Annotated in this window: 110 protein-coding genes, 4 tRNA genes and 1 pseudogene (1 of these 115 only partly in view); 75 read left to right on the plus strand and 40 right to left on the minus strand. The window is 66.2% G+C overall.

Going from position 1 to position 114232, the window contains the following annotated elements; translation table 11 throughout:
• The first annotated feature begins 501 nt into the window (after positions 1-501).
• The gene (locus SLQ33_RS11110) at positions 502-1338 is read left to right on the plus strand and encodes a DUF5995 family protein (protein ID WP_319453900.1); all 837 of its coding nucleotides are present in this window, start codon (positions 502-504) and stop codon (positions 1336-1338) included.
• 215 nt (positions 1339-1553) lie between these two features.
• Entirely contained in the window at positions 1554-2297 is a 744-nt protein-coding gene (locus SLQ33_RS11115) for a phage Gp37/Gp68 family protein (protein ID WP_319453901.1), read from the plus strand.
• Here SLQ33_RS11115 and tcmP read toward each other — a convergent pair.
• From tcmP to SLQ33_RS11145, 6 genes are all read right to left on the minus strand, one after another.
• A complete protein-coding gene (tcmP, locus tag SLQ33_RS11120) occupies positions 2294-3418 on the minus strand; it encodes a three-Cys-motif partner protein TcmP (protein ID WP_319453902.1) in 1125 nt (374 codons plus the stop codon). The genes SLQ33_RS11115 and tcmP overlap by 4 nt on opposite strands.
• A gap of 340 nt (positions 3419-3758) precedes the next feature.
• Positions 3759-4172 (minus strand): hypothetical protein, encoded by a 414-nt coding sequence (locus tag SLQ33_RS11125; RefSeq protein ID WP_319453903.1) that lies wholly within the window; start codon positions 4170-4172, stop codon positions 3759-3761.
• 211 nt (positions 4173-4383) lie between these two features.
• Positions 4384-4458 (minus strand) — tRNA-Val (locus tag SLQ33_RS11130).
• 12 nt (positions 4459-4470) lie between these two features.
• Positions 4471-4544: transfer RNA gene (locus SLQ33_RS11135), tRNA-Cys, on the minus strand.
• Positions 4545-4571: 27 nt separating this feature from the next.
• Positions 4572-4644, minus strand: a tRNA-Gly gene (locus SLQ33_RS11140).
• A 96-nt stretch (positions 4645-4740) separates the two neighbouring features.
• Entirely contained in the window at positions 4741-5292 is a 552-nt protein-coding gene (locus tag SLQ33_RS11145; RefSeq protein ID WP_319453904.1) for a DUF6636 domain-containing protein, read from the minus strand.
• 114 nt (positions 5293-5406) lie between these two features.
• On the opposite strand from SLQ33_RS11145, the gene SLQ33_RS11150 reads away from it, so the two are divergent.
• Positions 5407-5481, plus strand: a tRNA-Val gene (locus SLQ33_RS11150).
• A 180-nt stretch (positions 5482-5661) separates the two neighbouring features.
• Here the strand turns inward: SLQ33_RS11150 and SLQ33_RS11155 are convergent.
• Together SLQ33_RS11155 and SLQ33_RS11160 are read right to left on the minus strand one after the other, a co-directional pair.
• The gene (locus tag SLQ33_RS11155) at positions 5662-6744 is read right to left on the minus strand and encodes an alpha/beta hydrolase (RefSeq protein WP_319453905.1); all 1083 of its coding nucleotides are present in this window, start codon (positions 6742-6744) and stop codon (positions 5662-5664) included.
• Positions 6741-7526, minus strand: a complete 786-nt coding sequence (locus SLQ33_RS11160; protein WP_319453906.1) for an SDR family NAD(P)-dependent oxidoreductase — start codon at positions 7524-7526, stop codon at positions 6741-6743. Before SLQ33_RS11160 ends, SLQ33_RS11155 begins: the two co-directional genes overlap by 4 nt.
• A 116-nt stretch (positions 7527-7642) precedes the next feature.
• Between SLQ33_RS11160 and SLQ33_RS11165 the strand changes: the two genes are divergently transcribed.
• The 3 genes from SLQ33_RS11165 (at position 7643) to SLQ33_RS11175 (ending at position 10737) form a co-directional block, all read left to right on the plus strand.
• Positions 7643-8659, plus strand: coding sequence for an AraC family transcriptional regulator (locus SLQ33_RS11165; protein WP_319453907.1), 1017 nt, complete (start codon positions 7643-7645; stop codon positions 8657-8659).
• 75 nt (positions 8660-8734) lie between these two features.
• The gene (locus SLQ33_RS11170; RefSeq protein ID WP_319453908.1) at positions 8735-9892 is read left to right on the plus strand and encodes a saccharopine dehydrogenase family protein; all 1158 of its coding nucleotides are present in this window, start codon (positions 8735-8737) and stop codon (positions 9890-9892) included.
• A complete protein-coding gene (locus SLQ33_RS11175; RefSeq protein WP_319453909.1) occupies positions 9889-10737 on the plus strand; it encodes a CPBP family intramembrane glutamic endopeptidase in 849 nt (282 codons plus the stop codon). The genes SLQ33_RS11170 and SLQ33_RS11175 overlap by 4 nt, the downstream gene beginning before the upstream one ends.
• Position 10738: 1 nt before the next feature.
• On the opposite strand, the gene SLQ33_RS11180 is transcribed toward SLQ33_RS11175, so the two are convergent.
• A complete protein-coding gene (locus SLQ33_RS11180) occupies positions 10739-11857 on the minus strand; it encodes an AraC family transcriptional regulator (protein WP_319454344.1) in 1119 nt (372 codons plus the stop codon).
• A gap of 24 nt (positions 11858-11881) precedes the next feature.
• Between SLQ33_RS11180 and SLQ33_RS11185 the strand changes: the two genes are divergently transcribed.
• From SLQ33_RS11185 to SLQ33_RS11195, 3 genes are all read left to right on the plus strand, one after another.
• Entirely contained in the window at positions 11882-13252 is a 1371-nt protein-coding gene (locus SLQ33_RS11185; RefSeq protein ID WP_319453910.1) for a flavin-containing monooxygenase, read from the plus strand.
• Positions 13249-14049 (plus strand): SDR family oxidoreductase, encoded by an 801-nt coding sequence (locus SLQ33_RS11190; protein WP_319453911.1) that lies wholly within the window; start codon positions 13249-13251, stop codon positions 14047-14049. Before SLQ33_RS11185 ends, SLQ33_RS11190 begins: the two co-directional genes overlap by 4 nt.
• A 284-nt stretch (positions 14050-14333) precedes the next feature.
• Positions 14334-15470 carry a 1,4-beta-xylanase gene (locus SLQ33_RS11195; protein WP_319453912.1) on the plus strand — a complete coding sequence of 379 codons (1137 nt, stop codon included), beginning with the start codon at positions 14334-14336 and terminating at the stop codon, positions 15468-15470.
• Positions 15471-15496: 26 nt separating this feature from the next.
• Here SLQ33_RS11195 and SLQ33_RS11200 read toward each other — a convergent pair whose 3' ends face one another.
• The 3 genes from SLQ33_RS11200 to SLQ33_RS11210 form a co-directional block, all read right to left on the minus strand.
• Positions 15497-15829, minus strand: a complete 333-nt coding sequence (locus SLQ33_RS11200) for a hemophore-related protein (protein ID WP_319453913.1) — start codon at positions 15827-15829, stop codon at positions 15497-15499.
• A 255-nt stretch (positions 15830-16084) separates the two neighbouring features.
• The gene (locus SLQ33_RS11205) at positions 16085-17524 is read right to left on the minus strand and encodes an amidase (RefSeq protein ID WP_319453914.1); all 1440 of its coding nucleotides are present in this window, start codon (positions 17522-17524) and stop codon (positions 16085-16087) included.
• 26 nt (positions 17525-17550) lie between these two features.
• Complete coding sequence (locus tag SLQ33_RS11210) at positions 17551-18519, minus strand: aldo/keto reductase (protein ID WP_319453915.1); 969 nt, start codon at positions 18517-18519, stop codon at positions 17551-17553.
• Positions 18520-18700: 181 nt separating this feature from the next.
• Here SLQ33_RS11210 and SLQ33_RS11215 point away from each other — a divergent pair, with 181 nt between their 5' ends.
• Complete coding sequence (locus SLQ33_RS11215) at positions 18701-21586, plus strand: MMPL family transporter (RefSeq protein WP_319453916.1); 2886 nt, start codon at positions 18701-18703, stop codon at positions 21584-21586.
• Between the two features lie 29 nt (positions 21587-21615).
• Here SLQ33_RS11215 and SLQ33_RS11220 read toward each other — a convergent pair whose 3' ends face one another.
• Positions 21616-22818: a cytochrome P450 gene (locus SLQ33_RS11220; RefSeq protein ID WP_319453917.1), complete on the minus strand. Its 1203-nt coding sequence runs from the start codon at positions 22816-22818 to the stop codon at positions 21616-21618.
• 111 nt (positions 22819-22929) lie between these two features.
• Between SLQ33_RS11220 and SLQ33_RS11225 the strand changes: the two genes are divergently transcribed.
• The 13 genes from SLQ33_RS11225 (at position 22930) to SLQ33_RS11285 (ending at position 36450) form a co-directional block, all read left to right on the plus strand.
• Positions 22930-23556, plus strand: a complete 627-nt coding sequence (locus SLQ33_RS11225) for a helix-turn-helix domain-containing protein (RefSeq protein ID WP_319453918.1) — start codon at positions 22930-22932, stop codon at positions 23554-23556.
• 68 nt (positions 23557-23624) lie between these two features.
• Positions 23625-24212, plus strand: a complete 588-nt coding sequence (locus tag SLQ33_RS11230; RefSeq protein ID WP_413467631.1) for a TetR/AcrR family transcriptional regulator — start codon at positions 23625-23627, stop codon at positions 24210-24212.
• Positions 24213-24338: 126 nt separating this feature from the next.
• On the plus strand, positions 24339-24755 hold the full coding sequence (locus SLQ33_RS11235; protein WP_319453919.1) for a nuclear transport factor 2 family protein: 417 nt from the start codon (positions 24339-24341) through the stop codon (positions 24753-24755).
• Between the two features lie 31 nt (positions 24756-24786).
• Entirely contained in the window at positions 24787-25917 is a 1131-nt protein-coding gene (locus SLQ33_RS11240; protein ID WP_319453920.1) for an amidohydrolase family protein, read from the plus strand.
• A 4-nt stretch (positions 25918-25921) separates the two neighbouring features.
• Positions 25922-26719: a glucose 1-dehydrogenase gene (locus tag SLQ33_RS11245; RefSeq protein ID WP_319453921.1), complete on the plus strand. Its 798-nt coding sequence runs from the start codon at positions 25922-25924 to the stop codon at positions 26717-26719.
• A 16-nt stretch (positions 26720-26735) separates the two neighbouring features.
• The gene (locus SLQ33_RS11250) at positions 26736-27746 is read left to right on the plus strand and encodes an SDR family NAD(P)-dependent oxidoreductase (RefSeq protein ID WP_319453922.1); all 1011 of its coding nucleotides are present in this window, start codon (positions 26736-26738) and stop codon (positions 27744-27746) included.
• A gap of 541 nt (positions 27747-28287) precedes the next feature.
• Positions 28288-29541: an MCE family protein gene (locus SLQ33_RS11255; protein WP_319454346.1), complete on the plus strand. Its 1254-nt coding sequence runs from the start codon at positions 28288-28290 to the stop codon at positions 29539-29541.
• The gene (locus tag SLQ33_RS11260) at positions 29538-30557 is read left to right on the plus strand and encodes an MCE family protein (RefSeq protein ID WP_319453923.1); all 1020 of its coding nucleotides are present in this window, start codon (positions 29538-29540) and stop codon (positions 30555-30557) included. The genes SLQ33_RS11255 and SLQ33_RS11260 overlap by 4 nt, the downstream gene beginning before the upstream one ends.
• Positions 30554-31639, plus strand: coding sequence for an MCE family protein (locus tag SLQ33_RS11265; RefSeq protein ID WP_319453924.1), 1086 nt, complete (start codon positions 30554-30556; stop codon positions 31637-31639). The genes SLQ33_RS11260 and SLQ33_RS11265 overlap by 4 nt, the downstream gene beginning before the upstream one ends.
• Complete coding sequence (locus SLQ33_RS11270; protein ID WP_319453925.1) at positions 31636-33054, plus strand: MCE family protein; 1419 nt, start codon at positions 31636-31638, stop codon at positions 33052-33054. The genes SLQ33_RS11265 and SLQ33_RS11270 overlap by 4 nt, the downstream gene beginning before the upstream one ends.
• The gene (locus SLQ33_RS11275) at positions 33051-34268 is read left to right on the plus strand and encodes an MCE family protein (protein WP_319453926.1); all 1218 of its coding nucleotides are present in this window, start codon (positions 33051-33053) and stop codon (positions 34266-34268) included. The genes SLQ33_RS11270 and SLQ33_RS11275 overlap by 4 nt, the downstream gene beginning before the upstream one ends.
• Positions 34268-35935 carry an MlaD family protein gene (locus SLQ33_RS11280; protein WP_319453927.1) on the plus strand — a complete coding sequence of 556 codons (1668 nt, stop codon included), beginning with the start codon at positions 34268-34270 and terminating at the stop codon, positions 35933-35935. The genes SLQ33_RS11275 and SLQ33_RS11280 overlap by 1 nt, the downstream gene beginning before the upstream one ends.
• A 65-nt stretch (positions 35936-36000) precedes the next feature.
• Entirely contained in the window at positions 36001-36450 is a 450-nt protein-coding gene (locus tag SLQ33_RS11285) for a hypothetical protein (protein WP_319453928.1), read from the plus strand.
• Between the two features lies 1 nt (position 36451).
• On the opposite strand, the gene SLQ33_RS11290 is transcribed toward SLQ33_RS11285, so the two are convergent.
• From SLQ33_RS11290 to SLQ33_RS11305, 4 genes are all read right to left on the minus strand, one after another.
• Complete coding sequence (locus SLQ33_RS11290) at positions 36452-37804, minus strand: TetR/AcrR family transcriptional regulator (RefSeq protein ID WP_319453929.1); 1353 nt, start codon at positions 37802-37804, stop codon at positions 36452-36454.
• 174 nt (positions 37805-37978) lie between these two features.
• Positions 37979-38950, minus strand: a complete 972-nt coding sequence (locus SLQ33_RS11295; protein ID WP_319453930.1) for an SDR family NAD(P)-dependent oxidoreductase — start codon at positions 38948-38950, stop codon at positions 37979-37981.
• A 20-nt stretch (positions 38951-38970) separates the two neighbouring features.
• Entirely contained in the window at positions 38971-40068 is a 1098-nt protein-coding gene (locus SLQ33_RS11300) for an acyl-CoA dehydrogenase family protein (protein ID WP_319453931.1), read from the minus strand.
• The gene (locus SLQ33_RS11305; protein WP_319453932.1) at positions 40065-41216 is read right to left on the minus strand and encodes an acyl-CoA dehydrogenase family protein; all 1152 of its coding nucleotides are present in this window, start codon (positions 41214-41216) and stop codon (positions 40065-40067) included. Before SLQ33_RS11305 ends, SLQ33_RS11300 begins: the two co-directional genes overlap by 4 nt.
• Before the next feature lie 99 nt (positions 41217-41315).
• On the opposite strand from SLQ33_RS11305, the gene SLQ33_RS11310 reads away from it, so the two are divergent.
• From SLQ33_RS11310 to SLQ33_RS11345, 8 genes are all read left to right on the plus strand, one after another.
• Positions 41316-43004 carry a nitric oxide reductase activation protein NorD gene (locus SLQ33_RS11310; RefSeq protein WP_319453933.1) on the plus strand — a complete coding sequence of 563 codons (1689 nt, stop codon included), beginning with the start codon at positions 41316-41318 and terminating at the stop codon, positions 43002-43004.
• A 15-nt stretch (positions 43005-43019) separates the two neighbouring features.
• A complete protein-coding gene (locus tag SLQ33_RS11315) occupies positions 43020-43841 on the plus strand; it encodes a CbbQ/NirQ/NorQ/GpvN family protein (protein WP_319453934.1) in 822 nt (273 codons plus the stop codon).
• A gap of 101 nt (positions 43842-43942) precedes the next feature.
• Positions 43943-45061: an ABC transporter substrate-binding protein gene (locus SLQ33_RS11320; RefSeq protein ID WP_319453935.1), complete on the plus strand. Its 1119-nt coding sequence runs from the start codon at positions 43943-43945 to the stop codon at positions 45059-45061.
• 3 nt (positions 45062-45064) lie between these two features.
• Positions 45065-46201: a spirocyclase AveC family protein gene (locus SLQ33_RS11325; RefSeq protein ID WP_319453936.1), complete on the plus strand. Its 1137-nt coding sequence runs from the start codon at positions 45065-45067 to the stop codon at positions 46199-46201.
• Positions 46194-47210: an SDR family oxidoreductase gene (locus SLQ33_RS11330; protein ID WP_319453937.1), complete on the plus strand. Its 1017-nt coding sequence runs from the start codon at positions 46194-46196 to the stop codon at positions 47208-47210. The genes SLQ33_RS11325 and SLQ33_RS11330 overlap by 8 nt, the downstream gene beginning before the upstream one ends.
• Positions 47203-48684, plus strand: a complete 1482-nt coding sequence (locus tag SLQ33_RS11335; protein ID WP_319453938.1) for an aldehyde dehydrogenase family protein — start codon at positions 47203-47205, stop codon at positions 48682-48684. Before SLQ33_RS11330 ends, SLQ33_RS11335 begins: the two co-directional genes overlap by 8 nt.
• A 27-nt stretch (positions 48685-48711) precedes the next feature.
• Positions 48712-49935, plus strand: a complete 1224-nt coding sequence (locus tag SLQ33_RS11340) for a cytochrome P450 (protein ID WP_319453939.1) — start codon at positions 48712-48714, stop codon at positions 49933-49935.
• Positions 49932-51230: a cytochrome P450 gene (locus SLQ33_RS11345; protein WP_319453940.1), complete on the plus strand. Its 1299-nt coding sequence runs from the start codon at positions 49932-49934 to the stop codon at positions 51228-51230. The genes SLQ33_RS11340 and SLQ33_RS11345 overlap by 4 nt, the downstream gene beginning before the upstream one ends.
• A 22-nt stretch (positions 51231-51252) precedes the next feature.
• Here SLQ33_RS11345 and SLQ33_RS11350 read toward each other — a convergent pair whose 3' ends face one another.
• Positions 51253-52134, minus strand: coding sequence for a hypothetical protein (locus tag SLQ33_RS11350; RefSeq protein WP_319453941.1), 882 nt, complete (start codon positions 52132-52134; stop codon positions 51253-51255).
• A gap of 180 nt (positions 52135-52314) precedes the next feature.
• Between SLQ33_RS11350 and SLQ33_RS11355 the strand changes: the two genes are divergently transcribed.
• Genes SLQ33_RS11355 through SLQ33_RS11365 form a run of 3 tightly spaced genes read left to right on the plus strand, consistent with a single transcriptional unit; the run spans position 52315 to position 55319 of the window.
• Positions 52315-53151 carry a mycofactocin-coupled SDR family oxidoreductase gene (locus SLQ33_RS11355; RefSeq protein WP_319453942.1) on the plus strand — a complete coding sequence of 279 codons (837 nt, stop codon included), beginning with the start codon at positions 52315-52317 and terminating at the stop codon, positions 53149-53151.
• Between the two features lie 8 nt (positions 53152-53159).
• On the plus strand, positions 53160-54362 hold the full coding sequence (locus SLQ33_RS11360; RefSeq protein ID WP_319453943.1) for a cytochrome P450: 1203 nt from the start codon (positions 53160-53162) through the stop codon (positions 54360-54362).
• Positions 54363-55319, plus strand: a complete 957-nt coding sequence (locus tag SLQ33_RS11365) for an SDR family NAD(P)-dependent oxidoreductase (RefSeq protein WP_319453944.1) — start codon at positions 54363-54365, stop codon at positions 55317-55319.
• Here the strand turns inward: SLQ33_RS11365 and SLQ33_RS11370 are convergent.
• Positions 55306-58005, minus strand: coding sequence for a family 1 glycosylhydrolase (locus SLQ33_RS11370; RefSeq protein ID WP_319453945.1), 2700 nt, complete (start codon positions 58003-58005; stop codon positions 55306-55308). The genes SLQ33_RS11365 and SLQ33_RS11370 overlap by 14 nt on opposite strands.
• Before the next feature lie 180 nt (positions 58006-58185).
• On the opposite strand from SLQ33_RS11370, the gene SLQ33_RS11375 reads away from it, so the two are divergent.
• Entirely contained in the window at positions 58186-58551 is a 366-nt protein-coding gene (locus SLQ33_RS11375) for a DUF732 domain-containing protein (RefSeq protein WP_319453946.1), read from the plus strand.
• A 22-nt stretch (positions 58552-58573) separates the two neighbouring features.
• Here SLQ33_RS11375 and SLQ33_RS11380 read toward each other — a convergent pair whose 3' ends face one another.
• The gene (locus SLQ33_RS11380) at positions 58574-59038 is read right to left on the minus strand and encodes a VOC family protein (protein ID WP_319453947.1); all 465 of its coding nucleotides are present in this window, start codon (positions 59036-59038) and stop codon (positions 58574-58576) included.
• The gene (locus tag SLQ33_RS11385) at positions 59035-60264 is read right to left on the minus strand and encodes an alkyl sulfatase dimerization domain-containing protein (RefSeq protein ID WP_319453948.1); all 1230 of its coding nucleotides are present in this window, start codon (positions 60262-60264) and stop codon (positions 59035-59037) included. Before SLQ33_RS11385 ends, SLQ33_RS11380 begins: the two co-directional genes overlap by 4 nt.
• Positions 60265-60335: 71 nt before the next feature.
• On the opposite strand from SLQ33_RS11385, the gene SLQ33_RS11390 reads away from it, so the two are divergent.
• Together SLQ33_RS11390 and SLQ33_RS11395 are read left to right on the plus strand one after the other, a co-directional pair.
• The gene (locus tag SLQ33_RS11390) at positions 60336-61517 is read left to right on the plus strand and encodes a sulfotransferase (RefSeq protein ID WP_319453949.1); all 1182 of its coding nucleotides are present in this window, start codon (positions 60336-60338) and stop codon (positions 61515-61517) included.
• Complete coding sequence (locus SLQ33_RS11395) at positions 61514-62506, plus strand: zinc-dependent alcohol dehydrogenase (protein WP_319453950.1); 993 nt, start codon at positions 61514-61516, stop codon at positions 62504-62506. Before SLQ33_RS11390 ends, SLQ33_RS11395 begins: the two co-directional genes overlap by 4 nt.
• A 10-nt stretch (positions 62507-62516) precedes the next feature.
• Here the strand turns inward: SLQ33_RS11395 and SLQ33_RS11400 are convergent, their stop codons facing one another.
• Both SLQ33_RS11400 and SLQ33_RS11405 read right to left on the minus strand, forming a co-directional pair.
• Positions 62517-63167, minus strand: coding sequence for a TetR/AcrR family transcriptional regulator (locus SLQ33_RS11400; protein ID WP_319453951.1), 651 nt, complete (start codon positions 63165-63167; stop codon positions 62517-62519).
• A 26-nt stretch (positions 63168-63193) separates the two neighbouring features.
• Positions 63194-64633 (minus strand): wax ester/triacylglycerol synthase family O-acyltransferase, encoded by a 1440-nt coding sequence (locus tag SLQ33_RS11405; RefSeq protein ID WP_319453952.1) that lies wholly within the window; start codon positions 64631-64633, stop codon positions 63194-63196.
• 203 nt (positions 64634-64836) lie between these two features.
• On the opposite strand from SLQ33_RS11405, the gene SLQ33_RS11410 reads away from it, so the two are divergent.
• The 3 genes from SLQ33_RS11410 to SLQ33_RS11420 all read left to right on the plus strand — a co-directional run bounded on the left by SLQ33_RS11410 (position 64837) and on the right by SLQ33_RS11420 (position 68326).
• The gene (locus SLQ33_RS11410) at positions 64837-66057 is read left to right on the plus strand and encodes an alpha/beta hydrolase (protein WP_319453953.1); all 1221 of its coding nucleotides are present in this window, start codon (positions 64837-64839) and stop codon (positions 66055-66057) included.
• Positions 66058-66104: 47 nt separating this feature from the next.
• Complete coding sequence (locus SLQ33_RS11415) at positions 66105-67031, plus strand: NAD(P)H-dependent flavin oxidoreductase (protein WP_413467632.1); 927 nt, start codon at positions 66105-66107, stop codon at positions 67029-67031.
• 80 nt (positions 67032-67111) lie between these two features.
• A complete protein-coding gene (locus SLQ33_RS11420; protein ID WP_319454348.1) occupies positions 67112-68326 on the plus strand; it encodes a CaiB/BaiF CoA-transferase family protein in 1215 nt (404 codons plus the stop codon).
• Positions 68327-68329: 3 nt separating this feature from the next.
• On the opposite strand, the gene SLQ33_RS11425 is transcribed toward SLQ33_RS11420, so the two are convergent.
• The 4 genes from SLQ33_RS11425 to SLQ33_RS11440 all read right to left on the minus strand — a co-directional run bounded on the left by SLQ33_RS11425 (position 68330) and on the right by SLQ33_RS11440 (position 70757).
• Positions 68330-69115 (minus strand): MBL fold metallo-hydrolase, encoded by a 786-nt coding sequence (locus tag SLQ33_RS11425; RefSeq protein WP_319453954.1) that lies wholly within the window; start codon positions 69113-69115, stop codon positions 68330-68332.
• On the minus strand, positions 69112-69723 hold the full coding sequence (locus SLQ33_RS11430; RefSeq protein WP_319453955.1) for a TetR/AcrR family transcriptional regulator: 612 nt from the start codon (positions 69721-69723) through the stop codon (positions 69112-69114). The genes SLQ33_RS11425 and SLQ33_RS11430 overlap by 4 nt, the downstream gene beginning before the upstream one ends.
• The gene (locus SLQ33_RS11435; RefSeq protein ID WP_319453956.1) at positions 69720-70178 is read right to left on the minus strand and encodes an ester cyclase; all 459 of its coding nucleotides are present in this window, start codon (positions 70176-70178) and stop codon (positions 69720-69722) included. The genes SLQ33_RS11430 and SLQ33_RS11435 overlap by 4 nt, the downstream gene beginning before the upstream one ends.
• Before the next feature lie 81 nt (positions 70179-70259).
• Positions 70260-70757, minus strand: coding sequence for a DUF1990 domain-containing protein (locus SLQ33_RS11440; protein WP_319453957.1), 498 nt, complete (start codon positions 70755-70757; stop codon positions 70260-70262).
• Between the two features lie 37 nt (positions 70758-70794).
• Here SLQ33_RS11440 and SLQ33_RS11445 point away from each other — a divergent pair, with 37 nt between their 5' ends.
• The 14 genes from SLQ33_RS11445 (at position 70795) to SLQ33_RS11510 (ending at position 83011) form a co-directional block, all read left to right on the plus strand.
• Positions 70795-71667 carry an aldo/keto reductase gene (locus tag SLQ33_RS11445; protein ID WP_319453958.1) on the plus strand — a complete coding sequence of 291 codons (873 nt, stop codon included), beginning with the start codon at positions 70795-70797 and terminating at the stop codon, positions 71665-71667.
• A gap of 37 nt (positions 71668-71704) precedes the next feature.
• Complete coding sequence (locus SLQ33_RS11450; RefSeq protein ID WP_319453959.1) at positions 71705-72328, plus strand: PaaI family thioesterase; 624 nt, start codon at positions 71705-71707, stop codon at positions 72326-72328.
• Positions 72325-72738, plus strand: coding sequence for a TIGR02611 family protein (locus SLQ33_RS11455; protein WP_319453960.1), 414 nt, complete (start codon positions 72325-72327; stop codon positions 72736-72738). The genes SLQ33_RS11450 and SLQ33_RS11455 overlap by 4 nt, the downstream gene beginning before the upstream one ends.
• Before the next feature lie 64 nt (positions 72739-72802).
• Positions 72803-74857 carry a threonine--tRNA ligase gene (thrS, locus tag SLQ33_RS11460; RefSeq protein WP_319453961.1) on the plus strand — a complete coding sequence of 685 codons (2055 nt, stop codon included), beginning with the start codon at positions 72803-72805 and terminating at the stop codon, positions 74855-74857.
• On the plus strand, positions 74854-75420 hold the full coding sequence (locus tag SLQ33_RS11465) for an HIT domain-containing protein (protein ID WP_319453962.1): 567 nt from the start codon (positions 74854-74856) through the stop codon (positions 75418-75420). Before thrS ends, SLQ33_RS11465 begins: the two co-directional genes overlap by 4 nt.
• Positions 75417-76094 carry a phosphatidylinositol phosphate synthase gene (gene pgsA / locus SLQ33_RS11470; protein WP_319453963.1) on the plus strand — a complete coding sequence of 226 codons (678 nt, stop codon included), beginning with the start codon at positions 75417-75419 and terminating at the stop codon, positions 76092-76094. The genes SLQ33_RS11465 and pgsA overlap by 4 nt, the downstream gene beginning before the upstream one ends.
• On the plus strand, positions 76091-77074 hold the full coding sequence (locus SLQ33_RS11475; RefSeq protein ID WP_319453964.1) for a phosphatidylinositol mannoside acyltransferase: 984 nt from the start codon (positions 76091-76093) through the stop codon (positions 77072-77074). Before pgsA ends, SLQ33_RS11475 begins: the two co-directional genes overlap by 4 nt.
• On the plus strand, positions 77074-78234 hold the full coding sequence (locus SLQ33_RS11480; RefSeq protein ID WP_319453965.1) for a glycosyltransferase family 4 protein: 1161 nt from the start codon (positions 77074-77076) through the stop codon (positions 78232-78234). The genes SLQ33_RS11475 and SLQ33_RS11480 overlap by 1 nt, the downstream gene beginning before the upstream one ends.
• Positions 78234-79265 (plus strand): NUDIX hydrolase, encoded by a 1032-nt coding sequence (locus SLQ33_RS11485; RefSeq protein ID WP_319453966.1) that lies wholly within the window; start codon positions 78234-78236, stop codon positions 79263-79265. The genes SLQ33_RS11480 and SLQ33_RS11485 overlap by 1 nt, the downstream gene beginning before the upstream one ends.
• Before the next feature lie 67 nt (positions 79266-79332).
• The gene (gene pdxS, locus SLQ33_RS11490) at positions 79333-80235 is read left to right on the plus strand and encodes a pyridoxal 5'-phosphate synthase lyase subunit PdxS (RefSeq protein ID WP_319453967.1); all 903 of its coding nucleotides are present in this window, start codon (positions 79333-79335) and stop codon (positions 80233-80235) included.
• 8 nt (positions 80236-80243) lie between these two features.
• On the plus strand, positions 80244-81092 hold the full coding sequence (gene tesB / locus SLQ33_RS11495; protein ID WP_319453968.1) for an acyl-CoA thioesterase II: 849 nt from the start codon (positions 80244-80246) through the stop codon (positions 81090-81092).
• Positions 81089-81670 carry a pyridoxal 5'-phosphate synthase glutaminase subunit PdxT gene (gene pdxT, locus SLQ33_RS11500; RefSeq protein WP_319453969.1) on the plus strand — a complete coding sequence of 194 codons (582 nt, stop codon included), beginning with the start codon at positions 81089-81091 and terminating at the stop codon, positions 81668-81670. The genes tesB and pdxT overlap by 4 nt, the downstream gene beginning before the upstream one ends.
• A 33-nt stretch (positions 81671-81703) precedes the next feature.
• Complete coding sequence (locus tag SLQ33_RS11505; RefSeq protein WP_319453970.1) at positions 81704-82138, plus strand: hypothetical protein; 435 nt, start codon at positions 81704-81706, stop codon at positions 82136-82138.
• A 117-nt stretch (positions 82139-82255) separates the two neighbouring features.
• Positions 82256-83011, plus strand: a complete 756-nt coding sequence (locus tag SLQ33_RS11510) for a YebC/PmpR family DNA-binding transcriptional regulator (protein WP_319453971.1) — start codon at positions 82256-82258, stop codon at positions 83009-83011.
• A gap of 9 nt (positions 83012-83020) precedes the next feature.
• Here the strand turns inward: SLQ33_RS11510 and SLQ33_RS11515 are convergent, their stop codons facing one another.
• The 3 genes from SLQ33_RS11515 to SLQ33_RS11525 all read right to left on the minus strand — a co-directional run bounded on the left by SLQ33_RS11515 (position 83021) and on the right by SLQ33_RS11525 (position 84888).
• Positions 83021-83287: a hypothetical protein gene (locus SLQ33_RS11515; RefSeq protein ID WP_319453972.1), complete on the minus strand. Its 267-nt coding sequence runs from the start codon at positions 83285-83287 to the stop codon at positions 83021-83023.
• 96 nt (positions 83288-83383) lie between these two features.
• Entirely contained in the window at positions 83384-83986 is a 603-nt protein-coding gene (locus SLQ33_RS11520) for a TetR/AcrR family transcriptional regulator (protein WP_319453973.1), read from the minus strand.
• 71 nt (positions 83987-84057) lie between these two features.
• On the minus strand, positions 84058-84888 hold the full coding sequence (locus SLQ33_RS11525) for an alpha/beta hydrolase (protein WP_319453974.1): 831 nt from the start codon (positions 84886-84888) through the stop codon (positions 84058-84060).
• A 63-nt stretch (positions 84889-84951) separates the two neighbouring features.
• Here SLQ33_RS11525 and SLQ33_RS11530 point away from each other — a divergent pair, with 63 nt between their 5' ends.
• The 7 genes from SLQ33_RS11530 to SLQ33_RS11560 are packed head-to-tail and all read left to right on the plus strand — an operon-like array spanning position 84952 to position 88871.
• Positions 84952-85554, plus strand: coding sequence for a TetR/AcrR family transcriptional regulator (locus tag SLQ33_RS11530; RefSeq protein ID WP_319453975.1), 603 nt, complete (start codon positions 84952-84954; stop codon positions 85552-85554).
• On the plus strand, positions 85551-85877 hold the full coding sequence (locus SLQ33_RS11535; RefSeq protein ID WP_319453976.1) for a hypothetical protein: 327 nt from the start codon (positions 85551-85553) through the stop codon (positions 85875-85877). The genes SLQ33_RS11530 and SLQ33_RS11535 overlap by 4 nt, the downstream gene beginning before the upstream one ends.
• Positions 85877-86221, plus strand: coding sequence for a hypothetical protein (locus SLQ33_RS11540; protein WP_319453977.1), 345 nt, complete (start codon positions 85877-85879; stop codon positions 86219-86221). Before SLQ33_RS11535 ends, SLQ33_RS11540 begins: the two co-directional genes overlap by 1 nt.
• A 41-nt stretch (positions 86222-86262) precedes the next feature.
• Positions 86263-86817, plus strand: coding sequence for a crossover junction endodeoxyribonuclease RuvC (gene ruvC / locus SLQ33_RS11545; RefSeq protein WP_319453978.1), 555 nt, complete (start codon positions 86263-86265; stop codon positions 86815-86817).
• Complete coding sequence (gene ruvA / locus SLQ33_RS11550) at positions 86814-87401, plus strand: Holliday junction branch migration protein RuvA (RefSeq protein ID WP_319453979.1); 588 nt, start codon at positions 86814-86816, stop codon at positions 87399-87401. The genes ruvC and ruvA overlap by 4 nt, the downstream gene beginning before the upstream one ends.
• Complete coding sequence (gene ruvB / locus SLQ33_RS11555; RefSeq protein WP_319454349.1) at positions 87401-88468, plus strand: Holliday junction branch migration DNA helicase RuvB; 1068 nt, start codon at positions 87401-87403, stop codon at positions 88466-88468. The genes ruvA and ruvB overlap by 1 nt, the downstream gene beginning before the upstream one ends.
• 13 nt (positions 88469-88481) lie before the next feature.
• Positions 88482-88871, plus strand: a complete 390-nt coding sequence (locus SLQ33_RS11560; RefSeq protein ID WP_319453980.1) for a DUF1304 domain-containing protein — start codon at positions 88482-88484, stop codon at positions 88869-88871.
• A 32-nt stretch (positions 88872-88903) separates the two neighbouring features.
• Here the strand turns inward: SLQ33_RS11560 and SLQ33_RS11565 are convergent.
• A pseudogene (locus SLQ33_RS11565) lies at positions 88904-89857 on the minus strand (GGDEF domain-containing protein); the annotation flags it as partial.
• Positions 89858-90601: 744 nt separating this feature from the next.
• Between SLQ33_RS11565 and SLQ33_RS11570 the strand changes: the two are divergent.
• Positions 90602-91174 (plus strand): hypothetical protein, encoded by a 573-nt coding sequence (locus tag SLQ33_RS11570; RefSeq protein ID WP_413467642.1) that lies wholly within the window; start codon positions 90602-90604, stop codon positions 91172-91174.
• A gap of 87 nt (positions 91175-91261) precedes the next feature.
• Here SLQ33_RS11570 and SLQ33_RS11575 read toward each other — a convergent pair whose 3' ends face one another.
• The 3 genes from SLQ33_RS11575 to SLQ33_RS11585 all read right to left on the minus strand — a co-directional run bounded on the left by SLQ33_RS11575 (position 91262) and on the right by SLQ33_RS11585 (position 94581).
• Positions 91262-92695 (minus strand): aminobutyraldehyde dehydrogenase, encoded by a 1434-nt coding sequence (locus tag SLQ33_RS11575; protein WP_319453982.1) that lies wholly within the window; start codon positions 92693-92695, stop codon positions 91262-91264.
• A gap of 35 nt (positions 92696-92730) precedes the next feature.
• Positions 92731-94062 carry a 4-aminobutyrate--2-oxoglutarate transaminase gene (gene gabT, locus SLQ33_RS11580; protein WP_319454350.1) on the minus strand — a complete coding sequence of 444 codons (1332 nt, stop codon included), beginning with the start codon at positions 94060-94062 and terminating at the stop codon, positions 92731-92733.
• Between the two features lie 108 nt (positions 94063-94170).
• Positions 94171-94581 carry a VOC family protein gene (locus SLQ33_RS11585; RefSeq protein ID WP_319454351.1) on the minus strand — a complete coding sequence of 137 codons (411 nt, stop codon included), beginning with the start codon at positions 94579-94581 and terminating at the stop codon, positions 94171-94173.
• A gap of 164 nt (positions 94582-94745) precedes the next feature.
• On the opposite strand from SLQ33_RS11585, the gene yajC reads away from it, so the two are divergent.
• From yajC to SLQ33_RS11615, 6 genes are all read left to right on the plus strand, one after another.
• Positions 94746-95111 carry a preprotein translocase subunit YajC gene (yajC, locus tag SLQ33_RS11590; protein WP_319453983.1) on the plus strand — a complete coding sequence of 122 codons (366 nt, stop codon included), beginning with the start codon at positions 94746-94748 and terminating at the stop codon, positions 95109-95111.
• A 65-nt stretch (positions 95112-95176) separates the two neighbouring features.
• Positions 95177-96988: a protein translocase subunit SecD gene (secD, locus tag SLQ33_RS11595; protein WP_319453984.1), complete on the plus strand. Its 1812-nt coding sequence runs from the start codon at positions 95177-95179 to the stop codon at positions 96986-96988.
• A gap of 4 nt (positions 96989-96992) precedes the next feature.
• Positions 96993-98252 carry a protein translocase subunit SecF gene (gene secF / locus SLQ33_RS11600; protein WP_319453985.1) on the plus strand — a complete coding sequence of 420 codons (1260 nt, stop codon included), beginning with the start codon at positions 96993-96995 and terminating at the stop codon, positions 98250-98252.
• Between the two features lie 45 nt (positions 98253-98297).
• The gene (locus SLQ33_RS11605) at positions 98298-99914 is read left to right on the plus strand and encodes an ABC transporter substrate-binding protein (protein ID WP_319454352.1); all 1617 of its coding nucleotides are present in this window, start codon (positions 98298-98300) and stop codon (positions 99912-99914) included.
• Positions 99869-100456 (plus strand): adenine phosphoribosyltransferase, encoded by a 588-nt coding sequence (locus SLQ33_RS11610; protein ID WP_319453986.1) that lies wholly within the window; start codon positions 99869-99871, stop codon positions 100454-100456. Before SLQ33_RS11605 ends, SLQ33_RS11610 begins: the two co-directional genes overlap by 46 nt.
• Before the next feature lie 64 nt (positions 100457-100520).
• On the plus strand, positions 100521-102866 hold the full coding sequence (locus SLQ33_RS11615) for a RelA/SpoT family protein (RefSeq protein WP_413467633.1): 2346 nt from the start codon (positions 100521-100523) through the stop codon (positions 102864-102866).
• On the opposite strand, the gene SLQ33_RS11620 is transcribed toward SLQ33_RS11615, so the two are convergent.
• The gene (locus SLQ33_RS11620) at positions 102842-104053 is read right to left on the minus strand and encodes an MFS transporter (RefSeq protein ID WP_319453987.1); all 1212 of its coding nucleotides are present in this window, start codon (positions 104051-104053) and stop codon (positions 102842-102844) included. The two genes, SLQ33_RS11615 and SLQ33_RS11620, sit on opposite strands and share 25 nt — an antisense overlap.
• A gap of 106 nt (positions 104054-104159) precedes the next feature.
• Here SLQ33_RS11620 and SLQ33_RS11625 point away from each other — a divergent pair, with 106 nt between their 5' ends.
• On the plus strand, positions 104160-104486 hold the full coding sequence (locus SLQ33_RS11625; protein WP_319453988.1) for a helix-turn-helix transcriptional regulator: 327 nt from the start codon (positions 104160-104162) through the stop codon (positions 104484-104486).
• Here the strand turns inward: SLQ33_RS11625 and SLQ33_RS11630 are convergent.
• Together SLQ33_RS11630 and SLQ33_RS11635 are read right to left on the minus strand one after the other, a co-directional pair.
• Entirely contained in the window at positions 104483-105553 is a 1071-nt protein-coding gene (locus SLQ33_RS11630) for a peptidylprolyl isomerase (protein ID WP_319453989.1), read from the minus strand. The two genes, SLQ33_RS11625 and SLQ33_RS11630, sit on opposite strands and share 4 nt — an antisense overlap.
• 18 nt (positions 105554-105571) lie before the next feature.
• Positions 105572-106468, minus strand: a complete 897-nt coding sequence (locus tag SLQ33_RS11635; RefSeq protein WP_319453990.1) for a peptidylprolyl isomerase — start codon at positions 106466-106468, stop codon at positions 105572-105574.
• A 130-nt stretch (positions 106469-106598) separates the two neighbouring features.
• Between SLQ33_RS11635 and SLQ33_RS11640 the strand changes: the two genes are divergently transcribed.
• Both SLQ33_RS11640 and hisS read left to right on the plus strand, forming a co-directional pair.
• A complete protein-coding gene (locus SLQ33_RS11640) occupies positions 106599-107261 on the plus strand; it encodes an MBL fold metallo-hydrolase (protein WP_319453991.1) in 663 nt (220 codons plus the stop codon).
• A 13-nt stretch (positions 107262-107274) separates the two neighbouring features.
• Positions 107275-108534 (plus strand): histidine--tRNA ligase, encoded by a 1260-nt coding sequence (gene hisS / locus SLQ33_RS11645; RefSeq protein ID WP_319453992.1) that lies wholly within the window; start codon positions 107275-107277, stop codon positions 108532-108534.
• Here hisS and SLQ33_RS11650 read toward each other — a convergent pair.
• Positions 108520-109059, minus strand: coding sequence for a hypothetical protein (locus SLQ33_RS11650; RefSeq protein WP_319453993.1), 540 nt, complete (start codon positions 109057-109059; stop codon positions 108520-108522). The two genes, hisS and SLQ33_RS11650, sit on opposite strands and share 15 nt — an antisense overlap.
• A gap of 79 nt (positions 109060-109138) precedes the next feature.
• Between SLQ33_RS11650 and dtd the strand changes: the two genes are divergently transcribed.
• Positions 109139-109570 (plus strand): D-aminoacyl-tRNA deacylase, encoded by a 432-nt coding sequence (gene dtd, locus SLQ33_RS11655; RefSeq protein ID WP_319453994.1) that lies wholly within the window; start codon positions 109139-109141, stop codon positions 109568-109570.
• 44 nt (positions 109571-109614) lie between these two features.
• Positions 109615-110613 carry an amidohydrolase family protein gene (locus SLQ33_RS11660; protein WP_319453995.1) on the plus strand — a complete coding sequence of 333 codons (999 nt, stop codon included), beginning with the start codon at positions 109615-109617 and terminating at the stop codon, positions 110611-110613.
• On the opposite strand, the gene SLQ33_RS11665 is transcribed toward SLQ33_RS11660, so the two are convergent.
• Entirely contained in the window at positions 110610-111728 is a 1119-nt protein-coding gene (locus SLQ33_RS11665; protein ID WP_319453996.1) for an MBL fold metallo-hydrolase, read from the minus strand. The genes SLQ33_RS11660 and SLQ33_RS11665 overlap by 4 nt on opposite strands.
• A gap of 99 nt (positions 111729-111827) precedes the next feature.
• Here SLQ33_RS11665 and SLQ33_RS11670 point away from each other — a divergent pair, with 99 nt between their 5' ends.
• Positions 111828-112250, plus strand: coding sequence for a hypothetical protein (locus tag SLQ33_RS11670; RefSeq protein ID WP_319453997.1), 423 nt, complete (start codon positions 111828-111830; stop codon positions 112248-112250).
• A gap of 56 nt (positions 112251-112306) precedes the next feature.
• The gene (locus tag SLQ33_RS11675) at positions 112307-113326 is read left to right on the plus strand and encodes an Rv2578c family radical SAM protein (protein ID WP_319453998.1); all 1020 of its coding nucleotides are present in this window, start codon (positions 112307-112309) and stop codon (positions 113324-113326) included.
• A 9-nt stretch (positions 113327-113335) separates the two neighbouring features.
• Here the strand turns inward: SLQ33_RS11675 and SLQ33_RS11680 are convergent, their stop codons facing one another.
• Positions 113336-114232 carry the 3' portion of an NAD(P)/FAD-dependent oxidoreductase gene (locus SLQ33_RS11680; RefSeq protein WP_319453999.1) on the minus strand. It continues 615 nt past the right edge of the window, so the window shows 897 of its 1512 coding nt (coding positions 616-1512); its start codon lies off the right edge, out of view; the stop codon is at positions 113336-113338.

Consider the following 114232-nt stretch of genomic DNA (forward strand, 5'->3'; position numbering starts at 1 on the left):
AGATCGCGACATTCCGTTCATGGCGGGCTCCTCTTGTTGCTGTCGCCATTGCGGAAGTACAGGGTGTCGGAGTGGCTACCGATCCCAACAACCGTGCCGGCCTGTGCAGTCGAGGGTGAGCCGCAGATCTTGGAAGATTCTTGGAGCCATCGGAATTATCCGATGCAGGCGTGGCTGCTCAGATGTCCGAACGGGTGATCGCAGATGGGGCAGGCGGAATCGTTGTCGCCTTGCGCCGCTGCGTGTTTGCCGCGACCCCGGTGTTCGAGACGCACTGATGTAACGGCGAGGGCGAGTAGCGCGATCTTCATGTATCGAGTCTGTGTAGGACGCCTTGGAGAATTCTTGCGGCGCTCGATCGCACGGTGTTCGGCCCGCCACTCCGAGGGGTTGCGACGGGCCGAACACTGAGTGACACGCGAACGAGGGCCAATCGGTTCAATCCCGAATGCTGGCTCCATCGCGCCACCGGGGCGACCCGGTGTGGTTCATACTTTCGCCATGCCGTCACAGCGAACCTCGCCTGCGCCGATCACCGGCGTGACGACGCTCGATGGCGTCGTGGACGCGATCGACTCGGTCATCCGGTGGTCGATCGAATCATCGAGCCGCATGGGATATTTCGCCACGCTCTACAAGCGCATCACCATCGCGGTCCGCGCCGCTGTCGCCGATGGCGCGTTCGAAGACGGACCGCGCATGGAACAGTTCGACGTCGCGTTCGCCAACCGCTACTTCGACGCCGTGAACGGACACTTTCACCCGAGTCGATTCCCCAAACCGACCCGGTCGTGGCAGGTGACGTTCGACGCGCTCGCCCGGCCGGAGCCAATCATCCTGCAGCACATGCTCGCTGGCGTGAACACCCACATCGATCTCGACCTTGGAATCTCCGCGCAGCAGTTCGCCCCCGGAGTCAAGCTGCGTCAGCTGCACGAGGACTTCAACAGGATCAACGCCGTCCTCGCCAGCCAGATCAATGGTGTCGTCGAGGACATCAACGAAATCTCACCGGCGCTGGCCGACGTGTTCAAAGTGCTGGCGCAGCATGAGGTCTTCCTGATCAATCAGGTGGTGAGGACGTCTCGAGACAGCGCCTGGAGGTTCGCCACGCGTCTTTCGCTGCAACCGGGATTCACCCGCCCGGTGAGCATCTGGTTGCGCGACCGCAAGGTCGCCACTCAAACCGACCTGATCTACGACCCACCGGGGCTGGTCGGGCTGATCGAGACATTGGTCCGCGCCGTGGCCGCGCGCGAAAGCCGTGACGTCGTCAAGAACATCCGCGTGCTGGACATGATTGCGTCGAGGGCAGCGCCCATCCGCACGACTTTGTGACGTCAGGCGCTCTCGCTCGCAAGTGGTACGGGTGGTCCGGCTTGGGCGGACTTTCAACATTCGCGCGTTCCGACTAGGTCATCGCCAGGATCATTTTGGGGCCAAGAAACAGCCTTTGAACAGGAGCTATGGCACGGAGTGTCGAGTAATGTCCACGGAGGACGCTAGTGTAATCGAACACATGTTCGAGTGATGGGAGGGGCTGGTGATTCGAAATGGCTGATCGATCAGCTATCGAGTGGACCGAAGCTACGTGGAATCCGGTTACCGGATGCGACCGAGTTTCTACCGGTTGCGACCACTGCTACGCGATGACACTCGCGAAGCGACTCAAAGCGATGGGTTCCGTGAAATACCAGAACGATGGCGATCCTAGAACCTCTGGTCCGGGCTTCGGCGTGACGATGCATCCGCAAGCGCTAGACGAACCACTCAAATGGCGCATGCCACGAGTGGTGTTCGTCAACTCGATGGCCGACCTTTTCCACGCTCAAGTGTCGCTCGACTTCATACGCCGAGTATTTGATGTCATGCGCGACACGCCACACCATACCTATCAGGTGTTGACGAAGCGTAGTCTCCGCCTGGCGCGGATCGCCGATAAGCTCGACTGGCCTGACAACGTTTGGATGGGTGTATCGGTCGAGAATAGCGACGTCTTGAATCGCGTTGATCATCTTCGCAGAGTTCCGGCTGCCGTCCGCTTTCTCTCCTGTGAGCCACTACTTGGACCCTTGGACGCTATTAGTCTAGACGGCATTAGCTGGGTGATCGCCGGCGGAGAATCCGGGCCAAATTATCGGCCGATGGAGGTCAACTGGGCACGCGGGATCAGAGACGCTTGTACTGACGCCGGTGTTCCCTTCTTCTTCAAGCAGTGGGGCGGCCGCACACCCAAGGCGCTCGGCCGGGAGCTCGACGGCCGCCTTTGGGATGAAATGCCAAGTACGGCCGCCTAGTCATCGTCCAGGTCGACTTCTTGCCGTTCTATCTCGTCCGAAGCGTAGAGGCGGATCGTGGCGCCTGAGGGCCACGGCGAGTTTGTGGGGGATGTGGCGGGAGTCAGCCGAAAGGCCCGCCCTTCGTCGAAGAGAGCGTCAAGAATCGCGCGAAGGTGGGTGTCCTTGAATCCCAAAATCGATGCACGGCGACTTAGATCATCGAAAGAGTATGTGCCGCTTAGCTGTTCGAAAGCATCCTCAAGTTCGGATTTGTCCGGCTCGAACAGAGTGGCTTCGAAACCCGTGCTCGCACTGGCACCCTTTCCGGATGCGGTATCTGCTGACCATCGAGCGTCATTGAAGCACTTCAACCCTGCCTCATGATGGGTGGCGAAGATAAGGGAGTAGCGCGCCTTCCGTCCTCGTACCTCGATGTCAAATGATTGCGTGAGGCAGCCAAGATCTTTCAGCCGCTTCCGATACAGAGCAATTACGGCAGCTTTTGATTCAGCGGTCGTTAGAGACGGGGACAGGCTCTTCCATTCGTCGCCGCCCAGGGTTGCGGTCATGAGCCCGTCCATAACGGGGTTCGTGCGATACCGATGTAGTTCATCGACCATCAAGGTGATGATGACGTCGTTCTTTGGCCGCCTCGCACATTGCTCGACGGCGCTCCATGGGATTGCCTTCAACCCAAGCGGATCGATGATCCACAGAGTCTGACGACCGTTCGGCGAATGAGTTGATTGAAGCAGGCCCGTGATGTCTTCGAACTTCGACGGACTGAGCGGCGCGTGTTCAAGTCGAGGTTCGTCTGGAAGTTCAATCAGTCGTTGATTGAGTGCGGACGTCCTTCTCGGGTCGAGGTCATTCGTAACGAAGCGCAGGTGCTGAAAATTCGCGGAGTGAATGTGGTCGCGATACAACGTCGCGATCATTAGCGCGCTGCCGTCAAGGCCATCGCTGTACTGGCCGCTGCCAGAGAACCCTTCAACGATCGTCGCCTCGGAGCCAAACCTGCCTTGAAGAATTTTGCCCATCCAGCACGCGATGTAGCGCCGATAGAACGTGTGCTTCAAGCGCGTATGAGCATCTGACGGATAGTCGACCAGATTGCGAAGCTCGTCCTTGCGCGTCAATGGAGGCGACGCATCCGCCGCCCGACCGCATCAACTCTTAGGCACGCCGGAAATCTTCGCCCATGTCTGGCCAACTGAGCCACCCGCCTCCCGTCGGTTCAATGGAGAGCCTAAGTGACGGATGTGACGAGTCAGCGGCGAATCCTGCTAGGGCGCGTCGGCAGCGTTGCTCTAAGAAGGGAGGAGGCCCGTCGCGGAGGTGACGGTCGGCGGCAGACCCAACCGGCCAATCCGCACCAAGACGACAAACCTTTCGTGCCTGAGGTCAATTTATCGGCGTAGGCCGCACTGCCCATAGTGCCGGGCAATGGCGATCAGCCCTCGCGTACACGTTCTCATGTCAGACGAGCTGCCACTTGTCGCGCTCGATGCGCGCCACCTCGCGCGCCAGCAAGTCGGACACTGAATGCTTGCGTTGACTGAGAGGCTGCGCCTGAAGCGAGCCGACTTGTGTCCGCTTGTGGTCCTGGAGATAGGGCTCAAGCGTCACGTACCAACTCTTGGTGGTCGCGATGGCGTTGTCGGGGTTCTGGGGGATTAGCTTCGGCTGTGGTGGACGGGTGATGCTATCGCCGAGACTTTGAGACATCCTTTCCACCGGGTCGGTCCACACGATGGGTTTGTCCTTCTCGGCTTCTCGAAGCACCGCGATGCCGTCTCGCCACTCGGTGATGCGTTGTTTCTGGTCTTCGCGCATTTGCATACGGTTGTCGTAGCGCCATTTGACCCACGGTGCGAAGAAGGTGCCGAGCACTCCGGTTGCTAGACCCGCTACACCACCGATGAGTGCGGCCGCCGTTTCTGCTGATGGCACAATCCCCCCAGACGTCGTCGTTGGTCCAGATCGACGCTATAGGCGCATGCAGATCGGTGAGTGAAGGCACGCCGCGCGGGTCGCTGTTGCATGTATATTGCATGAAACTTCTAGAGCAGGGCTAGAAACCCGTCCTGAACTGCGGTAATACTGGTGCGCGATACTGGGATTGAACCAGTGACCTCTTCCGTGTCAGGGAAGCGCTCTCCCGCTGAGCTAATCGCGCCGGGGTCCTTCTTGGAGGTGGAGACGGGAATCGAACCCGTGTGCACGGCTTTGCAGGCCGTTGCCTCACCACTCGGCCACTCCACCAATGGGGTTGATGCCTTCGCACCTTCGAGCGGATGACGGGATTCGAACCCGCGACCCTCACCTTGGCAAGGTGATGCGCTACCAACTGCGCTACATCCGCGTGCCACGGGCGAGATCGTCGCCCGTCGCGAAGGGCAACAATAGTCGACCCGCGCGACGCGACACAAATCCCGTCCTGCCCGCTGGTGGGGACGCGTCAGAAGATGCGGTAGGCCTCGCGCGCGATCGTGAAGCCGTGCCCCGTCGTGGAGTCGCGGCACGTGATGCCCTCCTCGGCGCTGTCGCAACTCAGCGTGCCCGCCGCGATCGACTTGCCGTACTCCAGCGTGTCCGTGCCGCCTAGCGCAGTGTCGCCAACGCAGTTGAACTCCGGCTCTAGGCCGGCCTCCATGCTGATGCCTTGCCCGTAGTCGAATTCGCAGTCGGCGGGCCGTGGCGGCGGCGACCAGTCCCGCTCCGTGATGTCACACCGCGCGAATTGCGGATCGATGATGCAGCCCACGTTGCCGCTGGGCGAGACGAACGCGACGAGCTCGTTGATCACCTCTGACTCGGTGGTTTCGGTGGTTTCGCTTGGGGTGGTCGTGCGCTTCGAGGACGGCGAACGGCTCGACGAGTCATCTGGCTCGGTTGTCGTGATGCGCGTCAGCGTCGGCGACGACGTCGGGGAGGCGGACTCCGTCCCGCCGCACGCCGAGAGCGCAGCGGCGCCGAGGACTGCCACGATGAGGACGACTCGAAGCGACATGGCGGTGACCATACCGCCGGGGCGAGACCCTGGCTCGGTGCTCGGGATTCTCGGCCCGACGGCGCTCCGTGATAATCTTCGACGTCCACCGAGCGCGTATCGGTGTGTCTCCCAGGTCTCGTAGCTCAGTGGGAGAGCGTCCGCCTCACACGCGGAAGGTCGCTGGTTCGATACCAGCCGGGACCACCAAAAAACCCCAGATCAGACGGGGAATTCAAGCGCGACGCACGATGTCGAGGGTCACCGAGCCGACGCCGCGTGTGCGGGAATGCCGAACTCGATGAGTGGCATCAGTCTCCTGCGGTCGGTGACGAGCAGGAGCGCAACCACAGCGCCACGACCAGCTTGCGGCGTCGGACGCACCACCCCCTAGGTGTCAACGCCGGAACCGAGAACTGAGCGGATGGCTTCCGCTGCGGCGAGGAGAGCCTCCTGAGCCGGGGGACAGTTGTTCGGAACGTTGATGGCGCTATGGGCGAGGCTCGGCGTCCGTACCAGCGTGACGGGTACGCCGGCTTGTTCGAGTTTGCGTGCGTAGGCTTCGCCTTCGTCGCGCAGTACGTCGAATCCGGCCGTCGAGATGTAGGCCGGCGCGACGCCAGACAGGTCGTCGGCCAGCAGCGGAGAGATGCGCGGATCGGTAGCTGACCCGTTGTCGCCTAGGTAGGACCGCTTGTAGAGGTCCATGTGGTCTTCGGTCATGGTGAATCCCTCGCCGAACAGCCGGTATGACTCACGCTTGACCGACAGATCGGTGACCGGCTGAAAGAGCACCTGCAGCACCGGCGTCGGCGATGGTTCGCAGCGGGCAGCCCGAGCCGTTGTTTGGGCGATGACCGCGGCCAGGTTCGCGCCCGCGCTCTCGCCGCTGACACCGATGCGGGCTGGGTCGAGCCCGAACTCCTCGGCATGGGTTGCTACGTAGGCATACGCGCCGATTGTGTCGTCGAGGGCGGCCGGGAACGGGTTCTCCGGGGCCAGCCGGTAGTGGACCGAGATCACGATGATGCCCGCGTGGTGCGCCAGCCACCGGGAGACCGCGTCGGCCGCCCCGAGGTCACCGAGGGTCCATCCACCCCCGTGGAAGTGGACGAGACCGCCAGCCGGGCCGGTGAGTCCGGCCGGACGGTAGATCCTGGCGGGCAGGTCGAACTGTGCGGTGGGAATCGTGATGTCCTCGACCGACCCGATCGGCAGCTCATCGCCGAAAATCCATGCCTCAGCTGATAATTGCGCGCGGGCCTTTTCGATCGGGATGGAGTCGAAGTTGCCGGTGCCAGCGAGGTGCATCAGACGCAAGCCAATCTGGGTGTTGACGTCCAGCGTCTGGCCGTCAACCACTATTGGCCGGCCCGCGAGCATGCGCTTGACGGGAGCAGGGAGGTTGACCAGTCGACGCACGACTCGTCGTGCGGCGCGATCAGCCAGCGAGTGCTTGGCGGCCGCGTTCATCGCTTCGTGACCCCACTGTGCGAGGCGAACACGTCACCGATTCCGAACGCACGTTGCAGACGCGCGTCCACAGACGGCGCTACGAGGGCGAGCGACGCCTGGACCTTCTGCTCGAGCGGCGCGACCACGATCTCGCCGATGTTCTTATCGATGCTGCGGATCACTGCGTTCGAGACATCGTCCGGCGACACTGTCCGTACGCCCCTTGGCAACTCGACTCCGCTGTCGGCATACATCCCGGCATCGCTGACGAAGGTCGGTTCGACGATCGAGACTCCAACGCCTGTGCCATGCAGGTCCTGCCGGTGTGCAAGCGCGAACCCACGCAGGCCGAACTTGGTTGCGTTGTACATCGACGAACCCTTGCAAGCGGTACGACCGGCCATGGACCCAATGAGCACGATGTGGCCGCGCCCACGTGCGACGAATTGTGGTGTTACGGCTCGCGAAAGCAGGATCGGTGCGACCAGGTTGACGTCGACGGCGCGTGCGATCTCGGCTTCGGTGAAGTCGACCACACGGCCGACGGCCGGGAGTGCCGCGTTGTTGATCAGGACGTCGATCGGGCCAGCTTCGTCGAGCAGCCGAGTGACGTCGGCGGGGTTTGACAAGTCGGCGGCGATCGACGCCGCACCGATCTCGTCCGCGAGGCGCTCGAGCACCTCCACCCGTCGACCCGTGAGGATCAACTCAGAGTCGTTGGCGCGCAATGCTCGGGCCAGGCCTTCACCGAGGCCGCCGGTCGCGCCGGTGAGCAGGATGCGGGATCCAGTTAGTTTCATGTTCATTCTTCCGTGGGATGTCTTGACGTCGATGCTCTGCGGGATGGTCACCGCAAGGAAGGTGTCTGGCGGCGCCGGAGTTGTTAGATTCGGCGGGGGCTTGAAACGAGGCGTCGATGGTTCAGTGGGAGATTCCTAGACCGCCGACCAGCGTCTCGGTGCTGGTTGACGTGGGTGTTGAGTTCGGTGTGCCCGCAACTGCATGCCTGGCCGGCACCGGACTCACTGAAGCAGCGCTGCGGGACGCCGGTACCGAGGTGACTGCGCGGCAGGAACAGGCGGTGGTCGGCAACTTGCTGGCAGCGACGGACGGCCGGGCTCAGCTCGGACTGGAGGCCGGCAGCCGCTTCCACCTCACGTCATTCGGTTTCTGGGGTTTTGCCTTGGTGAGCAGCCCAACTGTCGGCGGCGCGCTCGATGTCGCGCTTCAGTTCCTTGACCTTACGTATGCGTGGTCGCACTTCGGCCTCCGTCGCATCGGCGATGAAGTCCAGTTGGTACTCGATGCTCCGGACGTGCCAAAGCCGTTGAGGCGCTTCGCCATCGAACGTGATCTCGCGGTCACCGCCACGCTTCAACGCGAACTCTTCTCTGCCCAGATCCTGGCCCGGCGGTTGGTGCTCTCGTTTCCGCCCGCGAATCCGGAGCGCTACGAGCAGGTCCTGGGAATTACGCCGGAGTTCGCCGGCGACGAGACATTTCTTGTCATGGATGCCGCCCTGCTTGAGCTGCCGATGCCGCAAGCCGATGCGCACACCCAAGCGCTCGTGCAACAGCAATGCCGAGAGTTGCTCGAGCGCAGTAGCTCCCGCACCGGTGTCGCGGGCCGGGTGCGCGACCTGCTGCTGGCGCGACCCGGCGACCCGCCGGCGGCTGAACACGTCGCCCGTGAACTCCTGATGAGTTCCCGTACCCTCCGCGAACGCTTGGCTGCCGAGGGGACTTCCTACCGTGAGCTGCTCGACGAAATCCGGGAGCGCCTCGCCGAGGAGATGCTCGTTGCAGGCCTAACGGTCGCCCAGGCTGCTGAACGACTCGGCTATCTCGAAGTGTCGAGCTTTTCGCACGCATTTCGACGCTGGAAGGGGATGGGACCGCGCGCGTACCGGACGGCCAAGGCGGCCTCGGCCTGACGGCCGCCGAATCTCACAAGTCTGGCGCCGACCGGCACCTGCCCCACGGCTGGACCATGGCTAAGAGTCGTGGCCATGCGCGACTACGACATCGTCATCTTCGGAGCGACCGGCTTTACCGGTCGACTCACTGCTGAATACTTGGCTGAGCAGCTGCCAGCGGATGCCCGTTGGGCCATTGCTGGCCGTAACGCCAAGAAGCTGGCGGATGTCCGCGATGCTCTGGGCCGGCCCAACTTGCCGATTCTCGTCGCGGACTCGTCCGATCCGACCGCACTGGCGAAGGCCGCTGCGTCAACCCGAGTACTGATCACGACGGTCGGCCCCTACCTGGAGCACGGCGAGGCGCTCGTGAAGGCCTGTGCAGAAGCGGGCACCGACTACCTCGACCTCGCAGGCGAGCAGGAGTTCGTCGACACCATGTTCGTGAAGTACCGCGACATTGCCACCGCTAGCGGCGCCCGGATCGTGCACTCGGCAGGCTTCGATTCGGTGCCGCACGACCTCGGCACCTACTTCACCATCAAGCACCTTCCCGAGGACGTGCCGATTACCGTCGACGGCGTCGTCCAGACCTCGGGGGAATTCTCGGGCGGCACGTTCCACACGTTCGTCAATTACCTTGCGCGGCTGCGCCAGTGGCGTGCGGCGGCCCGTGCACGGGCCGCCGTCGAGGGCCAGCCGGCGCGGCGCGTCTCGCGGAACCCGAGCGCGCGGCCGACGCGACGCTTCGGATTCTGGCTCGTGCCGTTCCCCGGCGTCGACGGTCAAAACATCGCGTACTCGGGTCGGCTACTCGACCGGTACGGACCGGACTTCACGTACCGGCACTGGGTCGGCACCCGCCACCTTGCAGTTGCGGTCGGGATCATCGGCTTGGTCGGCGCGTTGCTGGTCGGTGCGCAGTTCAAGCCGCTCCGGTCGCTAGTGCTCAAGCTGAAGGACCCGGGCGAGGGGCCGACCGATGACGTCCGCGCGAAGAGTACGTTCACCGTCACCCTCCACGGCGTCGGTGGCGGCCGACACGTGGTGAGCCGAGTGTCCGGCGGCGACCCGGGCTACACCGAAACGAGCAAGATCCTCGCCGAGGCCGCCATGAGCCTGGCATTCGACGACCTGCCGCCGACGGCCGGTCCTGTCACGCCGGCCGCCGCCATGGGCGATGCGTTGATCGACCGCTTGGTCAAGGCCGGAATCACGTTCGAACTCGTCGAGGAGGGACCGGCCAAGTGAAGGGCCTGACGGTGCGCCCAGACGACGACGAGTTGGACGCTCCGAACCTGAAGACGCTCATCCGGCTCGTCGTCGACGGCGTCTTGGCACCTCTGCGGGACCCGCGGGGCATCGTCATCGCAACCGCCCTCGTTGGACTTTGCCTGTGGGGATTCCATGGGAATCTCGAACTGCTGGGCAAGATTTGGGACGGCTGGACTGGCCCAGGAAGCGACCCGGCCGGACGGGCCAGGATCATTGCCGGAGTCCCGTGGGACCAGGAATGGCTCAGCTTCTGGGCTGGTGCGCTGTTGGTCGTCGGTCTGCCGGCGTTGGTGATCAAGTTCGTGTTCAAGCGCAAGTTGAGCGACTTCGGACTTGGCATGCCGGCCAAGGGCCGCGGAAGACTTGCGGCGGGCTCTGCCGGCGCGCTGTTCGTGCTCGCGTTCGCGTCGTTCTACCAATACGGCCACAGCGCCGACATGTCGGCGGTTTACCCGTTCTATCGTGACTTCGACAACGCCGGGCAGTTCGTGATCTACGAGCTCGGGTACCTCCCGTTCTTCCTGGCCATCGAGTTCATCTTCCGCGGCTTCTTGCTCTTTGGCATGTACGTCTTGCCCGCCCGATCAGGGGAGCACGCACCGGACCCGACGTCGCTGCGCCCGGATTGGCGGTTCCTCATTCCGATGCTCGCGTACACCGCGTGGCATCTGGGCAAGCCACTGCCCGAGCTCTGGGGCACGCTCGTGTGGGGCCCGGCCGCGAGTGCGATTGTGCTTGCGACGCGCTCGATTTGGCCGATCGTGCTCGTCCACTGGCTGCTCAACGTGTGGATGGACCTCGTCTCGTGGCAGGGCTGGTGAGTCACCGCTGGCGTCGTTGATGAGTCGGTGGATGGCCCGTCCAGCGGATGTAGGCGCGGCGGAACTCTCTGGCATCGCTGAACCCGACTTCGTGGGCAACGGCGTCCACCGTCATCGTCGACTCGACAACCAGGAAGGTTGCCCGCCGCTCGCGGACCTTGTCGCGTACGGTGCTGAAACGCTCGCCGGCGTCGGCGAGTTGGCGACGCAGGGTGCGCTCGGTGACATGCAGACGGTTCGCGGCTTCGGTCATCGTCAATGTGTTGCGCAGGTTCTGGGTCAGCAGAGCCTCGATCGCGACAGTGATGTCTGGGCGCGCGCCTTCGAGATCGAGCAGCCGTCGGCACGCCTCGACGGCAACCGCACGGGTGGGCTCGTGATGGGTCGGGGAAGGGTCGTCGAGTACCGACGATTCAAAGACCATGCGGTTGGCGTGGGCGCCGAGCTGCACCGGGCAGCCGAAGAATCGGCGGTACTCCCGTTCGTATGGCGGTGCGGGATAGGCGAACTCAACGTACTTCGGAGACATGTCGGGTCCGAATACCGAGCGAATGAATAACATTGTGCTGCAGAAGGCTTCTTCGCACAGGAACGCCACCAGATCTGGTTCCGGCGCGCGTTCGTGCACGCTCAGCACCAGGTCATTGCCGATGACCTCGGCGTCCATGTCGGTCAGGCTGCCGGATGCCTGGTGCAGTTCCAGACCGACGGCCACCGCGTCGGCGACCGTCGCGCAGGACTGCATGGCCACGCCAAGCATCCCGAAGGTCAGCAGGACGTCACGTCCGCCGACCTGCATGCCGAGCGGCCGTCCGGGCATGGCGTGCACGGCACGCCGCAGGATCGTGGCGGCCTGGCGAAAGGAAACTTTGATGCTCTCGGAGGTGACGAGCTGCACCGGAGTCACGCCGGTGCCGGAACACCACAATGCGACGGGCAAGCCTTCGCGTTGGCCGATCTCCACGACGCCGGCCAGTACCGACGGTGGGATCACGGCTTCACTTAGCCGCGGGTCGATCGACGTGACCACAACAACCACGCTTCCTGTCCGGTTTGCCCCCCATGCTAGCCGGAATTGCCCTCCCGCGATCCACAGCTTGACCGGTTGAATTCGATGCATCCGCGACACCCACGAGAGGAATCCATGACTGACAACACCGATTTCACGGGAGGGCGGGTCTGCATAGTCGGCGCCGGCCCGGCGGGACTGTCTGCGGCGCGCGCCCTGAAGCGGCTCGGCATTCCCTACGACCACTACGAGCGGCACTCCGACGTCGGCGGCATCTGGGACCTCGACAACCCCGGCACGCCGATGTACGAATCCGCACACTTCATCTCGTCGCGCAAGACGTCGGGGTTCTTCGACTTCCCGATGCCCGACACCTATCCCGACTACCCGAGTAATCGTCAGATCCTCGAGTACACAAAGGATTTTGCTGACGCCTACGGGTTACGTGAAGCGATCCGCTTCGACTGTACGGTTCAGCGGATCGAACGAGTCGACGGCGTATGGGAGGTGACTCTGCCCGACGGCTCGCAGAAGCGATATCGCGCGATCATCTGCGCGACTGGTGTCACGTGGTCGCCGCGGAGCCCAGAGCACCCCGGCGAGTTCAACGGCGAGATCCGGCATTCGTCGACCTATCGTGACCCGGCGGAGTTCCGCGGCAAGCGGGTCCTGGTCGTGGGGCTTGGCAATTCCGGTGCCGACATCGCGTGCGACGCCGCCGCCAACGCCGACGCGGCGTTCGTCAGCGTGCGTCGGGGCTATCACGTCATTCCCAAGCACATCTTCGGAATTCCGTCCGATGAGTTCGGCTCGCGCGGTCCGGATCTCCCAATCCGCGTTGAGCGGCCACTGATGCAGCTGCTGCTACGGGCGATTCTGGGCGATCTGACGAAATACGGACTGCCGAAGCCCGATCACAAGTTGTTCGAATCGCATCCGCTGTTGAACAGTCAGCTCCTGCACTACCTGCAGCACGGCGATGTCACCATCCGCCCAGACATCGCGAGTTTGGACGGTGATCAAGTCCGCTTCGCCGATGGCAGTTCTGAGGAGATCGACCTGGTCCTGTATGCCACCGGTTACGACTGGTCGATCCCCTACATGGATGACAAGTACTTCGTCTGGCGCGACGGCCGGCCGGATCTGTATCTGTCGACGTTCAACCGGGATTACCGCAACGTGATTGGGCTGGGCTACATCGAGATCAACTCGAGCGCCTACACCGTTTTCGACCACATCAGCAACCTGGTTGCCCAGTACCTTCACGACCAGGATCACGACCCGGACCGGGCCGCCACGTTTGACGGCTTGATCGCCAATGACCGTCCCAGACTCAGTGGCGGCATCCATTTCCTTGATTCGGCACGACACCGGTCGTACGTCGACGCCCGCACGTACCGCAAGTATCTGGCCGAGGTTCGCAAGCGCATGGGTTGGCAGGACCTCACTGCTGGCATGTTCGACGGCTTGCGGATGCCAGCCGACAAGGAAGCGGTGCGGGCGTGAAGACGGCGGTCGTGACGGGAGCAGCGGGAGCCATCGGCTCTGCGATCTGCGCCCAATTGCTTACCCGCGGTTACCAGGTGCTCGCGGTCGACGTAGATGCGAACGGTCTCGAGCGGCTTGGGTCGCAGGTTATTCCGGTGTGCACCGACTTGACCGCTCCAGAATTTTGCGAGCAAGTCGTGGACGCTCTTCATGGCGCCGGGGGCCGATGCGATCTACTCGTCAACAATGCCGGCGTCGTGCACGCAGGGCCGATCGAGACTTTGGATCCAGAGCTGATCCGCCGCGAGCAACAGATCAATCTCCAGGCGCCGGTCCTGCTTACTCGCGCATTGTTCCCGTTGCTGAAGCAGAACCGTGGGCAGGTTGTCTCCGTCGCCTCGCTCGCGTCGATGCTGCCCCTTGCCGAAAGTCCTGGCTATTGCGCGTCGAAGGCCGGGCTGCGCGCGTTCATGCTGGCGTTGTCGTTGCGGGAGAAGGAGACCGGCGTGCGAATCGGCTTGGTACACCCCGGCGCAGTGGACACGCCGATGTTGCGACACGAAGTGGCCAATGGCGGCTCGGCGCTCAACTTCCTCGGTACGCCGTTGAGCCCAGACACCGTCGCCACCGCGGTCGTCGGCAACCTCGACCATCCACGTCTGGAAACCAGCGTTCCTCGCCGTGACGGATTTCTGGTGAAACTGGACGGGCTGGCTCCAGGTGTTTTGCAGCGTATTCGGCCGCTTCTGGAAAGAACGGCGCAGTCCAACCTGGAGAGGTACCGGCGCGACAACGGAATTTCGGACTCGCGATGATCTTGGTGTCGGGCTAGGCAAACCGGCCATTCCCTGGCGGCCTCCGGATTGAGCGCACCAACCTGATTGTTGTACAACGAATCTCGGGTTGCGTCCGGTAGCGTCGGGCCTGTCGTCTGGTGTTCGACGGTTCGAAGTCAGGCACCGACGAAGCCCAACGGCGTTTCGACCGCTGGCGTGCGATGAGTCGTGTCCCGTGATGGCAGGTAACAATTTGCAACCTCAATGATTGCGAATCGATACGGAGGTTCAAGCACATCGGCTCGGATCATTACGGTTGCTCAGTGGACCGTCGAACCGCCCTCAAGCTGCCCCTGCTCGCGGTAGCTGGCGCGGCGCTGGCCCAAGTGCCACGAGCCGCCGCCGAACCAGTCCGGTGGACGGCTGACCGCGCCAACAGCTGGTATCAAGGGCAACGCTGGCTCGTCGGGGGGAACTACATCACCTCGAACGCCATCAATCAGATCGAGATGTTTCAGGCGGGCACCTACGACCCTCGGCGCATTAGCAATGAGCTCGGCGCGTGCCGGCTGATCGGGTTCAACACCGTGCGGGTATTCCTTCACGATCAACTGTGGGTGCAGGATCGCGCTGGCTTCTCCCGCCGGCTCGCGCAGTTCGTCGCGATCGCGGCGAGCCAAGGAATCAAGCCGCTGCTCGTCCTGTTCGACTCCTGCTGGGACCCGCGTCCCAAACTGGGGCCTCAGCGCGGGGCGATGGCCGGGGTCCACAACTCCGGCTGGGTGCAAAGCCCCGGTGCCGAGCGCCTCGGTGACCGCCGCTACGACCCGATCCTGCGCGACTACGTCACCGGAGTGTTGGGCATGTTCCGCAACGACCCTCGCGTGTTGGGGTGGGACCTGTGGAACGAACCCGACAACCCGGCGACGGTGTACCGCAAGGTGGAGCGGGCGGACAAGCTCGACTTGGTCGCAGCGCTGCTCCCGCAGGTGTTCCACTGGGCGCGTTCCGTTGATCCGATTCAACCGTTGACGAGCGGCGTCTGGCAGGGGAATTGGAGCGATCCCCGACAACGCAGCGCAATCGCGAGCATCCAACTCGACAACTCGGACGTCATCACCTTCCACTCGTATGCCAAACCATCCGAGTTCGAGGCCCGGATCGCCGAGCTCGCTCCACTGGGGCGACCGATCATGTGCACCGAGTACCTGGCCCGGGCCATGGGCAGCACGGTGGAGGGAATCCTTCCAATTGCCAAGCGGCACAACGTTGGGGCCTACAACTGGGGCTTGGTGGCTGGTAGGACTGAGACGTATCTGCCGTGGGATTCGTGGGATCACCCGTACACGGCTCCGCCCGAACCGTGGTTTAGCGACCTACTGCTCCCCGACGGACGGCCCTACCGGGCCAGCGAGATTCAAACGATTCGGGATCTCACCAGCACGCCTAGACAGACCTGAGCTTAGCCAAACCCGCAACCAGGTGATCAGTAGTTATTGCAGCTGCCCGCAACGGAGTTGATCAGCCCGGTGTATTGCACGAGTTCCGGTGCGCCTTGGATCTGTCTGATCATTTGCCGACGGCCATCCGGCGGCGACGCGACGAGCGACTGCAGCCAACCCGCTGCGAGCGGATTGCTCGTGAGCTGTTGGGCCGTGGCCGGATCCTTATCGGTCAACGCCGCGATCACCTGAGGATAGGTACACGAAGAGTTGACGATCGCCTCGACATTCGGCTCGGCAGAAGCGATTCCGCTGAAGGCGAACAGCGACAACGTCGCACTCGCAGTACCAATCATCAATTTCGTCGTCAACCGCATCGTGGCCCACCCTCCGAATAGGGCCCGCCAAGTGCGGGCCGCGTAAGCATTCTTTCGTTACGAGCGTTCTTTCGTTACTTCCCAACGTAACGATTCTAGCGCCGAAATGTGTTGGCCCAAGCGGGGCGAGCTAGTGGTGACCGCGGGGGGTCGTCGACAACGCGGTGGACGAGTCGATGGGTCAGGACGTCGACGCCCGACACGCGTTCATCACCAGCAACGCCGACGGCGTTCGCTGAATGAACGTCTCGGCGTTCACAGCGGTGGCGTGCGGTGCGCCCAGGGGCGCGCCTGCTCCAGCTGGCTGGCGACGCGAATCAGCACGTCCTCGCGACCGTAACCGGCGACGAGCTGGACGCCGACGGGCAGTCCGTCATCCGTCCATTCCAACGGGAGGCTGATGGCGGGTTGGCCGCTGCTGTTGAACGGGGGAGTGAACGGCACGAACTGGCCGGCGCGTTCCATCGCGGACATCGGGCGCTCGGGGTCGTTGACGATGGTGCCGAGCGGGATTGGCAACTCGGCGACCGTCGGCGTCAGGAGCAGATCCCAGCCGTCCTGCCACCACGACTGCAGGGCGCGGCGGTATTGGGCAACTGCAGCCAAGGCGAGCGCGTAGTCGACGGAGGTGAAGTGCTTGGCGAATTCGGCTTGGACCCGGTTCATCGGCTCGAACTCGTGATCCTCCAACGGGCGGCCGAGTAGCTCCTCGAAACGACGCCGCGATACTCCCATGTTGGTGCTCCACAACGCCCCGAACTTGGAGCCGAACGTCTTGTCCTCCAAGGCCTTCGGCCACGCCGGTTCGACGTGGTGGCCCAACGACTCGAGCAGAGTGCCGACGGAGCGCGTCGCGTCGGCCACGTCGGCGTCCACCGATCCGTCCTGCGGGTGGTGGTCCAGGATGCCGATGCGCAGCCGGCCCGGATCGGCGCCGAGCTCGTCGACATATGGACGTACCGGCGGGGGCGCGATCACCGTGTCGCCGACTCCAGGGCCAAGCGTCGCGTCGAGCAGCGCGGCGGTGTCCCGAACCGTGCGGCTGACGCAGTGCTGAACCGACAGCCCGCTTTCGTCGCGGGCCGGTCCCGCCGTGATGCGACCCTGGCTCGGCTTGAGCCCGACGAGGCCGCAACACGACGCGGGGATGCGGATCGATCCGCCGCCGTCGCTCGCGTGGGCGAACGGCACCATTCCGGACGCGACGGCGGCGGCCGCCCCGCCGCTCGATCCGCCCGGCGTGCGCGTCGTATCCCACGGGTTGTGCGTCGGCCCCCACGCAACGGGCTCGGTGGTCGGCACGCTCCCTAGCTCGGGGCTGTTGGTGCGGCCCGCGATGACGAGGCCGGCCGCGCGGTAGCGGCTGACCAGTGTCGAGTCGGCCTCGGCGACGACGTTCGCCTCCTTGAGTGCGACGTTGCCGTTGCTGAAGCGCTGACCCGCGTACTCGGCGAAGAGGTCCTTGATGAGGAACGGCACGCCGCGGAACGCGCCGTTGGGGAGCTCGGGGTCGGCGGCAACGGCTCTGGCGTGGTCGAACCAGCGGATCACCACCGCATTGAGGGCCGGGTCGACGCGTTCGATGCGCTCGATCGCCGCCTCGAGGAGTTCACTCGGCGACACCTCACCCGACGCGACGAGCGCCGCCTGATCGGTCGCATCCATCCAACGGGTCTGCTCGGCCAGGGCGCTCATGCCAGCTTGTGTAGCACCAGTCAGCGTCAGATCGGGAGCTTCTCGCGCACCAGGTCGGTGAGGAAACGGGTGGTCGACACCGGCCGGAACGCGCGCGCGGCCGCGGTGAGCGCATCGCGGGAATCGGCGGGCAGCTCCAATTCGGCTGCGGCGACGTTGAATTCGAGTTGCTCGACGCTGGAGGCACCGGGAATGGCGACCACACCGGGCAGGCTGATCAGCCACGCCAGCGCGACTTGGGCTGGCTTTGCGTCCACCTCGGCGGCGACGTCGCGCAACGTCTGCAGCAACGGCTCGATCCGCCGTAGATTCTCGGTGCCGAACAGTGAGTTGATCGCCCGCACGCCGCCGGGTCGATTGTCGAGGCCGTATTTGCCGCCGAGCAGGCCCTGCGCCAATGGGCTGTAGGCGATGACGATGCGGTTCTCGCGCTCGGCGAAGGGGACGAGGTCCTCCAGTGCGCCGGGGTGGGCGAGTGAGAAGTTCACCTGATTGCTGATGACCGGCCGTCCAAGGGCGGCGTCGGCCTTCTGCCAGCGTTCCAGCGAGTAGTTCGAGACGCCTGCCGCGCCGATGGTGCCGTCGTCGAGCAGGCTGCGCATCCCCGGCATGATCACCGAGTCGGGGACCACCGGATTGGGCTGGTGGACCTGATAGAGCGGAATCCGGTCCAGCTGCAGCCGCCGCGCACTGGCGTGAGCGCGCTGCCTGACCACCGCGGGAAACGGGGCCACCGGGAAGATCTTGCTGGCCACCGCCACCTTGGCGCGCTCGTCTCCTAGCGCCTCGCCGAGGATGCGTTCGCTCTTGCCGGTGCCGTAGATCTCCGCGGTGTCGAACAGCGTCACCCCCATGGCCAGGGCGCGTCGGACGATGTCACCTGCGGCGCCCGACGCGTACTGGTCGCCGTAGCCCCACTCGCGGGACCCGAACTGCCAGGTACCGAGACCGATTCGACTGACCTGTCCGACGCTGTCGACTTCGAGATACTTCATGTCTTTACCGTACTGATCTCGAGGGCCGGCCCGTGGCGTGACGTCACCGCCTGTACTGCGGCGCGTGGTGCAATTGACACTCGACAGTTTGACGGGCTAGATATAAGTCACGCGAAGCTTCTGGTGTGACGCGTGCGGCTTTCTTGGGCCGATTGTTGGCCTGGTCGAGGGGGCGGGCGATATGAGCGCTTCGTCGAACACGAGCACCACTACGGACCGGTCGAAGATCGCGCACTTCATTCGCGTGATGTCGGTCCCCATCCTGCTCGGCTGGCTGGTGCTGACGGTCGTCACGAGCACCGCCGTTCCGTCGCTGGAGAAGGTCGGCGAGGCCAACACCGTCGGGTTGAACGCCAACGATGCGCCGTCGATGATCTCGATGAGGAAGATCGGTAGCAACTTCCAGGAGTTCGACTCCGACAGCAACGCAATGGTCCTGCTCGAAGGGGAGCAGCCGCTCGGGCCCGAGGCCCATGCGTACTACGACGAGCTGATCAAGAAGCTCGAGGCGGATACCACCCACGTCGAACACGTCGCCGACTTCTGGGGCGACCCGCTGACCGCCTCGGGCGCGCAGAGCAACGACGGCAAGGCCGCCTACGTTCAGGTCTATCTGCGTGGCAATCAGGGCGAGACCCTGTCCAACGAGTCCGTCGCCGCCGTGCGCGAGCTCGTCGAGAAGACGCCAGCTCCGCCGGGTCTCACGGTGTACGTCACTGGCGCCGGGCCGCTCATCTCCGATCAACACCACGCCGGCGACAAGAGCATCCTGAAGGTCACGCTCATCACGATCGTCGTGATCGCCGTCATGCTGGTGTTCGTCTATCGGTCCATTGCGACGATGCTCCTGATCCTCTTCATGGTGTTCCTCGAGCTGGGAGCCGCCCGCGGGATCGTCGCGGTGCTCGGCCACTACGAGATCATCGGACTGTCGACGTTCGCGACCAGTCTGCTCACCCTGATGGTGATCGCCGCGGGAACGGACTACGCGATCTTCGCCGTGGGCAGATATCAAGAAGCTCGCGGCGCCGGTGATGACCGGGAAGCCGCCTACTACACCATGTTTCACGGCACGGCTCACGTCGTGCTGGGTTCCGGGCTCACCATCGCCGGCGCGATGCTGTGTCTGAGCTTCACGCGGCTGCCGTACTTCCAGACCATGGGCGTGCCTTGCGCGATCGGCACCTTCGTTGCCGTCATTGCTGCGCTGACGCTGGGTCCCGCGGTACTCACGATCGGTAGCCGGTTGGGCCGCTTCGAGCCGAAGCGCAAGATCGCATCCCGTGGCTGGCGGCGCATCGGCACCGTGGTGGTGCGGTGGCCCGGTCCGATCCTCGTCGGCACGTTGGCGCTGGCCTTGATCGGGTTGCTCGCGCTTCCTGGCTACAAGACGAATTACGACGCCCGCAAGTACCTCCCGGAAGACATCGCGGCCAACGTCGGCTATACCGCCGCCGAGCGGCACTTCCCGGCGTCGCGGATGAACCCCGAGTTGCTCATGGTCGAAAGCGACCACGATCTGCGCAATTCGGCCGACTTCATCGTCATCGACAAGATCGCCAAGGCCATCTTCCGCGTGCCGGGCATCTCCAGGGTGCAGACCATCACGCGGCCCGAGGGCAAGCCGATCGAACACTCGACCATTCCGTTCCTGTTGGGCATGCAGGGCACCACGCAGGATCTGAACCGCAAGTACAACCAGGACCGCCAGGCCGACATGCTCAAGCAGGCCGACGAGATGCAGAACACTATCGACACGCTGACGAAGATGTCCGCGCTCACCGAGCAGATGGCGGCCGTCACGCACGAGATGGTGCTCAAGACCAAGAACATGACGGTCGACATCGCCGAATTGCGCGACAACATCGCCAATTTCGACGACTTCTTCCGGCCGATCCGCAGCTACTTCTACTGGGAACCGCACTGCTACGACATCCCGGTCTGCTGGTCGCTGCGCTCGATCTTCGACACGCTCGACGGCATCAACACGTTGACCGACGACATCCAGCTGCTGGTGCCCGAGCTTGAGAAGCTCGACACGCTCATGCCCCAGCTGGTCGCGCTCATGCCATCGCAGATCGAGACCATGAAGTCGATGAAGACCATGATGCTGACGATGTACGCCACCCAGAAGGGACAGCAGGACCAGCAGACGGCGGCATCGGAGAACTCGTCGGCGATGGGGGACGCGTTCGACACGTCGATGAACGACGACTCCTTCTATCTGCCGCCGGAGGTCTTCGACAACAAGGACTTCAAGCGCGGGATGAAGAACTTCATCTCACCGGACGGCAAGTCGGTTCGCTTCATCATCAGCCATGAGGGCGATCCCGCGACCGTAGAAGGCATTTCGCACATCGACGGCATCAAGCTGGCGGCCAGGGAGGCCATCAAGGGCACTCCGTTGGAGGGCTCCAAGGTCTACCTTGCGGGTACGGCGGCCACCTACAAGGACATGCGCGACGGGTCGTTCTACGACCTGCTGATCGCCGGAATGGCTGCCGTCACACTGATCTTCGTGATCATGCTGATCATCACGCGCGCCATAGTGGCGGCTGCGGTGATCGTCGGCACGGTGCTGCTGTCACTCGGCGCCTCGTTCGGCCTTTCAGTGTTGGTGTGGCAATACCTCCTTGGCGCCGAACTGCACTGGATGGTGCTGGCGATGTCGGTGATCCTGCTGCTGGCGGTGGGGTCCGACTACAACCTGTTGCTGGTGTCCAGGTTCAAGGAGGAACTGCCCGGGGGCCTGAAGACCGGCATCATCCGCGCGATGGCGGGCACCGGATCCGTGGTGACGTCGGCAGGGCTCGTGTTCGCCGCCACGATGGCGACGTTCGCGTTCAGCGACCTGAAGGTCATGGCGCAAGTCGGCACCACAATCGCATTGGGGCTGTTGTTCGACACCCTGATCGTGCGCTCGTTCATGACCCCGGCAATTGCGGCCCTGCTCGGCAAGTGGTTCTGGTGGCCGCAGCTCGTCCGGACAAGCGCATCCCAGCGCCGGCTCGATGCCATCCGGCCCAACTCCGATCCCGTGACCGCGCCGATCTCAGCGCAAAGCTGACCGGTCGACGGGAGCCGCACGCGCCGACGTCACCAGGTGACGGGCAACGCCTCGACGCCGTAGATCTCCTGCTGGTTCTGAAAGCGAAGGTCCTCCTCGGCGACCGCCAACTCTAGGCCGGGCAGCCTGCGCACCAATGTGGACAACGCGATCTGGAGTTCGGCCCTTGCGAGGTTCTGTCCGATGCACTGATGCACCCCGAACCCGAAACCCAAGTGTCCGCGAGGGTTTCGGTCGATGTCGAATGCCTCGGGGTGCTCGACGAATGAGGCGTCCCAGTTTCCCGCGGGCAGATTCATGAGCACGAAGTCGCCCGCTCGGATCTGCTGGCCGGCGATGATCAGGTCTTCGATAGCGACACGCTCGACGAGGCTGTGCACGATGGTGAGGTAACGCATCAGTTCCTCGACGATGTTCGCGACGAGCGCGGGATCGTCGGTCTCGCGCAACCGGGCGAGCTGGGCGGGGTGCTGGAGCAGTGCGAGGGTGCCCAGCGAGATCATGCTGGCCGTCGTCTCGTGGCCGGCCTGCAACATGATGACCGCGTTCATGGTCGCTGTCTCACGGCTCAGCGCGCCGGTCGCGACGTGGTCGGTGACGAGCCTGCTGATCATGTCGTCGCCCGGCTCGCGTTCCTTGCGCGCGACGAGTTCGTATACGTACCCGAAGATCTCGCCGATCGCGACGGCCTTCTCCTCGACGGTCGACCGCGAGTCCAGGCCGAGCGTGCTCTTCCGTTGAAAGAACTCGTGGTCTTCGTACGGCACTCCGAGCAGCAGGCAGATCACCAACGACGGCACCGGGAGCGCGAAGTCGCGAACCAGGTCGGCGGGTGGGCCGCTCGCGACCATGTCGTCGAGGAACCCGTCGACCAGTTCCTGGATCTGCGGGCGCATCGCATCGGCGCGCCGGAACGTGAAGTCCCGCGTCATCATCCGCCGCAACCGGTTGTGTTCGGGATCGTCGATGCGCGGGAAGATCTGCGGCATCTTGTTGTCGACGCTCGTCGCCTTCATCGCGTCGGGAATCGTGTCGGCGCTCAGCCTCGGATCGACGAGTGCGGCCCTGATGTCCTCGTACCGACTGATCACCCAGGTGGGTCGGCCGTGCCACGACGCGAGTTGGAGGCCGTCGGACTTGCGCCATTCGGCGAATTCGGCGGGCGGTGCCAGCGGGCATCCCGACGTCCGCGGCAAGGGGATGAAGGGGAGGTCGGTGACGGGCGTCGACATCGGCGCGAACTCCTAACGGTGGTCAGCGGCAAGTGACAAGTAACTGCCACTTCCATGTAGCGACCGTAGGCATGAACTAAGTGACAGTCAACCGTCAGTTACGCTGATCTGGTGACCGTCACGCCGGAGCGACCGTTGCGCGCCGATGCCGCGCGCAACGCCGAACGCATATTGCGGGCCGCCCGCGACGTCTACGCGGCGTCGGGTCCGGATGCGCCCATCGACGTCATCGCCAGCCGCGCCGGAGTCGGGGAGCGAACGTTGTACCGGCGGTTTCCAAGCAAGGGGGACCTCATCAGGGCGGCGCTCGACCAGAGCATCGCCGAGAACCTTGCGCCGGCCATCGCCCGGGCCCGCCGGTGCGACGACCCGCTACGGGGCCTCACCGAGCTGCTCGAAGCGGCGATTTCGCTTGGTGCTCAAGAGCACAACCTCCTGGCGGCCGCGCGCAGGGCAGGCGCGCTGGCCGACATCTCCGTCACCCTCGACGCCGCGTTGCAGGAGTTGATGGACCGCGCGCAGCTGGCTGGGCTCCTCCGCGCCGATCTGGTCGCCGACGATCTACCCCGGATCATCGCGATGCTGTACAGCGTGCTGTGGACGATGGATCCCGCGGACCGTGGGTGGCGCCGCTACGTCGCCCTCGTACTCGATGGGATGACCACGACGAAGGGCCGTCGACTTCATCGCGCCCCGAAGCTTCGCTACGGGTCGCCGGAGACCGACTGGCCGCTATGACGATGCGCGTCGTCATGGGCTAGACGAGCGTCTAGCTCAATACCGTGATCGGCGTATACGCTTGGCGCGTGGTTTCCGCCGAACCCGACGCCGACCGACTCGGCGCTGCGCCGCGCAGTGCCGCACAAGCGCGCACGATGCACGTCGCTCTGGAGTTGTTCGCCGAGCACGGCGTCAGCGCAACGTCGTACCAGATGATCGCCGACGTCCTCGGAGTCACCAAGGCGGCCGTCTACCACCAGTTCAAGACCAAGAACGAACTCATCATCGCCGTGACGGAGATGGAACTCGCCAGGCTCGAGGATGCGATGGAAGCGGCCGAGTCCGAAAGTGATCCGGTGCGGGCACGGGAGATGTTGCTCGACAGCGTCATCGATCACGCCGTCGGCCACCGCCAGGCGGCGACCACGTTGATCTTCGATCCGATGATCGTCAAGGTGCTCTCCGATCACCTGCCGTTTCAGCGCTTCGTCGAGCGCGTCTACGGGACGTTGGTCGGCGACAGGGCGTCGCAGGCCGCGCAGGTGCGCCTGGCGATGTTGTCGTGTGCGATCGGTGGGACCGTCGCCCACCCACTCGTGGCCGGCGTGGACACGGAAACCTTGCGCGCCGAGCTCCTCGCGATGGCGCGGAAGGTCATCGACCTGCCCGGCTGACGCCACGCTCGAATGAAAGCCACTGGGCCCCATCGGGGTTCACCCATCGCAATTGACCCTTGACATCGCTAGACGATCGTCTAGTCTCAACGGCTAGACGATCGTCTAGTCGAAGGGGTCCGTTCAATGTCCTCAACGTCGTGGTGTGAGACCTTCATCGCCGTCTTCAACACCCACCAGGTCCAGCCGATGCTCGACATCTGTGCGCCCGACATCACGTGGGAGGACGTCTCGGGTCACATCGACTACGCGGGTCTCGACGGCGTCAAGAACATGGTCGAACTCACTCTGATGGCCATCCCGGATTGTACGTTCGCCTATCACGGCGGCCTCAAGGAGGCGAACCACTACATGGTGGAGTGGACGATGTCGGGGACGGCATTCGGCATCGAATTCGCCTGCCGTGGGGCGTCAGTCGGAGAACTCGACGACCAGGACCGGATCGTGCACAACCGCGACTACTGGGATTCGCGCTCATTTCCGATGATGCCAAGCGGCCCGGAGAATCCCGCCATCGAGGACCTACAGGCCCAACAGTCCTGAGCCCCGAGCGAATTCCAGAGAAGGAGGCGCCATGGTGCCCGACAAGCTGATCACGGCGGACTGCCACATCGCCCCGCCGTTCGAACTCATCGACGAACTTCCCGAGTCGTACCGGGAGTACTTCCCCCGCATGGAGAAGCAGCCCGACGGCACCACCCTCTACAAGGAGGGCCACATCGTCTCGATGTCGATGATGGCCGGCGAGGGGGCTGAGTCCGACATCACCGCCGACGCGACCGGTGCGGTGGGCAACGTCGTCGCCGAGGCCCAGCCCAGCTTCGACGCCGCCGAGCAGCTCGCGGACCTCGAGCGCGACGGCGTCTACGGTGCGGTGCTCATCGGCCGGATCACCGACATGCCCAACGCCATCCCCGCCGACGCGGACACCGCCTACTGCACGATCGTCAACGACTGGCTGGCCGACACCTGGGGGCCGTACCTGAATCGCGTCGCGCCGGGAATCCACCTGCCCTTCAAGGACGTTGCCGCCTCCGTCGCCGAGCTCGAGCGGGCGGCGGGCATGGGCTTGCGGCCCGCGCTACTGCCCGACGGAATCTTCGAGCGGCCGTACTACATGGAGGAGTGGGAGCCACTGTGGGAGGCCGCCGACAGCCTGCGGATTCCCATCACCATGCACGTCGGAGGACTGCGCAGCCCGCTTGTCGGGCCGGGTCTGATGGCCTACCCGGGCCGCCAGGACATCGGCTGGTACATGCAGAGCTGCGGTATGGGGGAGACGCTGGGCTGGCTGACCTACAGCGGCGTGTTCGAGCGCTATCCCAACCTGCACGTGGTGATGACCGAGGGGTATGCCGGTTGGCTGGCCTTCGCCATGCAGTTCTACGACCACCACTTCAGTCAGAGCCGGCTGCACCAGCTGGGCATCGACCACATCATGGGTCCGGCCAAGATCGACGCTCCGCCAAGCCATTACCTGAAGCGGCAGGCGCACGCGACGTTCATGTGGGATCCGCTGGCCATCCGGTCACGCGACCTCACCGGCCTCGACTGCCTGCTGTGGGGCAACGACTATCCGCACCACGAGGGCTCGTTTCCGTTCTCCGCGGACTGGATCGAGAAGCAGTTCGACGGCGTGCCCGCAGCGGACGTCGACCAGATCTGTCGTGGCAACGCGGCCGAGCTCTTCGGCATCACGGTCTGATCGCATGGCCGTGGATCACTACCGGCTCGACGGGAAGGTCGCGCTGGTCACCGGGGCAGGCCGAGGCATCGGGGCGGGCATCGCCGTCGCACTCGCCGAAGCGGGCGCGAACGTCGCCATCACGGCGCGCACCAAGGACGACATCGAGGGCGTTGCCGAACGCATTCGGGCCGTCGGGCGTGAAGCGCTGGCCGTGCCCGCGGACGTCACCGACCACGTGACGTTGCCCGGTCTGGTGGCCGAAACCGTCGCGGCGTGGGGACGCCTCGACGTCGTCGTCAACAACGCCGGGGGAGTGGAGGCGCTCGGACCCTTCATGGACGTCACCGTCGAACGACTCGAGAGCGCACTGCACTTCAACGTCTCGACACCGTTCGAGCTGACGAAACTGGCCGTGCCCCACATGCTGGCCAACGACGGCGGCGCGGTCGTGAACATCGGCTCGATGGCGGGCATGATGGCCGAACGCGGCTTCCTGAGCTACAGCCTGTCCAAGGCGGCCCTCGGCCAGTTGACCAGGCTCGCCGCGGTCGAGTTGTCCCCTCGCATCCGGGTCAACGCCGTGTTCCCCGGTGCCATCGAGACCGATGCGCTCAAGGGCTTCCTCGACGTCGCGCCGCCCGAGGTCCGTGGCGGGATGCAGGAGAAGACCCCGATGCGGCGCAACGGAACTCCCGCTGACATCGCCTCGGCCGTGCGGTTCCTCGCATCGCCCGCGGCATCCTGGATCACGGGCAAGCTGCTCGAAGTCGACGGGGCGGCCGGGCCCGGCATGTTCCCGACCGGGCATCCAGACCTATGACTGGGCGGGAGGGCTCATGAGTGCACAACTGCGCTTCGACGGTCAGGTCGTGATCGTCACCGGTGGGGCCGGCGGTATCGGACGGTCGCAGGTCCTCGAACTGGGGCGGCGCGGCGCACACGTCGTCGTCAACGACCTCGGTGGCAGTCCGCTTGGGGGCGGCGCGGATTCGACCATGGCTGCCGCGGTGGTGGACGAGATCGTCGCGGCCGGAGGTGTCGCGGTGGCCAGCGACGCCGACGTGTCGTCGACCGACGGACCGCAGCGCATCATCGACCTCGCACTCGACACGTGGGGGCGCATCGACGGGCTCATCCACAACGCCGCCATCCTGCGCAACGCCCATTTCGAGGACGTCACCGATGCCGACCTCGACGACCTGCTGAGCGTGAACCTCCGTGGCACGTTCCGGACCGTACAAGCCGTCTACCGGGCGATGAAGGACGGCGGGGGAGGGCGCATCGTCACCCTGACCTCGGCGTCCGGACTCGCCGGAGCCTTCGGTCAATCCGTCTATGCCGCAACGAAGATGGGCGTCGTCGGGATGACCCGGACGATCGGATGGGAGGGCATGCGGTACGGAATCAAGGCCAATTCACTTGCGCCCGCGGCGTTCGACAGCCGCATCTACGCAACCAAGTCGCCGGAGACGGACGCGGCCCTCGTCGGCAGGCCCCCCGAGCTCACCGTCTCACTAGACGCCGCTGAGTTCCTTGGGCTCTATACCGCCAGCCGGGTGACTCCGATGGCCCTGGCGCTCGTCCACGACAGCTGCCCCGTGACGGCGGAGGTGTACAGCGCGACCGGCGGATACTTCTGCCGGTTCGCCATAAGCCACACCGAAGGCGCGACCGTCGGCGCGTTCCCGACGGTGGACGACGTCGCGCGGAACTTCGACGAGATTCGCGGTCAAGGAACGGTGCCCAACGAAGTCGACGGCGAGGCGATGGTGTGGGGTGCCGGAGCGTTCGGCGCGAAGCTCGACGGCTTGGTTGCCGAGCTCAACGATACGATCGCCTCCGTGTAGAGAACAGATGTTTGGGCGCAAAGGGTGGCGGGCGCATGGCCGGTATTGCGCCCGATCACACGTTGCCAAGTTGCCGTTCGTGATCGCCTGCCAGGGGACGCGAGTCATGGTCTCGCCGTGGATGACGTCGCCCGCCCCACCGGTCGAGCCGGGTGCTGGGTTTTCATCGTTTCCTGAAAGGACGGTGGTATGAGGCTAATACGGCGCGCATACGTACATCGGTCGGAAACCTGCGGACGGTTGAGCACATCGCAGCGCGTCAATATTCGACGGTCGCGATGGCGCCTCGAGATGCCGTCTGGACGGCGACCGCAGCGCGTCGCAGTCATTGAGTGTGGCTAGCCATCGTTGACCAAACAATTGTTCTGTTCTAGTGTTCGGCAAGCGTGGCCGACAGGGGAGCCTCGGCGGCCCGTGGATCTGACGGAACGCGGAGGGTCGACCACGTTGATGTGCACCGCCGTCGACGAGGGGTTGGCCGATTGACTAGAGATAGCCGATCGGCTGTTTTGCGGCCATGGCCAGCGGCGGGCCGGCCACGATGACCCGCGCGGTAGGCGGTGTCTCCGGAAGCAGCGGTAAGAGCGGTAAGAGCGGTAAGCGGGATCGACCCCGCTACTGGCTGCGTCCGTCGCTCGGCTTGGCGACCGTGGTGGCGATCGTCGCCGTCGTCGTGGTCGCGGTCGGCCTCTTCCGCGGAAGCTTCTCCTCGACCGCTCCGGTGGTGGTGGTGTCGGAACGTGCCGGGTTGGTGATGAATCCGGACGCCAAGGTCAAGATGCGCGGCGTACTCGTCGGCAGGGTCGAGTCCATCGTGGACCGGCCCGACGGAACCGCTGAGATTCACCTCGCGATGGACCGCACGAAGCTCTCGCTGATTCCGTCCAACGTGCGGGTCGACATCGGATCGACCACCGTGTTCGGGTCCAAGTTCGTGCAATTGATTCCGCCTGCGACGCCCGATGCCGAGCGAATGCACCCGGGGCAGGTCGTGCAAGCCGAGCACGTGACGGTCGAGATCAACACGATCTTCGAACAACTCACGTCGGTGCTGTCCTCGATACAGCCGGAGAAGCTGAACCAGACGCTGGGCGCCATCGCCACCGCGCTGCACGGACGCGGGCAGAAGTTCGGCCAGGCGATCGTCGACCTGGACGCCTACCTCGCCAAGATCGAACCGAGCCTGCCGAACCTGAGCCACGACCTCGAAACGATGCCCGCGGCGCTCAACTCATTCGCCGACGCGGCGCCCGACCTGCTGCGCACCGCCGACAACGCGAACGTGCTCAGCCAGACGATCGTCGACGAGCAGGGCAACCTCGATGCACTGCTGGTCAGCGTCATCGGGCTCGGTGAGGTCGGCACCGACGTACTCAACGCGAGCCGGCAACCGCTGACCGACACGCTCCACCTCTTCGCGCCGCTGACCGACCTGACCGCCCAGTACCAAGAGGCGCTGTATTGCGGACTCGCGGGTCTGTTGCCGCTTGCGCTCAGCCCGCGCCTCAAGCATCCAGGTGTCGAGGTGATGACGGGATTCCTCTGGGCCAACGATCGTTGGCGGTACCCCGACGATCTCCCCAAGGTCGCGGCCACGGGTGGACCGCAATGCACCTACATGCCTCGGGTGCCGTTCATGGCCAGGCCGCCGTTTGTGGTCACCGACACCGGCGCCAACCCGTGGGAGCGCAACGATCCCGGGATACACCTCAATACCGCCGGACTAAAGGAAGCGCTGTACGGACCCCAGCCGGGCCCACCGCGGAACAGCGCGCAGATCGGACAGCCCGGATGAACCGAACACTCGCGAAGTTCGGATCCTTTGCGGTGATCATGGTGCTGCTCACCGCATTCCTCATCGTCGTCTTCGGTCAGTATCGCGGCGGCGCGAGCAACGACTACACGGCGGTGTTCAAGGATGCCTCCAGCTTGCGCGCCGGGGACACCGTTCGCGTGTCAGGCATCCGGGTCGGGACGGTGAAGGACGTCGAACTCCAACCAACCAAGGACGTCGTCGTGACCTTCGATGCCGACCGAAGCGTCGTCTTGACGTCGGGTACTACCGCCGCGGTCAGGTACTTGAACCTGATCGGCGACCGCTACCTCGAGCTCACCGACGGGCCTGGCCAGACCAAGCTCCTGCCGCCGGGCGCACAGATCCCGGTCGAACGAACAACCCCGGCACTGGATCTGGATCTGCTGCTGGGTGGACTCAAGCCGGTGATCCAAGGCCTGAATCCGCAAGACGTCAATGCGTTGTCGGCGTCGCTGATCCAGATCATGCAGGGCCAGGGCGGCACGGTCGAGTCGCTCTTCTCGCGGACCGCGTCGTTCACCAATGCCATTGCGGACAACGGCGAAGTGGTCCAGCGGCTTATCGAGAACCTCAACCTGGCGATGTCGACGTTGGCCAAGGACGGAGACCGGTTCTCCGCCACCATCGACGGCCTCGAGCGGATCGTCACTGGGCTTTCGCAGGACCGTGAGCCGATCGGCACCGCCATCGATTCGCTGAGCAACGGCACCGCCTCACTCGTCGACCTCCTGTCGGAAGCCAGGCCGCCGCTGGCCGAGACCGTCGACCAACTCAATCGGCTCGCGCCCAACCTCGATGTCAAGAAGGACCGGATCGATACCGCGCTGCAGAAGGCACCGGAGAACTACCGAAAGCTCGTCCGACTCGGGGCGTACGGCAGTTTCATCAACTACTACATCTGCTCCATCGCACTCCGACTGAGCGACACGCAGAGCAAGACCGCGGAGTTTGAGATCTTTCATCAACAGGGTGGAAGGTGCGCTGAGACCGCATGATCAAGTACACGGGAACGCGGCTCATGCGCGCTGGCTTCATCGGCGCGATGCTCATGCTGCTGGTCATCGCGATCGGCCTGGCGCCCGCGCGAATTGGCAACTGGGCCAGCGCCATCCGCTATCAGGCGAGCTTCGCCGAAGGCGGCGGACTGTCGGAGGGCGCCGATGTCAAGATCGCCGGCGTCAAGGTTGGCACGGTGTCGGCGGTGTCGCTGAGCCACGGTGACGCGCTCGTCGACTTCACCGTGAGAAGCGGCGTGACCCTGGGGGAACAGACCACTGCGCACATCCGCACCGGCACGCTCCTTGGCGAACGGGTGCTGACGCTGGAGTCGTTCGGCAGCGGCACCATGCGGCCGCGGGACCGCATCCCGACGTCCCGTACCTCGTCGCCCTACTCGCTAACGGAGGCGGTCAGCGAGCTGACCTCGAATACAGAGGGCACCGATCTGTCGTCGGTGAACCAGTCGTTGGACACGCTCAGCGAGACGATAGATCAGATCGCTCCGCAGCTCGGGCCCACCTTCGACGGGTTGACGCGGCTCTCCGCGTCCATCAATGGGCGCAACGAGCAGGTGAGCACATTGCTCGAGCACGCGGGGGACGTGACGGCCATTCTGGCTCAGCGCAGCCAGCAGGTGAACATGCTTCTGCTCAACGGGAACGACCTGCTCGGCGTGCTGGTCGAGCGGCGGCAGGCCATCGTCAGCCTGCTCAACGACACGTCCGCGCTGGCCAAGCAGTTGGCGGGGCTCGTCGCCGACAACGAGGCCGAGCTCGCCCCGACGCTGGAGAAGCTCAACTCGCTCACCGAGATGCTCGAAAGGAACCGCGACAACATCAACAAGGCGCTTCCGGGTTTGGCGAAATACCAGACAACCCTAGGAGAGACGGTGGCCAACGGACCCGGGTACGTCGCGCAGGTCGCCAACCTCGACCTCGCGGAGGTGTTCCAACCGTTCTTCGACTACGCCTTCGGGTTTCGCCGGGGCACCGACGCAGGCCAGCCGCCCGACAATGCTGGACCTCGTGCGGAACTGCCCATCCCGTACAACAACATACCGCCGGGACCACATTCGTGACCCGCCGTCGCATCGTCGCCATCATCGTCGCCGCCCTGGTCTGCCTGCTCGTCGCGGGCGTGGCCGTCGTCGTGCGCGCAACGTACTACGCTCCCACCACCATCACCGCCTACTTCGTCAACGCGACGGGCATCTATCCCGGGGACGAAGTGCGAGTCTCAGGTGTCAAGGTCGGCACCATCGACACGATCGAACCCGATGTGACACAGGCCCGACTGACGTTGAAGATCGACCACAACGTATTGGTACCCGCTGGCGCGAAGGCCGTGGTCGTCGCCCAGAACCTGGTGTCCTCGCGCTACGTGCAATTAACCCCGGCCTATCGCGACACCGGCCCCACGCTTCGCGACGGCGACGTCATTCCACTCGATCGGACGGCCGTCCCGGTGGAATGGGATCAGGTCAAAGATCAGCTGACCAGGCTCGCGACCGAGCTCGGTCCGAACGCCGAGGTGTCCGACACGTCGGTATCGCGGCTCATCGACAGCACGGCAAATGCGATGGGAGCCAACAACGGTGAGAAGCTGCGTCAGACATTGAGCCAGCTGGCTGGGGTGGCACGCATTCTGTCCAACGGAAGCGGCAACCTCGTCGACATCATCAAGAACCTGCAGACGTTCATCACCACCCTGCGCGACAGCAACACCCAGATCGTCCAGTTCCAGGATCGGCTGGCCACCTTGACGAGCGTGATTGACGGCAGCAAGTCCGACCTCGACGCCGCGCTGCGCAACGTCTCCGACGTGATCGGAGAAGTTCAGCGTTTCGTCAGGGGCACTCGAGCTCAGACGGTCGAGCAGGTTCAGCGGCTGAACAACGTCACCCAAAATCTGGTCGATCATCGCAAGGATCTCGAACAGCTGCTCCACGTCGCACCGACCGCCTTCGCGAACCAGTACAACATCTTCGACCCGCGCTCGGGAGGTGCCACGGGCGTCTTCACGTTCGGCAACCTCGCCAACGCGAAGATGCTGGTGTGCGGCATGTTTGGAGCAATCGAGAATGTCACCGCGCCGGAGACCAGCAAGTTGTGTTCACAGACGTTGGGGCCGGCGCTAGATGCCACCCGCCTGAACTACCTACCGTTCCCGATCAGTCCGGTGCTCACGTCGACACCGGGGCCGGAGGACCTCATCTACTCCGAACCGGGGTTGATGCCAGGCGGCGCGGGGCCGAAGCCTGAGCCGCCCGAACAGCCGCCCGCAGTGTCCGCGTTCACCGGACTCGGAGGGGATGTGCCGCCCCCGCCCGGATACGGACCGATCCCGGGCCCGCCGGCCAGCTTGCCGGAAATGATGTTGCCCGGCCTGCAACCGCCCCCCGTACTTCCGCGGCCGCTACCCGCGGAGGCGCAGGTCGCACCAACGGATCCGATGCCGGCTCCAGCGTCACCAGGGGAAGGGACGCCACCATGATCGGTCTGAGGTCCGCACGGCGACTCCTGGCGTTCGGCTGTGTCCTGGCCACTGCCGTCACGGGATGCTCGTTCGGCGGCGTGAATTCACTGCCCCTTCCGGGCACGGTCGGTCGAGGCACCGACGCGCAGACCTACGTCGTTCAGGTGGCCAATATCGGTACCCTGGAATCGAATTCACCGGTGATGATGGACGACGTCGTCATTGGGAGCGTCGGCGAGATGCGGGTGCACGATTGGCACGCCGAAGTCGAGGTCCATGTCCGCCCCGACGTTGTCGTGCCTGGCAACTCGGTGGCCACCGTCGGGCAAACCAGCCTGCTGGGGTCCATGCATCTGGCGCTGGATCCTGCGCTCGGTCAAGCCCCCCAAGGGCGATTGCGGTCCGGATCGACCATCCCACTTGGCAAGTCGTCGTCCTACCCGTCCACCGAAAAGACGCTGTCGTCACTGTCGACGATCGTGAATGCGGGTGGACTGGGTCAGCTCGGGGACATCGTGCACAATCTCAGCGTCGCCTTGTCCGGCCACGAGGGCGAGGCCCGAGATCTGCTGGGTCGGCTAGACCGGTTCATCGGCGTCTTCGATGAACAACGCGACAACGTCATCGCGTCGTTGCAGGCCCTCGATCGGCTGGCCGGTTCGTTGTCGGCTCAGAACACCGTGCTCGAGACCACCCTGCGCAAGCTGCCACCGGCGCTGGAGATACTCGAGCGTGAGCGGCCTCGGATGACGACCGCGCTGGAGCGGCTCGGCGACTTGAGCGACGTAGCCAATGCCACCATCGCCGACACCCAGGCCGATCTCGTGCGCAATCTGAAGAATCTCGGTCCGACGTTGAAGTCGCTCGCCGACGTCGGACCGCAGATCGACGAGGGACTGGCGTACGCGACGGTGTTTCCCTTCGGCCAGAGCATCATCGACCGCGGAGTGCGCGGCGACTACATAAACCTCTTCGTGACCATCGACTTGACGAAGAACAGGCTCAAGAAGACCCTTGGGTTGGGCACGCGGTGGGGTGACCCGAACCTGCCGAACGTCCCCGCGCCAGGGGACCCCGGGTACGACTGGTTCTACACCACGAACCCGCTAGCCGAACCCATCGCGAATCCACCGTCACCGCCGGTGCACGCTCCGCTGCCGACTGGGAGCGACATCGGGGTGGCCCCCGACAGTCCCGCGCGCTTGTACCCGTTCGGGCCAGGGTGGGGCTGATGCTCAGCCGCTTCGTCCGAATTCAGTTGGTGCTCTTCGCGATCGCATCGATCATCGGCGTGACCGCGATGGTGCTCACCTACGTGCAGATTCCAACCCTGCTCGGGCTGGGCCGCATCACCGTCACGATGGAACTGCACTCCACCGGCGGGCTCTATCGTTTTGCCAACGTCACCTACCGGGGCGTCACGATCGGCAAGGTGACCGCGATCGACCTGACCGCGAACGGTGCCGAGGCCACGTTGTCGCTGGACTCCGACCCGAGGATTCCGGCGGACCTGGTGGCGAACGTGCGCAGCATGTCGGCGGTCGGTGAGCAATACGTCGATCTGCTACCACGCTCGGAATCGGCTGGCTATCTCCAAGATGGTGCAGTGATTCCCATGCGCGAGACCAGCATTCCGCAACCCGTTGGTCCGATGCTGGATCGCGTGAGTGCACTCGTCGGCAGCATTCCGAAGGAAAGACTGGGCACCCTACTCGACGAGACGTTCGCGGGCTTGAACGGAGCGGGCGATGACCTTGAGGCCATCGTCGATGCAGCGTCGACGCTCTCGCGGGACGTCAACGGTGTCGTCGATCAGTCCCGCGCGCTCATCGACGACAGCGGACCGCTGCTGGACGGACAAGCACAGTCGGCCGAGGCGACGAGGACGTGGGCCCGCAGCCTGGCTGGCATCACCGACACGTTCGCCCAGGACGACGCTCAGGTACGGAACATCCTCGCGACCGGACCAGGCCTGGTGCAGGACGTGTCGCAGTTGCTGAACCAGGTGAAGCCCACTCTTCCGGTACTCCTTGCGAATCTGGCCAGCCTGGGTCAGGTAGGGGTGACGTACCGTCCGGGCCTCGAACAACTGCTCGTGCTCTTGCCGCCCTCAGCGGCGTACTACCAGGCAGAACGTCCGAACAACAATCCAACTGGGCAGGTGGTCGGCGACTTCCGGGTGGCGGTCGAGGACCCACCGACGTGCACGGTCGGCTTCCTTCCTGCCTCGCAGTGGCGTTCACCCGCCGACACGACGGAAATCGACACCCCCGATGGGCTGTACTGCAAGTTGCCGCAGGACTCGCCGATCGCGGTCCGCGGTGCGCGCAACATCCCATGCATGGGCCACCCTGGCAAGCGGGCGCCGACCGTCGAGATATGCGACAGCGACAAACCCTTCGAGCCGCTGGCTATGCGACAACACGTGTCCGGCCCGGGTCCCTTCGACCCGAACCTCGTTGCCCAGGGCCTTCCACTCGATGAAGGGGTACCCGGCGAGCGGCCGCTCTACGGACCGATCCAAGGCACGCCGATGCTCCCGGGGACGGTACCACCCGTTCCTGGTGCAGAGGCGGCGTCGACCCCGTTGCCCGGTGGAGCGCCGACGAATCCGTTGGTGCCACAGGCTTTACAGGTTCCGCAGCCTCCCGGTTCAGGTCCTGTGCCGGCACCGCCACCGGTCGATCCCATCCCGGCTCCACCACTTCCAGGTGCCGATGCGCCGGCAGCGGCCCCGAGTGCGTTTCACGACGACGCGTCGGCGGGCCCGTCAGTCGCGGTGGCCGAATACGACCCACGCACCGGTCGCTATCTCGCGCCGGGCGGGCAGATGAGCAAGCAGACGAATCTCGTCAAGACCGGACCAGAAAGCTGGAAGGATCTGGTGTTGCAATCATGACGGCTTCACCGCAGCAAATACCGTTGCAATGCAACATATTACGAACGGTCCCGGCGGTTGTCGTGATGCTGGTTGGTTTGCTCGCCGCGCCCGTCGCCGACGCCGACGCCGACGACATCGAGATCAACGGCACGTTCACCGCGTCCTCCGACGGTCAGAACGCCAGGACGAACGACCGATTCCACGACGAGGCGTCGGTCACCGCGACGTGGACGGTCTCCTCAACGTGTCAGAACTTCATGGAGTGCACCGGGCGGGTGGTCAGTGACCAGGGCTGGGTGGCAGACCTGACATATCTGGACAGTCGGTGGCGCGCCGTCCACGTGATCGACGGCTGGGAGAAGTGCGACGACGGGTCGACGGCGCCGGGGGAGCAATACTTCTCGTTCTACCGCGATGCCCTGAACCCTTCGCGGTTCATCGGTTGGGACAAGACGTTGGGACCCAGTGGCGCTTGCGGCAAGAACCAGTGGCTTGCCGTGGAGATGCCATTCACCTTGTCGCCCAAGGGCTGAGCTATCCCTCGCGGATCGCGACGCCGCGCAACACCGTGTCACGCGCGTGGATGAGTGACTGCCGGGTGCCCAATTCGCGCAGAATGTTCTCCGGGATCCATTGCACGCCAATGACACAGCGCGCCAGCATGTCAACCGTCGGCGTGTCGATCCTGATCTCGCCGGACTTCATGCCCTCCGACAGCAGCGTCTTCATCTGGCGCACCCGGGTGGAGTACGACCAGCCCGGCTCGGCGATGTCGGGCGGGGTCTGGCGCATCCACGCGAGCTGGATGCGGAACTCGTCGGGGAACCGCGCGAGCGCATTGATGTTCAGCCAGCTGAGCGCGTCGAGCTTCTCGACCCCCGTGGAGTCGGACCGCAGGATGTCGCTCCACGCGCCACCCACCTTGTGCCCGAACGACAGCATGATCGACATCAGCAGTTCGTCCTTGGAGCCGATGACCCGATAGACGGTGCCCGTGCCGAGCCCCGCCGCGGACGCGATGTCACGGATCGTCGTCATCTCGTACCCGCGGCGTCCGAACTCGGCTCGCGCCACCGCGCGGACGTGGGCCGCCTTGGCGTCGCCCTCGTCGTCGCTCCAGCCGTTGATGACGGCGTCGGCGGCCGCGAACGCCTTCGATCGATCCAGCGCGGCGTCCGTGCGTTCCGCGCTGGCGAGTCCTTGCAGGTGGATCCGGCACAGCACCGTCGCAACCTGGTCGCTCGAGGACTTGTGCCGGATCACGTCGAGCCCGACGTGCAGCATGCTCTGACACATGCGGTCGGCCAACGTGGGCAGGTCGAGGTCCGAGCGGATGTATCCGCTCCAGCGGCCGGCGCGCAGTAGCTGCAGCATCGCCGCCTGGATCGCGGCCGGTCTGCGCCGGGTGAGCTCCATCAGTTCGGGGTCCGCGCTGGGGCCCTCGAAGAAGGACATCTGTAGCGCCGCGCGGTGCGCGACCGCGCAACGCGCGATCTCGCAGCCCAATTCGGTGATCTGCTCGGATACCGGCCGTGGGTCGAGGTCGTCGATGCGCTTCAACGCGGTTTCGCCGATGCGATCCAGGTCCGCGTGATAGCGCCGGATCAGTTCGACGAGGATCGCTTCCTTCGAGTCGAAGTGGTGATAGAGGCTGCCCGCGAGAATCCCAGCGGCGTCGGCGATCTGCTGCAGCGAGGTGCGCAGACCGGATGCCGCGATGACTGAGTTCGCCGTTTGGAGGATCTCGGTCCGCCGGGTCGCGTCGTTTGACGGGTCGTCGTCGCGCGCGGTCCCGCGGCCGCCCTTGGCACTATCATTTCGACGCGCCGGCTTCGCCGTAGGCGATTTTCGCTGGCCGTCGCGGACCGCATCGTGGACGTCTGCCATCGCTACGTGTGCACCATTCCGCACGGGTCCGGGCGAAGGACTGACGTCTCCCTCACGGTCATCGGCTCCCGTCGTTTGTCGGATGTCGCTGGCGCGGTCAACGCCCTAAGGGTGCGAGTCTACCGATGCGTTGCCACCAACTGGGCGTACCGCGTGTCGTCCATGTCGTACTGGCTACTTCGCTGGCTCTGGAAAGGCGATTTCGGCGTCGTCCGGCATCGGGCTGATCCCGAGGCGGTCGCAGACGTCGAGGACTTCGTCGACGATGGACTCCGGCACCAGGTACGGATCGGTCGCCGACACCTCGCCCAGGTGTGCAGCGATGTCGTCGGCGGTGGGGTCGGCCCCGGCATCCGAGGACCACCCCCGGCCGAGCCCGACGAACACCCTGGCGTAGCGGCCCGCCGACGCCGAGTAGTTGCGGTGGGTAAAGGTGCACGCCGTGCTAGCGAGGAAGGTGACCAGCGGCACCACCAGTTCCGGTCGGATCGCCCGCATGAAGCCCGACTCGGTGAGGAACTTCTCGTCGCCTACGGTCTCGGTGACCATCCGCGAAAAACCGGTGGGCAGAACCGTATTGGAGCGTATGCCGTGCGCTGCACCCTCTATCGCGATGACATTGGACAGCCCGACCAGGCCGGTCTTGGCGGCGGCGTAGTGGGCTTCCATCGGTTGGCCGAACATTCCCGCCGACGACGAGATGAAGACGAACCTGCCGCCGCCGTTGCGCTTCATCACCCGGAATGCGGGCTGGCTCAGGTAGAAACCACCGTCGAGGTGCACGCGCAACATCTGCCGCCATTGATCGACGGAGAGTTCGTCGAAGGGGATGCTGTTGAAGATGCCGGCATTGCTCACCACCGCGTCGAGCCGGCCGAACGCCTCCACCGCGGTATCCACGATGGCCTGCCCGCCCTCGGGGTTGTCCACCGAGTCGTGCGAGGGCACCGCGGACCCGCCCGCGGCCCGGATCTCGGCGACGACGTCGTCGGCCACGCTCGGATCCGAACCGTCGCCGCGCATCGTCCCCCCGAGGTCGTTGACCACGACCGAGGCGCCGCGGCGGGCGAGTTCGAGCGCGTACAGCCGCCCAAGCCCGCGGCCGGCGCCGGTGACGACGACGACTTGGTCGGTGAAGTCGATCATGTGTCGCTCCTCGTGAGGTCCTAACTGACGACGGATTTCGTGAACCGTGCCCCAAGCTCTTCTAGGTACGGGCCGGACCCGCCCAGCAGCGCGCTCCAGGACAGCAAGCGCTTGAGGTAGAGGTGGGCATCGTGTTCCCAGGTGAAGCCGATGCCGCCCAGCACCTGAATCGCGGTGTCGCCGACGGTGGCCAGCCGCGCGGCGAAGCCCTTCAGCCTGATGGCGGCCAAGTGGCGTTCCTCGGGATCGGCATTGTCGGCGGCCCACGCCGCGTACATGACTCCGGCACGGGCCAGTTCGACGGTCTCGTACATGTCGACGCACAAGTGTGCGACCGACTGGAAGCTTCCGATCGGCTTGCCGAACTGAACGCGCGTCTTGGCGTACTCGACCGTCATGTCGAGTAGCCGCTGTGCGGCGCCCAACGCATCCGCCGCCACCGTCACGAAGACGTCGTCGACCAACGCGGCTACCGCGTCCACTTCGGCCGTGCCGAGCACCTGTGCCGGAACGTCGTCGAACGTGACCCGAAAATTCCTGCGCGTCTGGTCGATTCCGCGCAGGGGAGTGATCGATAGCCCTGGCGACGACGCCTCCACGCGGTAGAGCGTGGCGGCTTGGTCGTGTACGACGATGGCCAGGATGACGTCGGCCGCGGCGGCGTCGTGGAGCTCGGATACCTCGCCGCGCAATACGTGACCGGCCGGCCTCTCGACGGCGTGCACCGAGGAGGGGCCCAACGGTCCCGCCGTGGCGACCTGGCTGCCATCGGCGATGGCGGCCAGCAGGTCTGCGGCCGTGGCTTCGGCGCCGAACCTCGCGATCGCCCGCGGTGCCGCAACGGCGCTCGACAGCCACGGGTCGGGGAGTAGCGCCGCGCCGAGCTCCTCCGCCACGAGGGCCGCTTCGACCATCGACATGCCCGCACCGCCGAACTCGGGGGGAACGAGCACCCCCGTCGCGCCGAGTTCGGCCAGCCCCCGCCATACCTTCGCACTGGTCCCGGCCGGGTCGTTCAACATGGTCCGGACGTACTGCGAGACGGACGCGTGTTCGGCAAGGAAGCGCCGCAACGTGTCTCGCAGTGCGCACTGCTCGTCGGTGGGTTCGAGGTTCACTTGCGGGGCAGCCCCAACACTCGCTGCGCGGTGATGTTCTTGTTGATCTGCGTCGTCCCGCCTGCGATGGTCAGCGCTCGCGCTGCCAGGCGGAAGTCGGCCCACCGCTCGGCGTGTGGGCCGAGCACGTCGTACGCCAACGCCGCGATGTCCTGGCCGACTTCACCCCAGATGGACTTGGCCAGGCTGGCGGTCGAGAACGCATCGCCACCGTGCAGGATCGCCGAAATCGAGCGTTGACAAAGGACTTCCAGGAACTTGACGCGCACCGTGAGTTCGCCGATGCGTTGCAGCGTGGCGGGATCCTCGAGCGCGGGCCGGTCCCCGACGCGGGCCGAGGCGAAGTCGGAGACGAGGTCTCGCATCCGGACCTGGAGTTCGGAATACAACCGTGCGGCGGCGGCCCGTTCGTGCGACAGCGTGGTGGTCGCTACGCTCCACCCTCCGTTGAGCGGGCCCAGCAGTGCGTCAGCCGGAATTCGCACGTCGGTGAAGAACACTTCCGCGAAGTCCTCGGCACCGTTGAGCGTGACGAGCGGGCGCGCGGTGATGCCGGGTAGTGACATGTCCACGATGAAGCACGAAATGCCCTGGTGCTTGGGCACGTCGGGGTCGGTCCGCACGTAGAGCTGGCACCAATCGGCGCGGTGCCCCAGCGAGGTCCAGACCTTCTGACCGTTGACCACGTAGTGGTCGTCGTCGCGCACCGCGCGGGTGCGCAACGACGCCAGATCCGAACCAGACTCCGGCTCGGACATGCCTTGACACCAGATGTCGTCGGCGCGCAGCATCCGCGGAAGGAGTTCCTGCTTCTGCTGCTCGGTGCCGTACTGCATGATGGCCGGCGCGATGTTGTTGATACCGATGATGTTGAGTGGGTTCGGCACCCGCGCGCTCGTGGTCTCCTCGGCGTACACCAGTTGTTCGAGCACCGATGCTCCGCGGCCACCGTAGGCGGTTGGCCACGCCACGGCCGCCCACCTCGCGTCGGCCATCGTCGCGTTCCAGGTGCGGAGCAGTTCGAAGGCGTCCGAGTCGGAACCTGGATGGCGACTGGCGTCGACCACGTCATCAGTGAGGTTGGCGGCAAGCCACGCGCGTAGTTCCTTGCGGAACTGTTCTGCCTCCGGTGGGTATGAGAAGTCCACGCTCTTCCATCGATCCAGGGACATTGACTGGCTTCGAATCGGACCTTACGTTGGAACAGATATTTGGTCAACAATGACGATCGAGCGCAGGGGCCCGGAGTGAGCGACGACGAACGTGGCGTGGATCGCCTGGCCATGGTGGCCGCGGCGGTCGCCGGCCGTGCGCTCGTCGTGGCACCGACGGAGCCAGGGGAACCGGCGTGGACCGATGGCAAGACGATCTACCTCGATCCGTCCGCGACGCCACGCGAGCAGGTCGAGGCGCTGGCAGTACAAGCCTCGCTGCTCGCCACCGGCGGGCTGGAACCCGAGATTGTCACGAAGTTCGCGCGGAAGCGCGGCGCCCTGGTCGACAGGTACCTGACCATCGAAGCCAGTCGCGCGTTGGAGGCCAACGAGGAGCTCCTGCCGACGTGTGCGCGCGCCATGACCGACCGTGCGCGCGGCGGTCGAACCGCCTCACCCGCCGAGTCTTGGGAGCTGGCGGCCAGTGGCGCCGAGGTGGGTGCGCCTCCGAAGAGTTACGGCATCATCCGCGCGCGAAAGTTGTTGGCCGCACAACGCGTAGCGGCAGCGCCCGCGACTACGGGAAGGCACGTGCCGCGCAGCACGTCGGACCGCGAACTGACCGAACTCGACGACGAGGCCGACGAAGCGCCCGACGAAGACGTCGTCGATCTGTTCTCGAGCCCGGTCGGTGGCGGTGGCGGGATCGGGAAACTGCTTCAGAAGATGTTGAGCCAGGTCCGCAAGCTGGGCGGCAACGGTCCACCGGGCGCCGATGCGCCGACGCACACTCGCCGCTCGACCGTGCGAGGCGCGGGGGCCGTCGTTTCTACGGCCGATGCACGCGCGGATTCGGAGTCGAGCGAAAGCGCCCGAGGGGTGGGCGTGACGTACCCCGAGTGGGACGTCCACAACCGTCGGTATCGGCGCGATTGGTGCACCGTTCACGTCACCGAGGCACGCCAAGGTGAGGAGTCGTGGGACGCCCCGCCGGATGGACATGCGTTGCGACGGGCCCTCTCCCGGCTGGGCATGGGTCTGGACCGCTTCCATCGACAACAGCAAGGCGATGACATCGACATCGATGCCGCGGTCGAGGCACGGGTCCAGCTGATGGCTGGCTCGGCGGCAGGCGATGCGGTGTACGTCGACAGTCTCCGACGCCGTCGCGATCTGTCGGTATTGCTCCTGCTCGATGTCTCCGGGTCCGCGGCAGAGCCCGGAACTGGTGGCCAGACCGTGCACGAACAGCAGCGTTGGGTGGCCGCGGCGCTGACCGGCGCGCTGCACGAGCTCGGCGATCGCGTGGCGCTCTACGCATACCGTTCGCAGGGTCGGTCAGACGTGCAGGTCATGTCGGTCAAGCGCTTCGACGAGCGGTACGACAGTGCGGTGCTACGCCGGTTGCACGGGCTGAAACCGGCGGCCTACTCCCGGCTGGGGGCCGCCATCCGGCACGGCACCGAGGTGCTGCGGACCGAAAGCGGGACGCCGCGACGACTGCTCGTGGTGCTCTCCGATGGGCTGGCCTACGACCACGGCTACGAGCGGGTGTACGGCGCGGCAGACGCCCGCAAGGCCCTGGCCGAGGCGGGCCAGCAGGGCACCGGCTGCCTGTGTCTGACCATCGGTGCGGGCACCGACGTCGAGGAATTGCGTCGAGTCTTCGGTAGTGCCGCCCACGCGACCGTGCCACAGCCTGACCAACTGAGCCGGATCATCGCCCCCTTGTTCCGGTCGGCGCTCAATCGGGCCGACTTGCGTCGTCGCCGAGCATCGTGAAAGGAAGCGTGTCCCGTGAATCTCGAAGTTGCGCCAACCCCCGTGTGCACTGACCGCCCGTACTACGTGTCGGTGGGAACCGAAGAGGCCGTCTTCAAGGCCGCGTACCGGCAGGGCCTGTCGCTGGTGCTGAAGGGGCCCACCGGGTGCGGCAAGACCCGTTTCGTCGAAGCGATGGCGCACGATCTGGACCGGCCGTTGATCACGGTGTCCTGTCACGACGACCTCACGACCGCCGACCTCGTCGGTCGCTTCCTGTTGCGTGGCGGTGAGACCGAGTGGGTCGACGGTCCACTGACCCGCGCGGTCCGGCTCGGGGCCATCTGCTACCTCGACGAAGTGGTCGAAGCGCGCCAAGACACCACGGTGGTCCTGCATCCGCTGGCCGACCACCGACGCCAGCTACCCATCGATCGGCTGGGGGTCACGCTGGAGGCGGCGCCCGGGTTTGGCCTGGTGATGTCGTACAACCCCGGCTATCAGAGCGTGCTGAAGGACCTCAAGGACTCGACGCGCCAACGCATGGTCGCGATCGAGTTCGACTTCCCCGAACCGGACGTCGAAGAACGCATCGTGTCCCACGAAGCCGGCGTCGACCACGCGGTGGCCCAACAGTTGGTCCGCTTCGCCCAGGCGATTCGCCGGCTCGAGACCGGCGGGCTGCGTGAGGTCGCATCCACCAGGCTGCTCATCGCGGCGGGTCGGCTGATCGCGGAGGGGCTGAGCCCACGCGACGCTGGCCGGGCTGCGATCGCAGGGCCGCTGACGGATGACGCCGCGGTCACGCGCGGGCTCTTCGAGATGATCGACCTCTATCTGGTCGATCCCGATACGTGAGTCGTGATTGACGCTGGGTAGATCCCAACGCTATCGTCTGAACAAATATTAGGTTTCTGCCCAAAGGCTCGACTCGCACGATCCACGCCAACGGAGGTCGGATGTCCTACGAGAGCACCGCCGAACCCATCAAGGTCGGTTATTTGATGGACTTCACGCTCCCCCCGGGTTTTCCTGAAGAGCTCCAGGCCTCCTTCACCCAGTGCTTCGACCTCGTCTTCTCCGAAGCGGTCGAGCAGGGCCTGATGGATCGCCCCGTGCAGATGATCTACCGCGAGGTCGAGGGGTTGCCCAAGGGCTCGGTCAAGTCGGTGATCGACGCGTACGGCGAACTCGTCGACGAGGGTTGCCTGGTGGTGTTCGGCCCGCACATCACCGACAACTGCGTGCCGACGCGCGAAGCCATCGAAGAGCGCTTCAAGGTGCCGGCCATCAGCGTCACCGGCACCGACGACTGGCTCGGCGAGTGGACGTTCGCGTTTCCGCAGGGGTCCATGACCGACGAGCCGATCTTCATCGCCGACCTGGTGGCCAAGCGTGGCTTCACCGAGATCGGCGTGTTGGTCGAGCAGAACCTCATCGGCGAGAGCTACGTGAAGAACCTGCGAAGCGCGTGTCGTCGCAAGGGCATTCGGATCGTCGCCGAGGCAGCCATCGCCCAGACCGCCCAGGACATCAACGAAGCCGTGCGCTCCCTGCACGACGCGAAGGCCGAGGCGATCGTGCACCTTGGCTTCGGATTCGGCATCGTCTTCATCAACCCCGCGCTCGAGGCCGTCGAATGGGACCCGCCGCGCTTCACCACCACCGCGTTCCAGAACGCCTGGGTCAACCCGATCATGTGGAACGCGTTCATGGGCTGGGTCGGCATCGACCAGTACGACGAGGGCAACCCCATCGGACAAGACTTCCTGGACCGCTACGCGGCGAGATACGACGGCAGCCGCCCAGAGTTCTGCGTGCCCGTGGTCAACCGCGACGTCGCCGCCACCCTGGTACGTGCCTTCACCGACTCGCATCCGCTGAGCCCACGCGGCGTCAAGGAGGCGCTCGAGCGGGTGAAGATGATGCCCGCCGCGTCGGGTGCACCCGGAACCCGGGTGTCCCTTGGCAAGTGGACCCGCCGCGCCTGGATGGGCTCCGGATACCTGGTCGCACGCACGCTCGACGCCGACGGCATCAACTCACGCCTAGTCGACCGCTTCGGAGAGGAAGGCTGATCGATGACCACCCAGGAATCCACCCCACCGGATACACAGGCCGATTCACCAGCGCGCACCGGGCCGAACTGGGGGCGCGTCATCTCGCTATTCGCTTGGCTCGGCTTCCTCGGGTTGTTCGCCGCCGTCGGGCGTACGGACGTCGACCCGCGCGTGGCCAACCCGAACGTCGACGGGCGGCCCCGTCCGGTCGAGTTCCTGACGGGATTCGATCACTGGCAGGTCATCCCGCAGGTCGGCGCCTTGATCATGGTCGTGGTGCTGACCATCGTCTTCATCGTTGGCTGGCGGCGAAACCCCGGCAGCCCGGTGCTGATGATGGTCCTGGTCACGACGCTGATCGTGTGGCAGGACCCGATCATGAACTGGTCGCCATTCGCCGTGTACAACCCGATGTTGTTGCACTGGCCGGAATCCTGGCCCCTGGTCATGATGTCGCCGACGGTTGAGCCCTTCATCGTGTTCGGATACGTGACGTTCTACTTCGGCCCGTACTTCCCGGCGATCTGGATTCTGCGCAAATGGCAGGCCAATCGCGGCCCCGAGGCCTTCGTCTGGAAGCACCCGCTGATCAGCTTGGGCCTGCTGGTGCTGGTGATCGGCTTCATCTTCGACGCCATTCTGGAGATCAGCCTGGTGCGCACGGGGCTGTACATCTACTCCCAGACGATTCCATGGGGAACGTTGTTCCCTGGCACCACCTTCCAGTTTCCGCTGATCTGGGAGTCGCTGTCGGTGACCTTCGTGATGATCCCGGCGGCCATCCTCGTCTACCGCGACGACACGGGGAAGTCGGTGGCGGAGAAACTCGCCGCGAAGGCCAAGCTGTTCCCGAAGAAGCCAGTGCTCGGCACCTTCATCGTGATGTTCGCGATCATCAACGTGTCGTACTTCGCCTACGGCGGGTGGTTCTGGGCAATTAAGGCAAGTGGTCTGGCGACGTCGGTGGCGTGCCCATGGCCGTATCCCGAGGCGAAGGTGTATGACCCGCAAGGGTATTACGAGAAGGAAGGCGCCGAGGGTCCGTTCTCGGTCGGCAAGTGGGCCACGTGGCAGAGCGGCGTTCCGAACGGACGGCCCGACGTCGAAGCGCCGCCCCCTGGTGAGGGAGCCTGCGCGCCTGAGAACGCGAATGGCTGAGCCCCGCACTGTAGTCATCACCGGTGCGTCCAGGGGCCTGGGCTTCGCATCGACCGTGCGCCTTTACCGCGAGGGGTGGCGCGTGGTCGCGGCGATGCGCACGCCCGACCGTGGAATGCCGTTGTTGCGCGGGGCGACCGGGGCGGCCGAGGACGACGATCGTCTGATCGGCGTGGCGCTCGACCTCCTCGACCTCGCTTCCATCGAGGCTGCTGCAAAGACCATCGAGGAAGCCGTTGGCGCGCCCTACGCGTTGGTGAACAATGCCGGGATCTCCGCTGCCGGAATGGTGGAGGAGACGGACATGGCGTTGTGGGAGAACATGTTCGCCACACACGTGCTGGGTCCGGTCGCGCTCACCAAGGCCTTGCTGCCGTCCATGCGGGCGGCCGGAAGGGGCCGCATCGTATTGGTCTCGAGTGCCGGCGGAGTGCGCGGGCAGCCGGCCATCGCAGCCTATTCCGCGGCCAAGGGCGCCATGGAACGGTGGGGCGAGTCAATGGCAGGTGAGATCGCTCCGTTCGGATTGGGTGTCACGATCCTGGTGACCGGCACCTACGACACGGACATCATCACCGATGCCGGAACCACTGACGACCGCGACTTCGCCGGGCCCTACGCCCGGTTGCACACCACCATGAACACCCGAGGTCGGTTCGCCGTCAGTTTCGCGCGGCCACCGGAGAAGTTCACCAACGGCTTGGTGAAAGCACTCGACGATCGCGGGGCGTTTCGTCGCCATGGCGTTGGGCCGGACGCGTCGATGCTGTTGGCGTCGAACCGCTTCCTGCCGTCGAGCGGGATGCATCACATATCCCGACTTGTCATGGGAATCCCCAAGCAGGGCGCCATGCGCGACGGCGCATGGCCCTTGACTGGCGCACAGCGCGCGATGGTTCTGGCGGCCAAGGTGATTCCGAAACCGCTGATGCAGCGCCTGGCTGACCGAGCGGCGAGACGAGCGGCCGCCCGCAAGGCGTCCGAGCAAGGGAGCGAGCGCAATGGCTGAGTCCACGGCCGCCTACGAAGCACGAATGCTGATCGACGGCAAGCTCGTTGACGGCGAGGCCGGTACGTTCACCAACATCAATCCCGCGAACGAAGAGGCGCTGGGCGAGGTCGCCGACGCCTCGAAGCCGGACATGCGTCGAGCGATCGACGCGGCCCGGCGGTCGTTCGACGAGACCGACTGGTCCACCAACCACCAACTGCGCAAGCGGTGTCTCGAGCAGCTGCACGAGGCGATCACCAGTGAAGTCGAGGAACTTCGCGAGGAATTGATCCGCGAAGTGGGTGCTCCGCGCGCGGTGACACACGGTCCGCAGCTGGACGCCCCGCTCGAAGACGGGCTCAAATACCCGGCGAGGCTCATCGAAACCTTTCCGTGGGAAACGGATCTCGGCGATACCTTCGTCTCCGTCACCGGCGTGAACACCACGCGAAAGGTGTGGCACGAGCCGGTCGGCGTGGTCGGCGCCATCACGCCGTGGAACTTCCCGTTCGAGGTCACCATCAACAAGCTCGGGCAGGCCCTGGCGGCCGGCAACACCGTGGTGCTCAAACCTGCGCCCGATACACCGTTCAACGCCACGCGGCTCGGACGCCTCATCGCCGAGAAGACCGACATCCCAGCCGGTGTGGTCAACGTCGTCACCGCATCCGACCACTTCGTCGGTGAGGAACTGACGATCTCACCCAAGGTCGACATGATCTCGTTCACCGGATCGACCGTTGTCGGCAAACGGATCATGGAGAAGGGCGCCGCGACCATGAAGCGGCTGTTCCTCGAGTTGGGCGGTAAGTCTGCGACGATCGTCTTGGAGGACGCCGACTTCAGCACCGCGTGCTTGATCGGCATCGGCCCGCTCATGCATGCCGGCCAAGGGTGTGCCGCTCCCACCCGAATGCTGTTGCCCCGCTCGCGATACGACGAGGGCGTAGCGATTCTGCAAGCCATCTACGAGAACATTCCCGCCAGCGACCCGCAGGACCCCGGCACCCTATGTGGCCCGGTGATCTCCGCCAAGCAGCAGTCCCGCATCCTCGGCTACATCCAGAAGGGCGTCGACGAGGGCGCCACGATGCTCGTTGGGAGCACCGAGCCACCCAAACAGTTCGACAAGGGATTCTGGGTCAATCCAACGCTTTTCACGAATGTCGACAACGACATGACGATCGCGCAGGAGGAGATCTTCGGGCCCGTGCTGGTCGTCATTCCCTACGAGGACGAGGACGACGCGGTCCGCATCGCCAACGACAGCGTGTACGGCCTCGCCGGGAACGTGATGTCGAGCTCGCTGGACCGATCGCTCGCAGTGGCGCGCCGGCTGCGCGCCGGGTTCATCGGGCTCAATGGCACGGCGGGTTACGGCGCAGACACGCCGTTCGGCGGCTACAAGGACAGCGGCGTCGGTCGTCAGAACGGTCTAGTCGGCTTCAGCCAGTACACGGAAGTGAAATCCGTGGCCTACCCGGCCATTTGAGTTCAACAGCCTGAAGGAGTCAGCTACATGGAACAACTCTTCGACGACCTCGAGGACTTCGGGTCGTTCGACGACGCCGTCTCCGGCGACGTGCGGGACCCGTACCCGGAATTGGCCCGGCTGCGACGGGAGGAACCGATCCAGCGAATCGACATGTCCGCGATGCCGGGTGAGGAAGGCAAGCCCGTCTTCATCGTGTACCGCTACGAGGACGCCCAGCAGATGCTGCGGGACAATCTGACGTTCTCGTCGTCGGGCGTCATCGCGGCGTTCGGCCCGGTGCTCGGCGAGCGCGTGATGCTCGGCATGGACGAACCGGTGCACGGCCGGTTGCGTGGCCTGGTGTCGAAGGCGTTCTCGCAGAAGTCGTTGGCGCGCTGGCAAGACGAACTGGTCGGGCGCGTCGGACACGAACTCATCGACAAGTTCGCGGCCAACGGCAAGGCCGACTTGGTCAAGGAATTCACCTTCGACTACCCGAGCCGGATCATCGCCGGCCTTTTGGGTTTGCCGGAGAAGGACTATCCGCAGTTCCAGCGCTGGTCCATCTCGCTGCTGAGCTGGATCATGAACCCGGAGCGTGGACTTGCTGCGGCAGCGGCACTGTGCGAGTACTTCGCGCCGATCCTCGAGGCTCGCCGCGCCGCGCCCAAGGACGACCTGATCAGCTTGCTCGCCGAGGCGGAGATCGACGGTGAGAAGCTCACCGATGAGGAGATCTTCTCGTTCCTGCGATTGCTGTTGCCGGCCGGTGTGGAGACCACGTACCGGTCGTTGGGGAACCTGCTCTTCGCGTTGCTCTCGGACACCGCGCAGTTGGACGCGGTCCGCGCCGACCGCTCACTCCTGCCGCAGGCCATCGAGGAAGCGGTGCGGTGGAATCCGCCCCTGCTCACCATCACCCGCACCACCACCTGCGACACCGAACTCGGCGGCGTACAGATTCCCGAGGGGTGTTCGGTGCTCCCGATGCTCGGTTCGACGAATCGGCAGGAGGATCGGTGGGACGACCCGGACGAGTTCAACATCTTCCGGACCGCGAAGGGCAACCTCGGGTGGGGACACGGCGTCCACGTTTGTCTGGGCATGCACCTCGCGCGGCTCGAGATGCGCACTGCCATCAACCTTCTGCTCGATCGCCTGCCGAATCTGCGGATGGATCCCGAGGGAAACGACCCACACATCCGGGGCCAGGTGTTCCGCTCGCCGACCTCACTGCCCGTACTCTTCGACCCGGTGGAGGCATCGTGACCCAGCTCGACGAGGCCGGCCAGGGACAGGACTACGAGGCCGTCGACTACTTCTTCGATCAGTCGCTGGTGCCCGACCCCTACCCGTACTACGACCATCTGCGTTCACAGTGCCCGGTGCGGCCGGCGACCCCGCACGGTGTCGTCGCGATCACTGGTCACGCCGAAGCGCTTGCGGCATACAAGGATCCCGCTTTCTCGTCGTGCGTCGCCGTCGCGGGACCATTTCCGCCCCTTCCGTTCACGCCGGAGGGCGACGACATCAGCGCGCAGATCGAGGAGCACCGCGCGACGATCCCGATGGCCGAGCACGTCGTCACGATGGACTCGTTCGAACACACCAAGACCCGAGGTCTGTTGAGCAAGCTCATCACGCCAAAACGGTTGAGCGAGAACGAAGAGTTCATGTGGCGGCTGGCCGACCAGCAACTCGACACGTTCATCGACAACGGCTCTTGCGAGTTCATGGAGGACTACGCGAAGCCCTTCGCGATGCTGGTCATCGCGGACCTGCTTGGGGTTCCGTTGGCGGACCACACCGAGTTCCGCAGGGTGCTAGGCAACGAGGTGGTCGGCGACATCCGCGAGAGCGACACCGTCGCACACAATCCGTTGGTGTGGCTGGACGACAAGTTCCGTGAGTACATCAGCGACCGTCGCCGCGAACCGCGCGAGGACGTCCTGACAGCGCTTGCCGCCGCGACCTACCCCGACGGCGCCGTCCCCGAGGTGGAAGAGGTCGTCAAGCTCGCGACCTTCCTGTTCGCCGCGGGCATGGAGACCACGACCAAGCTGCTTAGCACGGCCATGCGGGTGATGGGTGAGCGTCCGGACATCCAGCAGTCGCTTCGGGACGACCGCGCGCAAATCCCCGGCTTCCTCGAGGAGGCATTGCGGACGGAGAGCCCCGTCAAGAGCCACTTCCGGTTGGCGCGCACCACGACGAGCATTGGGGGCGTGGACATTCCGGCTGGAACGATCATCATGTTGCTTCCGGGGGCGAGCAACCGAGATCCGAGTAAGTTCGAGGATCCGCACGAATTCCAGCACGACCGCCGCAACGTGCGCGAGCACGTCGCCTTCGGGCGCGGCGCGCATTCGTGTCCGGGAGCGCCGCTGGCGCGTTCGGAGGCCCGGATCTCGATCAACCGGATCCTGGACAGAATGGCCGACATCCGCATCGACGAGTCGGTGCACGGTCCGGCCGACGACCGCACCTACACCTACGACCCGACGTTCATCATGCGCGGACTGTCGGAGCTGCACGTAAAGTTCACGCCCGTCGGCGCCACCTAACCGCCATCCCGCCGAACGTGAGTTACCGGTCGGCCAGCACGTCGAAGACCGCCGCGCAGGAGGTCACGGGCCGGTCGTCGTTGCCCTCGTCGTGGATGAGCACCCGCACGCCGACCTTCCCGGGGCCGCCGTGATGGGCGGTGCCTTCGGCGCGGAACGGGCCGACCTTGCCGCGGGCCATGAACATCACGTGCCAACTGCTTACCTGAACCATTGGCGTACCGGCCAATTCGGCGGCGAGCTCGGTGGCGGCCGTCTCGAGCAACACGTGCTGCGGTCCGATGTGCAGGGCCGCGTCGGGTGAGGCCAACTCGAGCGTCAGCGGCGGAAGCACCCAGTGCCCACCTGAAGCTGCGTCGCGCTTGCTCGCGCCGAACGCCTTCCACAACGGAGGCAGGTCGGGGGAGTCCTCGACGACGAGCTCGGTGCCGGACACGTCCATCTTGTCCAACCCGTCCGGCGGGATGCCGATGACCGCGCCCTGGCCCTCGATGAAGGCGATCACGCGCTCGGGGTTTTCCGCGTCGACGATCTTGCACCGCCCGTAGCCCATGGTGCGGCCCTGGTGCATGACGCCGGATCCCACGACCTCAATGGTCTTGACGTCGAAGCCGGGATCGATGATCTGCACGGAGGCAATCACCGGATTGGGTACCGCCACCATGTCGGTCTGGCAGCCCTCCGGCGAGGAAATGGCCAACGGCGCCACCATGATTCCGCCAGCCGCGGTGCGCATGTCACGGCGAATCCGGACGGTGTTGTCGACCTCGCCGAGGTTCATGCTGTCGTGGTTGCGGCCGATGTAGCGGTAGCTCAGCAGCCCGGTCCAGCGACGCTTCAGCTCGTCGCGGTAGGCATCGGTGTCGTCCATCAACTCGCGGATGTCGCGCAATTGATCCGCCATCGCCGTCACTCCATTTCGTCGGGGACCTCCATCGCAACGTACTCGTTTGCCCGGATGCCCGGAGGCGTTGTCCGGCCCCGGGTATTCCTTGACCCCACGCCATTGTGGCTGCTAGACATAGGCGACCGCGAAAACTGAGCGACTGCCCAACATTGTGGGCCTGGCGGATTCGAGGAAACGGTGGCGGGACGGGTCGAGGGCAAGGTCGCATTCATCACCGGTGCGGCGCGAGGTCAGGGCCGCAGTCACGCAGTGCGTTTGGCCCAGGAGGGTGCCGACATCATCGCCGTCGACGTCTGTCACGGCTTCGACGGTTCGCCTGCTCCCGCGGCCACGCCCGAGGACCTCGCCGAGACCGCTGACATGGTGAAGAACCTCGACCGTCGCATCGTCACCGAGATCGTCGACGTCCGCGACTACGCAGCGCTGAAGGCCGCCGTCGACAACGGCGTCGAACAGCTCGGCAGGCTCGACGTCATCGTGGCGAACGCAGGCATCGGCTCGAAGGGCGTCAAGCTCCACAAGATGAGCGAGCCGACGTGGCAGGAGACCATCGACGTCAACCTCGGCGGGGTGTGGAAGACAGTCAAGGCCGGTGTCCCGCATCTGCTCGCAGGCGGCCGTGGGGGCTCGGTGATCATCACCAGCTCGGTCGGAGGCATCAAGGCCTACCCGCAGGTCGGTCACTACGTGACGGCCAAACACGGCGTCGTCGGCCTGATGCGCACGTTCGCCGTCGAACTGGGCCAGCACTCCATTCGCGTCAACACCGTGCACCCCACCCACGTGTCCAGCCCGCTGCTGATGAACGAACCCACCTACCGGCTCTTCCGGCCCGACCTGGAGAACCCCGGGCCCGACGACCTCGCGCCAATCTGCCAGTCGTTCCACTTCCTGCCGATCCCATGGGTGGAACCGGTCGACATCAGCAATGCCGTGCTGTTCCTCGCCTCCGACGAAGCCCGCTACATCACCGGCGTCACCTTGCCCGTCGACGCCGGCAGCCTCCTGAAATAGAGGGACTCATGACCGTTTCCAGCGACACCGACGTTTACTACGACCCGTACGACCTCGGCATCTCCTCCGACCCCTGGCCCACGTACGCACGGCTGCGAGACGAAGCGCCGATCTACCACAACGAGAAGTACCGCTTCTGGGCGATCTCGCGCCACGCCGACGTCGAGAAGGCGCTGTCGAGTTGGGAGACGTTCTCCAACTCGCGCAGCGACATCCTCGAACTGGTCAACTCCGAATTCGACATGCCCAAGGGCGTGATGATGTTCGAGGACCCGCCCGTGCACAGCATGTTGCGCGGGCTGATGGGCCGGGTGTTCACGCCGCGGCGGATGGCTGAGATCGAAGATCAGATCAGGGCATTCTGCGTCAATTGCCTTGACCCGCACGTTGGTTCCGGCGGCTTCGACATCATCACCGAACTCGCGTCGATGATGCCGATGCGGGTGATCGGCATGCTGCTGGGCATCCCGGAGTCCGACCAGATCATGGTGCGCGACGCCAACGACGCGAACCTGCGCACCAAGCCGGGCACCCCGATGAAGGTGGCCAACGCCGACAAGATCGCCGACGGGCGGATCTACGCCGACTACGTCGAATGGCGTTCCAAGAACCCCTCCGACGACCTGATGACCGCACTGCTCAACGTCGAGTTCGAAGACGAGGAGGGCGTGACGCGCAAGCTGCACCGTAAGGAGGTGCTGCACTACACGCAGGTCGTCGCTGGCGCGGGCAACGAGACCACCGGACGGCTCATCGGCTGGCTGGCGAAGGTGCTCGCGGAACACCCGGACCAGCGTCGGCAGGTCTACGAGGACCGCTCGCTGCTCAACCGCGTCGTCGACGAGACGTTGCGCTATCAACCCACGGGCCCGCACGTGGCGCGATACTCGTTGCGGGACTTCGAGATGTACGGCACCACGGTGCCGGCAGGCAGTGCGATCCTGCTGCTGTTCGGCGCCGCCAACCGCGACCCGCGGCGCTACGCCGACCCCGACGTGTTCGACATCAACCGCACACACGGAAGCCACCTCACGTTCGGCAAGGGCCTGCACTTCTGCCTTGGCGCCAACCTGGCTCGCCTCGAAGGCCGGGTGGCCGTCGACGAACTGCTCAACCGCTGGCCGGAGTGGGGAATCGACTACGACACCGCCGAAATGGCGCCGACGTCGACCGTGCGGGGCTGGGAACACTTGCGGATCGTCCTGCCCTAGATGACCGAACTCCGCTTCGACGGCCAGGTCGCCATCGTCACCGGGGCGGGCCGCGGCCTCGGTCGCGCACACGCTCTGCTGCTCGCTGAACGAGGCGCGTGCGTCGTCGTGAACGACGTCGGCTCCTCGGTCACCGGTGGCGGAACCGACGGCAGCGCAGCCGAATCCGTCGCAGCCGAGATTCGCGAGCAGGGCGGCCAGGCCATCGCCAACGTGGACAGCGTCGCTACCGCCGACGGCGGCGCGGCCATCGTGGCGGCCGCCGTCGACACCTGGGGCCGGGTCGACGTCGTAGTGAACAACGCGGGCACCGTCGACGACGCCCTCTTCGACGACATGACGGGCCAGCGTGTCGAACCGCTCATCGACGTCCACCTCAAGGGCGCCTTCTTCGTCACTCGGCCCGCGTGGAAGGTGATGCGCGAGCGCGGTTATGGCCGCGTGGTCAACACCACGTCGGCGGCGGGCATCCTCGGCTCTCCGCGGATGAGCAACTACGGCTCGGCCAAGACGGGGCTGATCGGCTTCACTCGGGTGTTGGCCGCCGAGGGTACGGAGCTCGGCATCAAGGTCAACGCGGTCGCGCCGATCGCCAATACGCGAATGCTCGAGCGGTCGATGGCCAGTGTCGCGGAACTCGCCGACCCCGCGGCACTCGCCTCCGCGCAAGCCTTGATGCAGCCGTTCTTCGAGAAGATCGACCCCGCGCTGGTAGCGCCCGTCGTGGCATTCCTGGCGCACGCCGACTGCCCGGTGACCGGCGAGCTCTACACCGCGGGTGCCGGTCAGGTCTCGCGGTTCTTCATTGGGCGCACCAAGGGTTTTCATCATCCGGCGTTGTCACTGGAGGACGTCGCGGCGAACCTGGACGTCATCCGCGACGAGACGGGCTACACCGTCCCCTCAGGACCTGCCGACGAGATGGCCGAGTTGTTCGCCGCCATCATGCCTGGCTAGCGAGATATTCGGGCAGCAGCGTGATCGGAAGCCCGTTCGCGTCGGTGAGTTGCTTGACGACGGCGACGGACGGACGGGGCGTGCGTTCCTTGGTGTCGGGATCGAATGAATACAGCCCGAAGTGGTCCTCGTAGCCGTTGGACCATTCCAGCACGTCGGTGAGCGACCAGTAGACGTAGCCGCGGATGTCCATGTGCTCGTTCGCGATCGCATCCTGCACCACGGCCAGGTGCCGCACTATGTACGAAGACCGTTGCGAGTCATCGGCGTTCGCGATGCCGTTCTCGGTGATCCAGATCGGGACGTCGTACGACGCTGCGACGTCGAGCACCTCGCGCAGACCGCCCGGATCGATGGGCTGGCCGGTGTCGGTGCTACACGCATCGGTGGGGCAATTGCCCGCGGTGTAGGTGCGGCTCGGCAACCCCTGCGCGAAGGGCAGCCCCGGTAGGAAGGGGATGCCGAACCCGCGGACCGTCCCGGTGGCGTAGTAGTTGACGCCGAGAAAGTCTGCGCTACCAGCCATTTCGGGGTGATGCTCGTCCGGGGTGATGACACCGTCGAGGTTGGCGTCCACGTCGCCGCGAATCACCGCGTCGGGGAACCACTCGTTGTAGAAGGTGGTGAATGCGGCCGCGGCCGTCTGGTCGAGCGGATTGAGCGGGTCGGCCGGGCGAAACGAGCTCATGCTGTTGGTGAACCCGACCTGGCTGCCGGGATCGCGGAGGTGAATCTCCTTCGACGCGGCGACGTAGGCGTTGGCCTCGTTGACCAAGAACGTCGACATCAGATCCGGCCGAAGCACTCCTGGAGGGAAGGCGGGTACGGGGCCGCCGGGTATGTAGAGCAACCCGCCGAACGGGTAGGCGGTCGGCTCGTTGAGCACCAGCCAGGTATCCACGTCGTCGCCGTACTTCCACGCTACGTAGGCGGCGTACTTCGTAAATTCGTCGACGGTGTCGGAGTTCAGCCAACCCGACTCCGAACCGGGTACCCCGAGTTGCAGCGCGATGCGCTGCGCGAGCGTGGGGTTGTTCAACCACGTCGGCAGCGTGAAGTGGTTGATCGTCACCATCGGTTCGAGCCCTTCGGCGCGCAGCGCGAGGAACACGTCGCGGTAGTGCTCGACGGCGTCCTGGTCGGCGAGCGCGTCGAGGGCGGCGAGGTCCTCTGCGCTGATGCCGTCCGCAGCGTCGACCGATGCCGTGGAGTTGGGGAAGATGCGGCTCCACTCGATGCCCGTGCGGAAGGTGTCGACCCCGAGCCCGTCGGCGGCCAACTCGGCATCGGTTTCGTACATGTCCCAGCCATCGGGCCCGTCCTCCGGGAGGCCGGGCGCGGCTCCGATGAGCTTGTTGATGGCGTCGTGCAGGAACACCCATTCATCGGAGTTCACGGCGTTGGGCGCGTCACCGCCCATTTCGCTTTGGAATGACCCCGTGGCCACGCCCCAGTGGAAGTCCGGGCCGAACGACAAGTCCTGTCCCGGAGTCGCCGCGACGGTGACCTCGATGGTGGTCACGACGGCGTGTTCGCCGAACGGTGCGATGAGGTCGCCGACGATCGGCAGCTTCGACAGCACCGATACGATCGCCGACACCGGCGGCCCGATCACCGGAAGTGCTTGTAGCACAGCCAGTACCGGAACTGCTATGGGTGCGAACTGAAGCAGTCCCGCCGGACCGTGCAGGTGCAGACCCGACGCTTCGTCGCTCACCACGACGGTGAACCGGTCGGTGCCGCCGACCTCGGCCATGGCGTTCGTCGGCCGGTAGACGAAGGTACCCGTTTCCGGGTTGAGCACGACGCGGCCGCCGTTGAGCGGGCTGCCCACCACCGTGTAGGTGAGCGCGTCTCCGTCGGGATCGGCCCCGCCGACCTCGCCGAAGACCAGTCCGGAGGTCTGTTCGTTGTTGCCTGGGGTGTACGTGACGGTCGGGGACTGATTGAGGCCTTCTCGGCGAACCCACGCGAGCAGCGCCCACGGTGTTGGCGAGTCGGGGAGTGCGGGCAGGCCGCCCGCGGCGGCGAACGGGTTCAGCAGGACCTGGGCGAGACTGGTGACGATGCCCGCCACGTAGCTCGTCGCCACGCTGATGGGGTTCGACGTCAGCGAGGGCGCAGGCGTCGGGGCGGCGGTCTGTACGAGCATGGCGGTCGGTGTGGCCGAAAACGCAACCGCGGGTTCGACTTCCGCGGGGGCAGCCAATGCGGCTCCGACGGATTCGTCGTTGGCCTCGGGCTCGGGGTCCGGGTCAGCGGCCGTGACTGTCGCCTGCTTGGCCGTCGCCGACGGTGCGCTCTTGGCGCTCTCGTGCGCGCTCTTCTTGTTGGGCTCATCGGGAACCGGTGCCGACTCGGTCGGCGTGGGAGCGCTGGTCGATGGGGCGGGCACCGTCGAACTTGGCGTGACTTCATCATCGGCGTCCTCGACAGCCTCGGCGTCCTCGGCAGTCACGGCGGCCTGCTCGCCGGGCTCCCGCTCGGAGGGCTTGGCCGGTGTGGAGCCGGACGTCGCCGCCGAGGGTGGCGTCGCGCCCGACTCCGATGACGACGTACTCGAATCGGACGACGAGCCGTCCGGGGTGTCGGCGTGGGCCACGCCATGCCCGGTCGCGATGGCGCCCCACACTCCCAGCGCAACGGCGAGCGCACCTACTCGACCTACGTGCGCGCCAGCACCCATGTCATGCCCCCGAATCTTGGATTCGCCTGTTCCTATCACGGGTTGGCTGGGGGCGGTCGGCAAACCGCAGCTGGCGTTCATTCGCGGAGCCAACGGGGGTGACAGACAATCGTCGCCGCCGTCAAAAGGTACAACGCTGTTGCACTGTTTTGCCGGCGCTTCATGTGGGAAGCTGAGCCTGTGAGTGGAACCCGACGCCGGCTCGGCGCTGCCGCAATAGCCCTAGCGACGCCGTGGGTGGGCGTCTACGTTGCGCCGCAAGCAGCTGCGGTCCCGGCGCCCGAAGTCGAATACGTCTACAACGTGGTGGTACGGCGTCATTACGACTTCCCGAACAACGACGCGCTCGGTTACGGCTGGGAAATCTGCGACAAGGTGACTCGCGGTGTCCCGTACGCCGCCGTCATGTCCGATGTGAAACGCGACCTCTTCCCGAATGACGAGCAAGCGGCCAACTACGTGGTTTCGTACGCGGTCGGCATCTTGTGCCCTGCGCAAATCTGGCAGCTGAGGAACTCAGCAGCTGGTTATCAACCGCCTGCCTAGCGATCGCCCGCCGCTCACGGCTCTACTGCGGTACGCCGTCGACCAGCGAGAACCAGTACTCCATGAACGGTTTCATGGCCTGGCCGACCAGCTCGATGCGCGGGCCGCCGGGGCCCTTGCAGTACGCCCATAGCAACTTGCCCGAATCGTCCGGGATGTAGGACTTGACCTCCACCTGGTATCCGTTGGCCTCGAGCTTCGCGACGTCGGCTTCGACGTCATCGGACCAGTAGCCGAGGTGGTGGACACCCGAGTCCGCCGGCTCCCAGATGGTGCCAGGGACGGTCTCGATGACCTCCAGTCGTGGTTCCGATTTCGAATAGGCCATCCGCATCGGGATGGTGATTTCGCCGTCTGGCGTAACGCCGACCTGGTCGACCGAGACCACGTCGGTCCATTCGTACCCGGCGACTTTGGTGAACCACTCAAGGGTGTTGTCGAAGTCGTCGACGATGATCCCGCTGTGGTAGAGATCCTCGGGTTTCACTGCTGCTCCTCATCGGCCTTGGCGGTGTTGAGCTCCTGCTGAAGCCACTGCACCTCGCTGTGATTCTCCCCGCCCGCGGCGGACAGTAGTTGTTGCAGTGCAGCATGTTTCACATCCGAGGCGCCCGCGTCGCCTGGCGTCTGGGACAGCACGATGTCGGTGAGGTGAAGCGCCTGCAGCGGGCGGCCTTCATCGACGTGCGCCTTGGCGCGCTCGATCAAACCCGCGGTACCACCGGCTAATTCGATCAGGTCCGGCCACACCGTCGATGGAGGAGCGTCGTAGAGCTCGGTGGTCGATTCGTAGCGGAACCAACCGACGTGCTCCTCCCAGATGGAGCGCACGATCCACGGCACCTTTCCGTGCACCTGGGGGAGCGCGAGTTCCTTGGGCAGCGTGACGTCTCGCATCAGCGCCCAGAGGTCACTGCCCGAGTTCATGCCGTCGATGGTGCGGTCGCGCAGGAACTTCGTGGCATCGCGCACCTTGGTCATGGTGGCTTCGATCTCGTCGGCGCCGGTGAACACTTCGTGGCCGTTGAAGAGGGTCTCCGGCCGGAGCGCGATGACGCGATCGACCGAGTGGATGAACGTCATTGCGCTGCGAATCTTGTCGCCGCGCAGCGTGTACAGGTTCGGTACGTGGCCGAAGAAGGGGCCCATCAGGTTCCCGACGAACGCGGTCCGGTGTTCCGGCATCCAGACGGCGAGTGCATCGGTGGTCTCGCCGCCAGGGGTCGCGTACAACTCGAATCGGCGCCCGCCCACCTCGAATGCGTGGGTGTCGATGAACGACGAGGTCAGCACCGGTTCGGGGGGTAGGTCTGCGGCCGTCGACTCGACGTCTATGAAGGCGCCCCACAGCTTCATGATGCGTCGGACGTAGAACGGGTGCAGATTGCGCCAGTACTCGCGCACGTCGCCGTGGTTGGCCTGCGCGATCGTCTCGACTCCAGGGGCGTTGAACCAATCCCACCCACCCACGTGGTCGGGATGTCCCTGGGTGAAGGTGACGACGCGCAATGGTCCGTTGCCTACCCGATCGAAGCGCGCCTTGAGCTCGGCGGCCTCGAAGTGCGTGCCGGTATTGATCATGACGTCCCCGTCGGGGGAGGTCACCAGGTAGCTGTTCGCGATGTTCTTCGACATGAAGATGCCGTTGCCGACGTCGACGGCGTCCTGGGCGCCTTCGCCCTGTTTCACGAGCGAGTCGAGCGATTGCGCCACGTTGAGCCCTCCCAAATGGATTCCGATCCAACCTAACATTTGTTCTCTATGGTCGTATAGTCTCTGCGTCCATGGCGACGGCATCGGTTGGTCAACACACGCGCAACGTCGATCAGCTCGTGACCGCAGCGTGCGAGCGCGCCAGTTTGGACGACTTCGGTGCGGACGGATGGCGCGAGGGGCTAGAGCTTCTGGTCGACTCGGTGGAGTCCGCGCCGGGCGTGAACGACGGCGGGCGCTCCTACCTCTACGGGCAGTTCGTCGACGCGATGTGGAACCGGCTGCGCATCGTCGACCACGTCAAGCACCACCCCGAAGTTCGAGCCGAACGGGTCGAACGTCCGCTTGTCGTGCTGGGTCTTCCGCGCACCGGCACGTCGTTGGCCAGTTATCTGCTCGACCAGGACCCGCGGCGGCGATCGCTTCTGACGTGGGAAGCCGAAGACTCGGTGCCGCCCTCGACTCCGGACACGCTCTACTCCGATCCGCGCTGCCTGAAGAAGAAGGCCGAACTCGACGTACTGGCCGAGGGACTCAAGGCGGCGAACATCCCGCTGGTGCACTGGGATGAGGCCGATGGTCCGACCGAGTGCCTCTTCGTGCAGAACCAGGACTTCAAGGCCTACCTGTGGGAGTCGTTCATGCCCACCGCGGCCTATGCCGACTGGCTGCTCGAAGCCGACATGTCCAGTGCTTACGCCTATGAGCGGTTGGTACTCCAGATGTTGCAGTCGCGCGCACCGGGCGTCTGGTCGCTCAAGATGCCGTCGCACGCGGTCCACGTCGAGGCGCTGCTGAACGAGTTTCCCGACGCGCGCATCGTGTGGGCGCACCGCGATCCGTTCAAGTCCACCGCGTCGTTCCTGCGCCTCAACTACCTGTCCCGCGCCGTGCTCGGCGCCGACGTGGACGTGTCCGAGATCGTGCCGAACGTGCTGCGTCAGCTCCGTGCACACGTCGACCGGCCGCTGCAAACGAGAAGGCGTGTCGGCGACGATCGGTTCTTCGACCTGCACTACGCCGAGCTGATGCGTGACCCCGTGGCCGTGCTGCGCTCGCTGTACGACTGGGCCGGTGACGAGCTGACCGGCTCGACCGAACAGGCGATCCTCGGCTGGCTAGCGCAACATCCGCAGGATCGTCATGGCGCGCAGCCATATTCGCTCGACGGATCCGGTGTCAGCCGGTCCGACCTCGAACCGATCTTCGATGACTACTTGTCGACGTTCGACATCGAACTGGAGGACGCGTGAAAGCCGTGGTGACCAACGAGCAGCACGGCTTCGACGTCGTCGAGGTGCCCGATCCGACACCTGGCGCAGCCGAACTGGTCATCCGGGTCGCTGCCTGTGGCGTGTGCGGATCCGACATCAAGGCGCAGCCGTACATGCCCGCGGGGATGGTCATGGGTCACGAGCTTGGCGGTGAGATCGTCGCCGTCGGCAGTGATGTCGCGGGCGTGACGGTGGGGACCAACGTCGCCGTGCTTCCGGTGGTTTCGTGCGGAGCGTGTGCAGCCTGCACGGCCGGGGTCGTCGCGCACTGCGGACAGACCCGGTACATCGGAATGGGTCCCGATCGCGGCGGTTTCGCCGAGTTCGCCGTCGTCCCTGCGCGCCACTCCTTCGCACTACCGGGCGGTCTCCCCGACCACTACGCCGCCCTGGTGGAGCCCTTCGCAGTTGGACTGCACGGAGTCCACACCGCCGAGCTCGGCCCCGACGACGAGGTCCTGATCGTCGGAGCGGGCGGCGTCGGGTTGACGACTGCCGCATGGGCGCGGGCCAAAGGGGCGCAGCGTATTACGGTCATCGATCCGGACCCGCAACGCAGACAGGCGGCCATCGCGATCGGAGCGACCGACGTGATTTCGTCGGCGGTGGAGGCCACTCCCGGCGACTACGACGTGGTGATCGAATGCGTTGGTCGGCCCGAACTGCTGCAGACCTGCCAGGCGGCACTGCGTGCGCAGGGCCGCATCGTCATCTCCGGTGCCTGCGACAAGCCGATGCCGATCGAACCCATCACCGCGTTGCTCAAGGAACTGACCATCAGATTCTCGGTCTGCTACCGGCCCGACGAGTTCCGCGAGACGATCACCGCTTTCGCCGACGGCACGATCGATCCGACGGCGATCATCGGACCGACGTTGGGGCTCAACAGGATTGCGGACGCGTTCGACCTCGTCCGGACTGCAGAGGCGCACGGGCGGGTGCTGGTGTCGCCGTCCATGGTCGGATAGCGGACTCGCCCTATTTGGCGGCGCGGATGCGGTCGTGCTCGGCGGCCACGCCTGCGATCACCGCGTAGAGGTAGCTCTCGAGTTGTTCGGCGGTCTCCGGACCGGACAGACCGTTGGCGAGTCGAAAGAGAAAGCCGCCGAGGAACGTGATGACGGCGAGCGCCTGCTCTTTGATCAACTGTTGATCGAGTGGCACGCCCGCTGGTTGCACTTGAGTGACGGCCTGCTCGCCGATGGTGAGGAACTGTTTCATCAGATCGTCGAATACCGAGCCGAGTTCGGGGTCGCGCGCGGCGATCATCATCAGTTCGAATCGGGCCCGCGCGCGAGACCTTTCGGGTTCGAAGCCCGTACGCATCGCCTGCACCGCGAGTTGAGCCAGCAGCACTTCGGAGTTGTCGGCGTCGGCCGACGTCGCGTACGCCATCGCTGCGGTGAAGTCGGCGAGGTCCTGGGACACCACGCGATCGGTCGTGGCACGGAGCAGCGCCGCGCGGGTCTGGTAGTAGAACGAGGTCGTTCCATCGGCCACGCCAGCACGGCGGTCCACCCTCAGGTGAGTCAGGTTGCGTGCGCCATCCTCGGCCAGGAGCTCGATTGCCGCATCGCACAGCGCGCGCCGACGCTCCTCGACGTTGGGTTTTCTTCTCGTGGCAGTCATCGCAGTCGCATGAGTCTAAGCGCTGGCTACCGGTCGTTGGCGGCACTGAGCAGCTCGTCGAATGCGAGCTGCATGCAGTCGGCGTAGTGCGCCGGGTCGGCGAGCGCGCCGCGGTCTGCGGTCGCCCCTATCGAGATGGTCCCGTTGTAACTCACCACGACGTGGAACAGGTTCATGCCCCCGATCAGTGGGCCCAGACCGGTGACGTATCGAAGTCGCGCACCCGCGAAGTAGATAGGTTCCGTCGGACCCGGCACGTTGCTCACCGTGGTACTGGCGATCGTCGGACCGCTGAACGGCATGGCGCTGGCGGCCTTGACGGTCAACCCGAGCAGCGTGGTGGGGACCATGCCCACCAAATCCATCACTCGGGCGCTGCCGGCGCCTCCCGCGTTTCGGAACTGGGAGGTCTCTTCGACGATCGCGGTTAGCCGTTCGAGTGGGTCGGCGATCGAGGTGCCCAGCGGTTGCAACTTGCCGAAGAGTCGGTTGCCGCCCCCGCCTCGCTCGTCGTCGGACCGTATCGACATCGGGCAGGCCGCGACGAGATTCTCCTCGGGAAGTTCACCGTGCCCCTGCAGGTAGTGGCGAAGCGTGCCGCCGACGTATGCCAGCGCCACGTCGTTGATCGTCGCGTCGGGCACGCACCCCTTGATGCGCTTGAAGTCCGCGAGTTCGTGAAACCGTGCCTCGAAGACCCGGTGCGGGGTCGTCGACCCGTTGAAACGCGTGCTCGGCGGGAACGGTGAACCATTTCCGGGGCCCAGTGTCGCCGCGACACCGTCCGACAGCGCGCCCGGCAGCGTGCGCAGGTGGCGCAGCGCGTTGTAGGCGTTCGGAATCACGACCTTGCCCACCCGCAGTGGATACAACGCGACGTTGATTGCGGTGCGGGCGACCAGGTTCGACGTCGACGGCAAGGCACCCGGGTCCCACGGGCGATCCGGCGGCGCGGGGCGCGGGGCGTCGGCGGCGAGGTCGTGCATGGCCGCCATCATCTCGACGCTTTCCATTCCGTCGACGACGCAATGGTGCAACTTGAGTGAGATCGCGAACGAACCCTTCGGCACTCCTGGCACGGCGTTGAGTCCCTCGATGACGGTCAGCTCCCACGGTGGGCGCCGCAGGTCGAGTTGGCGTCCGTGGATGCGCGCGACCTGGATGCACAGCTGGCGCCAGTCGCCAGGTTGAGGCAAGGCGATGTGACGAACGTGGTATTCGAGATCGAAGTCTGGATCGTCGACCCAATACGGCATGTGCAGGCTGCCAGGCAGCTCGGTCAGGCGCCGCCGGAAGGTCGGAGCGAGGTGTAGTCGTGCGTCGAGCTCCTCGAGGATGCGCTTGAAGATGACCCGGCCGTCCGGGGCCGTCGACTGGTCGTAGATGAGCAGCATTTGTATCTGCATCGGGGTTTCCGGCCGTTCGGCGCGCAGCATCATGTCGTCGGTCCAGCTCAGCTGCTCCATGTGTACTCAGTTCCCCTCACCCAGCTCACCCGCACCCCTGAACATCAGTCGACACGTTGGGCGCGGCTCGCGCAGCCGTTCCCCCGAAACCGTCACGTCGGCTGATCCGCCCGGCCGAGTGCCGTTCTGGCCGAACAGAACTGAATTACTTCGGCACCGCGATTCGCAGCGGTTAACTGGCGGGCGCGCCGTACGCTACAACGATGCTCGGATTCGCATCCACGCAGGTGACCCGCACACTGCGTTCCTGCTCCCGGTGGGTGGTCGACGCGAAGCCGGGCGACTACGTAGTTGCGCTGAGCGGCGCGGCGACTTCGCTGCCGGTCGTCGGGCGACACCTCGAGGTGCTCAGCGGCTTCGCGGCGCTCGGAGTGGGCGGCCGAGGCTACATTCCGGGTTTGCTCGCAGGCATGCTGCAGCCGCGGTGGAGCCCAGAGCGTGCAGCGCAGCGTCGCGATCGGTGGGCCTTGACACCGGGCGTATTGACAGAGGCGTTGGACGGCATCGTCGCCCCCGAACTGCTCTCCCAGCCCTGGCCGTCGCATCGGGACCGGGCGCCGGTGTGGAAGGCGGCCGGGCAGCGGCGTTACGTGTACCGCTCAGCGGTGCGCTACGGCGAACACCCGAGCCAGCTACTCGACGTGTGGCGAACCAAGGACCCACTCCAGAAGCCGGCCCCGGTGCTCGTCTTCGTGCCCGGCGGGGCCTGGGTGTTCGGCAGGCGCGAGCTGCAGGGCCACGCGCTGATGGCTCATCTGGTGCGGCGAGGGTGGGTTTGTCTGTCGGTGCAATACCGAACCAGCCCAGGGCACCGCTGGCCACGTCAGATGACCGACGTCAAGGCCGCGATCGCGTGGGCGCGGGCCAACGTTCACGAGTTCGGCGGTGACCCCAATTTCGTCGCCGTAGCCGGGTGTTCGGCAGGCGGGCATTTGGCCACCTTGGCCGGCCTGACGGCCAACGACCCTCAGTGGCAAGCCGACCTTCCCGTGGACGCCGACACCTCGGTCGATGCGGTGGTCAGCGTGTACGGCCTCTATGACTGGCACGACCGCTCCACGAAGGAGCGCGACCGCTTCATGGGATTCCTCGAACGGGTCGTCGTGAAGCGTTCGCAAACGCGCCATCCCGAAGTCTTCCGCGCGGCCTCGCCGACGGAACGCGTTCATTCGTATGCACCGCCCTTTCTGGCGGTGCATGGGAGCGACGACGGCATCATTCCCGTCGAGGAGGCGCGCGCGTTCGTCGGCCGACTGCGGATGGTGTCCGACTCGGCCGTGGGTTACATCGAATTGCCGGGCGTGGGACACGGTTTCGACCTGATCGACGGTGCGCGCACGGCACCGGTGGTGGCAGCGATCGGCCGCTTCCTGCACCAGATCCACCAGGACCGACTCGGCGGCAAGGTGATATCGGCCGTCTGACGGAGCCGCTGTCGGCTCAAGATCGGCGTGTGCCAACAATGGGTATCGTGGCCAACCGCATTCAAGCCCTGCTGGGCGTCCAATATCCCGTCGTCCAAGCCCCGATGACGTACATCGCCCGCGCGGCCCTGGCCGCAGCGGTGTCGGAGGCCGGCGGGCTGGGCATGATCGAGACCCTGACCGAAGAGGGTCGCGCGGATCTGCAGCGGGTACGCCAGCTCACCGACAAACCCGTCGCCGCCAACCTCATGATCCAGGGTTGGAAGAAGGACCCTTCGATCGTCGACGTACTGGCCGCGGCCGGCGTCCGACACGTGTTCACCTCGGCCGGGGATCCGGCCCTTTTCACTACGCGACTGCACGACGCGGGCATGACGGTCGTGCACGTCGTCGGATCGCTGAAGGGCGCACGGAAGGCGGCCGACGCCGGCGTCGACGCGCTGGTCGTCGAAGGCGTGGAGGGCGGCGGCTTCAAGTCCCTGCTTGGTGCCTCGACGATGGTGCTGCTTCCGCTCGTCGCCGAGTCCATCGACCTTCCGATCATCGCGGCAGGCGGCATGTGCGACGCCCGGTCCGCGGCCGCCGCCGTGGTGTTGGGTGCCGAAGGCGTGCAGATGGGGACGCGAATGCTGGCGAGTCGGGAGTCGGCCGTCCACACCAACTTCAAGGACGCGATCATGGCAGCGGACGACGCGGGCACGGTGATGCTGGACATCCCGGGCAATCCGACCATGCGGGTGCTGCGCACGGGCATGGCCCAGCGGGTGGCCGCCAACGACGCGAATGCGCAGCTGCTTGGCCGGATCACCGAGCTCTACTTCGACGGTGACATGGATGCCAGCGTGGCGAATACGGGTCAGGTGTCCTCCCGTATCGACGACCTGCTGCCGGTCGCCGAGATCGTGCGCCAGACATGGGGCGACATTGCGGCGGCGCTGGATGCTGCGCGACCGCGCATCTCCTGTGCTGAGTAAACCGCTGTGATTACAGTAGGAGCTTCAAGTGTAATGGTCGGGCTGACGGCGAGGTTGGGAGACCTGAGTTGATCAAGGTGATGGAGGGCGTTCGCGTCCTCGAGGTGGCGCAGTTCACGTTCGTGCCCGCGGCAGGGGCCATCCTCGCGGACTGGGGAGCCGACGTCATCAAGATCGAACACCCGGTGCGCGGCGACACCCAGCGTGGCTTCATCAACATGGGCGGATTTCAGCTCGACCCCAACCGGCACCCGCTCATCGAGCACCCGAACCGAGGCAAGCGCAGCGTCGGAATCGACGTGTCCACGCCCGGCGGTCAGGAGGTGCTCTACGAGATCGCCAAGACCGCCGACGTGTTCCTGACCAACTACATGCCCGCGCAGCGCCAGAAGAACAAGTTCGACATCGAACACATCCGTGCGGCCAACCCGAACATCATCTACGCCCGTGGCAGCGCGTACGGCGACAAGGGTGTCGAACGCGATACCGGCGGCTTCGACGGCACCGCCTTCTGGACGCGCAGCGGCGTCGGGCACGCGCTCACGCCCGAGGAGATCGGCGGCGCACTGTCGCAGGGCATTCCGGCGTTCGGCGACTCGATCGGCGGGATGAACATCGCGGGCGGCATCTCGGCGGCGTTGTTCCACCGGGAACGCACGGGCGAGGCAGTGGAACTCGACGTTTCGCTGTTGAGCACCGCATGGTGGGCGGCAGGCGCCAGCGTCACCCAGGGCATGGAGACCGGCGAGACGATGCGCTCGTTGATGCCGGATTCCATTGGCCCAACGGTGAACCCGTTCCTCGGCAACTACCTGACCTCCGACGGCGGCACCATCAACCTCTGCATCGTCAGCCCCACCGGCTACATCCGCGACGCGTTCGAGCACCTGGGTCTGCCCGAGCTGGCCGACGACCCGCGCTTCTCCGACGTCATGCCGCTCATCGAGAATGCCGCGGCGGCAGCCGAACTGATCGCGGACTCCATTCGCAGCAAGCCGTTCGACTACTGGCGTCAGCACCTGAAGACGATGAAGGGGCAGTGGGCGCCATTCCAGAGTCTGATCGACCTCGCCTCCGATGAGCAGGCGCTCGCCAACGACATGGTGGTCGAGGTCGAGGCGAACGACGGGGGAGCGCCCTTCAAGGTGGTTCGCGGCCCCGTCCAGTTCAACCACGAGGCGCTCGAAACCACCCGTGCCCCACAGGCCTCCGAGCACACCGAGCTGGTGCTGATGGAAATCGGACTGGACTGGGACCGGATCGAGGAGCTCAAGGACGCTGGCGCGATCGCCTGAGCGTCACGATTCGTTGCTGGCGATGGCGTCGGCGAGCGTCTTCGGGTCGTGTGCCGAGACGATCAACAGGTCCGGCTCCTGCCGGGCGTATAGCTCTGCGAGCCGGGCGTGGTTGTCGCGCACACGCTTTCGATCGAAGGCGCTCATCGCCTCGGAGAGCTTGAGGGCGACGGGTACCGGCGAATGGCGGTCGATGGTGCCGCCGTAGTAGAACGCGTCGCCACAGTGCAGCACCCAACGATGGCCGGCGTCGACCGCGACGCAGGCATGCCCACGGGTATGTCCGGGCAGCGAAACCAGCACGACGCCCGGTGAGATGGTGTCGAGTTCCTTGGCGGCCGCGAAGCCTCGCCACGCCTCGCCGTCCGGATCGTGCTCGACGAGCTTCGGGCCGTGCGCCCACTGCGCGGGCCGGAAGCGAATCTTCTCTCGGAACGACGGCGACGTCACGGCGCCGGCGACTTCCGCTGCGGTGACGTGGATCTGGGCGTCGGGGAAGTCGGCGAGGCCACCGATATGGTCGATGTCGAAGTGCGTCGTCACGATGTGGCGCACGTCGTCGCACCCGAATCCGAGCTGCTCCACCTGTCGGGCAGCGGTCTCGTCGAGATCGAACCTGGGCCGGAACAGGTGACGGAACGGGCCGATGCGGGTGTGGTCCGCGCAGTCGGCCAGTCCATAACCCGAGTCGACGAGCACCAGCCCGTTGTCGGTTTCGATCAGCAGCACATGGCAGACCATGGCAGCGGGGGAGTCCATGGTGCCGCAGTTGAGGTGGTGAACCTTCATGGCAGCACCCGGCTCCTCAGCACTTCTTCGACCTCGGCCCGGCAGGCATCGAGGTCGAGCTCGTCGTCGAGCATCGACTGCAGGGCCACACCACGCAACATGCCGACGACCACCGCGGCGAGCCCGCCCGGATCGATCGAACGCGCGATCTCGCCCGATGAGACACCCCGCTCGATGCGTTTGGCGAGCTCGTCACGGAACTCGCGGTCCGAGGCCACCATCGACGGCCGGACATCGGGCGAGCCAGTGGCCACGGCGTCGGCCCACAGCATCAGTCGCGCGCGGCTGGCCGGCTTCGGGTGTGACAGCGCCTGAAAGTAGGCGCTTACCAGGCCCATCGCCTCGTCGAGGGCGGAGTCCGAGACGCTTTCGGCGAACACCTCGCGGCGGAATTCGACGGTGACCGAGTCGACGAGTCGCTGCATCATCGCGCCCTTGGAACCGAAGTGGTGGGTGGCCAGACCACGGCTGTAGCCGGCGCGCTCACCGATGTTGGCGAGCGTCACGCCCGAGGGCCCGAGCTCGCCGATCAGTTCCGCGGCGGCGGCGAGCAGCCGCTGTTCGGCCTCGACGCGGCGTTCCTCCTGCGTGCGGCGAGGCTCCGTCATTCGGCGTTCTGCACGCCGGCGAGCGCGAGCAGCTCACCGCGCCCGATCTGGGTCACCAGGCTGGCCGAGTCGAAGTAGATCCGCTCGTTGACGATGCGGTCGCCCTCGAAGAAGAACACGGCGATGATCGGCACGCGGAACGCCTTGCCCGTCGGTGGAAGCCCGTAGAACTCGCCGAGATTCGTGCCAAGCAGGTCGAATTCGACGATCACCCCGTCGTCGGTCACGTGGAAGCGAGAGTTGTCATGCCGCTGGTCGGGGAACGCGGTTCTGGTGATGCGGTAGTAGTCCATCACCTCGCCGTCGCCGTCGAAGACCTGCCCGGTCGCCATGATCTCGTAGTGGGGATGGCCGTTGAACGTGGCGAGCGTCCGATCGAAGTCGTGGGTCACCTCGGTGTCCATGTGTTCGCGGATGACTGCAAGGCGGCGCTGCCGCAGTTCGTCGTCGATCATGGTGGACCTCTCGGAGAGTAACTAGCTTGTTGACCAACAAGTTAGTATCCGGGGGCCGTGGAGGTCAACCCCGCGACGGCACTAGACCGCCTTCACGTACCGCTTGCTCACGATGCGCTGCACCAGGGCCGTTACTGGTCCGGCCAGCCGGCTCCACCACGTGCCGTGACGCGAGAACGCGGTGACCTCCGCATACACCGCGTCGTCGCCCGCGTCGTAACGCACCGCGAATAGCTCCTCACCGATCTCCGCGTGGCCAGGCAACGTCCCGTAGGCGAAGCCGCGATGGTCGGGCTCGTCGAGCACGTACACGACCCGGCATGGCGCACGCACGGGGCCCAGCCGGACGATGACCTCCGAGCCGACGGCCGCGACCTCCGTCGTCGCGTCGACACGCACCCCTGCGCCGCGCAGCATGTCCCAGCGCATCACCGCATCGGCGGCTTCGTCGAAGCGTTCGCGGCCATGCCCGATGACCGCCGACTCGTGGACGTGGTGATAGCCCGCGGGCAACGGACCCGCGGTGGCGCCAACTTCGGTGTAGGTCAACGGGAGTGCGGCGAGGTCACCAAGTTTCACCCACCCACCTTGGCACCGTCGGAGTACGTTCGTTCGGGTGACCACTGAATCCATTGCACGAGAGTCGGGAACCTTCACCATCGGTGGCGACCTGACGGTCAACCGGTTGGGGTTCGGCGCGATGCGCCTAACGGGCAAGGGCGTCTGGGGCCCGCCCGTCGATCACGACGAGTGCATCCGCGTACTACGCCGCGCGGTCGAGCTCGGCGTCAACTTCATCGACACCGCAGACTCGTACGGGCCCTACGTATCGGAAGAACTCATCCAAGAGGCGTTGCACCCCTACCCGGACGACGTGGTCATCGCCACCAAGGCGGGGCTGGTCCGCACGGGGCCGGACGAATGGCCGGTGCTCGGTTTCCCGCCCTACCTCCGTCAGGAATGCGAGCTGAGCCTGCGCAGGCTGGCGGTCGATCGCATCGACCTGTTCCAGCTGCACCGCATTGACACCAAGTTCCCGCTCGAAGACCAGCTTGGCGAGCTCGTCGCACTGCAGCAGGAGGGCAAGATCCGGCACATCGGGTTGTCCGAGGTGACCGTCGAGCAGTTGGCCGCCGCTCAGAAGGTGGCGACCATCGTGTCAGTGCAGAACATGTACAACCTGACCGTGCGCTCCTCCGAGACGCTGCTCGACAAGGCCACCGAGGAGGGCATCGCGTTCATCCCGTGGTTCCCGCTGGCGGCGGGGCCATTGGCCGCATCCGACGGGCCGCTGCAGCGCATCGCCGCCGACCACCACGCCACGCCGTCGCAGCTGGCGCTGGCGTGGCTGCTGAAGCGGTCCCCAGCGGTCCTGCCAATCCCCGGGACGTCGAAGGTCGCGCACCTCGAGGAGAACGTCGGCGCCGCCTCGATCGTGCTGACCGACGAGGAGTTCGAGACGTTGAGCAAAGCCGGTGCGACCGGCTGACCGTTGGACACGAACCCGTCACCCATACGGTGGACCCGTGGAAGCCGATCATCACGAGCATGCCGGCGGAGGGTTCAACCCGCCGGTGCCCACCCGACGGGGTGGTCCCGACTACGGACGTTTCGTCGAAGCCGTCCGCACGTTGCAGGACCTCACCCGGGGCGCCGATGCACCCGACGACGTCGTCAGCGAGGCAGCCGAACTCGTCGAGGCCGCCAACCGCCTGCTCGATCCCTACGAGGCCGACGAGTGGCATTCGCCGTCCGGGCGGCGGTTCGACCTGCCCAACCGCGGCAGCATCCTGTCGATCCCCGTCGACCTGACCGTGACCGAGGACGGCCGCATCCGGGGAACGACGTCGTTCCGCCGCTTCCATCTCGGGCGCAACGGGGCCGTGCACGGCGGCTCGCTGGCGCATCTGTTCGACTCGCTGCTGGGGTTCACCGCGTTCAAGCTCAGCGACAGCAAGAAGCAGCGCACGGCGTACCTGCACGTCGACTATCGCCAGATCGTGCCGATCGACACGACCCTGCAGGTGGACGCGGGCATCGAGCGCATCGAAGGTCGCAAGATCTTCGTCGACGGCCGGCTGTTGGACGGCGACGCGGTGCTCTGCGAGGCAGAGGCGCTGTTCGTGATGCTGAAGCCGGGCCAGCCGTGAACGAGCGCAAACGCGCGTGGGCCCGCTGGCGCGACAGGGTGCGCGACCGCCCGGCCGTCGACTTCACCTATCGCATCGTCGTCGGAGTCGTGGGGCTCGCCGTGCTCTTCGTCGGCATTCTCGCCATTCCGTACCCGGGCCCCGGCTGGGCGATCGTCTTCGTGGGCCTTGCCATCCTGGCCACCGAGTTCGAATGGGCCCGACGCGCGTTGGCCTGGACACGCAGGCGGTACGACCGGGTGATGGACTGGTTCAAGGCCCAGGGCCTGTGGGTGCAGGCACTCGGATTCGTGCTGACGGCCGCGGTCGTAGTGGGCACGCTGTGGCTGCTGGGTGCGCTGTCGTGGACGGCAGGCCTCTTCGGCATCGAGTGGCCCTGGTTGAAGAGTCCCATCGGCCTGGGGTCCTGACCGCCCTCACCGATAGCATGGTCGCGTCCCAGAACGCCCATGCCCACGATGAGGAGACCGACCGATGAGCGCCGTCGCCAGCCCTGCCCCAGCAGCCCTGATCAGGGTCGCTGCCGGGACTACCGCGGGTGCGGCCGTGCGCGACGCCGAGCTGCCCAGTCGCGGGGCCCCCGACGCGATCGTCGTCGTGCGTGACGCCGAGGGCCGGCTGCGCGACCTGTCGTGGGTGCCCGACACCGACGTCGAGGTCACACCGGTCGCCGCGGACACCGAGGACGGACGCAGCGTCATCCGGCACTCGGCTGCCCACGTGCTGGCCCAGGCCGTGCAGAACCTGTTCCCCGAGGCGAAGCTTGGCATCGGCCCGCCAATCACCGACGGCTTCTACTACGACTTCGACGTGCCGCGCGCCTTCACCCCCGAAGACCTCGCCGCACTCGAGAAGCGGATGCGCCAGATCGTCAAGGACGGTCAGCTGTTCGACCGGCGGGTGTACGAGTCCAAGGATCAGGCGCGCGAAGAGCTCGCAGGCGAGCCGTTCAAGCTCGAACTGGTCGACGACAAGTCCGGCGACCCCGACGTCATGGAGGTCGGCGGGGACGAGCTGACGGCCTATGACAACCTCAATCCGCGTACCCGCGAACGGGTTTGGGGTGATCTGTGCCGGGGACCGCACATCCCCACCACCAAGTACATTCCGGCGTTCAAGCTGACCCGCAGCTCGGCGGCGTACTGGCGCGGTGACCAGGAAAATGCCAGCCTGCAACGCGTATACGGCACCGCGTGGGAGTCGCAGGAGGCGCTCGACGCTCACCTGGAGCTCCTGGAGGAAGCGCAGCGCCGCGACCACCGCAAGCTCGGCGTCGAACTCGACCTGTTCAGCTTTCCCGACGAAATCGGTTCTGGGCTACCGGTCTTCCACCCCAAGGGTGGCATCGTGCGCCGCGAGCTCGAGGACTATTCGCGCCGCAAGCACATCGAGGCGGGCTACGAGTTCGTCAACACCCCGCACATCACCAAGGCGCAGCTGTTCCACACCTCGGGCCACCTCGACTGGTACGCCGACGGCATGTTCCCCCCGATGCACATCGACGCCGAGTTCAACGAGGACGGCACGGTGCGCAAGCCCGGCCAGGACTACTACCTCAAGCCGATGAACTGCCCGATGCACTGCCTGATCTTCCGCGCACGGGGCCGCTCGTACCGAGAACTTCCGTTGCGCGCCTTCGAGTTCGGCGCCGTGTACCGGTACGAGAAGTCCGGGGTGGTGCACGGGCTGACTCGGGTGCGCGGGCTGACGATGGACGACGCCCACATCTTCTGCACCCGTGACCAGATGCGCGATGAACTGACGTCGCTGCTGCGCTTCATCATCGAGCTGCTGGGCGACTACGGTCTGGACGACTTCTACCTCGAGCTGTCCACGAAGGACCCGAAGAAATTCGTCGGCTCCGACGAGATCTGGGAAGAAGCCACCAACACGCTGGCCGAGGTGGCCGCGGAGTCCGGTTTGGAGTTGGTGCCCGATCCCGGCGGCGCGGCGTTCTACGGCCCGAAGATCTCGGTGCAGGCCCGCGACGCGTTGGGCCGCAGCTGGCAGATGTCAACCATCCAGCTGGACTTCAACTTCCCGGAGCGGTTCGAGTTGGAGTACACCGCCGCCGATGGCAGCAGACAGCGGCCCGTCATGATTCACCGCGCGCTGTTCGGGTCGATCGAACGGTTCTTCGGCATCCTCACCGAGCACTACGCGGGCGCCTTCCCGGCATGGCTGGCACCCGTCCAGGTGGTCGGCATTCCCGTCGCGGACGGTCACGTCGAGTATCTGGAAGGCGTTGCCGCGCAACTGAAGGCGCGCGGCATTCGCGCCGAGGTGGACTCCAGTGACGACCGGATGGCGAAGAAGATCGTCAACCAGACCAACCAGAAGGTGCCGTTCATGTTGCTCGCGGGGGACCGCGACGTCGAGGCCGGGGCCGTCAGCTTCCGGTTCGGCGACCGCACTCAGATCAACGGGGTGTCGCGCGACGACGCGGTCGAGCTCATCGCGAACTGGATTGCGCGGCGCGAGAATGCCGCTCCCACGGCCGATTTGATCGGGGCGGACTTTCAGCCGTGAGTAGCGACGAGCGTTCGCGCGAAGAGCGGACAATAACCGACCAGGGGGCGGGGGACGCCGACCACCTCCAACGGTTGTGGACGCCGCACCGCATGACCTACATCGCCGACGAGCTCAAGACCGGTTCGGCGAAGTCGTCCGAACCGTTCACCGACATTCCCAACATGTCCGACGAGGACGGGCTGGTGGTGGCGCGCGGCGAACTCGTCTACGCGGTGCTGAACTTGTATCCGTACAACCCTGGACACCTGATGGTGGTGCCGTACCGCAGGGTGGCCGAGCTCGAGGACCTCACCGACGAGGAGAGCGCCGAGCTGATGGCGTTCACGCAGAAGGCGATTCGCGTGATGAAGGGCGTGTCCCGGCCGCATGGCTTCAACGTCGGGCTCAACCTCGGCACTTCGGCTGGCGGATCGCTTGCCGAGCACCTGCACATGCACGTGGTGCCGCGCTGGGGCGGCGACGCGAACTTCATCACGATCATCAGCAGTGCCAAGGTCATCCCGCAGCTGCTGCGCGACACGCGTGCGCTGCTGGCCGCGGAATGGGCGAAGTTGTCGTGAGCGACTTCTACCTCTTGACGCGGGCGGCCTACGCGAAACTCAGTCGCCCCGTCGCCAAGGTCGCACTGCGCCTGGGACTGACCCCCGACAGCGTGACGATCCTGGGCACTGCGGGAACCGTGATTGCGGCGCTGACGCTGTTCCCGATCGGCCAGCTCTGGTGGGGTGCGTTCACAGTCTTTCTGTTCGTACTGGCCGACATGCTCGACGGTGCGATGGCGCGGGAACGGGGCTACGCGACGCGCTTCGGCGGCGTGCTGGATGCGACGTGCGACCGGATCGCCGACGGCGCGGTGTTCTGCGGGCTGCTGTGGTGGGCGGCGTTCGGCACGCAGAGCAACTCGTTGGTGGTGGCCACCCTGATCTGCCTGGTGACCTCGCAGGTCATCTCCTACATCAAGGCCAGGGCCGAGGCGAACGGGCTCGAGGGCGGTGGTGGCATCATCGAGCGCCCCGAACGGCTCATCATCGTGCTCGTCGGAGCGGGACTGTCGGGGGTGTGGTTCCTGCACGTGCCGTGGTTGCTCCACGCCGCGATGTGGCTGTTGGCGGTGGCGAGCCTGATCACGCTTGGTCAGCGGCTGCATGCGGTGCGCACGTCGCCCGGCGCGATGGAGCCGCTTCACACGGATGCGACGCCCCCCGGCGACGCCGAAGAACCGAGCGAACCGTGAGCACCCCCTCGGCGGGACTGCCCAGCGTCCGTGGGTTTCACCTCCCGTTCGGCGGCCAACTCACCGATCTCGGCTACGCGACGGGCTGGCGCGTCGTCCGTGCGATGCCGGAGTTCGCGGCGCGCAACGTCTTCGACGCCGGAGCGCTCTACGCCGCGCGCGGCGGAGGGCCGGATCAGCTGCGCAAGAACCTCGCCCGCGTCATCGGTGTTCCTGCTGCCGAGGTGCCGGGCAGCCTGATTCGTGCTTCGCTGGCCTCCTACGCCCGATACTGGCGGGAGGCGTTCCGGTTGCCGTCGATGGATCATCAGGTGCTCGCTCGCAAGTTGCAGGACGCCGCTCAGGGTGGGGAGCACGTCGCTGCCGCTCTCGAACGGGGCAAGGGCGCCATCGTGGCGCTCCCGCACAGCGGCAACTGGGACATGTCCGGGGTGTGGATGACCCACACGTACGGTCCCTTCGCCACCGTGGCCGAGCGGCTCAAGCCCGAATCGCTGTACAACCGCTTCCTTGAGTACCGCGAGAGCCTCGGCTTCGAGGTGATCCCGTTGACGGGCGGGGCGCGACCGCCCTTCGAGATCCTCGCCGAACGACTCCGCGGCAACGGCATCGTCTGCCTGATGTCCGACCGCGACCTGACCCGTTCGGGCGTGCAGGTCGACTTATTCGGCGAGCCGACCCGATTTCCTTCTGGCCCAGCCAAATTGGCGCTGGCGACCGGCGCGGCCCTGTTGCCGACGCACAGCTTCTTCACGCCGGACATCTCGGTGACGGCAGTCTCCCCGCCGCTGGACACGTCGTCGGGTGACGTGGGCGTCGTCACGCAGGCGCTGGCCGATCAGTTCGGGGCCAACATCGCCGCCCACCCCGCCGACTGGCACATGCTGCAACCCCAGTGGCTCGCCGACCTGTCCGACGAGCGGCGGGCCCGGCTGGAGGGCAACGGCAGGGGCGACGCGGACAACGTCGGGACGGGCTGATGCACATCGGCATGGTGTGCCCGTACTCGTTCGACGTGCCCGGCGGTGTGCAGGCGCACGTGCTGCAACTCGCCGAGGTGATGCGCGGCTACGGCCATCAGGTCAGCGTGTTGGCGCCGTCGTCGCCGCACGTCGAACTGCCCGACTACGTCGTCTCCGGCGGCAAGGCCGTGCCGATTCCGTACAACGGGTCCGTGGCGCGACTGCGCTTCGGGCCGGCCACCCACCGCAAGGTCAAGAAGTGGCTGCTCGACGGTGAGTTCGACGTGCTGCACATCCACGAGCCCAATGCCCCCAGCCTGTCGATGCTGGCGCTGATGATCGCGGAGGGACCCATCGTCGCGACGTTCCACACGTCCACCACGAAGTCGTTGACGCTCAGCATGTTTCAGGGCATCCTGCGGCCCTGGCACGAGAAGATCGTCGGCCGCATCGCGGTATCCGACCTGGCCCGCCGTTGGCAGATGGAAGCGCTCGGCTCCGATGCCGTCCAGATCCCCAACGGCGTGGACGTCGCCGCCTTCGCGTCGGCCCCGAAGCTGGACGGATACCCGCGGGCGGGCAAGTCGGTGCTCTTCCTCGGGAGGTACGACGAGCCGCGCAAGGGCATGGACGTCCTGCTGCGCGCGCTGCCCACGTTGGTCGACGCGTTCCCCGACGTCGAAGTGCTCGTCGTCGGCCGCGGCGACGAGGACGAACTTCGCGAGGAGGCCGGCGACCTCGCCGGTCACCTGAACTGCCTGGGGTCGGTGGGCGACGCGACGAAGGCGTCGGCGATGCGCAGCGCGGACGTGTACTGCGCGCCCAACACCGGGGGCGAGAGCTTCGGCATCGTGCTCGTCGAGGCGATGGCGGCAGGCACCGCGGTGGTGGCCAGTGACCTGGACGCCTTCCGCCGCGTCCTCGAGGACGGGACCGCGGGACGGCTGGTCCCCGTCGACGACGCGGCGGCGATGGCGTCGGCACTGATCGAGGTGCTGTCCGACGACGTCGCACGGGCGCGCTACGTCGATGCGGCCGCCAAGGCCGTCCGCCGATACGACTGGTCGGTGGTGGCCCGCGAGATCCTCCGGGTCTACGAGACCGTGGCTGGGGCTGGGGTCAAGGTTCAGGTGACCGGGTCAACGGCCGGGCGCGAGCCGACGCGGGGCGTTAGCTGATGCTGACCTGGCTCGCGCTGATCGCACTGGGGCTGCTGCTGGTGGCGCTCGTCGGGCTCGGCGCGTGGGCGCTGCAGACCGCCAGCAGGCTGAACCGACTCCACGTGCGGTACGACTTGTCCTGGCAGGCGCTCGACGGTGCCCTCGGTCGACGCGCGGTCGTCGCGCGGGCCGTGGCCACCGATGCCTATGGTCGGACCCCCGCAGGCAGGCAGTTGACCGCGATTGCAGGTGCTGCCGAGCGGGCGCCGAGATCGACCCGCGAGGGCGCGGAGAACGAGTTGTCGGCGGCGCTCGCGCTCGTCGATCCCGCATCGCTCCCGTTGGCGCTGGTGGCCGAGATGGCCGACGCCGAAGCACGCGTGCTGTTGGCCAGGCGCTTCCACAACGACGCCGTCCGCGACACCCTTGCACTGCGGGAGCGCCCGCTCGTGCGCTGGCTGCACCTCGGCGGAACCGCGGCGATGCCCAGCTACTTCGAGATCGCGGAAGTCGCCGCACAGCATTCCGCTGCAGGCGTCAGCAGGCGCACGTCGGCGCGCATCGTGCTGCTCGACGAGGACGGGTGCGTGCTGCTGTTCTGCGGCTCGGACCCGGCCGCCGAATCGGGCGGGGCGCCGCGGTGGTGGTTCACGGTCGGCGGCGCCGTCCAGCCCGGCGAGGCGCTGCTCGACGCCGCCGTGCGCGAACTCGCCGAGGAGACCGGGCTGCGCGTCAGCGCCGCGGACCTCGTCGGCCCCGTCTGGAGGCGCGACGCGGTGTTCGACTTCAATGGGGCGGTGATCCGTAGCGAGGAACTGTTCTTCCTCTACCGGGCGGCCCGCTTCGAGCCGTCTACCAGCGGCCACACGGCGCTCGAACGGCGGTACATCCACGGGCATCGGTGGTGTGATCAGGCGGCCATCAACGCGCTGGTCGCCAGCGGGGAAACGGTGTACCCGCTGCAACTGGGCGAACTGCTCGCGGATGCCGTGGCCATCGCGTCGCAGCGCACGGCGCGCCAAGACAGGGAGCTCCAAGCGATTCGCTGAGCTGCGGATCAAATCGATTTGGTCCGCCGATTAGACTCGATTTCGTACCAATACGGAGGAGACCACGGTGAAAAGCGCCGAGAACGGCGGTCAGACCGGAACCGCCCGCGTCAAGAGGGGCATGGCCGAAATGCTCAAGGGCGGCGTCATCATGGACGTCGTCACCCCCGAGCAGGCGCGCATCGCCGAGGGAGCCGGGGCAGTCGCGGTGATGGCGCTGGAGCGCGTCCCCGCGGACATCCGCGCGCAGGGCGGCGTCTCCCGGATGAGCGACCCCGACATGATCGAGGGGATCATCGCGGCGGTCACCATCCCCGTGATGGCGAAGGCGCGAATCGGCCACTTCGTCGAGGCGCAGATCCTGCAGAGCCTTGGCGTCGACTACGTCGACGAGTCCGAGGTGCTCACCCCCGCCGACTACGCCAACCACATCGACAAGTGGAAGTTCACCGTGCCGTTCGTCTGCGGCGCGACCAACCTGGGCGAGGCGCTACGCCGCATCACCGAGGGTGCGGCCATGATCCGCTCCAAGGGCGAGGCGGGCACCGGCGACGTGTCCAACGCCACCACGCACATGCGCGCCATCGGAGGCGAGCTTCGTCGGCTCACCACGTTGTCGGAGGACGAATTGTTCGTCGCGGCAAAGGAATTGCAGGCGCCCTACGACTTGGTCGTGGAGGTGGCCCGGGCGGGCAAGCTGCCGGTGACCATGTTCACCGCGGGTGGCATCGCCACGCCGGCCGACGCGGCGATGATGATGCAGCTCGGCGCCGAGGGCGTGTTCGTCGGCTCGGGCATCTTCAAATCCGGTGACCCCGCTGCGCGCGCCGCGGCGATCGTCAAGGCCACCACCTTCTACGACGACCCCGACGTGCTGGCCAAGGTGTCGCGCGGGCTGGGGGAGGCCATGGTCGGCATCAACGTGGAGGACATCGCACAGCCTCACCGGCTCGCCGAACGCGGCTGGTAACGCCCGCGGTGGCTATCGAGCAGATTCTCGATCTGGAGCAGATCGAGGTCAACATCTATCGCGGTGGCGTGTTCAGCCCCGAATCGGGCTTCCTGCAGCGCACCTTCGGCGGGCACGTGGCCGGCCAGTCGCTGGTTTCGGCGGTCCGGACGGTCGACCCGAAATTCCAGGTGCACTCGCTGCACGGGTACTTCCTACGCGGCGGGGATGCCAGGGCGCCGTCGGTGTACTCCGTGGAGCGGCTCCGCGACGGTGGGTCGTTCTGCACCCGGCGGGTGACCGCAATTCAGCACGGCGAGACGATCTTCTCGATGTCGGCGTCGTTCCAGACCGACCAGAGCGGCATCGAACACCAGGACGCCGTGCCCGCCGCACCGCCGCCCGACGACATCCCCGACTTCAAGTCCGCGAGCAAGGTCTTCGACGACGCCGGCTTCCGGCAGTTCGACGAATGGGACGTCCGGATCGTGCCCCGCGACCAGGTGGCTCTGCTGCCGGGCAAGGCGTCGCAGCAGCAGGTCTGGTTCCGGCACCGCGATCCGCTGCCCGACGACCCGGTGCTGCACATCTGCGCGCTGGCGTACCTGAGCGATTTGACCCTGCTGGGCTCGGCCCAGGTCAACCACCCCGACGAGCGAAATCACCTGATGATCGCGTCACTCGACCACGCGATGTGGTTCATGCGTCCGTTCCGCGCCGACGAGTGGCTGTTGTACGACCAGTCGTCGCCGTCGGCCTGCGGCGGTCGCGCGCTGACGCAGGGCAAGCTGTTCAACCAGTACGGCGAGATGGTCGCGGCGGTCATGCAGGAGGGGCTGACCCGCTACCAGCGCGACTTCACACCGCAGAGCAAGTGAGCCCGCGCGTCGGTGTCCTTGCGCTGCAAGGCGATACCCGAGAACACTTGGCCGCGCTGCGCGAGGCGGGCGCGGACGCCTGCACCGTTCGGCGCTTGGCCGAGTTGGAGTCCGTCGACGCGCTGGTGATTCCCGGTGGCGAGTCCACGACGATGAGCCACCTGCTGCGCGAGCTCGAGTTGCTCGAGCCGCTGCGCGCCAGGCTGGCCGACGGCATGCCGGCCTATGGGTCCTGTGCCGGGATGATCCTGCTGGCCAGCGAGATCAACGATGCGGGCGTTCCGGGTCGCGAGGCGCTGCCGCTCGGCGGGATCGACATGACCGTGCGGCGCAATGCCTTTGGCAGACAGGTGGACTCGTTCGAGGACGACCTGAACTTCGTCGGGCTCGACGAGCCGATGCATGCAGTCTTCATCCGCGCGCCCTGGGTGGAACGGGTTGGGCCCGACGTCGAGGTGCTGGCCAGCGCGGCGGGGCACCCGGTGGCGGTGCGACAAGGCAAGGTGCTGGCGACCGCGTTTCATCCGGAGATGACGGGCGATCGTCGCGTGCACGCGCTGTTCGTCGCCTCCCTGTAGGCAAGAATCGCTAAGGCTAAGGTGGCACCCGACATGACGATGATCGAGGTGGAGCCACAACCGCGAATCGACACGCTGGTGCGGCTGCCCGCAGGCGGCGAGGCCCGTCACACCGAGTATGTCGGGACGGTCTGGTTCGACGGCAAGCCGATGGTGAGCGGGATGGCTTTGCGGCGGGCGCCGAACGCGCCGATGGGCATTCGAATGCCGAACTTCCAAGTCGCGTTCTTCCTCCCAGACAGCCTGCCGTACGAGCGGGCGGCGCTCGGTAACGCGACGCTCAGCGTCTCCGTCGTGCTGCAAGGCTCGGGGGAGCGCAGCGCAATCGTCGGCGCAGGCGCGTCGTTCGTCGACGACCCGAAGGGCACACCCACCTGGATCCAGGTGGGTGTCCATGGTCACCTCGGCTGGCCGGCGGGCATCGGCTACCGGATCGTTGCGCTGACGCCACCCGATGCAGTGCGATAGCGACTTCGGCGTGTTTACCGTCGCTGGGCGAACGAATTCACGCCCAAATCGCTGGGGTGAGTAGGCCACGTAGACTCGGCCCTTGGACTTTGTGTAACTGAAAGAGGTTGTACCTGCATGAGCGGCCATTCCAAGTGGGCCACCACCAAGCATCAGAAGGCCGTCAAGGACGCGCGTCGTGGCAAGGAGTTCGCCCGGCTGATCAAGAACATCGAGGTCGCGGCCAGAACCGGTGGCGGTGACCCGGGCGGCAATCCGACGCTGTACGACGCCATTCAGAAGGCCAAGAAGACCTCGGTGCCCAACGACAACATTGAACGCGCACGCAAGCGCGGCGCCGGTGAAGAGGCCGGCGGCGCCGACTGGCAGACCATCACCTACGAGGGTTACGGACCCAACGGTGTCGCGGTGCTGATCGAATGCCTCACCGACAACCGCAACCGCGCCGCCAGTGAGGTCCGCATCGCGATGACCCGCAACGGCGGCAACATGGCCGACCCCGGCTCGGTGGCGTACCTCTTCACCCGCAAGGGCGTCGTGACGCTCGAGAAGAACGGCCTCTCCGAGGACGACGTGCTGACCGCCGTCCTCGAGGCGGGTGCCGAGGACGTCAACGACCTTGGCGACAGCTTCGAGGTCATCTCCGAGCCGACCGATCTGGTCGCCGTGCGAACGGCGTTGCAGGACGCCGGAATCGACTACGAATCGGCCGAGGCCAGCTTCCAGCCGTCAGTCACGGTGCCGGTCGATCTCGACGGAGCCCGCAAGGTACTCAAGCTGATCGACGCCCTCGAGGACAGCGACGACGTGCAGGACGTCTACTCCAACGTCGACATTCCAGACGATGTCGTGGCTGCCCTCGACGAGGACTGACCCGTCGCGTTAGCGATGTCCACCCATTCCGCCGTGGTGATCGAGGATCACGACGCCGCCGAAGTAGGGATATTGCTGCAGGTAGTTCACGTAGGGCGGGGTGGCGGTGAGCTGGACGTTGCCCGGCGTCTGACACTGCGTGCTCGAGCTGCTCAGGGTCGTGCAGTTCGGCGGTTGACCCGTGCCCTCCGCCAGCGCCGATGGCGCGAGTGCAATCGATCCTGCCGCAGCGGCCGCGATGAACAGCGGCGCGATGAAGCCCTTTGTGATGCTCATGATGTTTCTCCTAATTAGAAACTGTACGTTCAGTTTCTAATGGGTTGCAGCGTTGTTACGACCTGGGTTTGTTCCCGGCGGTTGTGATGGCGTCAGTCACACCGAGAGTCCCGACAATGCTGCGTCGACGATCGCGTCGGCGGCCGCGGCATCGAGTGGACCGCTTCCGGTAACCAGGCGATACATCGCCGGCCCGAAAACCAGATCGATGGCGACTTCGGCGTCCACATCGGCACGTAGTTCGCCGCGAGCGACACCACGCTCCCAGATCGCCCTGCCCACTCGGCGCCGGGACTGTATGAGCCCGTCCCGCAACTCCGCGTGGACCACGGGGTCGGATTGAGCTTCGCCGACGAGCTGAGCGAAGACCCGTCCGCTGGTCGTCGTGTAGAAGTGCATCACTCCTCGCAGCACGATGCGGAAGTCGTCGTGGGCCGATCCGGTGTCGGGATCCGCTGCCTCGGCCAACATCTCCGATAGGAACGCCTCGACGGCGACGCTGTACTTGTTCGGCCACCACTTGTAGATCGTCGCCTTGCTCGCCCCGCTGCGGGCGGCGATCAGTTCGGTGGTCATCGCCCGGAGCCCGACCTCCTGCATGAGCTCCGACGCCGCACGCACGACAGCGGCCCTGGACTGCTCGCTGCGAGGTCGGCCGGGCCGGGCCCGGGGTCGCCCGTCGACGAGGTCATCGCTCATCGGTCGTCGGTGAGCATCGATGCTGAACGCATCGTTCAGTATCGGTTGTCGGGGTCAGTCCCGCAGCGTGTTCAGCGGCGCAGGAAGGCTCCGATCTCTCGGGCGGTGTGCTCGGGCTGATCGAGCATGATCAGCACGTTCGCGTCGTCGACGTACCGCAGCGACCCCTTGGTCAGGTCGGCCAGCCGTGCCGCGTGGTCGTCGGGCATCACCGGGTTGTGACTCCACAGCACCAGCACGTCGCCGTCGAACGCGGCCAGCCGCTCGGTGCTGCGCACCAGATCGGGTTTGACGAACTTGGTGCGGCAGTACTTCACCAGATCGCGCCGGACCCGTTTGTCCTTGAGCCCGGCGTCGAACCATGCGTCGACGATGTGTTGCGGGATCGGCTTCTTCGCCATCATCCCGAACATCAACCACTGCTTACGCAACCAGCCGACGCGAAGCTGGCGCATCGCGAGCGACACAGTCAGCGGGCTGCGACTGGCCAGCCAGGCGACCTTGCCGGGGAGGCCGGGAGGGAAGTTCCCGAACGCCTCGGACGGGCAGATCACCAAGCTCCCAACCCGCTTGTCGCGCCCGAGGTCGGTGAGGAAGATCGGACCGCCCCAGTCGGTGACGACCAAGGTCACGTCGGTGAGGTCAAGCGCGTCGAGGAAGTCCGCGACGATGCCGACCATGCCGGGCATCGTGAGGTCTGCGTCGTCGCGCATCGGTACTCGGTGCCCACCCATCGGGAGGATCGGCAGCAGGTAGCGGAAGCCGCGGGGCAGTAGCGGGAGCGTCAGGTTCCATTGCGCGTCGTTCATCAGCAGTCCGTGCAACAAGACGACGGGCGGACCGTTCGGGTCGCCCTCCTCGCGGAATTCGAGCGTGCCTGCCGTGACGTCCACCGACTTCATCCGAAACTCCTTTAGAACGATGGTTCTAGAACGTATGCTCTAGTCTGTCCGGAGGAGGCGACGTTGGCAAGGTCAACCAAGGAATCGATCCTGACCGCGATGGCAGAGCTGATGCGGCGCAAGGGCTACGCCGCGGTCGGCATGAAAGACGTCGTCGCCGCGTCCGGGGCGACCATCGGTTCGCTCTACCACCACTTCCCGGGCGGCAAGGCGGCGCTCGCTCGGGACGCCCTCGTCAACGCGGGCGAGGCCTACGGCTTGCTGATCCCCACCATCGTCGATCCGCACGACGACCTCGGCGAGGCCATCGACGCCGTCTTCACCCAGGCCGCCGTCGACATGGCCGAAACCGGCTTCGCCAACATGTGCCCGGTGGCCAGCGTCGCCGCCGAGGTCGCCGACACCGTCGACGAACTCCGCGCGACGACGGCCGACATATTCGCAGGCTGGCTCGACGCCGGCACCGCGTACTTCCGTGCCAGGGGATTACCGGCCGCGACGGCGCGCGACGTCACGGTCGTCCTCGTCGGCGCACTCGAGGGCGCGTTCGTGCTCGCACGGACGCTGCGCAGCACGGAACCCCTTCTGGCGACGGGCCGCGTGCTCGCGCCGCAGTACCGCGGAATCGCGCTGACAGCCCGATCTTCGGCCACAATTGGCGCGTGACGGCGGTAACCGATCCCAACGGCGTCCAGTGGAACGTGCACCGGCGGTGGTGGCCGTTCCCCGACCTCGCCGACTTCGTCGACTTCGACTTCATCAGTTGGATCTTCGCGCTGCCCTTCTTGTTCCTCTGGCCGTTCTGGTTCGCGATGAAGGGGCTCGGCGTCAAGTGGCGGATCGTCGTCGAGCGCAATCACTCCGAGGTCGGCAGTGAACTCGTCCGCGGGTATCGACGGTCGGGACATCGCATCGACGAGATCGCCCAGCAGCTCGCCCAGGGCCGCCGCTCCGGATACTCCGGATACTCCGGACACTTCGTGCTCTGATGCCGACCTTCCACGACTCGCACGGCGTGCAGTGGTCGGTGTCCCGACGCTGGTGGCCGTTCCGCTTCGGGCTGCTGCGCGGGCCGACGATGAGCGGCGACAGCATGTACGGACTGGTCCAACTCGCCATCGCACTGCCGTTCCTGCTGGTCTGGCCGGTTTGGCTGCTCACCCGGCTGTTCGGTGCGCCGTGGACGATCGTCGTGGGCCGGGCCGGAAGACAGGAGCACGCCGAACGGGTCGCGGGGTGGGCGGCATCTCGCCGGCGCATCACCGAAATCGTCGCGAGCGTGCAGGGCGGCGGTGGCGTGTCCCTGCCCGGTCCCGTCGCCGACGCCGGTTAAGCTCTCGAACAGCTGTTCTACTCGACAACCGAGGAGTGTTCGTGCGCGTGATGGGCGTCGACCCTGGGCTGACGCGTTGTGGGTTGTCCGTCATCGAGAGCGGAGGCGGCCGCAAGGTCACCGCGCTGGACGTCGACGTGGTCCGCACGCCCGCCAGCGATCCGTTGGGGCTTCGGCTGCTGGCGATCAGCGACACCGTCGAGCACTGGATGGACACCCACCTACCCGACGTCATCGCGATCGAGCGGGTGTTCGCCCACCAGAACGCGTCGACCGCGATGGGCACGGCGCAGGCCGGTGGCGTCATCGCGCTGGCCGCGGCCAGGCGCCACATCGACGTGCACTTCCACACCCCCAGCGAAGTAAAGGCGGCCGTCACCGGCAACGGGCGCGCCGACAAGGCTCAAGTCACGGCGATGGTGACGAGAATCCTTGCGCTGCAGACCAAACCGACTCCCGCCGATGCGGCCGATGCGCTGGCACTGGCCATCTGCCACTGCTGGCGCGCCCCGATGATCGCGCGGATGGCCGCGGCGGAGGCCATGGCCGCCGAACAGAAGCGGCTGTATCAGGCCAAGCTCAAGGCGGCGCGATGATCGCCTCGGTACGCGGCGAGGTCATCGACATCGCACTCGACCATGTCGTCATCGAGGCCGCCGGGGTCGGATACAAGGTGTTGACCACGCCAACGACGCTGTCGACGCTGCGGCGAGGCGCGGAGGCCCGGCTCATCACCGCGATGATCGTCCGCGAGGACTCGATGACGTTGTACGGCTTCGCCGATGCCGACTCTCGCGACTTGTTCACCACGCTGCTCGGGGTGTCCGGCGTTGGGCCCAAGATCGCGTTGGCGACGTTGGCCGTCTACGACCCGCAGACCCTTCGCCAGGCGTTGGGCGACGGTGACGTCACCGCGCTGACCCGCGTGCCCGGCATCGGCAAGCGCGGGGCCGAGCGAATGGTGCTGGAACTGCGCGACAAGATCGGCGCCGTGACTCCAGGTGGGCTGGCCTCGGCCAGCGGCCACGCGATCCGCGGACCTGTGGTGGAAGCGCTTGTCGGACTTGGCTTTGCGGCCAAGCAGGCCGAAGAGGCCACCGACAAGGTGCTCGCCGGTGAGCCCGATGCCACGACGCAGAGCGCGCTACGCGCCGCGTTGTCGATGCTGGGTAGGAAATGATGGGGCGGTTCGACGAGGACGACCACGAGGACACCACCGACCGTGAGGTGTCCTCCGCCCTGACCGTCGGCGAGAGTGACGTCGACGCCAGCCTGCGGCCGCGGTCGTTGGGCGAATTCATCGGTCAGCCCCGAGTCCGCGAGCAGCTGTCCCTCGTCCTGGAAGGCGCCAAGAACCGCGGCGGCACCCCCGATCACATCCTGTTGTCCGGTCCGCCCGGGCTGGGCAAGACGTCACTCGCGATGATCATCGCGGCCGAGCTAGGGTCGTCGCTGCGCGTCACATCCGGGCCTGCGCTCGAACGCGCGGGTGACCTGGCCGCGATGCTGTCGAACCTCGTCGAACACGACGTGCTGTTCATCGACGAGATCCATCGCATCGCCCGGCCCGCCGAGGAGATGCTGTACCTGGCCATGGAGGACTTCCGCGTCGACGTCGTCGTCGGCAAGGGGCCGGGGGCCACGTCGATCCCGCTCGAGGTCGCGCCGTTCACCCTCGTCGGCGCCACCACCCGGTCCGGTGCGCTCACCGGACCGCTGCGTGACCGGTTCGGCTTCACGGCGCACATGGACTTCTACGAGCCGAACGAGTTGGAGCGCGTGCTGTCCCGCTCGGCGGGCATCCTTGGAATCGAACTGGGCGCGGAGGCGGGCACCGAGATCGCGCGGCGTTCACGAGGTACCCCACGCATCGCCAACCGGCTGCTGCGCCGCGTGCGCGACTACGCGGAGGTGCGCGCCGACGGGGTCATCACCGTTGACATCGCCAAGTCCGCGCTCGCGGTCTACGACGTCGACGAGCTTGGCCTCGACCGCCTCGACCGGGCGGTGTTGTCGGCGCTCACCCGCAGTTTCGGTGGCGGTCCCGTGGGTGTTTCGACACTTGCCGTCGCGGTGGGTGAAGAGGCCACGACGGTGGAGGAGGTGTGCGAGCCTTTCCTGGTGCGGGCGGGCATGCTTGCCCGCACGCCACGCGGTCGGGTCGCCACCCCGCTTGCGTGGACGCACCTGGGCTTGTCGCCTCCTAGTGGCGTGAGCGGGTTGGGGCAGTCCGGCCTGTTCGATTAGCGGAGGATGCGAAATGATCACTGCTGCATTGGTTTTCGCGGCACTGGCCGCGGTACTGCACGTATACATCTTCGTGCTCGAGTCGCTGCAGTGGACCGCGCCGCGCACGCGCGCAACGTTCGGGACCACTCTGGAGGAGGCGGAGGCCACCAAACTGCTGGCCTTCAACCAGGGGTTCTACAACCTCTTCTTGGCGATCGTGACCGTCGTCGGCGTCGCCTGGATGAGCTCGGGGGGCACCGCGGTAGGTGCGGCCCTGATCTTCGCCGGAGTGGGCTCGATGCTGGCCGCCGCCATCGTGTTGGTGGCGTCGGCGCCGGAGAAGGCGCGGTCGGCCGTGATCCAGGGTGCGTTGCCGTTGGTGGCCGTTGTATTGCTCGCCGCCGGATTGAGCATGGGGTAGCGGATCGGGGCCCGTCCAACCACGTAGACCTGGTCGCCGCCGGAGCGCTTGGCCTGGTACATCGCCTGGTCGGCGGAATCCACCAGGTCATCGGCGAACGAGCGCATCTCGGGTTCGGGCAACCGGGCGAACGGTGCGCTCGCGACGCCAATGCTCGCGGTGACGCGACCTGGCAGGCGGGCGATGTCGGTGCGCAGGCGCTCGGCGAGTCCGACGGCGTTCTGCTCGCTGCCGACGACCGCCACGATGAACTCCTCACCACCGAACCGGGCGATGACGGAATCGGCGAGGCGGGTCTGGCGGAGGATGTCTCCGATGCCGACGAGTATGCGGTCGCCGGCTGCGTGACCCGCCGTGTCGTTGACCCGTTTGAAATCGTCGAGGTCGATCATGACGATCGCGAGTCGGGCAGGCGCCGTGTCGAACGACCCCGCGATCAACGTGTGTACCGAGCGCTGGAAGCTCCGCCGGTTCGGCAGATGGGTGAGTGGGTCGATGTGCGAGTTGAGTGCGTCGATGCCGAGGATGCGCACCAGGACCTGCGCGGAGAACGGCACCGCGAGCACGCTCACGCACAGCACGATGAGCTTGCTCGACGCCAGCGCGTAGTCCACGTACGGACTCGGGCGCAACGTGCAGATGGCCGCCGTGACGGCGGCGATGGCAAGGGTCAGTACGAGCAGTCTGCTGCTGTGAAAGAACGCGACGTAACCGGCCAGGGCAGCGAACGCGGCGCACGTTTGAATCCCAGCCCCTGGATGGGTCTGCGCGACGCAGATGGCAGCGATGCATGCGTTGGCCACCACCGCGAAGACGATCGACTGCCGCTGCGTCGGCCACCGGTTCAACCACATCACGGCCATACCGAGGCAACAGGTGGACACGGCGATCGCCGTGGCGCGAAAGGCGGATCCCTCGGGGCCCGACGTGCTCAGCAATATCAGAATCGGTACCGCGGCGAGTGCCGCGACGACGGCGGCCATCATGTATCGGGTGAATCGTTGCAGGTCGTGTGCGGAGAGGTATGCGGACAGCCATCGGTAGTGATCGGGCTGTTGCCACCACGGGCGAATCCAGTCCACTATCGAGCGCTCACCTTGTGATCCTTGGCCCTGACCCGGGGCGGTTTGGGTGCGTCGTGCGGACGCCGGTGCTATCCGATGTCCAGGAAATGAATAGTACAGACATTGACGAGGGTTTGCTGCACCAATTTTTCGTCGGGGTCAGCGAAACGCGGAAAGGGCGTCGCCTGGCGAACGTCATCCCGTCAGCGGCTCAAAGGCGGCGATCGGTTCGGCGAGGGCAATCAGCAGTTCGCGGAATGGCGGCCAATTCGGGGGGCGACGGCTGAATCCGCCGCCGGCATCGGCGAAATCGAGCAGGTGGGTGGTCGCTCCATCGGCGCGAACTCCGTCGCCGCCGCCAACGTCGCGGTGTTCACGGTTGATTGGCGCATGACGGCGTGGCCGGGCACCCCCACCGCGCGGGCCGCGGCGGCGCCCCGACGAACCCGGCGACAGCGTCCTCGGCGGTGCACGTTGGCCCAGCCACAAGCACGTCAGGCGCGGTGTCGTCGGTCAGGCGGACGGCTACGGGTTTCCGCCCCGCGGTCGCCGATCACGGGGCGAGGTTAGACGCGCCGGATTCGTGGGTATGACCATCGTTGACTCTAGGAGGCTGTTGTGAACGACTTCGAAACCCGCGAGCGCGTGCGAGGTGGACGTCTTCGAATGCCGCGCAGCCGCGGCGCCGCGAGCGGTTTCATTCTGATTCTGCTTGGTATCTGGGGTGCGGCCGCACCGTTCGTCGGGCCGTATCTCGACTTTGCGTTCAACCCCAGCCAGGAATGGTCGGCCGCCCGGGGTTGGCTCGAGGTGTTGCCAGGGGTGGCGACGATCGTCGGCGGAAGTTTGCTGCTGGTGTCTAGGAACCGTGTGACGGCGATGCTCGGCGGCTGGTTGACCGTGGTGGCGGGAGCCTGGTTCGTCGTCGGTCGTGCCGTCAGCGGCCCACTCGCGCTCGGAGACGTCGGCGCGCCCGTCGCGCCCACCGACGGTCAGCGGCTGTGGCTCGAGTTGTCGTACTTCCACGGACTCGGAGCGCTGATCGTGTTCCTCGCGGCCTTCGCGCTGGGGCGGCTATCGGTGCGGACGCTGCGGGACGTCGAGTACGCGCGGCGGCCCGTGGCGGCCGTGGACCGCACGCCCGAGGAGCTGTCGGCCACCGAGCCGGTTTCGGCGTCGGCGGCTCCGTCGCGTTGGTGGTCGAGGTCGTGGGGCAGGCACCACACCCACGCCCACTAGCTGCGGGCTTGGAAGTGCACGTCGCGGACGTCGGCGTAGCCAGAATCACCTACCGGCGCGGAGAGGGTCGTCGCTCGCGCAGGAGAGTCAGCCCGTGTAGGCCATCACGTGCTTGATGCGGGTGTAGTCCTCGAGCCCGTACATCGACAGGTCCTTACCGTGCCCCGACGACTTGTAACCGCCGTGCGGCATCTCGGCGACCAGCGGAATGTGCGTGTTGATCCACACGCACCCGAAGTCGAGAGCGGCCGACATCCGCAACGCGCGCGACACGTCCTTGGTCCACACCGACGACGCCAACCCGTACTCGACACCGTTGGCCCAGGCGAGCGCTTCGTCCTCGTCGCCGAAGGACTGAACGGTGATGACGGGTCCGAAGATCTCGTTCTGCACCATCCGGTCGCCCTGCAGTAGGCCGCCCACCACCGTCGGTTCGACGTAGAAACCCTTGTCGCCCTGTCGATTTCCGCCCACGACGACCTCGGCGTGGCTCGGCACGTCGGTGAAGAAGCTCAGCACCCGCTCCATTTGGTTGGCGTTGTTCACCGGCGGTACCCACGCATCCTCGTCGTCGGCGGCCCTGCCGAACGTCGTCGTGGCGCCCTTGGCCTGCTCGGCGAGCGCCGCGGTGAGCTCGGCCGCCACCGACGCCGATGCCAGGACGCGGGTGGCCGCCGTGCAGTCCTGGCCCGCGTTGAAGTAGCCCGCGGTGGCGATTCCCTCTGCGGCAGCAGCGATGTCGGCGTCGTCGAACACGATCACCGGGGCCTTGCCTCCGAGTTCCAGGTGGGTGCGCTTGAGGTGTCCGCCGGCACTGACGGCGACGGCCCGACCGGCGGCCACCGAGCCCGTGATCGACACCATCTCGGGGGTGGGGTGCGCGACGACGGCGGCGCCCGTCACGCGGTCACCCGTGACGACGTTGAGCACACCGGGCGGAAAGTGCTTGGCGGCCAACTCCGCCAGCATCACGGTGGTCACCGGGGTGGTGTCGCTCGGCTTGATCACGACGGCGTTGCCCGCGGCGAGGGCGGGACAGAACTTCCAGATCGCCATCATCATCGGGTAGTTCCACGGCGCGACCTGACCGATGACGCCGACGGGCTCGCGGCGGATCCACGACGTGTGGTTCTCCATGTACTCGCCGGCCGACTTGCCCTCCAGCACGCGTGCGGCGCCCGCGAAGAAGCGGATCTGGTCGAGCATCGGCGGGATCTCCTCGGCCATGGTCACGTGGTTGGGCTTGCCCGTGTTGCGGCCCTCTGCTGCCACCAGGTCCTCGGCGGCATGCTCAACCTCGTCGGCGAAGTCGAGCAGCGCCTTCTGGCGCACCGACGGCGTCGACCGCTTCCAGCCCGTGAACGCCGCGGCGGCCGCGGCGTACGCATTGTCGACGTCCTCCGCGTTGGAAACCGGAGCGGTGCCGTACCGCTCGCCGGTGGTCGGGTCGATCAGCGGCATCGTCGCGCCGCTGACCGAGTCGACCAACTCGCCGCCGATGAAGTTCTGCACCGTAGTCATGAAGAACCAACTCCGATCCGGGTCGAAGGGTGGAACTAGAGGTCCGCCAGGACCAGGGCGAGGACGTCGAGGCCTTCGTTGATGAGGTCGTCGCTGATGGTCAGCGGCGGAAGGAAGCGAAGCACGTTGCCGAACGTGCCGCAGGACAACACGATGACGCCCGCCGCGTGCGCGCCGGCGCACAGCGCCTTGGTGAGCTCGGCGTCGGGTTCGGTGGTGCCCGCCTTGACGAGTTCGACCGCGATCATCGCCCCGCGGCCGCGTACCTCGCCGATGCGGTCGTCGTCGGCCTGCATCCGGCCCAGCCGCTCCTTCATCAGCGTCTCGATCTCGCGGGCCCGCGCGACCAGCCCGTCGGACTCGATGGTCTCGATGGTGGCCAACGCCGCCGCGCAGGCAACCGGATTGCCGCCGTACGTGCCCCCGAGTCCGCTGACGTGCGGCGCGTCCATGATCTCCGCGCGCCCCGTCACCGCTGAGAGCGGCAGCCCGTCGGCGATGCCCTTGGCGGTGACGATCAGATCGGGGTCGATGCCCTCGTGCTCGCAGGCGAACATCGCTCCGGTACGGGCGAATCCGGTCTGCACTTCGTCGGCGATGAAGACCACTTCGTTGCGCCTGCACCACTCCAGCAGCGCCGGCAGGAAGCCTTCGGCGGGAACGATGAAGCCGCCCTCGCCCTGAATCGGTTCGATGATCACCGCGGCGAGGTTGTCGGCGCCGACCTGCTTGTCCATGACGCTGATGGCCCGCTTGGCCGCCAACTCGCCGTCGGTGGCGAGTTCCTTGCCGAACTCGGCGTCGCGGAACGGGTAGGACAGTGGCGCCCGGTAGATCTCGGGCGCAAACGGGCCGAAGCCGTGCTTGTAGGGCATGGACTTGGCGGTCAACGCCATCGTGAGGTTGGTGCGGCCGTGGTAGGCGTGGTCGAACGCGACGACGGCCTGCTTGCGCGTGTAGGTGCGGGCGATCTTGACCGCGTTCTCGACGGCTTCCGACCCCGAGTTGAACAGCGCCGAGCGCTTCTCGCCCTTCACCGGGGTGAGCCGGTTGAGCTGTTCGCACACGGCGACGTACTCCTCGTACGGCGTGATCATGAAGCAGGTGTGGGTGAAGTCGGCGGCCTGCGCGGCGACTGCGTCGACGACGCGTGGGGACGCGTTGCCGATGGTGGTCACGGCGATACCCGACCCGAGGTCGATCAGCCTGTTGCCGTCGACGTCCTCGACGATGCCGCCGCCCGCCCTCGCCGCGTACACCGGCATGGTGGTGCCGACCCCCCGAGAGACCGCCGCACCCTTGCGGTCGATGAGGGCCTGCGACTTCGGGCCGGGTAGGGCGGTGGCCAGGAAACGACTCTGTTCCAACTTTTCTTGGGTGCTCACTTCGGGACTCCTGCGAGACGGACGACACGGCGGCGTAGGGGGATTCACGGCGATGATCGAGGCTGTGTCAGAGCCTAGTCGGCACGTCGGTCAGTCGCGGTCGTAGTGGCAGACCGCTTCCAGCATGAAGCCCCACGGGTCGAGCCAGAAGGTCGCGTAGTACGGCGGTGGGTATTCGGGGAACTCCCGCGGCGCATGCACCACGGCACCGCCGAACCGGGCGGCGAGCCCGCTGACCGCGCGATGGACGTCGTCGACCAGGCCGCGGCGCTTGCACATGAATGCCAAGTGCTGCAGCCCCGTCTGGTGCCGCGAGTACGCGGACGGCTCCGCCGCCGGATAGAAGAACAGATAGGTGCCCGGCTTGCCGCCCGCGGGCCGGTAGGCGAACTCATCCTCCGAGGAGACGAACTCGGTGAATCCGAGTAGCGGCATCAGTTCGTCGTAGTAACGCTTGGCCGCGGACAGATCGGCTACGTTGACGCCAAGGTGTCCAAGCATGCCCAAGTCTGTCAGGGTTTTGGGACGCCAACGGCACCGACCGGCCAAGGGCGCACTCGGCTGCCAGCTGCCGTGATGGCACACTGGACGCCGAAGAGGCCGCCGCGTGACCCAGCCGTCCGGGCGCCGTGACTGTATGACCGACGAGAAGGACAGTGCTCTCCATGGGTGAATTGACCCTATTCGTTCCACTGATCATCGGCCTGGGCGTCGTGATGTACCTGTCGTCCCGACGCCAGAAGAAGGCCATGCAGGCCACCGTCGACTTGCACGAGTCGTTGTCCATCGGCGACCGCGTGCACACGACGTCGGGTCTCGAGGGCACGATCACCGACATCAGCCAGGACAGCGTCGACCTCGAGATCGCGCCCGGCGTCATCACGACGTGGATGAAGCTCGCGGTCCGCGACCGGGTCCCTTCGGACGACGAGCTCGACGACGATGACGACGAGTCAGTCGATGACGTCACGGACGTGGCCGAGGAGCCGGCGAAGGCCGACCCGGCCCCGTCGCCGAAGACTGACAGCTGAGCCCCCAGCACGACCACGTACCCTTTGCGGGGCCTGACGTACTGACCTGAGGAGACTCAAGAAACGTGGCATCGTCTTCGGCACCGGTGCACCCCTACCGCTACCTGACGCTTTTTCTGGTTCTGCTCATCGGGGCGTATCTGCTGGTGTTCCTGACCGGGGACAAGCAAGCGAGCCCGAAACTCGGCATTGACCTGCAGGGCGGGACGCGGGTCACGCTGACCGCACGTACCCCGGATGGTTCGAAACCCACCCCCGAGGCGTTGGCGCAGGCGCAGGACATCATCAGCGCGCGCGTCAACGGACTCGGCGTGTCCGGGTCAGAAGTCATCATCGACGGCGACAACCTCGTCATCACCGTTCCGGGCAACGACAGCAGCGAGGCCCGCAACCTCGGCCAGACTGCGCGGCTCTACATCCGACCGGTCATCCACGTCATCCCCGCGCAGGGGCAAGGTCCCCCGCCAGGGCAGGCCCCGCCGGGTCAGGTGCCTCCCGGCCAGGCGCCTCCGGGCATGCCTCCGATCGGCATCGCTCCCGCCGAGCCCGATGCTCCGATCGTCCCTCCGAACCCGGGCCAACCGCCGCGTCCGGGCGGCGCGCCCGCAGAGCCAGCGGCCCCTGCGCCGCCTCAGCCTCGCCCGTACCCCGAGGAGCCGCCGCCACCCGGTCCGTCGACTCCGGCGCCGCCACCCGGCGCCCCACCGGCTCCGGCGCCGCCACCCGGCTCGCCGCCGGCACCCGGCACCCCGAACCCGAAGGCCGATCTCGCCCAGCGCATTGCGGATGAGAAGGCGTTGCGCCAGAGCGCCGACCAGAACATCCAGATCCTGGCGTTGCAGTTCCAGGCCACTCGCTGCAACGACGAGGACGTGCTCGCGGGCAACGACGACCCGAACCTGCCGCTGGTCACTTGCTCGCAGGACCACACCCAGGTCTATCTGCTCGACAAGTCGATCATCAGCGGCGAGCAGATCAAGGACGCGAGCTCCGGGCTCGATCAGACCCGCGGCGAGAACATCGTCACCGTGGAGTTCAAGCCGGACGCCGCCAGCATCTGGGCCGACTTCACCGCCGCCAATGTCGGCACGCAGACCGCGTTCGTGCTCGACTCGCAGGTGGTCAGCGCGCCGGAGATCCAGGAGGCCATCCCGGGCGGCAACACGCAGATCACCGGCCGGTTCACCGTCGACGAGGCGAAGAACCTGGCCAACGTGCTCAAGTACGGCTCACTGCCACTGTCGTTCGAGTCGTCAGAAGCTGAAACCGTCTCGGCGACACTGGGTTTGACGTCCCTACGAGCCGGCTTGATCGCGGGTGGCATCGGGCTGGTGCTGGTGCTGGTGTATTCACTGCTGTACTACCGGGTGCTTGGCCTGCTCACGGCGCTATCGCTGATCGCGTCGGGTGCCATGGTCTTCGCGATCTTGGTGCTGCTCGGCAGGTACATCAACTACACGCTGGACCTGGCGGGCATCGCGGGTCTGATCATCGGCATCGGAACCACAGCAGATTCGTTCGTGGTGTTCTTCGAACGCATCAAGGACGAGATCCGAGAAGGGCGCTCGTTCCGGTCGGCGGTACCGCGCGGTTGGGCACGCGCCCGCAAGACGATCTTGTCCGGCAGCGCGGTCGGCTTCATCGCCGCCGCAGTGCTGTACGCGCTGGCCGTCGGCCAGGTGAAGGGCTTCGCCTTCACGCTGGGCCTGACCACCATCCTGGACGTCGTGGTGGCGTTCCTGGTGACCTGGCCGCTGGTCTACCTGGCGTCGAAGTCCACGGTGTTTGCGAAACCGGCCCTCAACGGCCTTGGCGCGGTCCAGCAGATCGCGCGCGAACGTCGGGCCGCCTCGGCCCTGACGACGGGAGGGAGGTAGCGACATGGGCAAGCACGAGAGTGACGTCGACGCCGCCGACCTCGAATCGGGCGCCGACGAGCTGACCGCGACGACGGCCGCTCCGCAGCACGGGTTCTTCGTCCGGCTCTACACCGGCACCGGTGCGTTCGACGTCATCGGCAAGCGCAAGATGTGGTTCCTGATCAGCGGCATCATCGTCGCCATCGCGCTGATCAGCATCCTGCTGCGCGGGTTCACGTTCGGCATCGACTTCGACGGCGGCACCAAGGTGTCGATGCCTGCCGTCGGGGTCAACGGGCCGGCCTCGACCGAGCGGGTCGAAGCGGTGTTCACCGAGGCGATCGGCCGGGCGCCAGAAACCGTCGTGGTCGTGGGCAGCGGCGACTCGGCGACGGTGCAGATCCGCACGGAGACGCTCGACAACACCGAGATCGAGAAGCTGCGTAACGCGCTGTTCGAGTCGTTCTCGCCAAAGGGCCCCGACGGCACGGCGAGCAAGCAGGCCATCAGCGACTCGGCGGTGTCGGAGACGTGGGGCGGTCAGATCACCGAAAAGGCGCTGATCGCGCTGGTGGTCTTCCTCGTCCTCATCGGGATCTACATCACCGTCCGCTACGAGCGCTACATGGCGATGTCCGCACTGGCGACGCTGGTGTTCGACCTGGTCACCACGGCGGGTGTCTACTCGCTCGTCGGTTTCGAGGTCACCCCCGCCACCGTCATCGGCATGCTCGCCATCCTGGGCTTCTCGCTCTACGACACCGTCATCGTCTTCGACAAGGTCGAGGAGAACACCAAGGGCTTCGAGCACACCACCCGGCGCACGTTCGGCGAACAGGCGAACCTGGCGATCAACCAGACGTTCATGCGGTCGATCAACACCAGCCTGATCTCGGTACTACCGATCGTCGCGCTGATGGTGATCGCGGTGTGGCTGCTCGGTGTCGGCACGCTCAAGGACCTGGCCCTGGTGCAGCTGGTCGGCGTGATCGTAGGTGCCTACTCGTCGATCTTCTTCGCCACGCCGCTGCTCGTCACGCTGCGCGAACGCACCGAATTCGTCCGCGCTCACACCCGGCGCGTGCTCAACCGGCGCAAGGCCGCGGCGAGCAAGGCAGGCGGCGAGCTCGGGCAGTCGGAGTCCGACGCCGAGGCCGATGCCGAGGTAGTTACGGCGTCCGCGTCGAAAGTGCCCGCCGTGGCGCCGGACAAGCCGGCGCCGGGAGCACGGCCGATCCGGCCGACCGGTCGACCGTCGGGTAAGCGAAATCCCCGGCGGTAGCCCCTCGTGACGGCCCGATCCCGGCCGGTCGCGATCGTGGCGGCCATGCTGGCGCTGGTGGGTGCAGCTGGGCTCGTCGCGTGTGCGGGCGGTCCCGCCGACTCGGTGGACTACGCCGTCGACGGCGCCCTCGTCACCTACAACACCAACACCGTCGTGGGCGCCGCGTCGGGCGGCCCGCAGGCCTTCGCCCGCGTGCTCACCGGGTTCAACTACCACGGGCCCGACGGGCAGGTCGTCGGTGACCGCGACTTCGGCACCGTCTCGGTGGCCGGTCGGGCCCCGCTGGTGCTCGACTATCAGATCAACGACAGCGCCGTGTACTCCGACGGCAAGCCCATTACGTGCGACGACATGGTGTTGGCCTGGGCCGCTCAGTCCGGTCGGTTTCCCGGCTTCGACGCCGCGAACAGGGCCGGCTACGGCGATGTCGCGTCGGTGGACTGCGCGCCGGGGCAGAAGAAGGCCCGCGTGACGTTCGCGCAGGATCGCCCCTTCGTGGACTTCGGCCAGCTGTTCGCAGCGACGTCGATGATGCCCGCCCACGTGATCGCCGACGAGCTCGGCGTCGGCGACGGCGGGGTCACCACCGCCCTGCTGGCGGGCGACGGGCCGACGATCGATCGCATAGCGGCGGCTTGGAACACCACCTGGAACCTCAGTACGGACCTCGAGCTGAAGCGCTTCCCGTCCTCGGGGCCGTACAAGCTCGACTCGGTGACCGCCGATGGCGCCGTCGTGCTCGTCGCCAACGACAAGTGGTGGGGCGCCAAACCCGTCACCGCCCGCATCACCGTGTGGCCGCGCGGCGCCGACATTCAGGAGCGCGTCAACACCGGTTCCTACGACGTCGTCGACGTGGCGACCGGATCCTCGGGCACCTTGAACTTGCCCGACGACTATGTGCGTACCGACAGCCCGTCGGCGGGCGTCGAACAGCTCATCTTCGCCCCTTCGGGGCCGCTGGCCGATCCGGCCGCGCGCCGCGCGGTGGCGCTGTGCACCCCCCGCGATTTGATCGCCCGCAACGCCGAGGTGCCGATCGCGAACACCCGGCTGAATCCCGCTGCGGAGGACTCGATCACGGCTACCGAGTCGCTGGCCGATGGCGGGCAGTTCAGCGTCGCCAACCCGCAGGCGGCACGGGATGCCATCGGTGGACGACCGCTGAACGTGCGCATCGGATATCAGCGCCCGAACGCGCGGCTGGCCGCCACGGTGGGCACCATCGCGAAGTCCTGTGCCGTCGCGGGCATCACGATCGACGACGCCTCGACGGAGTCGGTCGGCCCGCAGGCGTTGCGGGACAATCAGATCGACGTGCTGCTGGCCAGTACCGGCGGCGCAACGGGCAGCGGATCGAGCGGTTCGTCGTCCGTCGACGCGTACGACCTGCACACCGGCAACGGCAACAATCTGTCGGGCTACTCCAACGAACAGGTCGATGGGGTCATCGGGGCGTTGGCGGTCACGTCCGACCCGAAGGAGCTGGCGCGGCTGCTGGGGGAGAGCGCCCCGGTGCTTTGGGGCGACATGCCCACGCTTCCGCTCTATCGTCAGCAGCGCACCTTGTTGACGTCGAAGACGATGTTCGCGGTCAGCAGCAATCCCACGCGATGGGGCGCGGGCTGGAACATGGACCGGTGGGAGTTGAGGCAGTGAGCGGACCCAGCCGGAAGGCCGCCGCCGCGGCCGTGATCGAGGCGCTGATGCGCGAGGTGCCCGACTTCCCCGAGCCCGGCATCCAGTTCAAGGACCTCACCCCGGTGCTCGCCGACGCCAACGGCCTCGCAACGGTGACCGACGCGCTCGCCGAGGTCGCCGAGGGCGCCGACCTGATCGCAGGGATCGATGCGCGTGGCTTCCTGCTCGGCGCCGCCGTCGCCACCCGGCTCGGCACCGGTGTGCTCGCCGTCCGCAAGGGCGGCAAGCTGCCCCCGCCCGTACACAGCGAGACCTACGTGCTCGAGTACGGCACCGCAACGCTGGAGATCCCCGCCGACGGCCTCGACCTCGCCGGGCGCTCCATCGTCGTCATCGACGACGTGCTCGCCACCGGCGGCACCGTGGCTGCGACGGTGAAGCTGCTCGAGACGTGCGGAGCTGACGTCACCGCCGCCGCCGTCGTGCTGGAACTCGCCGCGCTCGACGGCCGGGCGCGGCTGCAATCGCTGCCGGTCACCAGTCTCTACGTGGTGCATTGAGCGCTTGCCCTAGGTGCCAGGGATATCCTCGACTAACGGGGCGAATGGGCAGGAGGTGGTGGTGATGGCCGACGATCAGGCGTTGACGCAGACCCAGCCCATGCCCGTCGTCGTCCCGGACGCCACGCCCGCCGAACAGTCGAAGTCGGCGTCGAGCGCGTCGCGCCGCGTGCGGGCCCGGCTCGCGCGGCGGATGACCGCGCAGCGCAGTGCCGTCAACCCGGTGCTCGAGCCGCTCGTCGCGGTGCACAAGGAGTTCTTCCCGAAGGCCAACCTGACCCTGCTTCAGCGTGCGTACGACGTCGCCGAGCAGCGGCACGCCGACCAGTTGCGCCGGTCCGGCGACCCGTACATCACCCATCCGCTCGCGGTCGCCAACATCCTCGCCGAACTCGGCATGGACACCACCACGCTGATCGCGGCGCTGCTGCACGACACGGTCGAGGACACCGGCTACACGCTGGGGGCCTTGACCGAGGACTTCGGCACCGAGGTCGGTCATCTCGTCGACGGCGTCACCAAGCTCGACAAGGTCGAGCTTGGCACCGCGGCCGAGGGCGAGACCATCCGCAAGATGATCATCGCGATGGCCCGCGACCATCGGGTGCTGGTGATCAAGGTGGCCGACCGGTTGCACAACATGCGCACCATGCGCTTCCTGCCGCCGGAGAAGCAGGCGCGCAAGGCCCGCGAGACGCTGGAAGTCATTGCCCCGCTGGCACATCGGCTGGGTATGGCGAACGTCAAGTGGGAGCTCGAGGACCTGTCGTTTGCGATCCTGCACCCCAAGAAGTACGAGGAGATCGTGCGGCTGGTCGCCGATCGGGCGCCGTCTCGCGATACCTACCTGGCCAAGGTGCGTGCCGAGATCAACGCCACCCTGTCCGCGTCGAAGATCGACGCGGTCGTGGAGAGCAGGCCCAAGCACTACTGGTCGATCTACCAGAAGATGATCGTGAAGGGCCGCGACTTCGACGACATCCACGACCTCGTCGGCGTGCGGATCCTGTGCGACGAGATCCGCGACTGTTACGCGGCCGTCGGCGTGGTGCACTCACTCTGGCAGCCGATCGCCGGGCGGTTCAAGGACTACATCGCCCAGCCCCGCTACGGGGTGTACCAGTCGCTGCACACCACCGTCGTAGGCCCCGAGGGCAAGCCGCTCGAGGTGCAGATCCGCACCCGCGACATGCACAAGACGGCCGAGTACGGCATCGCTGCGCACTGGCACTACAAGGAAGCCAAGGGCCGCAACGGGGTTCCGGCAGGGTACGCCGCGGCAGAGATCGATGACATGGCGTGGATGCGTCAATTGCTCGACTGGCAGCGGGAGGCCGCCGACCCCGGTGAGTTCCTCGAGTCGCTGCGCTACGACCTTGCGGTGCAAGAGATCTTCGTGTTCACGCCGAAGGGCGACGTCATCACGCTGCCCACCGGATCCACGCCCGTCGACTTCGCGTATGCGGTGCACACCGAGGTCGGCCACCGCTGCATCGGTGCCCGGGTGAACGGCCGCCTGGTGGCACTCGAGCGCAAGCTGGAGAACGGCGAAGTGGTCGAGGTGTTCACGTCGAAGGCGCCCAATGCGGGTCCGTCGCGGGATTGGCAGAAGTTCGTGGTGTCGCCGCGGGCGAAGGCGAAGATCCGGCAGTGGTTCGCCAAGGAGCGCCGCGAGGAGGCGCTGGATGCCGGCAAGGACGCGATCGCCCGCGAGGTACGTCGCGGTGGACTTCCCTTGCAGCGCTTGATGAATGCCGAGTCGATGGGTGCGCTGGCCCGCGAGCTGCGCTACCTCGACGTGTCGGCCCTGTACACCGCGGTCGGAGAGGGGCACGTCTCCGCTCGCCACGTGGTGCAGCGGTTGGTGGCCCAGCTAGGCGGCGACGAGGAGGCCGAAGACGAGATCGCCGAGCGGTCCACGCCGACCACCATGCTGGTGCGGCAACGCACCAGCGACGACGTCGGAATCGCAGTGCCGGGCGCTCCGGGCGTGCTGACCAAGCTCGCCAAGTGCTGCACTCCGGTGCCAGGCGACAACATCATGGGCTTCGTCACCCGCGGCGGTGGCGTGAGCGTGCACCGCACCGACTGCACCAACGCGACGTCGCTGCAGGACCAGGCCGAGCGGATCATCGACGTGACGTGGGCGCCGTCGCCGTCGTCGGTGTTCCTGGTGGCCATTCAGGTGGAGGCGCTCGACCGGCATCGGCTGCTCTCCGACGTGACGCGGGTGCTGGCCGACGAGCGGGTCAACATCCTGTCGGCGTCGGTGACGACATCCAATGACCGAGTGGCGATCAGCCGCTTCACCTTCGAGATGGGCGACCCGAAGCATCTGGGTCACGTGCTGAACGTGGTGCGCAACGTCGAGGGCGTCTACGACGTCTATCGCGTGACGTCGGCGGCCTGACGCGTCCGCGTGGTGAAGGCGCCGACTGCGGCAGCGATCAGGCATGCGACGGCGACAGCGCCCGCAAACCAGGGAAAGACAGTCGCAAGCGACCACCTGGTGGCGGCCCAGCCCGCCGCGATCGTGGGGATGGCCATGGCGCTGTACGCGAGCAGGTAGAACGCCGACATCGTCTCGCCACGGCGGTCGGCGGGCACGACGTCGGAGAGGTGCCGAAGGGACCCGCCGAACCCGAGTCCGAACGTTGCGCCGAGCAGCGCCGCGGCGGCGAGCACCAGCGGCCAACTGTGCGTGGCGAGGATCGGCACGGTGACGACCAACGCGACGGCCATGCCCGCATCACCGATGATCGCGGCCCGCGGGGCAGGCACGCGGGTGGCCAGCAGCTGTGCGATCGCGGCGGCGAACGCCGTGGTGCCCACGACCGCGCCGCCGAACACCAGGTTGTGGATGTGCGTCTGCTGAGCGGCCAGCGACGGGTACAGCGACAGCAGCACGCCGAGCACCGACCAGGACGCCATCGCCCCGAGTGCCGAGAACCAAAAGTCGCCGCGAATGTGCTCTGGCACAGCGGGTCTCGCAATTCTAATGGGGCCACGCACGGGGGCCGAGTGCGGTTCTCGCAGCGCGACGATGCCGACCCCGACGATCGCGCACACCACGGCGACCACCGCATACGGGGTGCGCAGCGGGTGCGGCGCGTATTGCGCAAGCAGGGACGAACCGACGATGGCGACGGTCATGCCGATGTTGAAGGCGACGCCGCTGAGTTGACCCGACCGCGCGCCGTGATTGGGACGCAGATCGAGGAGTGCGGCGGCGCCCGCCACCACGATCGAGCCGACTGCCGCGCCGTGAATGGTCCGGGCCACCAGGAGCAGCACGATGTCGTCGGCGATCAGGAACACGCCGAGTCCGACGATCATCGCCAGCAGCGCGGCCAGCAGCACCGGCTTGCGGCCGACCACGTCGGAGATGCGGCCCGAGATCAGGACGGCTCCGAGTGCGGCGACGGCGTACACGGCGAACACCACGGTGGTGGCCAGCGGCGACAGATGCCAGGCGTCCTCGTACATCCCGTACAGCGGCGCGGGCAGTCCAGACACGCCGAGCGCGACGCCGCTGAGCACGAGCAGAAGCGAGTAGGCCCACCGCTGCGTGACGATCGCACCGTCTGCTTCGGCCATCGCCACGGGGGCTCCTACCCGGTAAGTTTGATGTTCGTCGAACCAGGTCGAGCGTACGGTAAGGTTTGACGATCATCAAACCTATTACGGGTGACGGGGGACACGGATGAGCGCACCGCTCACGGGCGAGGTGCTGGCGCACCCGGTCGGCAGCGTGCAACAGCTCTTGTCGGCGCTGGCCGACCCGGTTCGCCTGGAGATGGTCCGCAGGCTCGTCAACGCGGGGGCGTCCATGCCGTGTGCGGCGCTCTACGACGGCATCAACAAGTCGACCGCGACTCACCACTTCAAGATCCTCCGGGAAGCGGGAGTCACCGAGCGGCTCGTCGTCGACGGCCACACCCACCAGCGGCTTCGACTCGACGCTGTCGACGCCGTCGCCCCTGGCTTGCTGGATGCCGTCGTGCGCAGCGCCAACCGCCAGCGGCGCTAGCCCAGCCGGACCGAATCGATGGTCACGGCCAGCACCGGCTTGCCGTCGTCGCTACCGCCCGCGACGCCACCGGCCGCGACCTGGTCCACGGTGGCCAGGCCTTGGCTGTCGACGGTGCCGAAGACGGTGTAGCTCGGCGGCAGCGCAGAGTCCTCGTAGACGAGGAAGAACTGGCTGCCGTTGGTGCCGGGGCCCGCGTTGGCCATCGCCAGCGTGCCGCGTGGGTACACCACCGGCTGCTCGAGCGCGGGATCGGTGATCCGGAATTGGTTGGTCGGGTACTCGTTGGGGAAGCGGTACCCGGGACCTCCGGTGCCATCACCCGTCGGATCGCCGCACTGGAGCACGCCCATCGACGGCGACGTGGTGAGCCGGTGGCACGTCGTGCCGTTGAAGAAGCCTTGTTGCACGAGGCTGGTGAAGTTGTTCACCGTGCACGGCGCCTTCGCGTTGTCGAGCGTGAGGCCGATGGGTCCGCGGTTGGTGGTGATGCTCGCGGCGATCGTCGGCGGTGTAGTGGGTATCTTGCCGGTCTTGGGTGGGGCGACGGGCTTGCTCGCCGGTTCAGTGGTGGCCGGGTACTGGCAGTTGGACCCGAGTGTGGCCGGTGGCTTGAACGGCGGCAAGGTGTCGCCCGGCGACGGGAACGCCGGCGCGCTGGGCATCGCGGTCAAGTTGTTGTTGAACTCGTCGGCGAACTGGTCGGCGTAGCGGACCACCATGGCGGTGAAGAGGATTGCGCCGACGATCGCGATCACCGTCAGTGCGGTCAGTGTGTAGCCGATCACCAGCCCAGCGACGGCTAGGCCCTTCCCGTCCTCGCCCGATTTCTTGAGCTGCGACAGCGAGATGTGGCCGAACACGATCCCCAGCGGCGCCACCAGAAACGCAGCGATCAGTGACGCGATCGCCATGGAGTTCGTGCCCCGCGCCTGCGGGTAACCAGACTGGCCCGGATAGCCGGGGTAGCCCGGCTGGCCACCGTACCCGGCGTAGGGGGTCGGCGGATATTCTCCGTAACCCGTTGGCGTTGGCTGGTTTTCGCCGTACGGCGGGGGAGTGGTCACAACGCGTGCACCTGGATGTCAGTCCAGCTGAATCGACTTGATCTGGACGGGCAGTTTGGGCTTGCCGTCGTCGGGGCCGTTGAGCGGATCCAGCCCGCCGGCGGCGATCTTGTCGAGCGTCGCCAACCCGGTCTCGTCGATGGTGCCGAACGCGGTGTAGTTCGGCGGCAGCTGCGAGTCCTTGTAGACCAGGAAGAACTGGCTGCCGTTGGTACCGGGACCGGCGTTGGCCATCGCCAGGGTGCCGCGCGGGTAGATCACCGGCTCGGAAAGCGCCGGATCGTCCGGCTGGTACTGGTCGGTCGGGTACTCGTTGGCGAACTGGTAGCCGGGCCCGCCGCTGCCGTCCCCCTTGGGATCGCCGCACTGCAGCACGGCAAGGCCCGCTGACGCGGTCAGCCGGTGACAGGGGGTGTCGTTGAAGTAGCCCTGCTGGGCGAGGCTGGCGAAGCTGTTCACCGTGCACGGCGCCTTCGCATTGTCGAGTTGCAGGCCGATGTTGCCCTCGCTGGTGGCCATGCTGACACTGACCTGCGCGGGATCCGTCGGCACCTTGCCGGTGCGGGGCGCGTTGGCCTGCTTGGCGGCCGGTTCGTTCGGCGTCGCCGCGTACTGGCAGTTCTCACCGAGACCCGCGGGCGCCGCAAAGGGCGGAAGCGGCTTGCTGTTCGGGGGTGGCGGCGGCGTGTCGAGGGCCGACGTGCTGGGGGTGCTCGACGCCGCCGTGTCGGTGGTGCCGGAGTCCTTGTTGACGAACATGACGGTCGCGACGATCGCCGCGATCACCAAGACGACACCCGCAGCGCCGCCGATGATCGCGATGAGTCGCTGCCTGCGTGCCTGGGCCGCTCTGCGCTCGAGCTGCCGTTCGAGCTTGCGCTTGGCCGTCGCTCGGCGTTGTTCGTTGGTCGGCACCGCCGCGTCCTCCTCGTCGTCGTCGACGCCGTCTGGACGGCGGCGTCGCTCAGTCGGGACCGAGTGTGCCAGTAATCGCTGAGCGTGGGCGCTGCGACCCACGTCAATCGCGGATGGGAAACTGGTCAGCGTGTTGCTCACGGGATTCCCAGCAGGCATGTTGCAGTGCAACTGCTACGTGCTTGCCTCGAGGGCGGGCGCCGACGCCATCATCGTCGACCCAGGTCAGCGCGCTTTTGCGCCACTTCGACGAATTCTCGACGAGAACCGGCTGACGCCCGCCGCCGTGCTGCTGACCCACGGGCACATCGACCACATGTGGTCGGCGCAGAAGGTGGCCGACACCTACGGCTGCCCGGTCTACATCCATTCCGAGGACAGGTTCATGCTCACCGACCCGATCGCGGGCCTCGGTCCGCGGCTGGCTCAGGTCGCGTTGGGGGCGTTCTTCCGGGAGCCCCGCCAAGTCGTCGAACTCGACCGTGACGGCGACAAGATCGAACTCGGGGGCATGACCGTCGCCGTGGACCACACCCCAGGGCACACCCGTGGGTCCGTCGTCTTCCGCGTTGCCGATGGACCGTCCGAGCTCGCCTTCACCGGCGACACGCTGTTCAAGCAGTCGATCGGCCGCACCGATCTGCAGGGTGGCAGCGGCCGCGACCTGTACACCTCGATCGTCGAAAAACTGTTGGTCCTCGACGACGACACCGTGGTACTACCGGGGCATGGCCCGAAGTCCACGATCGGCGCCGAACGCCGTACCAATCCGTTCCTCGAAGGCCTGTCGTGAAAATGTGCACCGCGTGACCGAATTCAAGGCGCCGAAGGGCGTCCCGGACTACCTGCCGCCCGAGTCCGCGCAGTTCGTTGCGGTGCGCGACGGGCTGCTCGACGCTGCCCGGCGAGCAGGCTACGGGTACGTCGAGCTTCCGATCTTCGAGGAGACCGCGCTGTTCGCGCGCGGCGTCGGAGAGTCGACCGACGTGGTGTCCAAGGAGATGTACACGTTCGCCGACCGCGGCGACCGGTCGGTCACGTTGCGGCCCGAGGGCACCGCCGGGGTGATGCGCGCCGTCATCGAGCACGGCGTCGACCGCGGCGCACTGCCCGCCAAGCTGTGCTACTCGGGTCCGTTCTTCCGCTACGAGCGGCCGCAGTCCGGACGGTATCGCCAGCTTCAGCAGGTGGGCGTGGAGGCCATCGGCGTCGACGACCCCGCACTGGACGCCGAGGTGATCGCGATCGCCGACGCCGGGTTCCGGTCACTCGGCCTCGACGGTTTCCGCCTGGAAATCACGTCGCTCGGCGACGACACGTGCCGACCGCAGTATCGGGAGTTGTTGCAGGAGTTCCTCTTTGGGCTCGACCTCGACGAGGACACCCGGCGTCGCGCGGAAATCAACCCCTTGCGCGTGCTCGACGACAAGCGGCCACACGTGCGGGAGCTGACCGCCAACGCGCCCCTGATGCTCGACCACCTGTCCGATGTCGCCAAGCAGCACTTCGACACCGTGCTCGCGCACCTGGACGCGCTGGGCGTGCCGTACGCGATCAACCCGCGGATGGTGCGTGGGCTCGACTACTACACCAAGACGACGTTCGAGTTCGTCCACGACGGGCTGGGCGCCCAGTCCGGCATCGGTGGCGGCGGCCGCTACGACGGGCTGATGCGCGAGTTGGGCGGGCAGGATCTCTCGGGCATCGGCTTCGGGCTCGGTGTCGACCGAACGATGCTGGCGTTGAAGGCCGAGGGCAAGACCGTCGGCGAAACCGCACTCGTCGACGTATTCGGCGTTCCGCTGGGTGACGAGGCCAAGCTGGTCCTGGCCAAGCTGGCCGGAGCCCTGCGCGCCGCAGGGGTCCGCGTCGACCTGGCCTACGGCGATCGCGGGATGAAGGGCGCGATGCGCGCGGCGGACCGGTCGGGAGCACGCATCGCGCTCGTCGTGGGCGACCGCGACGTCGAAGCGGGCACCGTCGGCGTCAAGGATCTGACGTCGGGGGAGCAGGTCGACGTCGCGGTGGGCGACGTCGTCTCCGACGTCACGTCACGGTTGGCGTGACTCCAAGTGGCTCCGGCACGCGGCCGTCAGCACCTCATCGACGTTGCCGATCCCGCCGTCGAATGGGTTGCCGCGTTTGAGCACTCGGGTCCCGCCGGGCGTCACGGCGACGAGCTTGGGTGAGCTCGACCCGAGTTGCATCTTGCGCTGGAACCGGACCTGGTCCAGCGGCACTATCGCGCCACCCGCGTAGCTGAAGATTCCGAGCTTGCGGTCGATGACCGCCACCGGACGGCAGGCGTGCAGTGGTTGGGCGCGGCGCCGCCGGATGGTGCGGAACGCGAAGGCGGCGCCCACCGCTGCCACGGCGCCCACCCCCAAGAACGCGGCACCGAGCCAGGCAGACATGGTGAACAGGGCGACCACGCCGAAGCCGCCGACGACGATGGCCAGCACGCCGAGCACGAAGACGGTCACCGCCAGTGCGCCGGTACGGCGGTCGATGACCAGGACACGCCTGCCGTCGTCGGTCACCAGGAGGCCGCCGGTGTCGACGAGGACTCGCGGCTCGGTTGCTGACGTCATCCGGGCAGCTTGTCACGCTCGAGTCCGGTGGACAGGCGGTTCGGCAGTTCGGCTCGACGGTCATGGCAACATCGAGACGATGCGAGTCCTCGTGCAGCGCGTCACCTCGGCGCGGGTGGTCGTCGACGGAGCCGTCGTCGGAGCGATCACACCGGACGGGCAGGGGCTGGTGGCCCTGGTCGGCGTCACGCACGACGACGACACCGGGTTGGTTCGCAAGATGGCCGAAAAGCTCTGGCGGCTGCGCATTCTCGACGACGAGGCCAGCGCCGCCGACGTCGGCGCGCCGATTCTGGTGGTCAGCCAGTTCACGCTGTACGCCGATACGAAGAAGGGGCGCCGCCCGTCGTGGAACGCAGCCGCGCCCGGTGAAGTGGCAGAGCCACTCGTCGGAGAGTTCGCGACCGCCCTGCGGGAACTGGGCGCCCACGTAGAGACGGGGGTCTTCGGGGCGGACATGCAGGTCGAGTTGGTCAACGATGGCCCGGTGACGATCCTGCTGGAACTCTGAGTTTGCCGAAGTAGGGTGTGCGACAGACCGATATCGGAGGTGTCATGGGGTTAATCGCGCTCGAAGAGCATTTCGCCTGGGACCCGGCCAGCGCCGGAAACCCCGTGGCCACCTGGCTGCAATCGAACAATCCCGTCGGCTACCAGCGACTGTACGACCGGGGACCGTTGCGTCTCGAGCAGATGGATGCGGCAGGCATCGACTTCCAGATCCTTTCGCTGTTCGACCCCGGCGTTCAGGAAGAGCCAGACGTTGCACGCGCCATCGACCTGGCTCAGCGGGCCAACGACGAACTGGCGGAGACGGTGCGCGGAACTCCCGGGCGATTCGGTGGATTCGCGACGTTGGCGACTCAAGATCCCGACGCCGCTGCCGTCGAACTGGAGCGTGCCGTCACCGAACTCGGCCTCGTCGGTGGGCTGATCAACGGGCATTGTCAGGGGCGGTATCTCGACGATCCGGCGTACGAGCGGCTGTTCGCGTGCGCCGAGTCGCTCGGCGCGCCGATCTATCTGCATCCCACCACGCCGCATCCCGCCGTCATGGAGGCTTGGTTCGCGCCCTACGTCTCCGACGGATTGCACCTCGCGTCTTGGGGATTCGCCGTCGAGGCGGGCACCCACGTGTTGCGGCTCATCTACTCCGGGTTGTTCGACAAGTTTCCCCGACTGCAGATGATCATCGGACACCTCGGCGAAATGCTGCCGTTCGCGGCGTACCGGATCGACCGCTACTTCGGACTCGGGGGCGATGGTTCGAGTCGCAGCTTGCAACGGCTCCCGTCCGAATACCTGCGCAGCAACTTCCACGTCACGACGAGTGGAAACTTCTGCACGCCTGCATTTGCGTGCACGCTCGACGTGATGGGATCCGATCGGGTGATGTTCTCGGTCGACTATCCGATGGACGACAACCAGACCGGTGCCGAGTTCATGCGGTCCTACCCGATGGACGACGCGACGCGGTTGAAGGTCGGTTCGGGCAACGCGTTGCGGCTCTTCGGTGCGCGCCTACCGTCCCAGCTGGGCGACGGTCCGGCTTAGAGCGCGAACACCTGGCCGTCACGGGCGACGGTGACCTTGCCGGAGTAGTGCTTGCCGATCGCGTCGAGCCATTGGGCATCGGGCAGGTCGGTCGGTGAATAGTGGCTCAGGACGACGTGTTTGGCGCCGGCTGCGGCGGCGACCTCGCCGACCTGCTCCGCGGAGGTATGCGAGTTCACCAGGTAGTCCGGGGGGAACCTGTTGTCGTAATACGCATCGTCGAGGCTGAACTGCGCCTCGTGCACCAGGATGTCGGTGTTCGCGGCCAGCCTGATCAGGTTGTCGGACTTGGTGGTGTCGCCCGAGAAGGTCACGGAGACACCGGAGCGCTTCAGGTCGAAGCGGAAGCCGAACGCCGGGTAGACGTCGTAGTGGGACACCAGGGTGGCCGTGACGTCCACGTTGTCGTCGGACATCACCGGGAACGGGTCCACCCGCGGTGCCCTGTTCAGCGCGTCCGAACCCGGAGGCACGACGATCTCGTTGACGTCGATCAGGGACTGGATGTCGTCGGTGCCCATGTCGCGGATGAAGATGTTGCTGGTGTATGCGAACGCGCGGAGTAGGGCGTCGCTGGTCGCCGCGAGGCCGGGTGTGGGATTGCCTGGGTCGACGGTGCTGGGATCAGGATTTCCGACGCGGCTTGGCGGTAAGCCTCCAGCAGGCCCGGGACCGTAGACCGTCACCGGCGCCTTGCCCGGCGAGGCGGTGTAGCCGCCGGAGAGGAAGAAGCTGTAGTAGTCGACGATGTGGTCGGTGTGCAGATGGGTGATGAACAGACTCTTCAAGTCGTCGAATCGAAAGCCTGCATTGGCGAAGGCGTTGAGCGAGCCTAGGCCGCAGTCGATTTGGTAGACGTCGCGGCCGACCTTCAGTGTCGACGACACTCCGGTCTTGTTCGGGACGGGCGGTGGTCCGGCTTGCACTCCCAGGGTGACCAGCGCGTTCTGGGGTAGCGCGGGTGCGTTCGGTGCCGGCGCCGCCGAACCGCGGGCCGACGTGCCGAGCGCGGCCCCCGCGACGACCGCGGAGATCGAGGCGGCGAGCGCGGTACGCCTCGAGATCGAGACCCCCGCCGGTCCATGTGCGGCGTCGCAACCGCAGGGGCTCTTCACGGCGATCACGTTAGCCGAGCGCACGGCCGCTGTGCGTAGATCCGAGTGACGGGTGGTGCGCGATGTAACGATCCGGTACCGTCCGCCGATGTGACGGTCATGCGAAAGAGAACAGCCGTGGTCGGGGCCGCGTTCGCGCTGGCAGCCGCATCGATTGCAGTAGGACAGCCGACGGCGAACGCCGATCCGGCCACACATCAGGTCCACTACACGCTGACGGCCGCGGGACCGGGCGACTTCAACCTCTACTATTCGTTCGCCTCACCCCCGAGCTTGGAGGCGTACCACGCCAACTCGGGCGCATACGTCAGGAGCGAGAAGGTCAACCTGGCGCCGGGTGCGTCGTGGGAGTTCGACGCCACGCTAACCGATTCGCAATGGGCCTTCCTGTCCGCGAGCGGTGCCGCGCACGCCATGCAGGCCGACCCCAACGTGCACTGCGTGATCACCGTCGACGGTCAGGTGGTCGCCGACCAGACCGGTCCCTTCACGACACAGTGCCAGTTGCGTTCGTGGAACTGATGCCGCAGTAGTGCTGTTCGATTGACTTTTGATCGAACATGCGTTCGAATGAATGAATGCGGTGGGACGGCCAAGGCGTAGACGTCGACGACGGCGCGTTGCCGGGGCTTCAGCGGCTCGGACTGGTGCGTTCGGTGCGCACGCCGCAGTTCGACGGCATCACGTTCCACGAAGTGTTGTGCAAGTCCGCACTCAACAAGGTGCCTGAGGCATCCAAACTGCCGTTCCGCTTCACCGTCAACGCTTTTCGCGGATGCAGTCACGCCTGCCGGTACTGCTTCGCACGACCCACGCACGAGTACCTCGACTTCGACTGCGGCAACGACTTCGACACCCAGGTGGTGGTCAAGATCAACGTCGCCGACGTACTGCGGCGAGAGTTGGCCCGTCGGTCGTGGACGCGGGAGACCGTGGCGCTCGGGACCAACACGGATCCGTATCAACGCGCCGAGGGTCGCTACGCGCTGATGCCGGGAATCATTGGTGCGCTGGCCGATTCGGCTACCCCGTTCTCGATCCTGACGAAGGGCACGCTGCTGCGGCGGGACCTGCCGCTCATCGTGGCGGCCGCCGAACGAGTCGACGTCAGCGTTGCGGTCTCGCTGGCCATCGGAGACGCTGAACTTCACCGGTTGGTCGAGCCCGGTACCCCGACGCCGGAAGCCCGGCTCGCGCTGATCCGCTCGATCCGCGACGCGGGATTGGACTGTCACGTCATGGTGGCGCCGGTGCTGCCGCTGCTGACGGACTCGGTAAGCCACCTCGACGAGCTGCTGGGCCGAATCGCCGAAGCCGGCGCGACGGGGGTGACGGTGTTCGGCCTGCACCTGCGCGGTTCGACGCGGGGCTGGTTCATGGGGTGGCTGACGCGCGAGCGTCCGGAGTTGGTGGGGGAGTACCGAGAGTTGTACCGGCGCGGTGCGTATCTGCCCGAGAGCTACCGCGACATGCTTCGCGCCCGGGTTGCACCGTTGGTCGCCAGGCACGGCCTCGAGCCCGACAATCGTCCATTTGCGATGCGCGGCGCCCCGGCGGTTCAGTCCGCCGGGGCGTTGCTGCAACCAACCCTGTTCTAGCGTGCGTCGTCAGCTCACGCGCTGCCGCACCTGCTGCTGCGACCCGACCTGCTCGACGGGTAGCGCCGTGAAGGTCACGTCGTCGTCGATCGGGCCTCGACGCAGCAGGGCGACGTCGCGCACGTAGTTCTGGTGAAGTCGCCACGGCAGGCGGTCGCCCTGCTTCGGCAGCAAATCCATGCTGCGCCGGACGTAGCCAGACGTCAGATCGAGGAACGCATGGTGCGCCGACACCCGACTCGCGTCCGGGGTCACCGAGGCGTACCCGTGGCGATCCATGTGCGCGAGGAGGCGGCACACGTATTGCGCCACCAGGTCGGCCTTGAGCGTCCACGAGGCGTTGGTGTATCCGATGGTCCACGCGAAGTTCGGGACGTCGGACAGCATCATTCCCTTGTAGGACACCGTCTTCGAGAGGTCGACCGGGCGGCCGTCGACGACGAGTTCCATGCCGCCGATGGCGAGCATGTTCAGCCCGGTGGCGCTGATCACGACGTCGGCGGGCAGTTCGGCGCCGGAGGCCAGCTTGATGCCGGTCTCGGTGAACTCCTCGACCTGGTCGGTCACCACCGAGGCGCTGCCCTCGCGGATCGCGGTGAACAAGTCGCCGTCGGGCACCAGGCACATGCGCTGATCCCACGGGTTGTAGGACGGGGCGAAGTGGGTGTCCACGTCGTAGCCGTCCGGTAGTTGTGCGACGGCGGCCTTTCGCAGCATGGACTTCACGTATTCGGGGCGGCGGCGACTGAGCTGGAAGATCGCCATTGACTGAAGCGTGTTCTTCCACCGCACGATCGCGTATGCCAGCTTCTGGGGTAGCCGCGCGCGCAACCGGTCGGCCAACGGATCGCGGCCGGGCCGGGACGCGACGTACGTCGGCGAACGCTGCAGCATCGTCACGTGGGC

Origin of the sequence: Mycobacterium sp. RTGN6, from assembly GCF_033804605.1 — a bacterium.
Taxonomy (GTDB): domain Bacteria; phylum Actinomycetota; class Actinomycetes; order Mycobacteriales; family Mycobacteriaceae; genus Mycobacterium.

Bases quoted from the DNA above. Each gene is read 5' to 3' on its own strand.
- SLQ33_RS11110 (WP_319453900.1), top strand. From the start codon at position 502: ATGCCGTCACAGCGAACCTCGCCTGCGCCGATCACCGGCGTGACGACG.
- SLQ33_RS11115 (WP_319453901.1), top strand. From the start codon at position 1,554: ATGGCTGATCGATCAGCTATCGAGTGGACCGAAGCTACGTGGAATCCG.
- SLQ33_RS11145 (WP_319453904.1), bottom strand. From the start codon at position 5,292: ATGTCGCTTCGAGTCGTCCTCATCGTGGCAGTCCTCGGCGCCGCTGCG.
- SLQ33_RS11155 (WP_319453905.1), bottom strand. From the start codon at position 6,744: ATGAACGCGGCCGCCAAGCACTCGCTGGCTGATCGCGCCGCACGACGA.
- SLQ33_RS11160 (WP_319453906.1), bottom strand. From the start codon at position 7,526: ATGAAACTAACTGGATCCCGCATCCTGCTCACCGGCGCGACCGGCGGC.
- SLQ33_RS11165 (WP_319453907.1), top strand. From the start codon at position 7,643: ATGGTTCAGTGGGAGATTCCTAGACCGCCGACCAGCGTCTCGGTGCTG.
- SLQ33_RS11170 (WP_319453908.1), top strand. From the start codon at position 8,735: ATGCGCGACTACGACATCGTCATCTTCGGAGCGACCGGCTTTACCGGT.
- SLQ33_RS11180 (WP_319454344.1), bottom strand. From the start codon at position 11,857: ATGCATCGAATTCAACCGGTCAAGCTGTGGATCGCGGGAGGGCAATTC.
- SLQ33_RS11185 (WP_319453910.1), top strand. From the start codon at position 11,882: ATGACTGACAACACCGATTTCACGGGAGGGCGGGTCTGCATAGTCGGC.
- SLQ33_RS11200 (WP_319453913.1), bottom strand. From the start codon at position 15,829: ATGCGGTTGACGACGAAATTGATGATTGGTACTGCGAGTGCGACGTTG.
- SLQ33_RS11205 (WP_319453914.1), bottom strand. From the start codon at position 17,524: ATGAGCGCCCTGGCCGAGCAGACCCGTTGGATGGATGCGACCGATCAG.
- SLQ33_RS11210 (WP_319453915.1), bottom strand. From the start codon at position 18,519: ATGAAGTATCTCGAAGTCGACAGCGTCGGACAGGTCAGTCGAATCGGT.
- SLQ33_RS11215 (WP_319453916.1), top strand. From the start codon at position 18,701: ATGAGCGCTTCGTCGAACACGAGCACCACTACGGACCGGTCGAAGATC.
- SLQ33_RS11220 (WP_319453917.1), bottom strand. From the start codon at position 22,818: ATGTCGACGCCCGTCACCGACCTCCCCTTCATCCCCTTGCCGCGGACG.
- SLQ33_RS11235 (WP_319453919.1), top strand. From the start codon at position 24,339: ATGTCCTCAACGTCGTGGTGTGAGACCTTCATCGCCGTCTTCAACACC.
- SLQ33_RS11240 (WP_319453920.1), top strand. From the start codon at position 24,787: ATGGTGCCCGACAAGCTGATCACGGCGGACTGCCACATCGCCCCGCCG.
- SLQ33_RS11245 (WP_319453921.1), top strand. From the start codon at position 25,922: ATGGCCGTGGATCACTACCGGCTCGACGGGAAGGTCGCGCTGGTCACC.
- SLQ33_RS11250 (WP_319453922.1), top strand. From the start codon at position 26,736: ATGAGTGCACAACTGCGCTTCGACGGTCAGGTCGTGATCGTCACCGGT.
- SLQ33_RS11255 (WP_319454346.1), top strand. From the start codon at position 28,288: ATGACCCGCGCGGTAGGCGGTGTCTCCGGAAGCAGCGGTAAGAGCGGT.
- SLQ33_RS11260 (WP_319453923.1), top strand. From the start codon at position 29,538: ATGAACCGAACACTCGCGAAGTTCGGATCCTTTGCGGTGATCATGGTG.
- SLQ33_RS11265 (WP_319453924.1), top strand. From the start codon at position 30,554: ATGATCAAGTACACGGGAACGCGGCTCATGCGCGCTGGCTTCATCGGC.
- SLQ33_RS11275 (WP_319453926.1), top strand. From the start codon at position 33,051: ATGATCGGTCTGAGGTCCGCACGGCGACTCCTGGCGTTCGGCTGTGTC.
- SLQ33_RS11280 (WP_319453927.1), top strand. From the start codon at position 34,268: ATGCTCAGCCGCTTCGTCCGAATTCAGTTGGTGCTCTTCGCGATCGCA.
- SLQ33_RS11285 (WP_319453928.1), top strand. From the start codon at position 36,001: ATGCTGGTTGGTTTGCTCGCCGCGCCCGTCGCCGACGCCGACGCCGAC.
- SLQ33_RS11290 (WP_319453929.1), bottom strand. From the start codon at position 37,804: ATGGCAGACGTCCACGATGCGGTCCGCGACGGCCAGCGAAAATCGCCT.
- SLQ33_RS11295 (WP_319453930.1), bottom strand. From the start codon at position 38,950: ATGATCGACTTCACCGACCAAGTCGTCGTCGTCACCGGCGCCGGCCGC.
- SLQ33_RS11320 (WP_319453935.1), top strand. From the start codon at position 43,943: ATGTCCTACGAGAGCACCGCCGAACCCATCAAGGTCGGTTATTTGATG.
- SLQ33_RS11325 (WP_319453936.1), top strand. From the start codon at position 45,065: ATGACCACCCAGGAATCCACCCCACCGGATACACAGGCCGATTCACCA.
- SLQ33_RS11330 (WP_319453937.1), top strand. From the start codon at position 46,194: ATGGCTGAGCCCCGCACTGTAGTCATCACCGGTGCGTCCAGGGGCCTG.
- SLQ33_RS11335 (WP_319453938.1), top strand. From the start codon at position 47,203: ATGGCTGAGTCCACGGCCGCCTACGAAGCACGAATGCTGATCGACGGC.
- SLQ33_RS11340 (WP_319453939.1), top strand. From the start codon at position 48,712: ATGGAACAACTCTTCGACGACCTCGAGGACTTCGGGTCGTTCGACGAC.
- SLQ33_RS11350 (WP_319453941.1), bottom strand. From the start codon at position 52,134: ATGGCGGATCAATTGCGCGACATCCGCGAGTTGATGGACGACACCGAT.
- SLQ33_RS11360 (WP_319453943.1), top strand. From the start codon at position 53,160: ATGACCGTTTCCAGCGACACCGACGTTTACTACGACCCGTACGACCTC.
- SLQ33_RS11365 (WP_319453944.1), top strand. From the start codon at position 54,363: ATGACCGAACTCCGCTTCGACGGCCAGGTCGCCATCGTCACCGGGGCG.
- SLQ33_RS11370 (WP_319453945.1), bottom strand. From the start codon at position 58,005: ATGGGTGCTGGCGCGCACGTAGGTCGAGTAGGTGCGCTCGCCGTTGCG.
- SLQ33_RS11390 (WP_319453949.1), top strand. From the start codon at position 60,336: ATGGCGACGGCATCGGTTGGTCAACACACGCGCAACGTCGATCAGCTC.
- SLQ33_RS11400 (WP_319453951.1), bottom strand. From the start codon at position 63,167: ATGACTGCCACGAGAAGAAAACCCAACGTCGAGGAGCGTCGGCGCGCG.
- SLQ33_RS11405 (WP_319453952.1), bottom strand. From the start codon at position 64,633: ATGGAGCAGCTGAGCTGGACCGACGACATGATGCTGCGCGCCGAACGG.
- SLQ33_RS11410 (WP_319453953.1), top strand. From the start codon at position 64,837: ATGCTCGGATTCGCATCCACGCAGGTGACCCGCACACTGCGTTCCTGC.
- SLQ33_RS11420 (WP_319454348.1), top strand. From the start codon at position 67,112: ATGGAGGGCGTTCGCGTCCTCGAGGTGGCGCAGTTCACGTTCGTGCCC.
- SLQ33_RS11425 (WP_319453954.1), bottom strand. From the start codon at position 69,115: ATGAAGGTTCACCACCTCAACTGCGGCACCATGGACTCCCCCGCTGCC.
- SLQ33_RS11430 (WP_319453955.1), bottom strand. From the start codon at position 69,723: ATGACGGAGCCTCGCCGCACGCAGGAGGAACGCCGCGTCGAGGCCGAA.
- SLQ33_RS11435 (WP_319453956.1), bottom strand. From the start codon at position 70,178: ATGATCGACGACGAACTGCGGCAGCGCCGCCTTGCAGTCATCCGCGAA.
- thrS (WP_319453961.1), top strand. From the start codon at position 72,803: ATGAGCGCCGTCGCCAGCCCTGCCCCAGCAGCCCTGATCAGGGTCGCT.
- SLQ33_RS11480 (WP_319453965.1), top strand. From the start codon at position 77,074: ATGCACATCGGCATGGTGTGCCCGTACTCGTTCGACGTGCCCGGCGGT.
- SLQ33_RS11485 (WP_319453966.1), top strand. From the start codon at position 78,234: ATGCTGACCTGGCTCGCGCTGATCGCACTGGGGCTGCTGCTGGTGGCG.
- SLQ33_RS11505 (WP_319453970.1), top strand. From the start codon at position 81,704: ATGACGATGATCGAGGTGGAGCCACAACCGCGAATCGACACGCTGGTG.
- SLQ33_RS11510 (WP_319453971.1), top strand. From the start codon at position 82,256: ATGAGCGGCCATTCCAAGTGGGCCACCACCAAGCATCAGAAGGCCGTC.
- SLQ33_RS11515 (WP_319453972.1), bottom strand. From the start codon at position 83,287: ATGAGCATCACAAAGGGCTTCATCGCGCCGCTGTTCATCGCGGCCGCT.
- SLQ33_RS11520 (WP_319453973.1), bottom strand. From the start codon at position 83,986: ATGAGCGATGACCTCGTCGACGGGCGACCCCGGGCCCGGCCCGGCCGA.
- SLQ33_RS11525 (WP_319453974.1), bottom strand. From the start codon at position 84,888: ATGAAGTCGGTGGACGTCACGGCAGGCACGCTCGAATTCCGCGAGGAG.
- SLQ33_RS11540 (WP_319453977.1), top strand. From the start codon at position 85,877: ATGCCGACCTTCCACGACTCGCACGGCGTGCAGTGGTCGGTGTCCCGA.
- ruvA (WP_319453979.1), top strand. From the start codon at position 86,814: ATGATCGCCTCGGTACGCGGCGAGGTCATCGACATCGCACTCGACCAT.
- ruvB (WP_319454349.1), top strand. From the start codon at position 87,401: ATGGGGCGGTTCGACGAGGACGACCACGAGGACACCACCGACCGTGAG.
- SLQ33_RS11560 (WP_319453980.1), top strand. From the start codon at position 88,482: ATGATCACTGCTGCATTGGTTTTCGCGGCACTGGCCGCGGTACTGCAC.
- SLQ33_RS11570 (WP_413467642.1), top strand. From the start codon at position 90,602: ATGCCGCGCAGCCGCGGCGCCGCGAGCGGTTTCATTCTGATTCTGCTT.
- SLQ33_RS11575 (WP_319453982.1), bottom strand. From the start codon at position 92,695: ATGACTACGGTGCAGAACTTCATCGGCGGCGAGTTGGTCGACTCGGTC.
- SLQ33_RS11585 (WP_319454351.1), bottom strand. From the start codon at position 94,581: ATGCTTGGACACCTTGGCGTCAACGTAGCCGATCTGTCCGCGGCCAAG.
- yajC (WP_319453983.1), top strand. From the start codon at position 94,746: ATGGGTGAATTGACCCTATTCGTTCCACTGATCATCGGCCTGGGCGTC.
- secF (WP_319453985.1), top strand. From the start codon at position 96,993: ATGGGCAAGCACGAGAGTGACGTCGACGCCGCCGACCTCGAATCGGGC.
- SLQ33_RS11605 (WP_319454352.1), top strand. From the start codon at position 98,298: ATGCTGGCGCTGGTGGGTGCAGCTGGGCTCGTCGCGTGTGCGGGCGGT.
- SLQ33_RS11610 (WP_319453986.1), top strand. From the start codon at position 99,869: ATGGGGCGCGGGCTGGAACATGGACCGGTGGGAGTTGAGGCAGTGAGC.
- SLQ33_RS11615 (WP_413467633.1), top strand. From the start codon at position 100,521: ATGGCCGACGATCAGGCGTTGACGCAGACCCAGCCCATGCCCGTCGTC.
- SLQ33_RS11620 (WP_319453987.1), bottom strand. From the start codon at position 104,053: ATGGCCGAAGCAGACGGTGCGATCGTCACGCAGCGGTGGGCCTACTCG.
- SLQ33_RS11625 (WP_319453988.1), top strand. From the start codon at position 104,160: ATGAGCGCACCGCTCACGGGCGAGGTGCTGGCGCACCCGGTCGGCAGC.
- SLQ33_RS11650 (WP_319453993.1), bottom strand. From the start codon at position 109,059: ATGACGTCAGCAACCGAGCCGCGAGTCCTCGTCGACACCGGCGGCCTC.
- dtd (WP_319453994.1), top strand. From the start codon at position 109,139: ATGCGAGTCCTCGTGCAGCGCGTCACCTCGGCGCGGGTGGTCGTCGAC.
- SLQ33_RS11660 (WP_319453995.1), top strand. From the start codon at position 109,615: ATGGGGTTAATCGCGCTCGAAGAGCATTTCGCCTGGGACCCGGCCAGC.
- SLQ33_RS11670 (WP_319453997.1), top strand. From the start codon at position 111,828: ATGCGAAAGAGAACAGCCGTGGTCGGGGCCGCGTTCGCGCTGGCAGCC.
- SLQ33_RS11675 (WP_319453998.1), top strand. From the start codon at position 112,307: ATGCGGTGGGACGGCCAAGGCGTAGACGTCGACGACGGCGCGTTGCCG.